The 115,343-nt window shown below is 63.5% G+C and carries 83 protein-coding genes, 1 other RNA gene, 3 pseudogenes and 1 riboswitch (1 of these 88 only partly in view); of the genes and pseudogenes, 41 read left to right on the forward strand and 46 right to left on the reverse strand.

Translation table 11 applies throughout. The features are described 5' to 3' along the window. Positions 1–173: 173 nt before the first annotated feature. Positions 174–680, forward strand: coding sequence for a VOC family protein (locus tag M0D43_RS00030; protein WP_252163062.1), 507 nt, complete (start codon positions 174–176; stop codon positions 678–680). Between the two features lie 30 nt (positions 681–710). Next, positions 711–2,030 (forward strand): aminotransferase-like domain-containing protein, encoded by a 1,320-nt coding sequence (locus M0D43_RS00035; RefSeq protein WP_260807635.1) that lies wholly within the window; start codon positions 711–713, stop codon positions 2,028–2,030. A 146-nt stretch (positions 2,031–2,176) separates the two neighbouring features. Here M0D43_RS00035 and M0D43_RS00040 read toward each other — a convergent pair whose 3' ends face one another. Next, a complete protein-coding gene (locus M0D43_RS00040) occupies positions 2,177–3,313 on the reverse strand; it encodes an alpha-hydroxy acid oxidase (protein ID WP_252163065.1) in 1,137 nt (378 codons plus the stop codon). A 332-nt stretch (positions 3,314–3,645) separates the two neighbouring features. Between M0D43_RS00040 and M0D43_RS00045 the strand changes: the two genes are divergently transcribed. Together M0D43_RS00045 and M0D43_RS00050 are read left to right on the forward strand one after the other, a co-directional pair. Then, positions 3,646–4,896 (forward strand): diaminobutyrate--2-oxoglutarate transaminase, encoded by a 1,251-nt coding sequence (locus M0D43_RS00045; RefSeq protein ID WP_252163066.1) that lies wholly within the window; start codon positions 3,646–3,648, stop codon positions 4,894–4,896. A gap of 114 nt (positions 4,897–5,010) precedes the next feature. Then, positions 5,011–6,021, forward strand: coding sequence for an RDD family protein (locus M0D43_RS00050; protein ID WP_252163067.1), 1,011 nt, complete (start codon positions 5,011–5,013; stop codon positions 6,019–6,021). A gap of 298 nt (positions 6,022–6,319) precedes the next feature. On the opposite strand, the gene M0D43_RS00055 is transcribed toward M0D43_RS00050, so the two are convergent. From M0D43_RS00055 to M0D43_RS00070, 4 genes are read right to left on the reverse strand one after another with little or no spacing between them, the layout of a single operon-like run. Continuing rightward, positions 6,320–6,988: a glycosyltransferase family 2 protein gene (locus M0D43_RS00055; RefSeq protein ID WP_252163068.1), complete on the reverse strand. Its 669-nt coding sequence runs from the start codon at positions 6,986–6,988 to the stop codon at positions 6,320–6,322. Beyond that, entirely contained in the window at positions 6,985–7,587 is a 603-nt protein-coding gene (locus M0D43_RS00060) for a class I SAM-dependent DNA methyltransferase (RefSeq protein ID WP_252163069.1), read from the reverse strand. Before M0D43_RS00060 ends, M0D43_RS00055 begins: the two co-directional genes overlap by 4 nt. Beyond that, on the reverse strand, positions 7,584–8,342 hold the full coding sequence (locus tag M0D43_RS00065; RefSeq protein ID WP_252163070.1) for a PIG-L deacetylase family protein: 759 nt from the start codon (positions 8,340–8,342) through the stop codon (positions 7,584–7,586). Before M0D43_RS00065 ends, M0D43_RS00060 begins: the two co-directional genes overlap by 4 nt. Continuing rightward, positions 8,330–8,848 (reverse strand): dehydrogenase, encoded by a 519-nt coding sequence (locus tag M0D43_RS00070; protein ID WP_252165154.1) that lies wholly within the window; start codon positions 8,846–8,848, stop codon positions 8,330–8,332. The genes M0D43_RS00065 and M0D43_RS00070 overlap by 13 nt, the downstream gene beginning before the upstream one ends. 895 nt (positions 8,849–9,743) lie before the next feature. On the opposite strand from M0D43_RS00070, the pseudogene M0D43_RS22005 reads away from it, so the two are divergent. The 3 genes and pseudogenes from M0D43_RS22005 (at position 9,744) to M0D43_RS00095 (ending at position 11,873) form a co-directional block, all read left to right on the forward strand. Next, a pseudogene (locus M0D43_RS22005) lies at positions 9,744–10,932 on the forward strand (FAD-dependent monooxygenase). A 264-nt stretch (positions 10,933–11,196) separates the two neighbouring features. Further along, a complete protein-coding gene (locus M0D43_RS00090) occupies positions 11,197–11,463 on the forward strand; it encodes a YqaA family protein (RefSeq protein WP_252163071.1) in 267 nt (88 codons plus the stop codon). Positions 11,464–11,597: 134 nt separating this feature from the next. Next, positions 11,598–11,873 (forward strand): hypothetical protein, encoded by a 276-nt coding sequence (locus tag M0D43_RS00095; protein WP_101364048.1) that lies wholly within the window; start codon positions 11,598–11,600, stop codon positions 11,871–11,873. Positions 11,874–12,134: 261 nt separating this feature from the next. Here M0D43_RS00095 and M0D43_RS00100 read toward each other — a convergent pair whose 3' ends face one another. From M0D43_RS00100 to M0D43_RS00110, 3 genes are all read right to left on the reverse strand, one after another. Beyond that, positions 12,135–13,169: a Gfo/Idh/MocA family protein gene (locus M0D43_RS00100; RefSeq protein ID WP_252163072.1), complete on the reverse strand. Its 1,035-nt coding sequence runs from the start codon at positions 13,167–13,169 to the stop codon at positions 12,135–12,137. A 243-nt stretch (positions 13,170–13,412) separates the two neighbouring features. Then, a complete protein-coding gene (locus tag M0D43_RS00105; RefSeq protein ID WP_252163073.1) occupies positions 13,413–14,723 on the reverse strand; it encodes a PQQ-dependent sugar dehydrogenase in 1,311 nt (436 codons plus the stop codon). Then, positions 14,720–15,136 (reverse strand): hypothetical protein, encoded by a 417-nt coding sequence (locus tag M0D43_RS00110; protein ID WP_252163074.1) that lies wholly within the window; start codon positions 15,134–15,136, stop codon positions 14,720–14,722. Before M0D43_RS00110 ends, M0D43_RS00105 begins: the two co-directional genes overlap by 4 nt. 337 nt (positions 15,137–15,473) lie before the next feature. On the opposite strand from M0D43_RS00110, the gene M0D43_RS00115 reads away from it, so the two are divergent. Then, entirely contained in the window at positions 15,474–16,853 is a 1,380-nt protein-coding gene (locus tag M0D43_RS00115; protein ID WP_252163075.1) for a serine hydrolase domain-containing protein, read from the forward strand. Here the strand turns inward: M0D43_RS00115 and M0D43_RS00120 are convergent. Further along, entirely contained in the window at positions 16,850–17,554 is a 705-nt protein-coding gene (locus M0D43_RS00120; protein ID WP_252163076.1) for a LytR/AlgR family response regulator transcription factor, read from the reverse strand. The genes M0D43_RS00115 and M0D43_RS00120 overlap by 4 nt on opposite strands. Further along, positions 17,551–18,597 carry a sensor histidine kinase gene (locus M0D43_RS00125; protein ID WP_252163077.1) on the reverse strand — a complete coding sequence of 349 codons (1,047 nt, stop codon included), beginning with the start codon at positions 18,595–18,597 and terminating at the stop codon, positions 17,551–17,553. Before M0D43_RS00125 ends, M0D43_RS00120 begins: the two co-directional genes overlap by 4 nt. A 1,925-nt stretch (positions 18,598–20,522) precedes the next feature. On the opposite strand from M0D43_RS00125, the gene M0D43_RS00130 reads away from it, so the two are divergent. The 6 genes from M0D43_RS00130 to M0D43_RS00155 all read left to right on the forward strand — a co-directional run bounded on the left by M0D43_RS00130 (position 20,523) and on the right by M0D43_RS00155 (position 31,184). After that, positions 20,523–23,264: a S8 family serine peptidase gene (locus M0D43_RS00130; RefSeq protein WP_252163078.1), complete on the forward strand. Its 2,742-nt coding sequence runs from the start codon at positions 20,523–20,525 to the stop codon at positions 23,262–23,264. 489 nt (positions 23,265–23,753) lie between these two features. Continuing rightward, positions 23,754–24,869, forward strand: coding sequence for an efflux RND transporter periplasmic adaptor subunit (locus M0D43_RS00135; protein ID WP_252163079.1), 1,116 nt, complete (start codon positions 23,754–23,756; stop codon positions 24,867–24,869). Continuing rightward, complete coding sequence (locus tag M0D43_RS00140; RefSeq protein WP_252163080.1) at positions 24,862–27,954, forward strand: efflux RND transporter permease subunit; 3,093 nt, start codon at positions 24,862–24,864, stop codon at positions 27,952–27,954. The genes M0D43_RS00135 and M0D43_RS00140 overlap by 8 nt, the downstream gene beginning before the upstream one ends. Further along, the gene (locus tag M0D43_RS00145) at positions 27,951–29,435 is read left to right on the forward strand and encodes an efflux transporter outer membrane subunit (RefSeq protein WP_260807638.1); all 1,485 of its coding nucleotides are present in this window, start codon (positions 27,951–27,953) and stop codon (positions 29,433–29,435) included. Before M0D43_RS00140 ends, M0D43_RS00145 begins: the two co-directional genes overlap by 4 nt. Positions 29,436–29,553: 118 nt before the next feature. After that, a complete protein-coding gene (locus M0D43_RS00150) occupies positions 29,554–30,576 on the forward strand; it encodes a sensor histidine kinase (protein WP_252165155.1) in 1,023 nt (340 codons plus the stop codon). Then, the gene (locus tag M0D43_RS00155) at positions 30,573–31,184 is read left to right on the forward strand and encodes a response regulator transcription factor (protein WP_252163082.1); all 612 of its coding nucleotides are present in this window, start codon (positions 30,573–30,575) and stop codon (positions 31,182–31,184) included. Before M0D43_RS00150 ends, M0D43_RS00155 begins: the two co-directional genes overlap by 4 nt. A 302-nt stretch (positions 31,185–31,486) precedes the next feature. Here the strand turns inward: M0D43_RS00155 and M0D43_RS00160 are convergent, their stop codons facing one another. Further along, positions 31,487–41,680, reverse strand: coding sequence for an autotransporter-associated beta strand repeat-containing protein (locus M0D43_RS00160; protein ID WP_260807640.1), 10,194 nt, complete (start codon positions 41,678–41,680; stop codon positions 31,487–31,489). Positions 41,681–42,429: 749 nt separating this feature from the next. On the opposite strand from M0D43_RS00160, the pseudogene M0D43_RS00165 reads away from it, so the two are divergent. Continuing rightward, positions 42,430–44,240 (forward strand): annotated as a pseudogene (locus tag M0D43_RS00165) (EAL domain-containing protein). 129 nt (positions 44,241–44,369) lie between these two features. On the opposite strand, the gene M0D43_RS00170 reads toward M0D43_RS00165, so the two are convergent. The 3 genes from M0D43_RS00170 to M0D43_RS00180 all read right to left on the reverse strand — a co-directional run bounded on the left by M0D43_RS00170 (position 44,370) and on the right by M0D43_RS00180 (position 47,372). Then, positions 44,370–45,068: a DUF1349 domain-containing protein gene (locus tag M0D43_RS00170; protein ID WP_252163085.1), complete on the reverse strand. Its 699-nt coding sequence runs from the start codon at positions 45,066–45,068 to the stop codon at positions 44,370–44,372. Between the two features lie 218 nt (positions 45,069–45,286). Continuing rightward, positions 45,287–46,207 (reverse strand): M14 family metallopeptidase, encoded by a 921-nt coding sequence (locus M0D43_RS00175; protein WP_252163086.1) that lies wholly within the window; start codon positions 46,205–46,207, stop codon positions 45,287–45,289. 907 nt (positions 46,208–47,114) lie between these two features. Next, on the reverse strand, positions 47,115–47,372 hold the full coding sequence (locus M0D43_RS00180; RefSeq protein ID WP_101364065.1) for a KGG domain-containing protein: 258 nt from the start codon (positions 47,370–47,372) through the stop codon (positions 47,115–47,117). A gap of 836 nt (positions 47,373–48,208) precedes the next feature. Between M0D43_RS00180 and M0D43_RS00185 the strand changes: the two genes are divergently transcribed. Next, positions 48,209–48,284: non-coding RNA, sX9 sRNA (locus M0D43_RS00185), on the forward strand. A gap of 54 nt (positions 48,285–48,338) precedes the next feature. Here M0D43_RS00185 and cobA read toward each other — a convergent pair. The 7 genes from cobA to M0D43_RS00220 all read right to left on the reverse strand — a co-directional run bounded on the left by cobA (position 48,339) and on the right by M0D43_RS00220 (position 58,315). Next, positions 48,339–49,085 carry a uroporphyrinogen-III C-methyltransferase gene (gene cobA, locus M0D43_RS00190; protein WP_252165156.1) on the reverse strand — a complete coding sequence of 249 codons (747 nt, stop codon included), beginning with the start codon at positions 49,083–49,085 and terminating at the stop codon, positions 48,339–48,341. Between the two features lie 80 nt (positions 49,086–49,165). After that, positions 49,166–51,976 carry a nitrate reductase gene (locus M0D43_RS00195; RefSeq protein ID WP_252163087.1) on the reverse strand — a complete coding sequence of 937 codons (2,811 nt, stop codon included), beginning with the start codon at positions 51,974–51,976 and terminating at the stop codon, positions 49,166–49,168. Beyond that, entirely contained in the window at positions 51,973–52,338 is a 366-nt protein-coding gene (nirD, locus tag M0D43_RS00200) for a nitrite reductase small subunit NirD (protein ID WP_252163088.1), read from the reverse strand. Before nirD ends, M0D43_RS00195 begins: the two co-directional genes overlap by 4 nt. Beyond that, entirely contained in the window at positions 52,335–54,752 is a 2,418-nt protein-coding gene (gene nirB / locus M0D43_RS00205) for a nitrite reductase large subunit NirB (RefSeq protein ID WP_252165157.1), read from the reverse strand. The genes nirD and nirB overlap by 4 nt, the downstream gene beginning before the upstream one ends. Positions 54,753–54,810: 58 nt before the next feature. Then, entirely contained in the window at positions 54,811–55,980 is a 1,170-nt protein-coding gene (locus tag M0D43_RS00210) for a nitrate/nitrite transporter (protein WP_252165158.1), read from the reverse strand. Positions 55,981–56,652: 672 nt separating this feature from the next. Beyond that, positions 56,653–57,738, reverse strand: coding sequence for a CmpA/NrtA family ABC transporter substrate-binding protein (locus M0D43_RS00215; protein ID WP_252163089.1), 1,086 nt, complete (start codon positions 57,736–57,738; stop codon positions 56,653–56,655). A 4-nt stretch (positions 57,739–57,742) separates the two neighbouring features. Continuing rightward, on the reverse strand, positions 57,743–58,315 hold the full coding sequence (locus M0D43_RS00220; protein ID WP_101364070.1) for an ANTAR domain-containing response regulator: 573 nt from the start codon (positions 58,313–58,315) through the stop codon (positions 57,743–57,745). A gap of 82 nt (positions 58,316–58,397) precedes the next feature. Here M0D43_RS00220 and M0D43_RS00225 point away from each other — a divergent pair, with 82 nt between their 5' ends. Next, positions 58,398–59,393 carry a siroheme synthase domain-containing protein gene (locus M0D43_RS00225; RefSeq protein ID WP_260807641.1) on the forward strand — a complete coding sequence of 332 codons (996 nt, stop codon included), beginning with the start codon at positions 58,398–58,400 and terminating at the stop codon, positions 59,391–59,393. A gap of 137 nt (positions 59,394–59,530) precedes the next feature. Here the strand turns inward: M0D43_RS00225 and M0D43_RS00230 are convergent, their stop codons facing one another. Genes M0D43_RS00230 through M0D43_RS00240 form a run of 3 tightly spaced genes read right to left on the reverse strand, consistent with a single transcriptional unit; the run spans position 59,531 to position 61,764 of the window. Continuing rightward, positions 59,531–59,899 (reverse strand): hypothetical protein, encoded by a 369-nt coding sequence (locus M0D43_RS00230; protein WP_101364072.1) that lies wholly within the window; start codon positions 59,897–59,899, stop codon positions 59,531–59,533. Continuing rightward, positions 59,883–60,452 carry a molybdenum cofactor guanylyltransferase gene (mobA, locus tag M0D43_RS00235; protein WP_252163091.1) on the reverse strand — a complete coding sequence of 190 codons (570 nt, stop codon included), beginning with the start codon at positions 60,450–60,452 and terminating at the stop codon, positions 59,883–59,885. Before mobA ends, M0D43_RS00230 begins: the two co-directional genes overlap by 17 nt. A gap of 37 nt (positions 60,453–60,489) precedes the next feature. After that, a complete protein-coding gene (locus M0D43_RS00240) occupies positions 60,490–61,764 on the reverse strand; it encodes a molybdopterin molybdotransferase MoeA (RefSeq protein WP_260807642.1) in 1,275 nt (424 codons plus the stop codon). Positions 61,765–61,950: 186 nt separating this feature from the next. Here M0D43_RS00240 and M0D43_RS00245 point away from each other — a divergent pair. Next, positions 61,951–62,196 (forward strand): annotated as a pseudogene (locus tag M0D43_RS00245) (hypothetical protein). Positions 62,197–62,262: 66 nt separating this feature from the next. Here the strand turns inward: M0D43_RS00245 and xth are convergent. Both xth and M0D43_RS00255 read right to left on the reverse strand, forming a co-directional pair. Then, the gene (gene xth, locus M0D43_RS00250) at positions 62,263–63,252 is read right to left on the reverse strand and encodes an exodeoxyribonuclease III (protein ID WP_260807643.1); all 990 of its coding nucleotides are present in this window, start codon (positions 63,250–63,252) and stop codon (positions 62,263–62,265) included. 316 nt (positions 63,253–63,568) lie between these two features. Then, entirely contained in the window at positions 63,569–63,784 is a 216-nt protein-coding gene (locus tag M0D43_RS00255) for a hypothetical protein (protein WP_252163094.1), read from the reverse strand. 403 nt (positions 63,785–64,187) lie between these two features. Here M0D43_RS00255 and moeB point away from each other — a divergent pair, with 403 nt between their 5' ends. Continuing rightward, entirely contained in the window at positions 64,188–65,348 is a 1,161-nt protein-coding gene (gene moeB / locus M0D43_RS00260) for a molybdopterin-synthase adenylyltransferase MoeB (RefSeq protein ID WP_260807644.1), read from the forward strand. Between the two features lie 343 nt (positions 65,349–65,691). Here moeB and M0D43_RS00265 read toward each other — a convergent pair whose 3' ends face one another. From M0D43_RS00265 to ndk, 8 genes are all read right to left on the reverse strand, one after another. Then, entirely contained in the window at positions 65,692–66,912 is a 1,221-nt protein-coding gene (locus tag M0D43_RS00265) for a molybdopterin molybdotransferase MoeA (protein WP_260807646.1), read from the reverse strand. A 311-nt stretch (positions 66,913–67,223) separates the two neighbouring features. After that, positions 67,224–68,621: a ribosome biogenesis GTPase Der gene (gene der / locus M0D43_RS00270; protein ID WP_010373532.1), complete on the reverse strand. Its 1,398-nt coding sequence runs from the start codon at positions 68,619–68,621 to the stop codon at positions 67,224–67,226. Positions 68,622–68,631: 10 nt separating this feature from the next. Next, on the reverse strand, positions 68,632–69,849 hold the full coding sequence (gene bamB, locus M0D43_RS00275) for an outer membrane protein assembly factor BamB (RefSeq protein ID WP_260807647.1): 1,218 nt from the start codon (positions 69,847–69,849) through the stop codon (positions 68,632–68,634). Beyond that, positions 69,849–70,487 (reverse strand): YfgM family protein, encoded by a 639-nt coding sequence (locus tag M0D43_RS00280; RefSeq protein WP_252163098.1) that lies wholly within the window; start codon positions 70,485–70,487, stop codon positions 69,849–69,851. Before M0D43_RS00280 ends, bamB begins: the two co-directional genes overlap by 1 nt. Before the next feature lie 70 nt (positions 70,488–70,557). Next, the gene (locus M0D43_RS00285; protein ID WP_252163099.1) at positions 70,558–71,418 is read right to left on the reverse strand and encodes a helix-turn-helix domain-containing protein; all 861 of its coding nucleotides are present in this window, start codon (positions 71,416–71,418) and stop codon (positions 70,558–70,560) included. Then, positions 71,415–72,203 carry a type IV pilus biogenesis/stability protein PilW gene (pilW, locus tag M0D43_RS00290; protein WP_252165159.1) on the reverse strand — a complete coding sequence of 263 codons (789 nt, stop codon included), beginning with the start codon at positions 72,201–72,203 and terminating at the stop codon, positions 71,415–71,417. The genes M0D43_RS00285 and pilW overlap by 4 nt, the downstream gene beginning before the upstream one ends. A gap of 10 nt (positions 72,204–72,213) precedes the next feature. After that, on the reverse strand, positions 72,214–73,419 hold the full coding sequence (gene rlmN, locus M0D43_RS00295) for a dual-specificity RNA methyltransferase RlmN (RefSeq protein ID WP_425510628.1): 1,206 nt from the start codon (positions 73,417–73,419) through the stop codon (positions 72,214–72,216). Positions 73,420–73,437: 18 nt separating this feature from the next. Continuing rightward, positions 73,438–73,863 carry a nucleoside-diphosphate kinase gene (gene ndk / locus M0D43_RS00300; RefSeq protein WP_065467769.1) on the reverse strand — a complete coding sequence of 142 codons (426 nt, stop codon included), beginning with the start codon at positions 73,861–73,863 and terminating at the stop codon, positions 73,438–73,440. A 218-nt stretch (positions 73,864–74,081) separates the two neighbouring features. On the opposite strand from ndk, the gene M0D43_RS00305 reads away from it, so the two are divergent. The 3 genes from M0D43_RS00305 (at position 74,082) to M0D43_RS00315 (ending at position 78,472) form a co-directional block, all read left to right on the forward strand. Further along, positions 74,082–74,714: a TetR/AcrR family transcriptional regulator gene (locus tag M0D43_RS00305; RefSeq protein WP_101364082.1), complete on the forward strand. Its 633-nt coding sequence runs from the start codon at positions 74,082–74,084 to the stop codon at positions 74,712–74,714. Between the two features lie 24 nt (positions 74,715–74,738). Continuing rightward, the gene (locus tag M0D43_RS00310; RefSeq protein WP_260807648.1) at positions 74,739–77,111 is read left to right on the forward strand and encodes a 3-hydroxyacyl-CoA dehydrogenase/enoyl-CoA hydratase family protein; all 2,373 of its coding nucleotides are present in this window, start codon (positions 74,739–74,741) and stop codon (positions 77,109–77,111) included. 155 nt (positions 77,112–77,266) lie between these two features. Continuing rightward, positions 77,267–78,472, forward strand: coding sequence for an acetyl-CoA C-acyltransferase (locus tag M0D43_RS00315; RefSeq protein ID WP_252163100.1), 1,206 nt, complete (start codon positions 77,267–77,269; stop codon positions 78,470–78,472). Between the two features lie 331 nt (positions 78,473–78,803). Here the strand turns inward: M0D43_RS00315 and crcB are convergent, their stop codons facing one another. Next, entirely contained in the window at positions 78,804–79,205 is a 402-nt protein-coding gene (gene crcB / locus M0D43_RS00320; protein ID WP_101364085.1) for a fluoride efflux transporter CrcB, read from the reverse strand. A 109-nt stretch (positions 79,206–79,314) separates the two neighbouring features. Next, positions 79,315–79,383, reverse strand: a riboswitch (Fluoride riboswitch). Between the two features lie 2 nt (positions 79,384–79,385). Next, the gene (locus M0D43_RS00325) at positions 79,386–80,759 is read right to left on the reverse strand and encodes a replication-associated recombination protein A (protein WP_260807649.1); all 1,374 of its coding nucleotides are present in this window, start codon (positions 80,757–80,759) and stop codon (positions 79,386–79,388) included. 238 nt (positions 80,760–80,997) lie between these two features. On the opposite strand from M0D43_RS00325, the gene xopZ reads away from it, so the two are divergent. Further along, a complete protein-coding gene (gene xopZ / locus M0D43_RS00330; RefSeq protein WP_260807650.1) occupies positions 80,998–85,164 on the forward strand; it encodes a XopZ family type III secretion system effector in 4,167 nt (1,388 codons plus the stop codon). Positions 85,165–85,283: 119 nt separating this feature from the next. On the opposite strand, the gene lolA is transcribed toward xopZ, so the two are convergent. The 3 genes from lolA to M0D43_RS00345 all read right to left on the reverse strand — a co-directional run bounded on the left by lolA (position 85,284) and on the right by M0D43_RS00345 (position 90,467). After that, on the reverse strand, positions 85,284–85,955 hold the full coding sequence (lolA, locus tag M0D43_RS00335) for an outer membrane lipoprotein periplasmic chaperone LolA (RefSeq protein WP_252163103.1): 672 nt from the start codon (positions 85,953–85,955) through the stop codon (positions 85,284–85,286). 64 nt (positions 85,956–86,019) lie between these two features. Continuing rightward, a complete protein-coding gene (locus tag M0D43_RS00340; protein ID WP_260807651.1) occupies positions 86,020–87,948 on the reverse strand; it encodes a DUF3857 domain-containing transglutaminase family protein in 1,929 nt (642 codons plus the stop codon). A gap of 161 nt (positions 87,949–88,109) precedes the next feature. Beyond that, complete coding sequence (locus M0D43_RS00345) at positions 88,110–90,467, reverse strand: DNA translocase FtsK (RefSeq protein WP_260807653.1); 2,358 nt, start codon at positions 90,465–90,467, stop codon at positions 88,110–88,112. A 283-nt stretch (positions 90,468–90,750) separates the two neighbouring features. Here M0D43_RS00345 and trxB point away from each other — a divergent pair, with 283 nt between their 5' ends. The 4 genes from trxB to infA all read left to right on the forward strand — a co-directional run bounded on the left by trxB (position 90,751) and on the right by infA (position 94,189). Beyond that, positions 90,751–91,719, forward strand: a complete 969-nt coding sequence (trxB, locus tag M0D43_RS00350; RefSeq protein ID WP_101364088.1) for a thioredoxin-disulfide reductase — start codon at positions 90,751–90,753, stop codon at positions 91,717–91,719. 57 nt (positions 91,720–91,776) lie between these two features. Next, on the forward strand, positions 91,777–92,895 hold the full coding sequence (locus tag M0D43_RS00355) for a GNAT family N-acetyltransferase (RefSeq protein ID WP_260807654.1): 1,119 nt from the start codon (positions 91,777–91,779) through the stop codon (positions 92,893–92,895). Positions 92,896–93,140: 245 nt separating this feature from the next. Continuing rightward, the gene (aat, locus tag M0D43_RS00360; protein WP_184612012.1) at positions 93,141–93,890 is read left to right on the forward strand and encodes a leucyl/phenylalanyl-tRNA--protein transferase; all 750 of its coding nucleotides are present in this window, start codon (positions 93,141–93,143) and stop codon (positions 93,888–93,890) included. Between the two features lie 80 nt (positions 93,891–93,970). After that, positions 93,971–94,189: a translation initiation factor IF-1 gene (infA, locus tag M0D43_RS00365; RefSeq protein WP_002813418.1), complete on the forward strand. Its 219-nt coding sequence runs from the start codon at positions 93,971–93,973 to the stop codon at positions 94,187–94,189. 281 nt (positions 94,190–94,470) lie between these two features. Here the strand turns inward: infA and clpA are convergent, their stop codons facing one another. After that, positions 94,471–96,753 carry an ATP-dependent Clp protease ATP-binding subunit ClpA gene (gene clpA, locus M0D43_RS00370; RefSeq protein ID WP_101364090.1) on the reverse strand — a complete coding sequence of 761 codons (2,283 nt, stop codon included), beginning with the start codon at positions 96,751–96,753 and terminating at the stop codon, positions 94,471–94,473. A gap of 142 nt (positions 96,754–96,895) precedes the next feature. Beyond that, complete coding sequence (gene clpS, locus M0D43_RS00375) at positions 96,896–97,216, reverse strand: ATP-dependent Clp protease adapter ClpS (RefSeq protein ID WP_005914463.1); 321 nt, start codon at positions 97,214–97,216, stop codon at positions 96,896–96,898. 86 nt (positions 97,217–97,302) lie between these two features. On the opposite strand from clpS, the gene M0D43_RS00380 reads away from it, so the two are divergent. The 7 genes from M0D43_RS00380 to M0D43_RS00410 all read left to right on the forward strand — a co-directional run bounded on the left by M0D43_RS00380 (position 97,303) and on the right by M0D43_RS00410 (position 102,360). Next, positions 97,303–97,473 carry a hypothetical protein gene (locus M0D43_RS00380; protein WP_252165176.1) on the forward strand — a complete coding sequence of 57 codons (171 nt, stop codon included), beginning with the start codon at positions 97,303–97,305 and terminating at the stop codon, positions 97,471–97,473. Beyond that, positions 97,470–97,928: an NUDIX hydrolase gene (locus M0D43_RS00385; protein WP_252163107.1), complete on the forward strand. Its 459-nt coding sequence runs from the start codon at positions 97,470–97,472 to the stop codon at positions 97,926–97,928. The genes M0D43_RS00380 and M0D43_RS00385 overlap by 4 nt, the downstream gene beginning before the upstream one ends. Further along, positions 97,925–99,061, forward strand: coding sequence for a tRNA 2-thiouridine(34) synthase MnmA (gene mnmA / locus M0D43_RS00390; protein WP_252163108.1), 1,137 nt, complete (start codon positions 97,925–97,927; stop codon positions 99,059–99,061). Before M0D43_RS00385 ends, mnmA begins: the two co-directional genes overlap by 4 nt. Continuing rightward, positions 99,061–99,675 (forward strand): high frequency lysogenization protein HflD, encoded by a 615-nt coding sequence (hflD, locus tag M0D43_RS00395; RefSeq protein WP_252163109.1) that lies wholly within the window; start codon positions 99,061–99,063, stop codon positions 99,673–99,675. The genes mnmA and hflD overlap by 1 nt, the downstream gene beginning before the upstream one ends. A gap of 60 nt (positions 99,676–99,735) precedes the next feature. Further along, entirely contained in the window at positions 99,736–101,013 is a 1,278-nt protein-coding gene (locus M0D43_RS00400; protein ID WP_181093154.1) for a methyl-accepting chemotaxis protein, read from the forward strand. A gap of 86 nt (positions 101,014–101,099) precedes the next feature. Beyond that, a complete protein-coding gene (locus M0D43_RS00405) occupies positions 101,100–101,384 on the forward strand; it encodes a hypothetical protein (RefSeq protein WP_260807659.1) in 285 nt (94 codons plus the stop codon). A gap of 289 nt (positions 101,385–101,673) precedes the next feature. After that, the gene (locus M0D43_RS00410) at positions 101,674–102,360 is read left to right on the forward strand and encodes a hypothetical protein (protein WP_252163110.1); all 687 of its coding nucleotides are present in this window, start codon (positions 101,674–101,676) and stop codon (positions 102,358–102,360) included. A 174-nt stretch (positions 102,361–102,534) separates the two neighbouring features. Here M0D43_RS00410 and M0D43_RS00415 read toward each other — a convergent pair whose 3' ends face one another. Next, positions 102,535–105,321 carry a sensor domain-containing protein gene (locus M0D43_RS00415; RefSeq protein ID WP_252163111.1) on the reverse strand — a complete coding sequence of 929 codons (2,787 nt, stop codon included), beginning with the start codon at positions 105,319–105,321 and terminating at the stop codon, positions 102,535–102,537. A gap of 120 nt (positions 105,322–105,441) precedes the next feature. On the opposite strand from M0D43_RS00415, the gene M0D43_RS00420 reads away from it, so the two are divergent. Further along, positions 105,442–107,574, forward strand: coding sequence for a sensor histidine kinase (locus M0D43_RS00420; RefSeq protein WP_252163112.1), 2,133 nt, complete (start codon positions 105,442–105,444; stop codon positions 107,572–107,574). Between the two features lie 3 nt (positions 107,575–107,577). After that, positions 107,578–109,299 (forward strand): EAL domain-containing protein, encoded by a 1,722-nt coding sequence (locus M0D43_RS00425; RefSeq protein ID WP_252163113.1) that lies wholly within the window; start codon positions 107,578–107,580, stop codon positions 109,297–109,299. A gap of 144 nt (positions 109,300–109,443) precedes the next feature. On the opposite strand, the gene M0D43_RS00430 is transcribed toward M0D43_RS00425, so the two are convergent. The 4 genes from M0D43_RS00430 to flgA form a co-directional block, all read right to left on the reverse strand. Further along, on the reverse strand, positions 109,444–110,670 hold the full coding sequence (locus tag M0D43_RS00430) for an ATP-binding protein (RefSeq protein ID WP_260807662.1): 1,227 nt from the start codon (positions 110,668–110,670) through the stop codon (positions 109,444–109,446). A 166-nt stretch (positions 110,671–110,836) separates the two neighbouring features. Next, entirely contained in the window at positions 110,837–111,169 is a 333-nt protein-coding gene (locus tag M0D43_RS00435) for a flagellar protein FlgN (RefSeq protein ID WP_252163115.1), read from the reverse strand. Positions 111,170–111,184: 15 nt separating this feature from the next. Further along, positions 111,185–111,496 carry a flagellar biosynthesis anti-sigma factor FlgM gene (gene flgM / locus M0D43_RS00440; RefSeq protein ID WP_014503328.1) on the reverse strand — a complete coding sequence of 104 codons (312 nt, stop codon included), beginning with the start codon at positions 111,494–111,496 and terminating at the stop codon, positions 111,185–111,187. A 66-nt stretch (positions 111,497–111,562) separates the two neighbouring features. Then, a complete protein-coding gene (gene flgA, locus M0D43_RS00445; RefSeq protein WP_252163116.1) occupies positions 111,563–112,207 on the reverse strand; it encodes a flagellar basal body P-ring formation chaperone FlgA in 645 nt (214 codons plus the stop codon). Positions 112,208–112,484: 277 nt separating this feature from the next. Between flgA and M0D43_RS00450 the strand changes: the two genes are divergently transcribed. The 5 genes from M0D43_RS00450 to flgE all read left to right on the forward strand — a co-directional run. Beyond that, on the forward strand, positions 112,485–113,429 hold the full coding sequence (locus tag M0D43_RS00450; protein WP_003482947.1) for a chemotaxis protein CheV: 945 nt from the start codon (positions 112,485–112,487) through the stop codon (positions 113,427–113,429). A 335-nt stretch (positions 113,430–113,764) separates the two neighbouring features. Further along, entirely contained in the window at positions 113,765–114,163 is a 399-nt protein-coding gene (flgB, locus tag M0D43_RS00455) for a flagellar basal body rod protein FlgB (RefSeq protein ID WP_011259201.1), read from the forward strand. 3 nt (positions 114,164–114,166) lie between these two features. Then, the gene (gene flgC, locus M0D43_RS00460) at positions 114,167–114,574 is read left to right on the forward strand and encodes a flagellar basal body rod protein FlgC (protein ID WP_005914451.1); all 408 of its coding nucleotides are present in this window, start codon (positions 114,167–114,169) and stop codon (positions 114,572–114,574) included. Between the two features lie 37 nt (positions 114,575–114,611). Then, positions 114,612–115,277, forward strand: a complete 666-nt coding sequence (locus M0D43_RS00465) for a flagellar hook assembly protein FlgD (RefSeq protein ID WP_252163117.1) — start codon at positions 114,612–114,614, stop codon at positions 115,275–115,277. Between the two features lie 31 nt (positions 115,278–115,308). Continuing rightward, positions 115,309–115,343: the beginning of a flagellar hook protein FlgE gene (gene flgE, locus M0D43_RS00470; protein WP_101364101.1), read on the forward strand. 1,189 nt of this gene lie beyond the right edge of the window; only the first 35 of its 1,224 coding nucleotides appear in the window; the start codon lies at positions 115,309–115,311; its stop codon lies beyond the right edge, outside the window.

A 115,343-nucleotide genomic window follows, 5' to 3' on the forward strand; every position in this document is an offset into this window, starting at 1 on the left:
CTTATTGGCAGATTATGTTTGAGCCTCAAGTTCTGAGCGCAGCTTGCACTGAATTTCTCTCCACATCGGCGCGAATGCAGACGGATCTGTTTTGGAAACAGCACACATGCGTTTGCCGAGATGTATTTTCGTCAGCAATGCCGCGTATTACCCGATGGCATACGGAGCGTTCAATGACCGATAGCGTCCAACAACCCGATAGCGCTCCGCGCTACCACAAGATCGACCACATCGCGCTGGCGGTAGATGACCTGGAAGCTGCAATCACGCTGTTCCGCGATCAACTCGGCTTTGTGTTGACGGGACGACGCCACATCACCGGCAAGACGACCGGCATGCACTCGGCCGAGATGCAGCATGGCGATCTCATCTTCGTGCTTTGCCAAGGCACCGAACCGCAATCGCAGGTGTCGCGACTGATCGCCCATCACGGCGTGGGCGTCGCGCATATCGCCCTGCGCGTCGACGATGCCCACGCCACCGCCAAGCATCTGCGTGAACGTGGTTTGGCCTTCGACACCAACGTGATCGAAGGTCAGGGGCTGCGACAAATCTTTTCCAATCGCAGCGAGCTGACTGGCCTGAGCTTCGAATTCATCGAACGCAATGGCGAAGTCGGTTTCCAAGACGCATCGGTCAACGAGTTGTTCGAGCAACTGGAGCGCAGTGGCGCGTATTGAGCGACCACCTCGCATCCCAGGAGCCAGCCGATGGCAAGCACACAGACCGACCAAGCAGTGGGTAGCGACCGCCTGGACGTGATGACCTTCCTCAACGAGGTGTCTTCGCGCCACCCCAACGCCATCTCGTTCGTTTCAGGACGTCCGACCGACAGCTGCTTCGATCTGCAGGCATGGATGCGCGCCGTCCCGCGCTTGGCTACGCATCTGGCACAGCGTCATCACATTCGCCAGGCAGGTGCGCTCGATCTGATCGCACAGTACGGAACAACCCAGGGCATCATTGAGGACCTGGTCGTGGCCCAACTTGCCGCGGACGAAGGCGTAGCGGCCAGCATCGATCGCATGCTGATCACCGCAGGCTGCCAGGAAGCGTTGCACTTGTGCGTCACCGAACTGTGCCGCCAGCCGAACGACGTCGTGCTGGTCCGCAATCCGACCTATATCGGCATCACCGGTGTGGCCGACAGTCACGGGATCACCATCGCCGCATTCAATCGCGATGGTCGCGCCGACGCAGAGGCGCTGGCCGAGACGCTGGGCGCGCTACACGCCGCTGGCCAGCGTGCGCGCCTGCTCTATCTGGTGCCGGATTTCGACAACCCCACTGGAACCGTGCTACCCCGCGATCAGCGCGAGGCGATCATGGCGGTGTGCGCCGCGCACGGCGTTTTGATCCTGGAAGACAATCCATATGGGCTGTTTGCCTTCGAAGCAGAACGCGTCCCCACCATGCGCGCACTGGACAGCCATGGTTGCGTCATCTATCTGGGCACCTACTCCAAGACGCTGTGCCCAGGCCTGCGCGTTGGCTTTTTGGTGGTGCCACCGACGCTGTTCGGCAGTGCGGCAGCGGCACGCACCCTGCACCAGGCGCTGACACGGCGCAAGAGTTTCGGCACGCTCAACACCAGCCAGGTCACGCAAGCCGTCGTCGGCGGAGTGCTGCTCGAACACGGCTGCAGCTTGGCGCCATTAATCCAGGCGCCGCGCGCCCTGTACCAGCGCAATCGCGACCGCATGCTGGAATGCCTGGCCCACGAACTCGGTGCGCTAGCGCCGCAGATCCATTGGAATGTTCCGGCAGGCGGCTTCTTCCTGATCGTTACGCTGCCGTTCGTGTTCGCCGCCGAAGAAGCGGCGTCTTGCGCGCGCGAGTGCGGCGTGTTGGTGATGCCGTTGTCATTCTTTGCGATCGACGGCAGTTGCCGCCAGCAAGTGCGGCTTGCCTACAGCAATGTGGCAACTGAGAGAATCGCCGAAGGCATCGCGCGGTTCTCACGCTTCGTGCGCCACCGATTGCATGCGGCCGACAGCCTGCGCCAGCTGGACGCCTGCCCTTCGCTATAAATCACCGAATCCTGCGACATCCGCTAATGCGCAGGAGCCAACGCAGGCCCGGAGTCAGCAGACTCGCTATGGAGCTTGCGTTGACGACATGACGCTGCGGTGCTTGCGCAGCTCGCGCCAGCTGGCAATGGGCCAGCGTCATGCGATCAATCCACCACGACTGAACGATCGATCTCTGCGATACGGGTCCGTCCGCACAGTGCCATCGTCAATTCCAGTTCGCGCTGGATCAGCGTTAAAACCCTTGCAACGCCCTGCTCGCCCAACGCACCGAGCCCATACAGCCATGCACGGCCGATATAGGTCCCGCATGCCCCAAGCGCCAGCGCCTTGAGCACGTCCTGGCCGCAGCGGATGCCGCTGTCCAGGTGTACCCCGGCGCGGCCCGCCGCGAGCTCGGCGATCGCCGGCAGGGCGCGAAGGCTGGACACCGCCCCATCCAGTTGCCGCCCGCCGTGATTGCTGACTACCAGTGCGTCGGCGCCGGCCTGCAACGCCTGCCGCGCGTCTTCCACATCGAGAACACCCTTCACTACCAACGTCCCATCCCAGCGGCTTCTGATCCATGCCAGATCATCCCACCCCAGGCTGGCATCGAACTGGCGGGCGGTCCACTCGGCAAGCGTCTGCAGATCGCCTCCAGCAGGCACGTAATCGACGAGATTGCCGAAGCAACGGCGGCGCGTCCGCAACAGTCCCAGTGCCCAGCGCGGATGGGTCAGAAAATCCAGCAGCACCTCAGGCCGTAACCGGGGAGGCACGCTCAGCCCATTGCGCAGATCGGCATGGCGCTGGCCCAAGAACGGCACATCCATCGTCACCATCAAGGCGTCGCAACCGGCGACGGTCGCGCGTTCAATCAACGCTGCAACGACACCTCGGTCACGCAGTGGATAGAGCTGGAACCAGCACGGCTTGCGCACACCGGCGCACACCTGCTCCAACGAGCAGATGCTCATCGTCGACAAGACGAACGGCACGCCGAACGCCTCGGCTGCGCGCGCACCGAGAATTTCGCCATCGGCATGAATCAGGCCAGCCAACCCGGTCGGCGCCAGCGCGACCGGCATCGTCACCGCATGCCCAAGCATGCGCGTCGCTGTACTGCGCTGCGAAACATCGCACCCGACGCGCTGACGCAGCGAACATGCATCGAAATCACGACGATTCGCCTGCACGGTCGATTGCGACCAACTGCCGGCGGTCGCATAGTCATAGAACATGCGCGGCACCCGGCGACGCGCCAACGCTTGAACATCATCCAGGCAGGTCAGGGTTCGCATCGGACGATGCTAACGCGCGTGGATGACGGAAATACAGCATCCATGCCCAAGCGTTGCCCGTGTACCGACCGACGCCATCGCAGACAACCGCGCGGCACAGCGAGTCAAGACACGGATCAAGCATCGTCTTAAAAAAGGTCGGTTATTCACCGCTCGGCACCTCACCCTGGCGTGGCGTAACGCACGGCGCAGCGCTACGCGTCCAGGGCCGCTCGGAATGCAACGTGGCCACTCGTTGTTCGCGGCGGACGTTCTGCTAGGCACCACCGAAACATGCTGGACCCACCGCGCAGTCCCGGGGCCGCACGCTGCTGTCACGACTTGGAATCGACATGATCGACCCGCGCCAACTGTTCCAGCACCATGAATCCAATGTGCGCAGCTATTGCCGCACGTTCGACGCGCTCTTCGTCCGTGGCGCGGGCAGTGAGCTGTTCGATGCACAGGGACGTCGCTACATCGACTTCCTCGCAGGCTGTGGCGCGCTCAATTACGGTCACAACGATCCAGACATGACCGAGGCATTGGTGGCGCATTTGCGCGAGGGCGGCCTGGCGATGTCGCTGGACCTACACTCGCAGGCCAAGCACGATTTTATCGACAACTTCGTTGCACACATCTTGCGTCCGCGCGGCTTGCCCCACCGGCTGCAATTCACCGGCCCGACCGGTGCCAATGCCATCGAGGCTGCGCTCAAGCTGGCACGCAAGCGCACAGGACGCCACAACATCATTGCCTTCAGCAATGCGTATCACGGCTTATCGATGGGAGCGCTGGCCGCGACGGGCAGCCGCCACCATCGCATGGACCTGCTGCATGGCGGCGTCACCCGGCTACCCTACGACGGCTACCTTGGCGGCGAAGTCGACAGTGCCGCCCTGCTCGACGCGCTGCTGGACGATCCTTCCAGCGGGATCGACCCGCCAGCTGCCATCGTGCTGGAGCTGGTTCAGGGCGAAGGCGGACTCAATGTCGCGTCCACACCCTGGTTGCATCGGGTATTCGCCGCCGCTCGCCGTCATGGTGCGCTGACGATCGTGGATGATATCCAGGCTGGTTGCGGACGCTGTGGAAACTTCTTCAGTTTTGACGACCAGGCGCTGGTCCCCGACCTGATCACCTTATCCAAATCTCTATCTGGCTTCGGCTTGCCGTTGTCCCTGCTGCTGGTCGCACCGGAGCACGATAGCTGGCTTCCTGGCGAGCACACCGGCACCTTTCGCGGCAACAACCACGCGATGCTCACCGCGACCGTGGCGTTGCGTAAATTCTGGGCAGACGATGCGCTTCGCACGCAGATCGACAGACGCGGTCAACTCGTTGCCCAGGCACTGACACGCATGGCTGCGCACGTACCGGAAGCGCGCATCAAAGGGCGCGGCATGTTCATCGGGCTTGACATGCGCACGCGCGAACGCGCCGCCGTCGCAAGCGCTCGCGCATTCCGCAACGGGCTGGTCATCGAAACGGCAGGCGCACGCGGGGAGGTCCTGAAGGTCATGGCCCCATTGACCACACCGGATGCATTGCTGCACGAGGGCCTGGAGATCCTGTCGGATGCTGTTGTCTCGGCATGTGGCTGAGATGCAAAAGAAGCAGAACAAGTTCGTCACCACACCTGTGTCGCGTCTTCATCGTCCCAACCATCTATTGCCCTGACCATCGCCAGCCGCCCGGGTAGTCTCGCCTCCACTGTCATGGCATCATCCGCGCAAGGGAAAATTGCAAACGGGGATTACATGGAAGTGAGCATGAGTAAAGCGGCGGGCGTTACGCCTTCCGCAGCAGGTTTCTGGCCGCGCTCGGCAGCGTTTATTGTTGATTGTCTGGTGCTGGCGGCGATCGGCGTACTGGCCGGCCTGGTGCTGGCAGAGGTATTCGTGCGCCTGGGCGGCTACGCAAGGCTACTCGGATTCGTCATTGCACTGACCTACTTCGGCGTCACGAATAGTGTGCTGTGCGGCGGCCAAACACTGGGCAAGCGCCTTCTCGGTGTGCGTGTGGTCGGCAAGACCGGCGCTCTACTGACGCTGCCGCAATCGCTGTTACGTTACTCGGTGCTGGGTATTCCGTTCTTCCTCAACGGCACCCAAATCGACAGCTCCGCAGCAACGTCGCCGATGGGTTACGTATTGTCGTTGCTGATTTTCGGCGGGGCGCTCTCGATCATCTACCTGTATGTCTTCAATCGCCAAGGTCGCCGTTCGCTGCACGATCTGGCGGCGGGAAGTTCAGTGGTCATGGCGCAGGTTCCTGTCGCCGCGGTCAGGCCCATGCCGGTGAGACACGTGCATCTGATCGTGGTCTGTGTGCTGCTGATCATCGCCGCGATACTCCCGGTGTTCACCGCACAGCTCGCAGAGAGCGATGACTACAAAGACCTGTTGGTAGCGCATAAAGCCGTCAGTGCCGTGCCAGACGTGCGTTCAGTCATGCTTGTGCACAACACGTTGCTCGGCACGCCGAATGGCCAGTCAGTCGTGGTGCAAGTGAACCTGTCGGAACGGCGCCTCGAAGACGCCACGCTGGCTGCGCATATTGCCAAGGTCGTCCTCGCCAACGACAAAAAGGCAGCCGCGATGTCGGCGATTCACGTCACGCTGCTCTATGGCTATGACCTGGGCATCGCATCATCCTGGAATTCCAGGAGTTACCAATTCACGCCAAAAGCGCTAGGAGCAAGTAGCCGTGTCGAGGCGCCAAGGTAATCAGGAATTGGCCTTGCGTGCCTTTTCATGACCGAAAGATGGCAATGCCGAACTGGTGAGTCTTTCCCATCGTTGCACGATGGTGATGCCACACCGCTTCAGCGCAGGCGACACATTCACTAATCAGGGACCCCAGAGTTCCGCCGCAGCCCCATAGCGTCGACACAACCAGGTATCACCAGGCTAGCGCCACCCATGGCCTCTTGACGCTGGAAGACTATTGAGAAAGCTGGGAAAAGGCTTTTCCGCCAGCGATGCCATCGCGTTGAAGCCTACGGCCTCGTGGCACACTGCAAGCTTATGCCGGGGCCAGCGGCAAAACTTCCAGCTGCCTGAGGAAGCTCGAAAAACCGCCGAGTGCACGCGCATGCCGGCGGGCACTGGTCAAGACAACCGCGCGTGGCGACCAGGCGATCGGGGCTTTGATTGCCTGCAATGCGCGGACAAGCGCAACGTCTTCGCTGCAGGTCAATGCAGAAAATCCGCCGCACTGTTGATACAAATCCGCGCGGACGCCGAGGTTGGCACCGTGGATGCGGCCGTGCCCTTCTCTGGTTGCCTGTGTCTGTTCGAACTTACTCCGCACTTCGTCGGAGTAGTCCAGCCAGTCCTCCACTTCCACCACGCCACAAAACACGCCGGCGCCTGCCCTGCGTTGTTCGATTAACCAATCCGCCGGAACGCGGGAATCGGCATCGGTGACTGCCAGCCAGTCTGCGCCCAGCGCAATGGCTGTGGACGCGGCCGCGGCGCGGGCGATGCCAACACCGCCCGGCAGCGGCACATCAACCACACGCGCCCCCACTGCCAGTGCGAGCTCGGCGGTGGCGTCCGTACAGCGATCCACGGCGACGATGACTTCTACCGGTTCGTTCAAGTCGGGGTGTGAGGCAGCGCGGAAGACCGATCGGAGACACGCAGCCATGCACTCGGCTTCGTTATGCGCCGGAATGATGACGGCGATCATCGCAGTCCTTCTTGCTGTGCGACCGATAGCGGTTGTGCCGTCCATGCTTCGAGAAGAAAGTCGCCGTCTTCATAGCGATACGCCAGAGGAAGCGTCAGCAGGCGTGCACTATGTGCATGCACCGCCACGCCGTCCTGTTGCGCCTGTTCGAACGGATGCTTCCAGTGACACGCCACCAGAAGTCCATCTGGAGTGAGTGCGTCCTGGATGCGTACGATCAGGTGTTCCAACTCGGCTGCAGCGAGGTAGTAGCCGACCTCACTCAACACGATCAGGTCGAAATTACCCGCCGGCCATTGCTGCGGATGACACGCTTGGAGAATCTCGACATGGCTGCATTCGCCCACGCGCTGTTTGGCCTGCTCGATCGCGGCTGCGGACATGTCGGTTGCCAACAAGTACTCACAGCGGGCAGCCAGGCCGCATGTCGCCTCGCCATTGGAACAGCCCAGTTCCCATCCACGTGCGAACCTTCTCCTGGGCAAGCTTGCCAGCAGGATGTCGCGCTTGCGCGTCTCGTACCAACGCGTTGTATAACCGAAGGGGTCGGGCTGTTGGTAGATGCTATCGAAGTAGTCGGCGTTGGCCTGGACATTCATGGCAGATAGACCTCAAAGTCGCGCCGAAATCTAGCCAGCGCCCAATCGGGAAGGATGGGATTGCGCAGCGCGGGAGTGACGTGACCGGTCTGCGTTTTGAATGCATAGATCGCGCGCATCTTTGCGGCATGGGAAGCGGGTGGAAGTGCAAGACGTGTTGCCGACGCCAGCACCTGACTGGCGTGTGGGTCATCCCAGTGCCACGCCCAGACCGGAAATTGGATCAGCCGCGCTGCGCAGGATGCGACTGCGCGCGTCGCTGCATCTGCGCATGCTTCGTGATCGGGATGTCCATCGCGTGCGTAGGTCACCAACACCGCATCGCTTGGTTTGAGCAGATCGACAAGCCGAGCACCAAGTGCAATCACACCTGCGCGCACTTGACCATCTCCCATATCCAGTCTGACGACGTGTTCCGGATCGACACCCAGACATGACAGCGCATGCCGCAGTTCTTCGCGGCGCGCTGCGGCAAGCCGCGTTGGCGGCCAGGCGTCTTCGTCCGGATAGGCCGCTTCGCCGTCCGTGACGGAGACGATCAACACCTCTCGCCCCGAATCGATCGCCATCGCAAGCAGCCCGCCGCATCCCAGCACCTCGTCGTCAGGATGCGGGGACACCACCACGACCCGGCGCGCGTGACCAAGCAGCTGCTCAACGGTGGTCGTCGGCAGAGCATTCAACTGACATGAGGCGTTCCAACGCGCTTCGGTGTTGCCCTGTCCTTCGATATGCTCGCCTCTCAAAGCAGCCATGGAGCGACCTCGCGTGCGTGGAGCTGCTCACCCAGCCATTGCTCATCTTTTTCGCCATGCGATTGGCGGATGAAGGCAGCAAGGTCGGCACAGCGCTGCGCATGTTCGGCGTCGCAGCACAGGGAAACAGGGCCCAGTGCGAGTGCGGCACGCTCGATCACGTCGCGACAGATGCGATCCATCAGGCTGCGCAGCTGGATGACTGCGAACTGATGGCTTTCCGTCGGGGCGCTATCGATCCTATTCGCCAAGTCTTGCAGCAGTAGCCGTGCGGCTGACAGCTGCGCGTCGATGGCGCCCAAATGCGCTGCGCAAAATGGGCTGTGCATCACCCGGGGCGAGCAACGTACATGCTCGGCAATCGCTGTTGCGGCGCCGTACCAGCACGCAGCGATCCCCGCCCCTCCGTGCCAGAAGCCCGGCCGCCGCAGATAGAAGTCCGGCTCGGCAAGCACCACGGCAGGCGCGTTCTTGAACAGCCCGTTGCCGGTAGGAATGCCGACCATGCCAGGGCCATGCCACTGGCTTGCGTCGAGCTCGAACTGGCCTTGCGTCAGCGCGACCGCAGCAAGTGGATGCTGATCACCGTTTCTGATGGTCACCAGCGCATGCGTCACCACTTCAAGCTCTGCACTACACCACGGTTTGACGCCAGACACGCTGCATGTCGTCGTGTCATAGGCTACCGTATCGCTTGGACCACCGGCAGCCCATACCGCCCAAACTGTCCCTATCGGCGGTGCTGGATTGCCGGCCTCGGAAAAAATGGACAAGGCATCGTAGTGCGCTTCCAGCACCTTGGCCACTGGCAAGCTCTCGGCGCCAAATCTGCTTAGTGCCTGCCAACGTCTACGCGTCTGCCCGGAACCTGGATGGGGAAGCACGGGAATCGTCCGCACATGATGTCGAACGCGTTGCGCAAGCATTCCATCTGGCGATCGTGGAAGCGTGCCCGGCAGGTGATCACGGGCAGTGGATGACTGAGACATTCGCCAACCTAGGCGTTGCATCGTCAATCCGGGGTGAGTCCGTGCGCATGCGCTGAACACATCGAGGTGACATTGCGTTCACTGCTGCGGCACCAACGCAGCCGCAAAGCGAACGCGGCCCATGCGTGAACTTCTTGTGGAATGTTTGCATGGCGCCACGTCGAGCGCCGCTTACGTTCGCCCGCAAACACGGCAAGGCACGCTCGCGGCAGCACTTCACACGGCGTGATCTTGGCCCGTCATCGATGCTCCCTGCCCGCTTATCCAGTGTTGACGTCGTCGCGGCGGGGAGCGGCGACTACCAGCGGCCTGGTGCGTGGCATGCCAGAGCCGCATTGAGCGGCCCCAACTGGGGACGCCGACCGCCCGACAAAATAGATCATGTATGATGTATTTTTTCGGAGAAAGGTGCATGACTCGCCGTGTACTCATTACAGGTGCCAGCGTAGCCGGCACGACCACTGCGTTTTGGCTTGCCCGGTCGGGATGGAATGTGAGTGTGGTGGTGCGCGCGCCGCCGTTCCGCAATGGCGGTCAGAACGTTGATGTGCGGTGTAATGCACGCGAGCTATTGCGTCGCATGGGCCTGGAAGCGGCGGCACTCGCGCGTAGCACTCGCGAGCGCGGGACAGACTGGGTCACCGACGCCGACCGTGTGGTGGCACGCTTCGAAGCGGCGGATTCCAGCAACGATAGCGGTCCAACGGCGGAGCTCGAAATCCGCCGTGGCGACATCGCGCAAATTATGTATGACGCGGCGTTAGAAAAGGGGGCGAATTTCCGCTTCGACGACACCATCGTCCGCGTAGAGCAGCGCGATGGCGGCGTGCAGGTGACCTTTACCAGTGGCCGTCAGGAACGTTACACATGCGTCGTGGTGGCCGAAGGCGTTGGTTCGCACGCCCGTGAACTGATCTTTCCGGGCGAAAACAGGCCGCGCCGGATGGACATGACCATCGCCTATTTCAGCATTCCGCAACGCGCCCACGATAGTGCCTACGCGCGGCAATACAACGCGCCGGGAGGACGAGGTAGTGGTGAAGCCGGCACGCGATGGGATGTTGGGCGTCCACCTTGGAATCCAGAAGCGGCCAGACAACGAAAATACCTGGAACGCAGCGCAACAGCGCGCCTTCATCCATGCGCAGTTTTCCAGGCTGGGGTGGGAATTTCCACGCATTATCGAAGCGATGGAAGACGTCGACGATATCTACTTCGACGTGCTGCGTCAGGTACGCATGCCGCGTTGGTCCAATGCGCGGGTGGTGCTGACTGGCGACGCAGCATGGTGTCCCACGGCGCTCTCTGGTATCGGCACCACGCTGGCGATCGTGGGTGGGTATGTGCTCGCCGGAGAGCTTGCCAAGGCGGATACGCCTTCGGCGGCATTTTCGCGCTACGAGCACATCACGCGACCGTTCGTCGAAGAGGGGCAGAACGTCCCCTAGCTGCTTCCACGCCTGCTGTGGCCGCACACGCGTCTTGGACTGGCGCTGCTGCGCGGTGCCATGCATATCGCTAGCAGACCGCTCTTCAACAAATTCATGACTGATCGTTTCGCGCGGGACTCCAGATCGATTGTGCTGTCGCGCTATGAGTAACTCGCTAAGGTGACAGCGATGAAGTCACATCCACCGCAGCAGGCGAGCGAGCTAGGTGTTTGTGCGTGGTCGGTGATAGTGCTGGGATTAGAGGCATATTCTGGTCGCGCGTAGAGACTCAATGGTGCCGTTACCGAAACTGGTCGCGGCACTACCTCAGTGCGTCGTCCACATGCCCTGACAGCGTGCTGATTAGACGCGAGCCGTGAAGCATCGGCTGCGTGTGTCTCGTGCGGCTGTCACCCACTACTGTCCGGACCGCCATTGACCTATCTCTGGCTCTTTGTCGTGTCGCTAATTGCTGCCACGCTGCTGCCTGCGCAGTCCGAGGCCATGTTGGTTGCATTGCTGCTGGACGGCGGATCTGTTGTTGGCCTGACGATGGTTGCGAGTTTTGGCAACGTGTTGGGGTCGTTGATCAATTGGTGGATCGGGCGCGAGGCGCTGCGTGCCGTACTACCTCTGCTGGTGGTTGCCAAGACCGCACGCTATGCCGTCATTGCATGGGCGACGCTTGCGATTGCCTCGTGACTGCCAGCCCGAGCAGATGCCGCCTGGCCTGACGTACCGGATTCCACTGCGCACGAGGGCTTAACGCGACCCACCTATGCTATCGGCGCTGCAGGGTAGCTGCAGCGCATGAGCGATACGACAAAGGAGAATGTATGAAGCAGCTACAGACGATGATACTGGCGGGTTGCCTGGTGGCGCTGAGCCCGATGGCCTACGCCGAGGTTGCCAACCTGACCAACAGCGCCGATGGTGCCAATCGCGACGCGGGCATTGCGGCAGTGAAGAAGAAATTGCAGGAAGCCTGCACATCGCGCAACGGCACGCCGGATCTTGGTTCGTTTGAAGTGGTGTTCGAAAAGACCAGCAAGAATCCGGACGTTCCCAAGCCGTACTACGTGGACGGAAAGCTCAAGTGCGATCTGCCGTAACAGGCGCGGTTCGATGTGAACCCAACGCGCTGGGCTGACCGACTGAGACGCGACTAGCAAGACGCCCCTGCATTGCTGGGGCGTCTTTTTTTACGATCTCGATATGCATCAAACGAGCACGACCCGCTTCAAATGCCGGTACTGAACTGCGCCGCGCCAGGTCTCCGTGAACCGCTCGACAGCAGCGGCGTTCGTCAGGAGCAGATTGCTTCTGCATCGATGACCGTCCTGCCCGGGACTTTGACGCGAGCGCTTACTGACTCACACCAGACCTAGCTGCGACCGCGCCACGTCCAGTGTTGTCATGATCTGCATAACCTCCTCGAGCGGATGCAGCGGTGATTCTTTCAGTCCCTGCCCGATATAGCCGGCAGCTGCGGTGGCTTGCCAGGAGAGCCCGCGATAGCCGTCGATGCCGGTGGTATCGGTCCAGAGTATCGGTGCGGTGGCGTCATCATTGCCTGCCAGACGCAACGTGGTCGGGTTATGAAAGTCGCCAGCCAGATCGATGCGGCCCACGCTACCGGTGACATAGGCGGTCGAGCTGCTACGGGCCACGATGGAACTGATGAGGGTGGACTGCGCGTGCCCGCCATGCGACAGCACCACGGTTGAATACGCATCGACACCGGTTTGGGTCAGTGCGCCAACGGCCGTGATTGCGCTGGGCGCGCCGAGAATCATTGAGGAAAACTGCATGGCGTAGACGCCCAGATCGAGCAGCGCGCCGCCGCCCAGTGCTGCGTTGCGTTGCCGATGCAGCGGGTCGCGTGGGCCCGACTGGCTTAGATCTGCAAACACGTGCCGGATATCGCCCAGCGCTCCATCGGACAGCAGCTTGCGCACTACAGAGGTGTGGGGCAGATAGCGGCTCCACATGGCTTCCATCAAGAAGAGTCCGCGCGCACGTGCCTCTTGCACCAGCACGCGGGCATCTTGCGCGCAGGTAGTGATGGGCTTCTCAATCAAGACATGCTTGCCCGCGCGCAGTGCCAGCAGGCCATGTTCCAGATGTTCGCTATGTGGCGTCGCAACGTAGACGATGTCGACGTCTGGGTTGCAAACAAGTGCCTCGTAGTTATCGTAGGCATGCTCCATCGCCCAGGTATCGGCGAAGGCTTGGGCACGCGCGCGGTTGCGTGAGGCCACCGCGAATGGACGCTGCTGAGTGTTGCTACGCAATGCACCTACAAAGGCAGATGCGATCTTTCCCGGACCCAGTACGCCCCATCGCAACACGGGTTCGCCTTGGCCTGGCAGGAACAGATCCGGCGTTGGGAATGTCGTTGGCAGCATGATGACGTGCTCTGCATCGGTGATGCCACGATGCTAGCAAAGCGCGGGTTACGTACACGACGAGGCATCGGGCGTGGTTCGCGTGAAAAGCATCAGTGCCAGATTAAGCGCAGTACGCTTCAGCGCATGACAACGTGTCCGATCGGTATCGCGACCAATTGGAAGCAGCGCCGAAGCAGCCGGCTGCAGTTTTCCATCCTGGACCTTTCGGCACCAGGATAGAAACTGCATGGATGGGTCTGCTTACTGCGGCGTCGCGGCCGCAGTTTCCGGCGTAACGCGCCAGATGATGTTGGCCAAATCGTCGGCAACGATCAATGCACCGCGCGGGTCAACTGTGACACCAACCGGGCGTCCACGGGTTTTGCCATCTTCGCCATGGAAGCCGGATACGAAGTCGATCGGGGCGCCTGCCGGGCGACCGTCGCGGAACGGCACGAACACCACCTTGTAGCCGACAGGTGGGTCGCGGTTCCAGCTGCCATGCTCACCGACGAACACGCCGTCGGCGAACTTGGCGCCCATTGCGCTGGACGAAAACGCAACGCCAAGTGCCGCGACATGCGAACCCAGCGCGTAATCCGGCACGATCGCCGATGCCACCTTTTGCGGGTCCTGCGGCATCACGCGGGTATCTACGTTCTTGCCCCAATAGCTATACGGCCAGCCATAAAAGCCGCCTTCGCGCATCGAGGTCAAATAGTCGGGCACCAGGTTGGGGCCAATTTCATCACGCTCGTTGACAACCGCCCACAACGCCCCGCTGCCCGGCTGGATGGCCAACGCAGTGGGATTGCGGATGCCGGTGGCGTACGGCTTGTGCGCCCCGGTTGCGGCATCCACCTGCCAGATCTGTGCGCGGTCGAGCTCGACGGCCATACCGCGCTCGGTGATGTTGCTGTTGGAGCCGATGGCCACATACAGGTACCGACCGTCCGCACTGGCGGTGAGCGCCTTGGTCCAGTGGTGATTGATGGCCGATGGCAGATCGGTCACCTTGCTCGGTGCACCGCTGGCCTTGGTCTGGCCCTGGCGATAGTCGAAGCGCAGCAGCGCGTCCTGATTGGCGACATAGAGCGCATTGCCGATCAGCGCGAGCCCATAGGGCGCGTTGAGCTTGTCGGCAAAAACCGTCTTCAGTTCATAGGTGCCATCGCCATCGCCGTCGCGCAACAAGGTGAGGCGATTGCCGCTCTTGGCCTTGGACGTGCCCTTGGCCTTGATCGGGCCGGCAATGATGTCCTTGGGCTTGAGGCTTGGCGCAGAGCCGCCGCGGCCTTCGGCCACCAGGATGTCGCCATTCGGCAGCACCAGCGTCTGGCGCGGAATGCCGAGGTCGGTCGCGATGGCGGTGATGCGATACCCCGCCGGCACGCTCGGCTTGCGGTCACCCCATGCGGTGGGCTCGGCGATCGTCATGTCGGGCAGTACCCCGCGATCCGGCGCCGGCAGTTCCGGCGTGGCGCCGTGCTGATCGAGCTCAGGCGCTTTGCCGCAGGCGGCCAGCGCTGCAGCAAGGATGGAGACTGCAAGCACATGTGTGTAGCGGCTCATCGTGCACCTCCGATGCGCAGCCCCGACAGCCCCGCCCAGGTGGCGACCAATGCGAACAGCGTGGCGATTGCCGACAGCGTCAATGCCGCCGGCATGATGGCCCAGGCATCGCGCGCATGATGCAGCGCATCGAAAAAGCCGACGATCCAGGTTGCCACCAATGCGATCACATAGACGACGTTGCGGCTGCCGCGCACAAGCCCGACGATGGCGGCCACAAGCGCGATGGTGGTCACCACCATGGCCCCGACCAACAGCCAGGACGCGAAGTTGCTCCATTGGATCTGGTAGCTGCTCCAGTAGGCGTAGTCGCTCAAGAGCGCGCCAAGAAACAAGGGCCACACGCCGCCGAGCACGGCTGCATGGAACGGATGGATGGCCCAGCGACGGGGCGAAACGACGGCTGCGTTCATGGTGGACTCGTTGAGGCAATGGCGAAACATGCACCGATGCTGCCAGCTGGCGTGTGATGAGCAGGACGATTTTGCGTGCACCGCCTCTGCCCAGGGTATGAATGCACTGTTGCACGCGCCGGGTCGTTGCGCGGTTGCGCCTGGCGATGCTCGAAGGCCACTCGGCACCGTCTGGTGTCGGCATCCATCAGTGCTCACTCGCGCAGTTCGACCAGACACCTCGCCGCTCATCCCGCCACATGACCACTGGACCGGCACACCGACCACAGGTCATAGAGTGCTCGGTGCAGCGAGAACGCGCTTTTAGGCTGGCCGCATCCACTCAGGGAGCAGGCAGATGAAGACGATCGGAGCAGTGATGCTGGCAGCGGCATTGAGCGCAGCCGGGGTAGCGCGTGCTGCACCACCTGTGGTGGCTGCGCCCGCCACCACAGAATTGGCACGCGAGGCGGATGCATTTTTCAAGGGCAATCAACCCGGTGGCGTGGTGCTGGTCACGCGTGGCGACACGGTCTTGCTGCGCCGGGCGTACGGCATGGCCGATATCGAAAACGGGCTGGCGATGCAGCCGGATGCGACGCTACGGCTGGCGTCGATGAGCAAGCAGTTCACCGCGGTGGCCGTGTTGCAGCTGATCCAGGCAGGCAAGCTGAGCCTGGACGCGACGGTGGTGTCGCTCGATCCGGCGCTGAGCGGCCCGCTGGCACAGGTGACCGTGCGGCAGCTGCTCACCCACACCTCGGGCATCAAGAACGTCAGCAGCATCGCGGCCTCGCGCGCAGCACGGCGCGACGACACCGATGCGCCGCGCCTGATGAACTACTTCAAGGACCTGCCGCTGGAGTTCGCTGCGGGCACCCGGTTCGGTTACAGCAACTCCAACTACATCGTGCTGACCCATCTGATCGAACGTCTCTCCGGTCAGTCCTATGCTGCCTACCTGCAGCAGTCGCTGTTCCAACCCCTGGGCATGCAGCACACGCGCTACGACAGCCACCTGGCCATCATCGGCAAGCGGGCCCATGGCTACCGCCGCAGCAAGGGCGAACTGCAGAACGCGGACTTCATCAGCATGACGCAGCCGCAAGGCGCCGGTGGCCTGATCAGTACCGTGGACGACCTGGCCATCTGGCACCGTGCATTACGCGACGGCGTGCCGGTGCCCGCATCGCTACTGGCGCAGGCGATGCGCAAGACCGTGCTGGCCGATGGCAGCGCCTCGCCTTACGGATTCGGCTGGATCATCGGCCAAACCAATGGCATTGCCGACGTCGAGCACGGTGGTTTCATCAATGGCTTCAACAGCTACGTGGTGCGCCTGCAGCAGCCGGACGTCTTCGTCACCGTGCTGACCAATGCGGAGTTTCTGGATCCGACCACGCTCAGCGTGCGCCTGGCGGCCATCGCCGCAGGCACGCCCTATGCACCGGCGCTTGTGGCGCGTAACGACGCCCGGGCGTGGCTCGGCCGCTACCGCTTTGCCAAGGACGACGTACGGATACTGGCCAGCGTGGACGGCGCGTTGCAGCTGCAACGCGAAGGCGAGGATGCGCTTGTGGTCACGCCGCATGCCGACGGACGCTACTACCTGGGCGACACCCTGGACGCATTGAGCTTTGCCGTCGACAGCAGCGGACGGGCTGTCATGACGCTGCACGACCGTTTACTGGGCGACAGCAGCGGCATCGGCGAAGTGGCAGCAGGCGCTGCGCGCTAAAGGCTGAGCAGCTCCCGGAACCGCACGCTCTGCCGACGTGAGATGTCCACTTCCAGCCCGCCACGCAGGGTGAGCATCAGCCCCCCATTGCTCCACGGCGCCACCTGCTCCACGAAATCCAGATTGACGATGTACTTGCGGCTGGCGCGGAAAAATTTCTCCGGCGCCAGCTGTGTTTCGATCGCACCCAGTGGGCGATACAGCAGCGGCGAGTGGTTCTGGAAGTACACGCGGCTGTAGTTGCCCACTGCCTCGATCGCACGGATGTCACGTGGCTTGACCAGAAAGCAGTGTTCGCCATCCTTGATGAAGATGGCGCTGTCCATCGCGCGCCGCACCGGCGCGGTGGGTAAAGCCTCGCCCACCTTGGCGATGGCCTGCGCAAGCCGCTGCGGCGCGATCGGTTTGAGTAGGTAATCCACGGTGTTGTAGCCGAAGGCCTTGAGTGCGTGGGCGTCGAATGCGGTGGTGAAGATGATGCGCGGCACCTGGCTCAGCCGCTCCAGCACATCGAACGCATTGCCGCCGGGCAGATCGATGTCCAGAAAGACCAACGCCGGTGCGCTCGATTCGATCAGCTCCACCGCGGCATCCACGTCACCGGCATGCCCCAGCACGCGTATCTGCGGGTGGCCCTTGAGCTGATGCTCCAGTTCGAAACGGGCCAGCTCCGAATCCTCCACGATCACTGCATCGATCACGCACCACCTCCGATCCAGACCTGCGCAACCACGCACCCGCCCTCTTCCTGCAGGCCCAGGCCGGCACCTGCACCGAACGACAGTTGCAGACGTTGCCGCAGATTCGCAAGGCCGGTGCCGCTGCTGCCGGTGTGCTGCAAGCGGCCGCTGTTGCGCACATCGATCTGCAGACGCGTGCCCTGCAAGGCGATCTCCACATGCAGCTGGCCCCCGCTGCTGCTTGGCCCCAGACCATGCTTGATGGCGTTTTCCACCAGCAGCTGCACGCAAAAACGCGGGACCTGCCGCGGCAACGCACGCGGGTCCAGCTGTTCGGTGTAGCGCAGGCGTTTGCCCAGCTGCATGCCGACCAGGCCCAGATAATCGCGCACCACCGCCATTTCGTCGTCCACCGTGACCAGGGCTTCTTCGCCGGCGCTGAACTGGTAGCGCAGCGTGCTGGCAAAACGCGTGAGCTGTTCGCGCGCCAGCTCCGGATCCATCAGGATGAGCGCGCGGATGTTATTGAGCGTGTTGAAGGTGAAGTGCGGGCTGATATGGCCGAGCAGCCGCTGCAACTGCGCCTCCTTGAGCGCCAGGCGCAGGTCGTTCTGATGGCGTGTGGCCTCGGCCAGGCGCGTCTGCCTGCTGATCGACAGATACAGCAGACTCCAGGCGATATAGGCGGGAAACAGCAAGGGTGTACTGGAGATCATGGGCTGCGCGTCATGCAATGCCGTCGTCGCCGGCGACAGATCGCGCAACAGCCACAGCACGCCGTGCACGGCGAGATCGACGCCGACCGCCATCGCCATCGCCAGGCTGCCGACGAACAGCAGCCCAAGCCAGCGTAGCTCGCCATACCCATCGGCCTGCAGCCTGCGATACAGCCAGCGCAGCACGAGGCTACCCAGCAACCCGCCCATGCTCAGACCGATCACTGCAGCAAGCTGAAGCGCGTCGGGCACCTGTTCTTCGCTCGGCCGCGCCAGGTAGGCGATCGCCAGGAACAGCGCCCATCCCAAGGTCTGCATCAGCCAGAACATGCGTCTTACCCCGCGCATGCGTGCCGCCTTCCTGCATCGATCAAACGCGTCCGCTCCGTTGGCGCTCAGGCAGGACATTCCTGCTGAAGGCTGGCGCAAAGCATAAGGCGGCGCGGGATGCGGTGCATCACTCATGCAGAAACGGTGTCCCATCCCGAGGCGTCTTGCATCTGCGCCAAGCGCTGCGCGCTTGCGCCGTTACCGCCACGCGGCAATGAGCGCATTTCACAACTGCATGCGGTACACGCGACTGGAATGGCGAGGCGGATACAGCATGCTGGCGCCATCCCCTGTCCAGACGCATCGCGCTGCGTGCATGGCCCATCGCGCAGCCGCCCAGGCTTGCGGCTTGCGCATCACACAAGCAGACAACGCTTGGATGTCAGCGCAGCGCCCCCTTAGATCTGGATCTGTGAGACCGACCACTGTGGTGCATCGGCCTCACGTGCGCGCGTGGTGGCTGCGTCCTCGGCGCGGTCGCTGTTTGTGTGGTTGCCCCTCCCCCGCGTCAACACGTCCTCTGGAGTCCATCGGTATGCCCATCTCTGCAAGTCTATCGGCCCGACAGCAAGCCATCGCACCGATTGCCGCGTTTGCGGCGACCGGCGATATCGACCGTTTGACCACTGCATTGGAGGCAGGCCTGAACACCGGACTGACCATCAACGAATGCAAGGATGCTGGTACAGGTCTACGCGTACGCCGGCGTTCCGCGCAGTCTCAATGCGCTGTCGGCGGTGATGCAGCTGGTTCAAGCGCGGCAACAGCGTGGCCTTGCCGACGCGCAGGGCGAGCTACCGGGCCCGGTGCCGACCGGCCCGGAACTGCTTGCGTTGGGCACCGCCAATCAGACGCAGCTTGTTGGAGCGGCGGTGTCTGGGCGACGTGAACGCCCAGGCCCGCGCGTGCAGGTAGTGCGGGCACGGAGCCGGTCTCCACGCCGTGCCGTGCATGAAGACTGCCGGCCCTGGCTGAGCAGATCGCTCAAACCTTTACAGACTCGACTCACCGCCTTGCGCGATACGCCTGAAGCCGAGGTCACCGGCGTCCGCGCCAGGCGGGCTGAACCTCTGCAGGCTTCGAACGCTGGCTATGCGAAAAGCTTGTCCGCACCGCCCTCCCCTCGAACTGGCCCAAGAAACCCACCAAGGTTGCAAGATCGGATAATTGAATAACACCCAGATCATCCTGGGCGCCCCCGAAGGCGGTAACTTTTAAAAAATCCTCCAAAAATAAACTAAATTATTCAAATCATTCATTTTGATGCAACCGATTGTGCAATTGACGCCTTTTGACGTCGAATTTCGCACAATCGGACGAGGTCGCTCGGCGTAGCGCGGGGGCGTTCTTATCGCAATGACATCGGAAGACAATTTTCGTTTTGACAGTTTAAACCACCGTTGCACGCAAGTTATTCAAAATTCCGCCGCGTACAGCAGAGTCCGTTAGAGTGCCTAACTACCGGTTGAATTCGCTACACGGCGTGAGGAATTTACCCACATCTTTGACATGATTCCCTGATTACTCGCGCTCTTCATCGCATTTAGGATTTTCGCCCTCCGCGAAATGTGACGGATTATTGTTGCGTTCGGTTTGACATTTTTTTGCGTTTTGATCTGCTAGCCACTTTTTAATCCGATATCGCTATGGAACGAATCGGAGTTGCCCATCGCACGATCTTTTTCTCTGAATAGCAACTGTCCATTCAGACTTTAGAGTTAATGGCTAGCGCCGTTAAACAAACCGCAAGCACACGGCGAGTGCATCAGCGTATTTGCCGAGTGCTCCGGCAGCACAAGTCCGAGAGGACGGACCGCTGCAGTTTGAAGTGAATAACACGTGAAATTAAACGCCTTCGTTGGTGACCACCAGCGCTGGGACCTTCTGCGCCAAATTTCAGAATCGGCAGTAGCGGCGCGCCTACAACGGAATCGACAACGCTTATGAATCGCTCGCTACTAGCAACCACCATCGCCTCCTGTCTTGTCCTGACCGCCTGTGGCGGCGGTGGCGGTGGCGGCAACGTCCGCAGTGAGCCCCCGCAGAGTACGGTGATTGCGCCGGCACCTACGCCGACCACCCCGGGCACCACGTCCGATCCGCTGCCCAAGACCGCGCCGGCTCCGACGCCAGCTCCGCCCCGCTATCAAGGTGTGGGCAGCAATCTGCTGGTGCCGACCAATGCGGATCTGGCGCAGCAGGCCGGTGCCAAGGGCAAGGGCGTGAAGCTGGCAGTGCTGGACGACAACCTGGTGCCGAGCTACACGCCAATCAGCGGCAAGGTCGACAGCTTTAACGATTACACCGCCAGCCCGGGCACGCCCGAGTCGTCGGCCAATGCCTTGCGCGGCCACGGCACGATTGTGTCTGCGCTGGTGCTGGGCTCCGCGCAGGACGGCTTTGCCGGTGGCGTTGCACCGGATGCAGACCTGTTCTATGCGCGCATCTGCGCAGAAAACTCCTGCGGCACGCAGCAGACCCGCCGCGCTGCGGTGGATCTGGCAGCCGCTGGCGTGCGCATCGCCAACCTCTCCATCGGTGCGTCCTATCCGGATGCCGCCGCCAGCGCCAACGCTGCACTGGCCTGGAAATATGCACTGACCCCGTTGGTGCAGGCCGACGCGTTGATCGTGGCCTCCACCGGCAACGAAGGCGCGGCGGAAGCCTCCTACCCGGCCGCAACGCCGGTGCAGGAGGCCAGCGTGCGCAACAACTGGCTGGCCGTAGGCGCAATCAATATCGACAGTGCCGGCAATGCCGCCGGCTTGACCAGCTATTCCAATCACTGCGGTGCCGCTGCGCAGTGGTGCCTGGTCGCGCCGGGCAGCTACACCGTCCCGGCCCTGGCCGGCACCGAATTGGGCGGTCAGATTGCCGGCACCTCGTTCTCCACCGCTGCGGTCAGCGGTGTCGCCGCACAGGTGCTGGGCGTGTATCCATGGATGAGCGCCTCCAACCTGCAACAAACCTTGCTGACCACCGCCACCGACCTGGGCGACCCGGGCGTTGACGCGCTGTACGGCTGGGGCCTGGTCAATGCGGCCAAGGCGATCAAGGGTCCGGGCCAGTTCGCAAGCAGTTGGACGGCCAACGTGAGCTCTGGCTACGACAGCACTTTCAGCAACGACATCTCCGGCGTGGGCAGCCTGACCAAGGGCGGCGCCGGCAAGCTCACCCTGAGCGGCACCAACACCTACACCGGCGGCACCACCATTCTCGATGGCGTGTTGTCGCTCACCGGCAGCCTGCGTTCGGATCTTTTAGTGGCTAACTCGGCCACCTTCGAAGCGCGCGGCGGTGTCATCAACGGCAACTACAGCCTGGTCAACTCGACCGGCACCACGGCCATCGAACTGGGCAAGGGCCTCACCGTCACCGGTCAGGCCAGCTTGAAGGGCAATCTGCTGTTGCTGCCGGAAGCGGCCGGCTACACCGTGGGCAGCACCGAAAAGATCGTCAAGGCCGGCATCCTGCAAGGCACGTTCGACCGCGTGCAATACGCCAATAATTTCTTCTGGACCGCGACGCTGTCCTACGACCCGACCACCGTCACCGCGACTCTGACCCGCAACGCCTCCGCTGCTAGCGCACAGGCGGCCGGTGCGCCGCAATCGGTGGTCAATGGTGCGAATCAGGTCGACTCCTTGGTCAAGGTGCTGGATACGCGGGTTGCTTCGGGCGACACCGACAATCTGGGTGGCCTGATCAGCGCCACCGGTTCGCTGATTGCAGCGTCCGATGCGCAGGTTGCCGCATCGCTGCCGACCCTGGCCGGCCAGGTGCACGGCATCGAACGCACGCTGGGCTTCCAGTCCGCGCTCAACGATGCACGTGTGGCTGCCGACCGCCTGCCCTATCTGGCTGATACCACCACGCTCACCACCTGGATGCAGGGCAGCTATCTGGACGGCGATCTGAGCCGCAGCGGTTTCGATTCGGCCGATTACACCCAGCAGGCGACCACCTTCGGCGTGGACCTGCCGATGGGCAACGCCGGTACCATCGTCGGTGCGGCCCTGACCTCCGGTCAGGACCGTGCGCACATCGCAGCCTCGTCGAGCCGTCTGCGCTCGGATCGGTATGCGATGACCGCCTACCTGTACCAGCCGATTGGCCAGGCGTATCTGTCGGCGCTCGGATCGTACGGCATGAGCAACGTCGAGACCGAACGCAATGTGCAGGCCGGCAGCATCGGCGAGCGCTTGCAGGACCGTCGCCACGACACCAACTGGTCGGCGCGTGCGGAAGTCGGCCTGATGCCGCATGCCGGGTTGTCGCCGTTCGTGGCCGCCGGCGTGGTGAGCCAGACCCAGGATGCCTTCAGCGAAGCGTCGGTGACCGGCCTGGGGTTGAGCGCGCATAGCGACACCATGCGCGCAGGTTATGGCGAGGTGGGCGTACGCGGTCATCTGGCACACGGCAAGTGGGGCTTTGATGGTCTGGTGGCATATCGCTCGCTGCTGGGCAATCCGAATTCCGACTTCTCCGCCTGGTTCACCGGCTTGCCGGAAGCGCGTTTCAATGTTGCCGGCGAGCCTGTGTCCAAGCAGTCGCTGCGCGCCTCGGTTGGCGTGCGTTACCAGCTCAACGATGCGTTCTCCATCTACGGCAACGTGGGCGCCGAGCGCGGTCGTTCGGACGCCAACAGCATCAATGCGAACGTCGGTCTGCGCTGGCAGTTCTGATCGCAGCCGCTGCGGCCGCGCTGCAGCCTACGCGGATGATGCTGTCATGCACGCTGTTGTGTGACAGATAAAAGAAAGGCCCCGGCATGTCCGGGGCCTTTTCGTTGATGGCCTCATGCGACCGCACAGCTCTGGAACGCCTTGGCTGACACGGCGTCTTGCGTACCGGCTGCGCGCACACGATACGAAGGTATATCGATGCGATGTCCATGGACTACCGAAAACGCATGAAAACCCCTGGTTTCACGCGCTAGCGGCTGGCACCATGCACGCCATCGACGTGGCTGCAGCACGCGTCGTCACTGCGCCGGCCCCGATGGCAGGCGTCCAACTACATCCCTGTGGCGATAGCCATGGGCACCAGGCGATGCCGTCATACGCCGCTGCCGGCAGCGAGCGTGTCTGCATCGCCAATGCAAGCGCTGCCCGCTTTCGCGGGTTGCTGCCCACGTGTGCAACGCCTTCCCCCCTCCCCGCTCGAGTTACAGCATGTCGTCCCTCTTCCTGCGTTCTACGCTGGCAGCTGCCTGCGTCGGCAGCCTGCTTGCTGGCTGCGGTGCCACCCCGCCACCGGCGGCTCCCTCGCCGCTGCTCATCCACACCAACACGCAGGTGAGCGTGCCGGCGCACTCACCGTTGCGTTCCAGCCTGCGCGTGCAGGCAGTGCGCAGTCAGCGCATCGCCCCCATGGTGGAGATGCCAGCGGTGATCGACGTGTTGCCCGAGCGGCTGGTGCGTGTCGTGCCGCCATTGGCCGGGCGCGTGGTCGCATTGCCCAAGACCCTGGGCGACACCGTGCGTGCAGGCGATGTGCTGTGCGTGCTCGATTCGGCCGAACTTGCCAGTGCCTATAGCGATGCCGGCAAGGCGCGCGCAGCGCTGCAACAAGCACGTCTGGAACTTGCCCGCCAGCAGGCGCTGGCGGTAGACAGCATTTCAGCAGCACGCGATCTGCAAGCGGCACAGCAGGTCTTCGACAGCGCGCAGAACGATGCGCGTGCGGCCAGCGATCGTCTGGCCCAGCTGGGTGTGGCCGCACAAGCAACCTCGCATCGGCGCTATGTATTGCGTGCGCCCATTGCCGGCCGCGTGGTCGACCTGAGCGCCGCGTTGGGCGGCTTTTGGAATGACACGTCAGCGCCACTGATGACAGTGGCCGATATCTCGCAGGTCTGGCTGACCGCCAGCGTGCCGGAACGCGAGATTGGCCAGGTCTTCGAAGGGCAGCCGGTCACTGCCAGCTTGGATGCCTACCCAGGCCAACGCTTTACTGGCCAGGTGCAACACCTGGACGATCTGCTCGATCCCGCCACCCGCACGTTGAAAGTCAGGGTGGTATTGAATAACCGCGATGGCCTGCTCAAGCCAGGCATGTTTGCGCGCGCCCAGTTTCAAGCACGCCCACAGCAGGCGTTGATGGTTCCCGACAGCGCGCTGTTGCAGATGGGACTGTATACGCGGGTGTTTATCGAAACCGCACCGTTCGTCTATCGCTCGCGCATCGTGGCGACAGGCCGCGCTGTGGATGGGTACACCGAAGTCCTGTCCGGCTTGAAGGCAGGCGAACGTGTGGTGATCCAGGACGGAGCCTTGCTCAATGATTGAGTCGATCATCACCACCTGCTTTCAGCGTCGCGGCATCGTCTGGCTGGTCTTTTTACTCATTGCGTTATACGGCTCATGGAGCTGGACGCAGTTGCCGGTGGAAGCCTATCCAGATATCGCCGATGTCACCTCGCAGGTGGTCACGCAGATACCGGGCCTGGGTGCGGAGGAAGTAGAACAGCAGATCACTGTGCCGCTGGAACGTGCGTTGATGGGCACGCCAGGCCTGCATGTGTTGCGCTCGCGCAGCCTATTCGCTCTCTCGTTGATCACATTGGTCTTCGATGACGGCACGGAAGGGTATTTCGCGCGTCAGCGCGTGCTGGAACGCATACAGGCGGTTACCCTGCCCTATGGCGCGATTCCCGGGCTGGACCCGTACACCTCACCCACCGGCGAGATTTATCGCTATACGCTGGAATCGAAGACACGCAGCCTGCGCGAGCTATCGGACCTGCAATTCTGGACGGTGATTCCGCGCCTGCAGAAGGTCCAAGGCGTGGCCGATGTCACCAACTTCGGCGGCCTCACCACGCAGTTCTCATTGGCGCTGGAGCCGGATCGCTTGACCCGCTACGGGGTGTCGCTGCAGCAGGTCAAGAGCGCCATCACCAGCAACAACGCCGATGGCGGCGGCAGCGTGATGGATCGCGGCGAACAGAGTTACGTGATCCGCGGCATCGGCTTGCTGCACTCGTTGCAGGACATCGGCAATGTAGTGGTGAGCAGCAGCAATGGCGTGCCTGTCCTGGTCAAGGATCTGGGCGAGGTGCGCTACGACAATGTGGAGCGGCGCGGCATTCTGGGCAAGGACAGCAATCCGGACACGATCGAAGGCATCGCGTTGCTGCTCAAGGACAGCAATCCGTCGGTGGCGTTGCAAGGCATCCACAGCGCCGTGGAGGAGCTCAACAACAGCGTGTTGCCCAAGGACGTCAAGGTGGTGCCCTACCTGGATCGCACTGCGTTGATCGACGCCACGCTGCACACGGTGAGCGCCACGCTCACCGAAGGCATGCTGCTGGTGTGCGTGGTGCTATTGATCTTCCTGGGCAGCCCGCGCGCGGCGGCGATCGTGTCGCTGACCATCCCGCTGTCGTTGTTGATCGCCTTCATCTTCATGCACCACCTCAAGATTCCTGCCAATCTGCTGTCCTTGGGCGCGATCGATTTCGGCATCCTGGTCGATGGCGCGGTGGTGCTGGTAGAAAATGTCCTGCGCCTGCGCGAGGAAAACAGCGAGCGTGCGTTGACTGCGCGCGATGCGATCGACGCCACCTTGCATGTGGCCCGGCCGATCTTCTTCGGCATGGCAGTCATCGGCTGTGCGTATCTGCCGCTGCTCGCGTTCGAACGCATCGAATACAAGCTGTTTTCGCCGATGGCCTACGCAGTGGGCGCAGCCTTGATCGGTGCGCTGCTGGTGGCATTGATGTTGATTCCCGCCCTGGCGTGGTTGGCGTTCCGCAAGCCGCGCAAGATGATGCACAACCGCGTACTGGAGGCACTGGGACAGCGCTACCGCGCGTTGCTGGAGCGTAGCGTTGGCCGACGCGGTTGGTTGCTGGCCTGTGCGGCGCTGGCCTTGTGCGTGCTGGCTGTGTTGGGTGGCAGCATCGGCCGGGACTTCTTGCCCTACATCGATGAAGGCTCGCTATGGCTGCAGGTGCAGATGCCGCCGGGCATCACCCTGGACAAGGCAGCCACCATGGCCAACGCCTTGCGCAAGGCCACGCTGGAATTTCCCGAGGTGTCGTACGTGGTGACCCAGACCGGGCGCAACGACGATGGCACCGACTACTGGACGCCGTCGCATATCGAAGCGAGCGTCGGCTTGCGTGCGTACAAACAATGGCCATCGGGCATGGACAAGCAGAGACTGATCGCTGCGCTTGGCGCGCGTTATGCGCAGATGCCCGGCTATACGGTCAGCATGATGCAGCCGATGATCGACGGCGTGCAGGACAAGCTCTCCGGCGCGCACAGCGATCTGACCGTCAAGGTGTTCGGCGACGATCTGCAGCAGGTGCGTGGCGTTGCCGAACAGGTGGCCGCCGTCTTGCACAAGGTGCCGGGCGCTGCGGATATCGCCGTGGATGTAGAGCCGCCCCTGCCCAACCTGCAGGTGCGCTTCGACCGCGAGGCGGCGGCGCGCTACGGCATCAATGCGGCCGATGTGTCGGATCTGATTTCCACCGGCATCGGCGGCAGCCCGATCGGCCAGATGTATATCGGCGAGAAGAGTTACGACCTCACCGTGCGCTTTCCGCAACGGTATCGCAACGATCCTCGGGCCATCGGCGCGTTGCGTTTGCGCACCGCTGCCGGTGCTGAGATACCGCTATCGGCGGTGGCAAGCATCACGACCACCAGCGGCCAGAGCGTGATCGTGCGCGAGATGGGACGGCGCAACATCATCGTGCGGCTCAACGTGCGCGGCCGCGATCTTTCCAGTTTTCTCGGCGATGCGCAGGCCACACTCGCGCGGCAAGTGCGGGTCGATCCGCAGCATATGCAGTTAGTGTGGGGTGGCCAGTTCGAAAACCTGCAGCGTGCTCAGGCACGCTTGCTGGTGGTGCTGCCGACCACCTTGTGCATCATGTTCGTGCTGCTGTTCGGCGCGTTCGGCAACCTGCGCCAGCCGACATTGGTGCTGGCCGCCGTGCCGCTGGCGATGATCGGCGGGCTGGCCGCACTGCACCTGCGCGGGATGACGCTCAATGTCTCCAGCGCGGTGGGCTTCATCGCCTTGTTCGGCGTGGCGGTATTGAACGCGGTGCTGATGCTGGCGCAGATCAACCGATTGCGGCAGGACGCCGGCATGTCTTTGCGCGAGGCGGTGGTGGCTGGCGCCGTTAGCCGCATGCGTCCGGTACTGATGACCGCCACGGTGGCAGCGCTGGGCCTGACACCGGCGATGCTCGCCACCGGCCTGGGCAGCGATGTGCAACGCCCATTGGCCACGGTGGTGGTTGGTGGGTTGGTCACCGCCACGGTACTTACGCTGGTGTTGTTGCCATCGCTGTACTACCTGATGGAAGCCTTCGTCACAACGCGTCAGGGCCGCAAGGAGACAACCGCATGACACACCTTCGCAACGCGCTGCTCGCGAGTGCAGTGGCGGTGTCGCTCGCCGCCTGCGCAGTGGGACCGGACTTTCAGCGCCCCGCTCCCCCTGCGACCGACCGCTACACCGCCAACGCGTTACCGGCAACGACTGCAGCCGCCGACGCGGCGCATGGCGGTGCGCAACAATTCGAGCCGGGGCAGGATGTGTCGGCCGCCTGGTGGCGCGCATTCGGCTCTTCGCAACTGAATACTGTGGTGGAGCGTGCATTGCGTGCCAACCCGGATCTGCAGGCCGCCGACGCGGCGCTGCGGCAGGCGCAACAAACGCTTGCCGCGCAACGCGGTGCCTGGCTGCCGCAAGCGGATCTGCATGTGGATGCCAGCCGGCAACGCGACTCGGTGGTGCCCGCGCCAGATGCCGGCATCGACACGCCGTACGCGCTACGCACCGCACAGCTCACCGTGAGTTATACGCTGGACGTGTTTGGCGGCACGCGGCGGCAAGTGGAAGCGGCCGGCGCGCAGGCACAGGCGCAGCGCGATCAGCGCGATGCGGCGTATCTGAGCCTCACCGCCAATGTGGTCAACGCGGCCATTGGCGAAGCGGCGGTGCGCGCGCAACTGGATGCTGCGCGCACGCAGGTCGCCCTGGCCGAACAGCTGTGCACGCTCACCGAACGCCAGCAGACCCTTGGCGCCATCGGGACCGCGCAGGTGCTGGCCCAACGCACTGCGCTGGCGCAGGCGCAGGCCGCAGTCCCGGCGCTGCAAAAACAGCTGGAACAACAACGCACCCTGCTCGCGATTCTAGGCGGGCAATTGCCTAACGAGGCGGTAGGTGAGGCATTTACGTTGGAGACGCTGCAGCTTCCGGCGCAACTGCCGTTATCGCTGCCCTCGCGGTTGGTCGACCGCCGTCCGGATATCCGCGCCGCCGAAGCGCAAGCACATGCTGCCAGCGCGCTGATCGGCGTGGCGGCCGCAGCGCGCTTGCCATCCATTGCCTTAAGTGCCGCCAGCGGCGGTTCTGCGGCCAGTTTCGGGCACATGTTCGCGGCCGGTAATACGCAATGGTCCGTGGCAGGCAGCCTGCTGCAGCCGCTGTTCCATGGCGGTGCGCTTGCGCATCAGCAACGGGCGGCCGAAGCCGGCTACGCGCAGGCCATGGCGCAATACCGCAGCGTGGTGTTGAACGCGTTTGGCGAGGTTTCTAATGCGCTCACTGCGCTGCAGAGCGACGCACAGAGTCTGCGGGCCTCTGCCGATGCGCAGGTGCTGGCGGAGCGCACGCTGGCGCTAGTGCAGCGTCAGCGGGCGGTGGGCGCGGTGGGGATGACCGATCTGTTGCAGGCACAGCAGGCCTACCAAAGCGCGCAGGCGGCCACAGTGCAGGCACAAGCCGCGCGCTACACCGACACCGTGGCGCTGTATCAAGCCCTGGGTGGCGGTCCGTGGTGGTCGCCACCGGCGCAGACGCCCGAACCTGCGGCTCCATGAATCAAGCACGGCCTCCAGCGCCGGTTGTGTAACGGCGGCGCTGCCAGCTGAGACAATCGCCGCCATGCGCATGACCTCTCTATTCCGCTCGCCGCCCACCCGTACCGACCTGCTTGGCATGGTCGGCCTGGTGACCGGCATGGCGGCGATCTTCGTCGCCGACACCTTCACCGATTACGCGGTGGCTGCGGCCTTGTTCTACACGCTGGTGGTGCTGCTGTCGGTGCGCCTGCTCACGCGCGCGGGCGTCGTGGCCTTGGCGGCTACCTGCCTGGCACTGATCGTGCTCAGCTTCCATCTCACGCCGGCCGGCAGTTACCGCGTGGGGGTGATCAACTCCTGCATCAGCGCGGTGGTGGTTGCGGTCACCACGTACCTGGCGGTGCAGATGGAAGCGGCCAAAGCCAGTGCACATGCCGCGCAGGCACGGCTGTTGCGGCTGACCCGCAGCGGTAGCATGGGCGGGTTGGCCGCATCGATCGCGCACGAAGTCAATCAACCGTTGGCCGCCATTGTGACCAGCGGCAACGCCTGCCAACGCTGGTTGGCGCAGCAACCGCCGAACCTGGCCAAGGCCGATGCTGCACTGGAGCGCATGCTCGCCGACGCTGGCCGCGCCAGCGCAATCATCGCGCGCATGCGTGCGCTGGCGCGTGGCGAAGCGAGTCAACGCCAGCCGCTGGATTTGAACCGCACGGTGCTCGACATGATTGCGCTCACCCGGGGCGAAACCGAGCGCCATGGCATCGCGTTGTCGCTGGAACTGGACCCTGCCCTGCCTGCGGTGCTGGCCGATGGCGTGCAGATTCAGCAGGTCATTGGCAATCTATTGCTCAACGCGGTGGAGGCACTGGCCACACTGCCGGATGAGGCGCGCAGCATCCACGTGCGCTCGCATATCGATGGTGCGTGGGCATGCCTGTGCATCGATGATACCGGCCCGGGTTTGTCAGAGGATGCACTGGCGCATGTCTTCGAAGCATTCTGGAGCACCAAGGACGATGGCATGGGCATTGGCTTGAGCATTAGCCGCACCATCATGGAAGCCAACGGCGGGCAGATCTGGGCGGAGCCGGCCGGCATGCGCGGTGCGCGCTTCGGCCTGCGTTTGCCCTTGGTCGCAGCGGAGCGCAGGCAATGAGCGAGATGGCTCCCGTGGTGTATCTCATCGACGACGACGCCTCGATGCGCGCCGCACTGGAAGATCTGTTCGCCTCGGTCGGGCTGCAGGTCTGCGCGTTTGGTTCCACCGATGAATTCCTTGCGCATCGGCTGCAGGACGCGCCCGCCTGTCTGGTACTGGACATCCGCATGCCGGGCCAGAGCGGAATGGAGTTTCATCGGCGCATGGTCGAATCCGGCTTCGCCCTGCCAACGATCTTCATCACTGGCCATGGCGATATCGCGATGAGCGTGGAAGCGATGAAGAATGGCGCGATCGAATTCCTGACCAAACCGTTCCGTGATCAAGCCCTGCTGGATGCAATTCAGGACGGTATCCGCCGCGACTGCGCGCGCCGCCAGAGCGATGCGGTCGCGGCGGAGCTGCGTGCGCGTTGGGAGTCGCTGAGCAGCGGTGAGCAGGATGTGACGCGACTGGTGGTGCAAGGCCTGTTGAACAAACAGGTGGCCGCGCGCTTGCACCTCAGCGAGATCACCGTAAAAGTGCGGCGTGGGCAGGCCATGCGCAAGATGCAGGCCGGCTCGCTGGCCGAGCTGGTGCGTCTGGCCGAACGCATCGGGCTGTGATGCGCGTTGCGCAACCGATATTGGTGTGCGTGCTGTGTTGCGTGCCCGCACATGCGCCATCGGCTGATGGCAGTGGCAGTTATGGTTTGAGTGGTCTGTAACTGCAAAGCTCCAATGACGCGACATGCAGGCAGCGCGCCAATGAATGTCGGCATGTCATGGGCTGATCTGATCGCAGCAATGCACACGAATGCTTACGTGCACGCCTTACGACTCGCGCGACGCACATAGAAGAACACGCAAAGGAAACGCCCCGGCATGCCGGGGCATTTCTCAGTTTCAAGCATGCGGCAAGCCAAGACTCAGAAACTCACCCCCCAGGTCACCTGACCACCGTACGCCGTCTGCCCGTCACCGTTGAGTCCTTGCAACGATAGGGCCAACCGGCTGCTCGGCGAGGTGACGAGGCTCACGCCGAACTCGCCAATGGCAGCGTTTTTGGCCAGGGTGACGCTTTGCACCGAGAACTCCGAGGCGGTGCCGACGAAGCCGGCCGAGCGCTGCACGGAACGGTCGCCGAAGGCATGCCGCCAGCCTGCCGACGCATACAACGCCGCCTTTTGGCCCAAGCCCCAGTGCCCACGCACACCCAGCGTGGCGGTGCTGAAGGTATCGCTGGCACTGTCCACCGACAGCGCGGCAATACCGCCGCGCTCGATGAAACCGTCGGTCTTCAGACGGGTGTAATCGGCCGCAATGAACGGGCTGTAGATCGCATCCTTGATGCGTAGATTCCAGGCCGCTTCCAGCGAGACTGTCACTGCGCTGGCATCGTAGCTGCTGCTCAGGCGTTCTTCGAGCACGTCGGGCAACATCACCCGGCGCGTGCTGTCGACGCTGTAGCTGGCGTAATCCACCGCGCCTTGCAGCGAGAACGCAGACCAGTCGGTACGTCCATACACGCCAGCATGGGTGCCATCCACATCGGCACGGTCGCCCCACTCGCGCGACCAGCTCTCGATGTCCTGGTTGCCCACTGCGATGCCCACCACGCTGCCTTCGCCGAAGCGACGTTCCGCACCGGCCATCACGCCGTTGTCCTCGCGGCGCACCGACAGCGCATTGGCATCGCCATCGACACGGTTAGGCAGGCTGCGCCCGGTGATCCACACCAGGGTGTCGCCAACCATCGAGTTCTGGCTGTCGCCGCGCAGATGGTTGCCGATGCCGCTGTTGAGGAAGCGGCTATCAAGCAGCGCGGTAGCAGTGCTGGCATGGCTTTCGCCCGACAGCGAGGCAAACGCGGTGCGAACCGCTTCCGGGTCGTCGGGCAAACGCACCACGGCTTGATAGATCGGGCTGGTGTTCGGCAAGCCATCCACGGCCGCTGCAGTGGACTGCTGGTTCGGGGTGGTTACCGCGTCCACCATGCCCACCGTATTGCGCCCGAACGTTATCGACAACGCAGTGGCGGTGGTGCTCACATTCGGCTCGATAAACGCGTAATCGGAGACGACGTCGGTGAACTGTCCGGTGAGACCACCGCTGGCGCTGATCACCGGAATCTCCGTAAACAGCGGAATATCGGTCGCACGCACCAACTCCAGGGTGGTGCCGGTCGCCACGGTAGCTGCGCCGCCTACCGTCACCGGCGTCACCACACCGCCGTCGCCGGGCGTGACCTGCAACGTCGAGCCTGATGCAAACGTGGCATTACCGCCGACGCTGAGGGTGCCACCGGTACCACCGATGGCGACCGTACCCGACGACACCAGGCTGCCGATATTGCCGCTGCCGGTGAGCGTGCCGCCCGGGCCCACCGTGACCGGCCCGCCCAGCGCAGCGCCGGGGTTGGCCAGGTTGCCGACACTCAAGGTGCCGGCATTGACCTCCGTCGGGCCGGTGAAGGTGCTGCTGTTGGCGGTGAGCAATAGCGTGCCGGTCCCCAGCTTGATGAAACGACCGACCCCGAACAACCGGCCTGCATAGCGACCGGCATTGTTTTGCAGGAACGTCAGCGTGCTGTTGTTGGTGATGTCGCCCTGCAGGCTAGCGGTGTTGCCGATCAACGTACCCGCATTGATGGCGGTGCCGCCCAGATAGCTGTTGCCACCTTGCAGAGTCAGCGCACCAGCGCCCTCCTTGATCAAGGCACCGCTACCGGTCACGTTGCCGGCATAGGTCCCGTCGGTCGCCTGGTCGAACACCAGCACTGCGTTATCGACAATGTTGCCCTGCAGGCTGTCGGTGGTGCCGATCAGGCTGCCACTGGCAATGGTGGTGCCGCCGCTGTAGGTGTTCGGCGCCACCAAGGTCAACGCGCCGGCACCCTGCTTGATCACGCTACCGGTGCCGCTGACCACGCCGGCAAACGCGCCATCGCTGGCCTGATCGAAGATCAACGTCGCATTGTCGACCACGTCGCCCTGCAGGCTGGTGGTGTTGCCGACCAGGCTGCCGGCGCTGATGACGGTGCCACCGGTATACGTATTGGCGCCAAGCAATTGCAGCACGCCGCTGCCAGTCTTTTCCAGCGAGCCACTCCCGCTGACTGCACCGGCATACACGCCGCCGGTGGTCTGGTTGAACACCAACGCCGCGTTGTTGGTGATATCGCCCTGCAAGCTGGCGCTGTCGCCGATCAGGGTGCCGGCCACAATGCTGGTGCCGCCGGTGTAGCCATTGGCACCGTTGAGCAGCAGTGCGCCGGCGCCATCCTTGACCACGGTGCCGGTGCCGGTGATCGAGCCATTGAACACGCCATCAGCCACTTGGTTGAGCGCCAACGTCGCGTTATCCACGATGGCGCCTTGCAGACTTGCGCTATCGCCCACCAACGTGCCCGCAGTCAGCGTGGTGCCACCGCTATAGCTGTTGCTGCCATCCAGGGTCAGCGTGCCGGTGTTGATCTTGATCAACGCACCGTTACCGTTGATGTTGCCGGCAAGCGTGAGGTCGGCCGGGTTATCGACAGTGAGCGCCGCACCCAGCGTGACCGCGTTACCCAGTGCGGCGGCAACCGGATTGCTCAGCACCGAATCGCCGGTCACCGACAAGACGCCGCTACCCAGGGCGGTGTTGCTGCCCACTGCAAGATTGCCATCGCTGAGTACCGTGCCGCCGACATAGCTGTTGTTGCCGCTCAGCGTGAGCGTGGACGTGCCGTTCTTGATCAAGCCGCCGGCACCGCTGATCGCGCCGGTCAATGCCAGATCGTTGCTGCCGGGCAGCGTCAACGCACCATTGAGCACCACCGCATTGCCGACAGCCAGTGCTTGATTGGTGTCGAGGGTGGTGCCCGCTGCGGCGGTCAGCGTGCCCGTGCCCAATGCTTGCGCATTACCCAGCACCAGGCTGCCGCCGCCGAGCGCAGTGCCGCCGGTATAAGTGTTGGGACCACTCAACACCAGCGTGCCGGTATCGAGCTTCTGCACTGTGCCGGTGCCGCCGATGGCGAGATCGATGGTGGCGGTTGCACCGGGGTCGACGCGGATGATGGTGTTCGCTGCGTTGGCGCTCAATGCGCCACCACCTGCATCACTGAGCACATAGCCATCGGTGATGAATTGCATGCCGACGATGCCTTGGGTGCCCTGCACGCCCACGTTGCCCGCGCTGCCGGCAAAGACCGCAAAGCTGTTCTGCCAGTCGCTATTGGTCAGCCCATCAATCGAGGTCCAGTTGGTGGTACCAGCAGTCCACACGCCGGTGCCGCCATCGGCGATGCCGTTGGCGACAGTCTGCGCGCCATCCCAGAACTGCACGTTGGTGCCCGATGCCAACAGCACCACATTGACCTGCTGCGCCAATGAGGTCTGCAGTGTGAGCTGGGCGGGGTCGACCGTGCCCGGCAACGTGCCGAAGCTCATGCCGTTGTTGGTCAACGCGCCGGTGTAATCGATCAAGCGGTACACGCCGGTACCGAACCCGCCGATGTCGGTGATGTTGAGCGTACCGTCCAAGGTCAGGTCGCCGTTGACCGCCAGCACCCCTGTCTGGTTGGGTATTCCCAAGAACGCATCGAGCGTGGCATTGGGTGCAAAGCTCAGGCTGCCGGTGGTCAGCAGCGAGCCGCTAGTCACCACCAGACGGCCACCGTCGTTCACCGTCACCGCGGCATCGACCACACCGCTGCCGCTCAGGGTGCCGCCGGCACCTACCGAGAGGCCACCGGTGCTGCCCAGCGTGCCATCCACATCCAGCGTGCCCGCCGTGATCTGCGTGGTGCCGCCGATCGCGCTGGTGCCGGTGACTTGCAGCGTGCCAGTGCCGACCTTTTCAAGATTGCCGGCATCGCTCAATGAACCTGCGAAGGTGCTGCTTGCGTTGTTGACGCCCAACTGCAGTGTGTTGCCACCCACGATCGCCACATTGCCCAAGCCGGTAACGCTATTCAATGCGGTATTGCTGCCGAGCGAGAGCCCTGCCCCTGCCGCGACATCCACGCTGGCGGTCGTCCCCAATGTGCCTGTGGCGGAGGTGGCAAGCACGCCGCTCTGCACCGACACCGGGCCACTGAACAGATTGCTGCCAGACAAGGTCAACGTGCCCAGGCCGGTCTTGGTCAGCGCACCCGCACCACTGAGCACGCCGGTCAACGCCAGGTCGTCCGCACTGGCGATGGTCAGGTTGGCGCCCAGGTTGACGTTGTTGCCCAGAGCCAGCGCAATCGCATTGCTCAAGGTCGATGTGCCCAGCACCGACAGGCTGCCTGCGCCGAGTGCGGTGGTGCTGCCCACCGCCAGCGTGCCGGCGTTCAACACGCTGCCGCCGACGTAACTGTTGCTGCCATCCAGCGTGAGCGTGGAGGTGCCGTTCTTGATCAGGCTGCCGGCACCGCTGATCGCACCGGTCAATGCCAGGTCGTTACTGCCGGGCAAGGTCAACGCACCATCGAGCACCACCGCATTGCCGACTGCCAATGCTTGATTGGTGTCGAGTGTGGTGCCCGTTGCGACGGTCAGCGTGCCGGTGCCCAACGCTTGCGCACTGCCCAACACCAGGCTGCCGCCGCCAAGTGCGGTACCGCCGGTGTAGGTGTTGGGTCCACTCAGTACCAATGTGCCGGTGTCGAGCTTTTGCACCCCGCCGAGGCCGGTGATGGCGATATCGATGCTGGCGGTCGCACCCGGGTCCACGCGAATGGCGGTCAACGGCCCCGTCACCGCCAGTGCGCCCGCGCCGGCATCGGTTAACTGATATCCATCGGTGACGAACTGCAGGCCCCCGATGTTCTGCGTGCCCTGCACGCCGACTGTGCCTGCAGCGCCGGAAAACACTGCGAAATCGCCTTGCCAGGTGCTGTTGGCGCTGCCGTCCTGACCGGTCCAGTTAGTGCCCGCGCCCCAGGTACCGGAGCCGCCATCGACGGTGCCATTGGCCGTGGTCTGCACGCCGTCCCAGAACTGCACGATGCTGCCCGGTGCGGTCACCACCAGATTGAGTTGCTGGCCGATGGCGGTCTGCAAAGCGAGCTGGCTGATGTCCACGCTGCCGGGAAACAGGCCAATCAGCATGCCGTTATTGGTGAGCGCGCCGGTGTAGTCGATCAAGCGGTACACGCCGGTGCCGAAGCCACCGAGATCGGTGATATTGAGCGTGCCGTCCAGGGTGAGATTGCCATTGACCTCAAGCAGTCGCGTTGCGCTTGGCGCACCCAACGCCACATCGACAAACGCGCCCGGTGCCAGCGTCAACGCGCCCACACTCAGCGACGAACCGCTGGTCAGTGCGAGCCGGCCACCATCGCTGACGGTCACGGCAGCGCCCACGTTACCGGCGGTGCCGGTGCCGGTCAGCGTGCCGCCCGAGGCCACGTTCAATGCGCTGGTGCCGAGGCTGCCGACCACATCGAGCGTGCCCCCGCTGACCTGCGTGGTGCCGCCGATGGCGCTGGTGCCGAGCAAACGCACGGTGCCGGTACCTACCTTGTCCAGATTACCGCCACCGCCCAGGCTGCCGACAAAATCGCCGCCACCCAGTTGCAGTGTGGCACCGGTATCGGTATCCACGCCGCCCGCACCGCTGAGCGCGTTGATCAAGCCACCGTTGGTCAGATTCAACAGCGCACCTGCCGCGACATCGACATTGCTGGCGTTGCCCAACGAGGCAGCGGTGCTTGCCACCACGGTGCCAGCCTGGATCGCCAACGGGCCGGTGTAACTATTGTTGCCGCTCAAGGTCAGCGTGCCGAGTCCGGTCTTGATCAGATCGCCGCTTCCGCTGATGGCGCCGCTGGCCAGCATGTCTGCGGCGTTCTCCACGGTGAGCGCAGCGTTCAGTGCAATATCGTTGCCCAGCACCACGGCGACCGCATTGCTCAATACCGAATTGCCGAGCACCGACAGGCTGCCGGTGCCCAGAGCATTGTCGGCCCCCACCGCAATCGTGCCCGCGCTCAAGCTCGTGCCACCGCTGTAGCTGTTGCTCGCATTGAGCGACAGCGTGGTGGTGCCGTTCTTGATCAGGCTGCCGGTGCCGCTGATGGTGCCATCCAAGGCCAGATCGTTGCTGCCGAGCAGCGTCAGTGGAGCGTTCAACAAGACGTCGTTGCCCACCGCCAACGCGGCTGTGGTATCCAGTTCGGCCGCGCCGCCGACCACCAGGCCGCCCACGCCGAGCGCGTCATTATTGCCAAGTACCAGCCGCCCTGCATCCAGCGCAACGCTGCCGCTGAAGCTATTTGCATTGCCCAGTGTCAACGTGGCATTGCCTTGTTTGTTGAGACCACCGATGCCGCTGATGACGCCATTGAGCGCGACATCCTGGTTTCCTGGCAATGTCAGCGTGCCATTCAACGCAACTGCGTTGCCCAGTGCCACGGCGGTGCTCGCATCCAATATGGTACCGCCTGCGGCGGTCAGGGTGCCGACACCCAATGCGGTATCGCTGCCAACCAGCAACGACCCGCTCTGCAATTGCAGCCCGCCGCCCCAGGTGTTGTTGCCGTTGAGTGTGAGCGTTTGCGTGCCGGTCTTGATCAGGCTGCCGGCGCCATCGATCACGCCATCGAGCGTGAGGTTTTGTCCATCGATCGTCAGCGCACCATCCACGGTGACCGCGTTCTGCAAGGTCACTGCGGTGGCGGCATTGAGCAGCGTGCCGTTGGCGGCGGTGAGTGCGCCGCTGCCCAGCGCGGTATCGCTCCCCACCACCAGGGCGCCGTCGTTCAATAGCGTGCCGCCGGTGTAGACGTTGGCGCCGTTGAGTGTGAGCGCACCAGTGCCCTGCTTGACCAGGCTGCCGGTGCCGCTCACGGTGCCGGTCAGGCCCAGGTCGTTGTTGCCGGTCAACGACAGCGCGCCATTGACCACCACATCGTTGCCCACCGTGGTCGCGGTCGTGGCCTGCAGTTGTGTGCCGCCGGCTGCAGTCAACACGCCGCTGCCCAATGCAGCGCCGCTGCCGATCAACAAACTGCCCGCGTTGAGATCCACGCCGCCGTTGAAGGTGTTTGCGCCAGTCAGGGTCAGCGCCGCAGCGCCGTTCTTGATCAAGCCACCGACGCCGCTAATGCCTCCATTGAGGGTCAGGTCCTGGCTGCCACCCAATTGCAGATCCGCATCCAATACCACGTTGTTGGCAAGTACACGTGCGGCGGTGCTATCGAGCAGGCCGCCACTCACGCTCAGGCTGCCTGCCCCGAGTGCGCTATCGCTGCCCAGAATCAGGCTGCCTGCAGTCAGGCGTGTGCCGCCCAGATAGGTGTTGTTGCCGGTAAGGGTCAGGCTGGCCGGGCCGAGTTTATCCAGGCTGCCGGCGCCGCTGATGGCACCGGTGAGCGTGAGCGCATTGCTGCCGTCCACATTGAGCTGCCCTGCCAGCGCAATCGCGTTGGCGAGCGTGCTCACCACGGCGGTGTCCAGCGTGGTGCCCGCCGCTGCGGCCAGTGTCCCGCTACCGAGCGCGGTATCGCTGCCCACCGTGAGCTTGCCGGTAGTGAGCGCGGTGCCGCCGCTATAGGTGTTGTTGCCGCTTAGCGTGAGATCGCCGCCGGATTTGACCAGGCTGCCGGCACCGCTGATGTTGCCGCCCAACGTCAACGCTTGCGCGCCGTTGAGCGTCAGTGCGCCGGCGCTCAGCGTCACTGCATTAGTTAGCGTGGCGGCGGCCGTATTCTGCAAAGCCGCGGCGCCAATGACATTCAACGCACCGGTGCCCAGTGCGGTCCCGCTGGCCACCTGCAAGGTGCCGGCATTGAGGCTGGTGCCACCGGTATAGGTGTTCAAGCCGCCCAGTGTCAGCGTACCGGTGCCGAGTTTGTTCAATGTACCGGCGCCGCTGATGGTACCGGTGAGATTCAACGCGTTGCCGCTACTGCCGACGCCCATCGTTCCGGTCAGCGCAATCGCGTTGCCCAGCGTGGTCGCAGCCGTCGCATCGAGTTCGCCACCGCTGGCGGTGAGCGTGCCGGTGCCCAATGCTGCATTCGAACCGACCACCAACCGCCCGGCGCTGAGCGTGGTGCCGCCGGTGTAGGCATTGGCATTGGTCAGCGTGAGATCGCCAGTGCCGCTCTTGATCAAGCTGCCGGCACCGTTGATGGCGCCGCTGAGCGTGAGCGCTTGTGTGCCGGTCAAGCTCAGCGGCGCAGCAAGGCTGATGCCATTGGCCACCGTCATCGGCGTAGTGGTGCTCAGGCTGGATGCGCCGGTGACATTCAATGCGCCCGTGCCCAGCGCGGAGGCGGTACCCAATTGCAGCGTACCCGATACCAGGTTGGTGCCACCGGTGTAGGTATTGAGTCCGCCGAGCGTAAGCGTGCCCGCACCGGTTTTGTTGACACCACCAACGCCAGCGAGCGTGCCACTCAAGGTCAGCGCGTTGCCGCTGCCGCCCAGACCCAGCGTATTGGTCAGTGCGAAATTATTGGTCAGCGACAGTGGCGCAGTGTTATCCAGCAAACCACCTGCTGCAGTGACCGTGCCAGTGCCGAGCGCACCAGAGGTTTCCAGCAGTACGCTTCCCGCGCCCAAAGTGGTGCCACCGCTGTAGGTATTGCTGCCGCCCAGGGTCAGCGTGCCGGTGCCAACCTTGTTGAGGACTCCGGTGCCACTGATCGTGCCTCCAATCCGTAGCGCGTTTGTGCCGCCGATACCGACCGTGTTGCTCAGCGAAAATGCATTGGCCAGGTTCACCGAAGCACCAGCCAATACGCTACCCCCGGATGCGGTGACGGTGCCGGTGCCCAACGCACTGTTGGTGCCGACCGTCAAGGCGCCATTGATCAAGTTGACGCCACCGGCAAACGTGCTGGCACCGGTAAGCGCCAGTCCGCCAGTGCCGGTTTTGGTCAACGCACCGGCGCCGGTCATCGGGCTGCCGACGGTCAAGGTATTGCTACCCTGCACGGTCAGGCCGCCCGCGCCCAGCGCAATGCCATTGGTCGGCGCCAGCGTCAGGCCCGCAGCCGTGGCCTCAAGCGTGCCGCCGTTGGCGGTGATGGTGTTGCCCAACTGCGCGGGATTGGCGAACTGCAACACGCCGCCATTGAGCGCGCTGTTGCCGAAGTTGCTCGCGCCGCCCACCGACCAGGTGCCGCTATTGACGCGCAAATTGCCGAAATTGATGTACTGCGCAGTACTCAACGTCCCTGTGCCGGTGCTGCCGCTGCCAGTACCCACTGCAGAATTTTGCAGGATCAGCGTGTTGTTGCCGCCCAGGCCGCCGTCCACGACGCCGGTCTGCGCAAAGCTCAGCAAACCGCCGGGGCCGAGTAGTTCGAGTGCGAGTCCACCCGCGCTATTGACGCTGCCGCCGGTTACCGCGGTGAAGTTGTTGATGCTGCCGGCACCCATCGAAACACTGCCGTTGATGGTGCCTGCGTTGACGAACGTATTGCCGGTGGCAGAACTCTGAAAGCCCACCCGCCCGTTGATAGTGCCGGTATTGACGGCGTTGACGGCTCCGCCGCCTGTTACCGCGATCACCGGGGTGTCCACACCCAGAATCGACAGCCCCGCCAGCGGGCGGCTATCGATTACGCCAGCATTGTTGAGCTGCACCGTGCCGTTGCTGGCCGACGTCAGCCCGAGCGCCATGCCGTCGAGATTGAGCAGATTGGCGCCAAGCAAGCCGCCAGTACCGTAGATCGTGCCGCTGGCAAGATTGTTGACGGACACTGCAGTAGAGCTGGCGTTGCCCATGGTCACACCGGTGCTGAGCACCGAGAGCAACCCGAGCACGGAGGGGTCGATCGTGCCGGCGTTGGTGAGCGTGGAATTGGTGCCACTCAAGGCTATGGCGGTACCGCCCAACAGGCCGGCGGTCATTTGGCTGCCGGACGCAATATTTACGGTCAGGTTGTTTGCGCTGCTGGCAAAGCTGTTGCTGGTGACCGGAATACCCGAACACGTGACCGTCGCGCCCGCTGTCGGAATGGCTGGCGTGCACGCGCCCCATGCCAGACCCGGTGCGGCGGCCCCCACCGCCAGGACGACCAGGGCCGGCAAAACACGCCGGGTAGAGCCGGGCTTGCGACGCCGACGCACCAATTCATGCGTCACCACCCAATTGCCGATGGCAGCATTCCAGACCAGCGCAAATGCACGATTCATTTAAATTCCCCTGATTGCCGAGCAGAAACCGACGCGCGCCCATGCACGCGCCTCCAAAGGCGGAATTGGAATAACGGCAGAGCTTGTTTAACGCAGCAACGCTATTCCAGCGAGCATCGATCCAGAGCCAGCGACGACCCTGAAACGAAGATATTGATTAATACCACTTTAAAATTACCCCATTGAGGAATTAATAGGTTAATTGAAACGCCTGAAACTGTGCCCAGCATCACTAACCTAAAATTCACACATGACACAAGCGGAATATGTCGACTGGTTTGCTTGTGCTCGCCAAGTTAATTCAATGACTCATCCGTAATCACGCACAACAGTCGCGCCGCCTGATTCGCCAAATAACCGGTATTCATCGGTAATTTGCAAGGAACTGGATTGGATGAGGTCGAATTATTCGAAGCAGACTGATGCATATCGAGTCTGGCAACCACTTTTATTCATAATCATCTTTTTCGATAAATTTGCTGCACCGCAAAATCCGCGTGAATTCACATTAGCGGATGGGCCTGGTCATTTATGAGTTCGCTTCAACGATTAATACCACTCTCCCATTCGACATCAGACTCCCGAGTGAGGTATTTGTATGTCGCGGGCGCAACAGCAGCGTTTATGGTCGGGACTGCTATCCTGCTGAACATCTGAAATAACTCGAAGGCGATAAGTGTCACGCGTAGTTTGCGCAGAGCTCGTCACCTATCGATGACCTCGGTTTGTTTCTAGTAGCAGTGCAGTGTGTGATCTTCAACACGGAACTGACGACATGACGCTTGCTCTGGACGACAAATCACACGATCGCCACTTCGACTGGTCGGGCGTACCAATCAACTTGGGCGGCATGGAGCCGCTTGAACAAATCGCGCGATTGCTCTGCCACGCATTGGTCGCCCCGGCAGCGGCGCTGACGATCAGTGAAGGCGGCCGCCTCCGCGTACTTGCAGCGCGTGGCATCAACAACAGTCAGGTCGAGCAGGCGATTGCGCTGTGCCACCAGGTTCCGGCAGCGCCGAATGGCGTGGCCGAGTTGATCGAGCATGCGGCGCTTGCGCAGATTCAACTCGGCGATGCGGCCTTCCCCGGTCTGCCCGCCCGCTTCATCGCCTGCGTGCCAGTGGGCGCGCCGCAGACCGGCGTTTCCGGCACGTTGTGTGTGATTGACACGCGCGAGCGTCGGCTGGCAAACCAGGAGCATCAGCAGCTGCTGATGTTTGCCAATGTGGCTGCCGCACAGCTGGAATTACAGTTCGGCGCTGGCCGACGCGAGCCGCATAGCGGCTTGCTCAATGCACGTCAGCTGCAATCGGATCTGGATGCCCTCGCCTTCGGCAGCCACTGCTTGCCCATCATTGCTGCCTTCATTGAGGTCTACGACACCCAGGCCGCCAACGAAGCGCGCCAGGTGCTGGGCATGCAGCCGCTGGAAGAGCTGATCCGCCACGCCAGCTACGTGTTGACGCGTGCCTTGCGCGGCAAGGCCACCGTGTACCACGTGGCATCGATGCGCTTTGCGTTCTTCCTACTCAACTCTGCGCCGGATGAGATGGAAGACCTGCTACTGGATCTGCGCGACATGCTGCACAAGCCAATGGATGCTGCCGGCGTGCCAATGTCGCTGACCTTTCATGCCGGTGTGGTGCGCTTTGCTCCGCAGCAGCCGGACACCAACGATGTGATGCGCAAGGGCCTGGTGGCATTGGGCGATGCCATCAACAACCATGCGATTGTGTGCTGGTATAGCGCCTCGCACGACGATGCCATCCAGCGTTCCTACCGGCTGGCACTGGATGCCGAACAGGCCTTAGACGCCGGCGATTTTCGGTTGGTGTTCCAGCCGCGCATCGATCTTGCAAATCTCTCGGTGACCGGCTTCGAAGCCTTGTTGCGCTGGCATCACGCCAGTCTCGGCCCGATTGGCCCAGACGAGTTCATCCCGTTGTTCGAGAAAACGGCGCTGATGTGCACGGTCACCAATTGGGTGATCGAAACTGCGCTGGTGCAGCTGGCGCAATGGCGAGCGCAGGGGCTGGATTTTTCCATCTCCATCAACTTGTCGTCGCGCGACTTCGGCAACATCAATCTTGCTGCCGATGTGATCAACCGTTGCAAGGATCTGGCGATTCCTACCACCAGCATCGAGCTGGAAATCACCGAAGGCCGCTGGCTGCGCAGCAATGTCGAAGCGGTACCGCGGCTGCGCGCATTGCGCGATGCGGGCGTGAGCGTGGCCATCGACGATTTCGGCACCGGCTACAGCAATTTCGGCTATCTCAGCGAGTTACCGGTCAATGTGCTCAAGCTGGACCGATCCTTGGTCACCGGCATCGCCAACAAAGCCGGCATGCAGATGCGTGCCGAAGCAGTGGTACGCCTGGCCAACGCCTTGGGCTATCGCACCGTGGCCGAGGGCATCGAACATGCCGACGAAATCGCCTTGCTGCGCAGCTGGGGATGCGATGAAGCGCAGGGGTATCTGCTCGCCAAACCGATGGAAGCGCACTTAGTGGGCGACTACGTCAGACAGACCGCGACCTTGCAACGTCTGCCCTGAGGTTTGCGACAGCGTGGTATTGCTTGATAGGCAAGCACGCCGCTCCAGATCTATTAGCACGCATGTGCAGTGCATCGCGATGCGATGCACACATTATCCGTACATGCGATGCAGCACTGGCCAAATCGCTCAGCTGAGATCGTGCAGGTCCTTGCCCAAGGGCGCACTCAGTGCCCAGTCGGAAAAACGCACCTTCAGCCCGGCGCGTTCCGGCGTGCAGCACATCGGTCCGACCAGATACTCGCGTGCCACCGGGAACGGACACAGACGCACCAGCGGCCAGTGACGGCCGTCCGCAGACACCTGCAAGCGCAACACACCATCGGCAACCGTGGCACGAACCCAGAAATCCTTGGGGTCGGCTTCGTACGGACCCGTGGCCCAATCCGACACCGGGTTGGTCAACACGCTACTGAGCATGGCCCGCCCGTCGCTGAGTTCGATCCCGGCCTTGACCCAGTGCTGCTCGTCCACGCGCACCACGATGCCGGCCTGGTCGTACAACGCTTCGTACTGCGCTCGCACCCGTAGCTGCGCAGTAAAACCTGCGCCGGCCTTGATGCCGAGAAAATGCCCGCTGTCGCGGGTGAACCCATAGTGCGTCTTGCGCCAGAAGTCGGTGGCCTTATCGGTCACCACATCCAGCGTGTCACCACTGAGATCGACTGTCTTCGGCCGGTTGAGCCAGGTGCCCGCCTGCCAACTGCTGTCCTGTGCCATCGTTTTCCCCGGTTTGGTCTGTTGTGCAAACGCACTGCCACTGAACGTCATCCCGACCACCCCACCCAGCACGCGCCTGCGTGTGCGATTGAATGCTTCATGTTGCATCGAATGCGCTCCTGCGACTGATGACTGCGGAGTTTACATGGGGTCAGCGCAGGGCCAGATGCATGCTGCGCAAGGCCGCGGTTCAACGCAGAGCACCGCGGACATGCGTCATCCGCAACGGCGACATACCGCGGAAACGCGCGCCGAATCAGCACGCAGCCAATGGCGGCGCACACCGCGTCCAGATGCCTGCTGCCCCAGCCTCACGCGCCCTACCCTCAGTCCTGCGCCAATGCGTAATCGATTGCCGCACAGATCGCCGCCACCTGTGCAGCGTTGCATTGTTCGGGCGTGGCGCGCGGGCTATCCGGATACACCTCCGTGGTTGTGCGATACCGCGCATCGGTGACACCGGCGCATAACCCCAGCCGCCGCACCGGGTAGTTGATCACGCCGTGCCCGACCACCGGTGCACCGATGAGCTGCCCATTCGCATCGGCAGGCGCGATATGCGTCACCCGTGCCACCGCCGCGATCACCGCCTGCTGAAAGGCTGGCTGCGGGTCTTCGCTGTCGCCGACGAGATAAAAGCCATCCGGAATGCTGCCCGGCACAAACGTTGCACCATCGCGCGCCGCCAAGGCGGGGCGAAACTCGCTCTCATCGCTGTCGGTGGTTTCGTGCAGATCGATATGCACCAGCATCCGCCCCGTGGTTTCGGCAACCAGCCGCATCAGTGCAGCCGACTCTTCGGCAGGACTGTTGTCGCGGAAGGCACGATTCGGATCTACCGCGAGGGCATTCCACCGCTGGATGCGCTCATAGCCCCACGGGTTGATACACGGCGCCACCAACAGATTGCATCTGCCAGCGTATTCGGCAGCGCGCTGCTGCAGGAATTGCAGCGCACCGCGCACGCCACTGGTTTCGTAACCGTGCACGCCGCCTGTGACCAACACGCATGGCAAGCAGTCATCCCACTCGACACTGCGCAGCGCGAGCAGCGGATGGCCCCCTTGCGCATGGGCAATGGCTCCGTACTGCACGCGCTGGTAGCGCACGGCCAGTGCGGCGATCTGCTGCACGACATCATCCGCATAGCTGCGCTGCTGCAGCTGACGTGCTCGCCATGCGGCGCGCTCCGGCTCACCCCACGGTAGCCCAGGCGTGCCGATCGGATAGGGTGCGTTGGTCGTCATTGCAGAACCCTGGTGCGAGGAAAGCGCCAAGGGTAAGCGCTCAGCGCGCAGAAACAAAAAGACCCCGCACTGCGGGGCCTGTGCGACTTGGCGTGCCTGGCGGTGCCTACTGCCGCAGCGTTTCTTTCAGATGCTGCTCGATGCGCGCCTTGAACTGGGGGAGTGGTCGATGCGCGCGGCCTAGCCCTTGAGCATCTGCCCTGCCTGCTGCTCCATTGCATGCGCGTCGCGCAATCAGTCCATCAGGTTTTCTTGGGGTTCGGCCAAGGCCCCCCTGTTTGTTGCGATGTGTCCAGCCTGCAGCGACGCGCATGTAAAGACGTGGCTGTTTCAGGTGAACGCCGCGCGCGATGTCCACGTGGCATTGACACGCTGCGAAATCGCAGGGCGGACAACGAAGGCGCGAGACCGCCGTCTGTGTACACACAGAAGATGCGCTGCGATCAAAGATCTGCCCGCCAAGCACCGGGCTGGACGTCCTCATTGCCTTACTGGACTTCGAAAGCATCCAAGCTCATTCGGAGCCATCGGATGCTGCACGCTGCGGCGCAAGGTGAGCCAAGAAATCAAGGGGCTGCAAATCCTGCCGGCGCTATGGACGGGAGCGTGGCAAGAGTGAAATTTTTCCCTGCAATCGATGCCGGCCATCTACAAGGCTGCAGAAATTTCGCGCTTGCGCTTGATGCGTTGCACAGCAAGCTGTTATGGATGTTCGAGTGCACTCCAGGCAGCGCTGGACGCCAGTTGACTGAAAAAAGTGCAATCGATTGCGCGCGGCCGCGCAAGATAACCCTTTCGCGTAAAGCGAAAACAACACAGGCGCTAACCCTCTGGGCATCGCGCCTGTGTCCAACGTCACGCAAGATTTTCTCCAGACCGGCACGCCATAGGCACGCCGATGACTGGATTACGCGGATTCTTCCTGCGGCTTTGCCTGCTTGGAACGCCCGCCCTTGCTGCCGATCCGCGACATGTGATCGCGATCTCGGCTCACGGCCTGGCCACCCTTACGGCCAGCTTCACGTGCTTCGTCGCTAGTAAATTCGTGCGCATTGCCACTTGCGTGAGCGGCTTTACCGCCGCTGCTTGCAAGCACGCGACGCTTTTCCGGATCCAATGCGGCAAAGCCGCGCCGGCTACGGGTAGTGTTTTGTCCGTCTTCCACTGTGCCTCCTCTCGATGCTTCGGTTACGCCTGGGTAATTGGGTTACCGCAACATTCGTGCCAACCCTGAAAGGCAGATACCGCGGTGCATTCGGATGGATGCAGGAAAAAACGGCTGCGCTCGCTGCGCAAATCTTGCACACCTTCATCTCGCCGGACTCTCGGGACTACCTCTAACTGGGTAGCGCTAACACTCGGCGCTGTTGCGGATGGATTGGCTATAGGAGGGATGCGCAACTGCAGAAGGGCAAGCTCAGACGCGTACGACCAACTGCCTCGCTCACGGATGCAACCTCACCAGGCTCGCCTGGTGAGGTTGCCACCATGCCTGGTGAAGGGATGGGCCATAACCTTGCAGGCCACTAGATCGTCCTGCCTCCGGCATCGCTTGGGTGCTGGGTGCCAAGCGCATCGCAATGTCCGGGAGAGTGATGCGCAGAATCGCCATGACAACTCGGACTGCGGCGCAGCGAATGCTTGCTGTCGTTATTGGTTAGCGCAAGTGCTCACTGAATCTGCAACCGGCAACGTCCACACGCAGACTGCGCACGCATCGTGACACGCACTGAAGCCTTCAACGACCAGGAGGCGCTAGACACCCTGCAAGAATGCCTTTGCTCTGCGCGCACTGGTGTGAGTACCCATGGCAGACTCGGACTTCAGACACGCCCCATCCCCCCCTGCCATGCTGGTTGACGCGTGTTGGTGAGGACCGGCTAAAAAGGCGTGGCGAATCGTTCCCGGATAGACGCATACGAAGTCCAATGCAACACTAAGAGCAGCTAACAAAACTACTGCGCAGCCCCCAGGTGGGCGCGGCCGGTGCTCGGAATCCTCATGTACCAGTCGTACACTCCGGTTCCTGCGCGCCGTCCGCGCCCACCTGACGGCTGCTCGCTACGTTTTGTTAGCCGCTCTAAGCCCCAATCGCTCCTCCCTGCCGCCGCGCAAGGAAGTGCTGTCCGCACTAACCCACCCCCTGTGCCAACATCGCACCATCACGGTCGTCGCACGCTGCAGCCGCTTCGGCCAAGGCGTTGCCTACCAGCAATAAGGTCGGCAGCCCCGGCGACAGCGCGCTGGCCGTCATTCCCAATTCGCCCAAGGTGGTGAGGCGACGCCGCTGCTCTGGCCGCGTTGCGGCCTGCACGATGGCCGCGGGCGTACTGGCTGGCAAATGCGCCAGCAACGCAGAGGCCAGCGCATCGGCACGCCGCAGGCCCATATAGATGCCCAGCGTGGTGCCGCTGGCCGCCAGCGCCCCCCAGTTCGGCTCGCCGTGATCATGCGTGTGCGCGGTGACGAAGGTGATGCCATGGCAATGGCTGCGATGGGTCAGCGACACTTCCAGCGCGGCCGCCGCCGCAAACGCCGCGCTCACGCCATTGATCACCTGCACCCCGATACCCGCGCGACGCAGGAAGCTGATTTCTTCGCCAGCACGGCCAAACAGCAGCGCATCGCCGCCTTTGACCCGCACTACGCGCAGGCCCTGCAATGCGTAGCGACGCATCAACCGGCAGATGAATTCCTGCGGTGTCGAACGGCATCCACCGCGCTTGCCGACCCGGATCACGCGCGCCTGCGGTGAGAGTTCGACGATCTCAGGATTAGCAAGGTCGTCGAGCAACAGTACCTGCGCCGACGCCAACGCCTTCACCGCCTTGATGGTGAGCAATTCCAGATCGCCGGGGCCGGCGGACAACACCACCACATCACGCGTGCAGGAAGGTGTGACTGACATGGGAGATCTCGCTCTGTGTGGAGGGGAATGCGCTCAGGGAAAACTTGCGATCAGGCAAGTCTTGGTTGCCGGCATAGCCGGGTGAGTTGCGGTACGCACGAGCCGCAGACGGTGCCGCAGCCCAGGCGTTGCTTGAGTTGCGCGACATCGGCACCGTCGTCGATGGCCGCGTGAATCGCGGCGGCCGAAACATTCATGCAGGTGCACACGATCGGATCGCTGAGCGCGCTGTGGGTGTGCGCAAAGACCGACAGCCGTGCACCAAGCCAAGGTTTGCCGGCGAGTGCAGTGGTAAGCAGCGATCGATTGGCCTGACTGGGCTGCGCGGCGGTGAGCAGCACACCGTCGATATGGCTGTGCCCGTCTTGCATGCGCCAGCCGACGCGGCGCATCAGGCCGCGACGTAGATCGCGGTAGTCCAGCACATCCGCACCGGCCGGCAATTGCAATGCCGCAACCAGACGGTCGATCCACGCGGCATCGGGCGCGATTTCGCAGGCAGCGTGTAGCACCGCCCACTGGCCGCTTGCATCTTTGTCGGCGCCGCTCGGCGGTTCGGCATGCAGGCGTAGCGAGGCGTAACCGCAGTCGCGCAGCAACGGTTGCAGTGCCTGCTGCAAAGACAGTGCATCGCCGCGTCGCGCTGCCAGCAGATGCCAGCCGAACACGGCTTTTTCAACCCGCACGGCGGCGTGTTTAAGCTCGGGCTGCTGCGAGCGTGCATCCACTGCCGGCGTGCTGACTTCGTTGACGCCACCGCTGGACAGGCTGTGCCCACTCCAATGCATCGACGCAAACACCGTGCCCGAGCGCAGTTCGTCCGACAGTTCCAGCGGTAGCACCAGAGCGCCGCGTTTGCTCGCGATTTGTACCAATTCGCCCGCCACAAGCCCACGCCGCTGCGCATCGCCTGGGTGCATGCGCAGCGTCGGCTCAGGGCTGTGCGCGAATGCAGCCGCCACCCGCCCGGTACGCGACATGCCATGCCACTGATCGCGCAAACGGCCGGTGAGCAACCGCATCGGGAATCTCGCCGAAGTGGCTTCAGCCACCTTGCGATACGGCGTGACGTGGAAGCGCGCACGTCCGTTGGCGTGTGCGAATACGCCATCGGAGTAACGCCGCGCCTGCCCCTGCGTGCTGCCTGCCGGAAACGGCCATTGCTGCGCTCCGTGATCCAGCAACGGGTAATCCAGGCCACCGATATCCAGATCACGCCCAACCGTGAGGGCGCGATGCTCGTCGAAAATCTGCGCAGTGTTGTCGAATGCGAACAGGCCCTTCCCGCTCGCGGGCGCCAGGCGCGCCTCCAGACGACGTGCCACCTCGTTGGCAATCCACCAATCGGCACGTGCCTGTCCGGGCGCTTCCACTGCCTTGCGCACGCGGGTGATGCGGCGCTCGGAGTTGGTCACCGTGCCGTCCTTCTCGCCCCAGCTGGCCGCCGGCAGCAAAACGTCGGCATAGGGCACGGTGTCGGTGCCGGAGAAGGCGTCCTGCACGATCACCAGTTCGGCCTGATCCAGCGCGGCGCGAATACCCGCCACGTCCGGCATCGAGTGCACGGGGTTGGTGCAGACGATCCACACCGCCTTCAGGCTGCCGGCGCGCAGCCGCTCGAACAACTCCACCGCCGGCGCGCCGGGATTGGGCGAGATGCGCCCCGCCGGCACGCCCCACAGCCGTTCCATCTCGGCACGATGGTCCGCATTGCCGATCTCGCGGTGCGCGGCCAGCATCGTCGCCATGCCGCCCACCTCCCTCCCGCCCATCGCATTGGGTTGGCCGGTCAGCGAAAACGGCCCTGCGCCCGGCTTGCCGATCTGTCCGGTCGCCAGATGCAGGTTGATCAACGCAAGATTCTTGTCGGTGCCGTGCACCGACTGATTCAGGCCCATGCAATACAGCGACAGCGCCGCCGGGCTGCGCCCGAACCACTCGGCCGCCTGCACCAGGTCCTCGTGCGAAATCCCGCAGATCTCGGCGCTCATGCGCGGGGTGTACTCGCGCAACATCCGCTTGAGGGCATCGAACTCCTGCGTGCTTGCCGCAACGAAACGCGCATCCACCAGACCCTCCCAGATCAGGTGATGCAGCATGCCGTTGAACAAGGCGACGTCGGTGCCGGGTTCGATCGCCAAGTGCAGGTCGGCCATGGCCGCGGTATCGGTGCGTCGCGGGTCGATCACGATCCAGCGAATGTCGGGGTTGCGTGCACGCGCGTCTTCTAGCCGGCGAAACAGCACCGGATGCGCGTACGCCATGTTGCTGCCGGCAAACAGCACGGTGTGCGCCAGCTCCAGATCTTCATAGCAGGTGGGCGGGCCATCGGCGCCGAGCGCCAGCTTGTAACCGGTGACCGCACTGGACATGCACAGGCGCGAATTGGTGTCGATGTTGTTGGTACCGAGCAGCCCCTTGGCCAGCTTGTTGAAGACGTAATAGTCCTCGGTGAGCAGCTGCCCGGACAGATAGAAGGCCACCGCATCCGGGCCATGTTCCTGGATGATGGCGGCCAGCTTGCTGCTGACATGCTGCAGCGCCTGATCCCAGCTCACCCGCGCACGCGGCGCCTGCCGATGCCGGCGCAACTCCGGCGCAAGAACGCGCCCCTGCGTGCTTGCCACGGTCTGCGGCAACGCCAGCCCCTTGCTGCACAGGCGCCCAAAATTGGCTGGGTGCAGCGGGTCGCCTTCGATGCCGACGATGCAGTCGCCATCGCTATCGTGCGTACTGTGAATCAGCACGCCGCACCCCACGCCGCAATAGCAACAGGTCGAGCGCGTGATGCGATACATCGGCCCTGCCGTCTGTGGCTGCGCCGCGCTGGCAGGGGACGTTGGCTGCAGGCCTTCGCTCATGTTGCCGGCTCGGTCACGGCATCGTCCTGCTCTACCGGCTGCAGGACGATCCACACCGCCTCGGCCTCCACCCTGATCGGATAGCGCGGCGCGCAGCCCACGTCCGGCTTGCAGGCCTGCCCGCTCTGCAAGCCGATCGCCCAGCCATGCAGGGGACAGGTCACGGTGTCGCCAGCCACGATGCCTTGGGACAACGGCCCACCCTTGTGCGGGCAACGGTCGCGCAGCGCAAACACGTGATCGCTGGCAGTACGGAAGATGGCGATCGCCGGCAGTCCATCGACCTCCAGCACGCGCGCGCCCAGCACCGGCAAGTCCTGCAGCGCACACACGCGCACCCATGCGTGATGGTGCATGCTCATTCCTCCATCGTCGCAGCTGGCGCAGCCATGCGCAGCGGTTGGTATTCCTGACGCCGCTCGCCGGCGATGCGTGCCTTCCATGGGTCGACCAGGCCTTCCAGCGAATACAGCAGGCGCTCGTACAGCGCACGTCGGTTGGCTGCGTCGTCCACCACCTGCGCGCGGATGTAATCCAGACCCACGCGCGCGATGTAGTGCACGGTGCGGTCCAGGTAATACGCCTGCTCGCGATACAGCTGCAGGAATGCCCCGGTGTACTCACGCACTTCCTCGGCAGTGCTCACCTTGACCAGAAAGCGCGCCACCTCGGTCTTGATGCCGCCGTTGCCGCCCACATGCAGCTCCCAACCCGAGTCCACTGCGATGATGCCCACGTCCTTGATGCCGGATTCGGCGCAGTTGCGCGGGCACCCGGACACCGCAAGCTTCACCTTGTGCGGGCTCCACATATTGGCCAGCATGGTTTCCAGGTCGATGCCCATCTGCGTGCTGTTCTGGGTGCCGAAGCGGCAGAACTCGCTGCCCACGCAGGTCTTCACCGTGCGGATCGACTTGCCGTAGGCATGGCCGGATGGCATGCCCAGATCGCGCCATACATCCACCAGATCCTCTTTCTTGACGCCCAGCAGATCGATGCGCTGGCCGCCGGTCACCTTGACCATCGGTACCGCGTATTTGTCGGCAACATCGGCAATGCGGCGCAGTTCGCCGGCGTTGGTCACCCCGCCCTTCATCTGCGGAATCACCGAGAACGTGCCGTCCTTCTGGATGTTGGCGTGCGCACGCTCGTTGATGAAACGCGATTGCGGGTCGTCGATGGCCTCATGCGGCCAGGTCGACAGCATGTAGTAGTTGATCGCCGGCCTGCAGGTGGCGCAGCCGTTGGGTGTGCGCCATTCCATGAACGCATAGGCCTGCGCATGCGTGAGCAGCTTGTGCTCGCGAATGGCGCGACGCACCTCGCCGTGACTCAGGTCGGTACATGCGCAAACCGCTTTGGTTTTCGGGGTTTCCTGAAAGTTGGAGCCCAGGCAATTCATCAGGATCTGCTCGACCAGGCCAGTGCATGAACCGCAGGAACTGGCGGCCTTGGTGTTCTTTTTCACCTCGTCCACGGTGAACAGGCCTTGCTCGCTGATGGCTTTGACAATCGTGCCCTTGCACACGCCGTTGCAGCCGCAGACTTCGTCGCTGTCGGACATCGCGCTGGCGCGGTCCTGGCCGCCGGTGCCAGCATCGCCCAGTGCGCTTTCGCCGAAGATCAGCTGATCGCGTTGCGCCTGGATGGGCGTGCCGTCCTTGAGCAGCTTGAAGTACCAGCCACCGTCGCTGGTGTCGCCATACAGGCATGCACCCACCAGCACATCGTCGCGGATCACCAGCTTTTTGTAGACGCCGCCGGCCGGGTCTGACAACACGATTTCTTCGCAGCCATCGCCGCCCATGAAATCGCCTGCCGAAAACAGGTCGATGCCGGTGACCTTGAGCTTGGTCGATGCCACCGAGCCGCGATAAATGCCGATGCCGAACTGCGCCAGATGGTTCGCACACACCTTGGCCTGCTCGAACAACGGCGCCACCAGGCCATAGGCAATGCCACGATGGTTAGCGCACTCGCCCACTGCGTACACGCGCGGGTCGAAACTCTGCAGGCTGTCGTTGACCACGATGCCACGCGCGCAATGGATGCCGGCTTCTTCGGCCAGGCGCGTATTCGGGCGGATGCCGGCGGCCATCACCACCAGATCGGCGGGGATCCCGCTACCATCGGCAAACTTGACCCCGATCACCTCGCCCTGCGCGTTGCCCAGCAGTGCGCTGGTGGCGGTGTTCAAACGGAACTCCAGCCCGCGTGCGCGCAATGCCTGTTGCAACAGATTGCCGGCCAACGGGTCGAGCTGGCGCTCCAGCAACCAACCGGCCAGATGCACCACGGTCACGTCCATGCCGCGTACTTTCAGACCGTTGGCCGCTTCCAGGCCAAGCAGACCGCCACCGATCACCACCGCGTGCTGCCTGGTACGCGCGGTGTCGATCATGGTGCGGGTATCCTGGATATCGCGGTACCCGATCACGCCTTTCAATTCATTGCCGGGAATCGGCAACACGAACGGCACCGAGCCGGTGGCGATCAGCAGCCGGTCGTATTCGGCTTCGGTGCCATCGGCGGCAATCACGCGGCGACGCACGCGATCGATGCGCGTGACTTCCTTGTTCAAGTGCAGATGGATGCCGTTGTCGCGGTACCACTGCAACGGGTTGAGCACGATGTCGTCGAACTCCTGCTCGCCGGCCAGCACCGGCGAAAGCAGGATGCGGTTGTAATTGGGATGCGGCTCGGCGCCGAACACCGTGATGTGGTACATGCCCGGCATCAGCTTGAGCAATTCTTCCACGGTGCGGATGCCGGCCATGCCGTTGCCGATGACGACGAGTCTGGGTTGCTTCATTGCCTGGATTCCTGTCGACATGTCAGACGCGCGCCGCGCCGGCGGTGGACCATTCGCTGCGCCACTGGGTCTTGACCCCGGCCAGCAACGCCCAGCCCCCGAAAGCGAACGCCGCGAACAGCCACATGCCCACTGCATAGCTGCCGGTGTGCTGCTTGAGCACACCCAGGCTCGCGGCCAGCGCAAATCCGCCGATGCCCCCGGCCATGCCGATCAACCCGGTCATGACGCCGATATCCTGGCCAAAGCGTTGCGGAACCAGCTGAAACACCGCCCCATTTCCAGCGCCCAGACACAGCAGCGTCAGCACGAACAACGCCAGCGTCAGCGTGGCGCCACCCGCACCGAACCCGGCGATGCCCACCAGCGTGGCAACCAGCAGATATACGGTGAGCAAGGCACGGGTGCCGCCGACGCGGTCGGCGATGACGCCGCCGAGCGGCCGCATCACCGAGCCAGCCAGCACACAGGCGGCCGTGGCCCAGCCCGCAGTACGTGCATCGAAGCCGAACTGGTCGTGAAAGTAGCCCGGCAACGCGCTGGCAAAACCGGAAAACCCGCCAAAGGTGATCGCATAGAAAAACATGAAGCGCCACGCATCGCGGTTACCCACGAGCACGCGGCCGTAGTCGGACCATTGCTTGCGTGCGACCGGGGTCGGCGCTTCCTTGGCGATCGACGCAAACACGATCAGCGTCAGCACCAACGGAATGCACGCCAGCCCGAACACGTTTTGATAGCCGAATGCGGCGGCCAGCATCGGCGCAAACAACGCAGCCAGCACCGTGCCGGAATTGCCTGCACCGGCAATGCCCATCGCGGTGCCCTGATGCTCGGGCGGATACCAGCGCGATGCCAGCGGCAACGCCACCGCAAACGAGGCACCGGCAATGCCAAGCAACACGCCCAGCATCAACACCTGCCCCATGCTGTTGATGCCCAGTTGCCAGGCACCGAACAACGCCGCGATGACCGTAAGCTGGGCAAGCATGCCGGCACGCTTGGCACCAATGCGATCGGCAACCATGCCCAGCACCAGGCGCAGCACGGCGCCGCACAGGATCGGCACGGCCACCATCAAGGCGCGCTGCTGCGTGTCCAATCCCAGCGCTTGCGCAATCGGCACCTGCAGCGGACCGAGCAAGTACCACACCATGAAGCTCAGGTCGAAATACAGGAAGGATGCGAACAAGGTGGGCGTATGCCCGGATCGCCAGAACGAGCGCTGCATAGAGACCTCTTCGAGTGCGATGGTCAAAAAAAAAACGGCGCCCCTCCGGTAAACCGGAAGGACGCCGTTGTCCTGGGTACGTGCGGATCGCCGTTGAACCGCTGCACCGTGTACGTGTTGTTGCAGGCACGCCGTTGCGCCTGCAGATGATTCCTACGCAATCAGCGTGCCAACTGTTTCTCTGCAGCTATTCCAGAACTGCAAGCCTTTGATAAATAGAGTTTTTTCGACCGACTTCCAGAGTGCTGCGGCGTTGTTTATGGAAGCCGATGTAGCTCGTCATTCCCGGCTTTCGTGCAGCGATGCACCAACAATGTGCTTCAGTCGAGGACGCGATCAGGTACCACTCTCGAGATAAGCGATCCATCTGTTGAAAGCTCTGTGCACCGACCAGCTCAGTTGGTCCTCGCAGCAAACGCGAAGCGCGCGATGCCCTCGCTGCTCGCGGGACACGCCGTTGGCCCATCCCAGGGGCTCGATGGCGGCATCCGCCGCCAGGGAGCTACAAGGACGTCCTTGCAGCGCGTCCTGCGACGGTGAACGGGCAAGGGCCCTCCAACCATGTTGCAGATGCGCTGCGCTACGCCTGATTTATCGCAATCTCCAACCACCATGGCAGACTCCACCCAGTGTTCAATCGCCTTTCAGCGCATCGAACAACCGATTGCTGCGGTGATCGCTGTCCGGCACCGCAACACCCACCCGTGCGGCAGCGCGCCGATAGTTATCGAGCCGATGGATGTCACGCAGCCGCGCGATGTCATCGTCCTCGATGTCATGCCAACCCCAACGCTGGAACTGGCTTAAGAACCACTCCCCGTCCGAAAGCCACGGCATGTTCACTGTGCCGCCGCGATGGAACGCCAACGCTGTCGCATCGTCTGCAACGGCATTGGCCTCAATCTCAACAGCAGCGTCCAGACACGCAGCCAGATGCGCGGGCGGCACACCGATATGCTCCGGCTCGGCCAACCATTGTGCGCACAGCGCACGGTTGGCCGGCGTGGCATCCAGCCAACGGCAGGCCTCCAGCACGCAGGCGGTTAGTCGCTCGGTCAACTCAGGCTGCAGCGCAGCGAATTCGCGACGGCATGCCAGCACTTTTTCCGGATGGCCGGGCCATAACTCACCGCTGCGGATCACACGCTGACCGCTGCCCTGCGCTTCGGCCACTGCCGCCCACGGCTCGCCGGAGCAATAGCCGTCGACCAAACCGCTGGCCAGTGCCTCGGGCATCTGCGGCGGCGGAATACTGAGCACATCCACATCGCGCATCGGATCTACCCCGCCCGCGGCCAGCCAGTAGTACAGCCATAGCGCATGTGTCCCGGTGGGAAAGGTCTGCGCGAACACCGCGCGGCGCCCCAAACCGGTCAATGCCTGGAGCAACGTGCGACCAGCCGCCAACGCTTGCGCAATTGCAGGCGCCAGCGTGATCGCCTGGCCGTTGTGGTTGAGCGTCATCAACAACGCCATCGGGCACTGCGGCCCGGCGATGCCCAGATCGATCGCGTAGACCAGGCTGGCCAGGGCATGCGCCGCCTCCACTTCGCCTGCCAGCAGACGGTCACGCACGCCGGCCCACGAGGCCTGCCGCTGCAAGTCCAACTGCAGACCATGCGCACTGTCCAGGCCCAGGCGCTGTGCAGCAACCAACGGCGCGCAGTCGATCAACGGCATGTAGGCCACGCGCAATACGGGAAGTTCGGCTTGGCTCATAGATTCATCCCAACAAGTCGGCCATGGCCACGATGCGGCGCGCCACTTCGGCCAGCTTGACGCCCTGCTTCATCGCCTGCTGGCGTAACGCCGCATAGGCATCGGCCTCGCTCAGACCGCGTTTTTCCATCAGTAGGCCCTTGGCGCGGTCGATCTGTTTACGGTCCTGCAGCGCCTGCTGCACATCGTCCAGGCGCTTGCGCATGCTGCTTTCTTGCGCAAAACGGGCCAGCGCCACCTGCACGATCGGCGCCAGCCGTGCTGGCGCCAGGCCATCCACCACATACGCCGTCACGCCCGCACCGACCGCTGCATGGATCAACGCATCGTCGCCATCGCCGGAAAACATCACCACCGGCCGCGGTGCATGTGCATGCAGCATCGACAGCTGCTCCAAGGTATCGCGCGAAGGCGAATCCACATCGATCACGACCACATCGGGCTGCTGGCTCTGCACGGCATGCAGCAACGCACTGATCGACGCCACATCGTCGAGCACCGTGTAGCCAGCACGCGTCAGCGCCTGGCGCAGTTCGGCGATCGGCTTTTCGGTATCGTTGACCAGCAAAACACGCATTGGCGGCAGCGAGGCGTGGACGTGGCCTGATGGTGCCATGCAACATGCCGTTGGTGCGAGCCATCTTTTCGGAGTGTGTCTGATGCCGTTGTTCCCGTTGTTCGCCAATCTGCAGGGGCGCGCCGTCCTGGTCATCGGCGGCGGCGAAGTCGCCACGCGCAAAGTCCTGGCGCTGCTCAAGGCCGAGGCGCACATCCGCCTGTATGCACACGCGCTCTCGCCGGAGCTCGCCGTGCTGATGCAGACCGGCCGCTTCGAGCAACTGGGTGGCGAGTTCGACCCGGCATGGATCGACGATGTCTGGCTGGTGGTGGCTGCGACCGACGACACCGATTTGAACCAGCGCGTTGCTGCCGCCGCAGGTGCGCGACAACGGCTGGTCAATGTGGTGGACGATGCCGAACTGTCGACGTATCAGGTGCCGGCCATCGTGGACCGCGACCCGCTGGTCATCGCCATCTCCTCGGCAGGCGCCGCACCGATGTTGGCACGGCGTCTGCGTGAACGGCTGGAACGCGAACTGGATGCGTCGGTCGGCCGCTTCGCCGGACTGTTTGCAAAGCACCGCGAGCGCATTCGCAGCCAGTTTCCGGACATGAATCGTCGTCGCCGTTGGTTCGACCGTGTCATCGACGGCGACGTGCCGTTGTTGCTGCAGGCTGGCAACGATGACGCGGCCGAGGCCGCGTTCAATGCAGCGCTCGACGATGCCGGCACCATCCCGGCGCGCGGCAGCGTACAGCTGGTCGGTACCGGCCCCGGCGATCCGGGCCTACTCACCTTGAAAGCCCTGCGCGCGATGAATCTGGCCGATGTGCTGCTGATCGACGAACACATTCCCGATGCCGTGCTTGAGCTTGCGCGCCGCGACGCCTCACGCCGCACGTTGCCGCCGGCACCTGACGCGCAACAGCAGCTGATCGTGGAACTGGCCAGCGCCGGCCTACATGTCGTCGCCCTGCGCAGCGGCGCCGGTTACGACAGCGCGGGTGCGGATGCGATCGACGCTGCCTTGCAGGCACGCGGTTTGGCCTGCGATCGCGTGCCTGGAATTACTGCCACCCATGCGCACGATTGACTCTGCGTTATGATCGGCGACGCGTTGGCGAGACTATTCGGCATACACCTAAGCAGCTGCCTCGCCTGACGTTTGGGACGCTCGCACATCAAACGCTGCATCACTTCAACTACTGCAGCAACGCCACACTGCGCGCATCAAGATCCGTCTTTCGGAAACCGCTTGCGCGCACTGTCGCGCACATCGATATCGAAAGTGACGCGCAGTGCCATGGTTTCCGCGTGCCCGGCACCCGCATCGAACGTGAAGCTCAAGCCCTCGCGGCTGGGCAGTTGCCGCACATGCTCTTCGAGCGCGCCACGTGGTACCAATAATTGCCAATGATCGGTGGCGCAATTGCACGCTGCGTGACCGCCGGTGAGGCTCACACTGTGCCGCACCAATCGTGCACCCTGCCCGCTCGGCAACCGGCTCGCATTGTCGACTGTGTGACCGGCCAGCAATTCGGCCAGCTCGGCTTCGTCGATACGGAATCGCACCTGCTGGCCTTCAATCTGGATTTTCATGGATCAGCTCACTCCACTGCTCGGGCGTGTTGCAATTGACGAATGCGGTACGTTCGCTGGCGGTGACAGCCACGCGATGGCATTGCAATGAACGCTGCAAGGCGCGCAGCGAGCGTGACGATGCGGCGCCAGCCATCCGCGTGGCCAAGGCCTCACGCACAACGACATCGATGCGCAGGCACATCGGCAACATCTGATCCTCGAACGCCACGCAGCGGTGCTGCGACGGCGCCAGCAGCTTGCTCAGCAACGCAGCCGACAGCAGCGGCATATCCACCGGCACCACCACCAACTTGGTGGCATCGGCCACGCGCGCGATCACGCTCGCAAGCCCACCGAGCGGGCCCAGATCAGGCTGGGCGTCGGCAATGCCGGCGTAGTCGGGTCGGTCGCCGCTGACCAATACGTGCTGCGCACCAGCCTCGCGCAACAGCGCCTGCATCTGATCCAACAACGGGCGCCCGTGCCAAGGCAACAACGCCTTGTCCTGCCCCATCCGCGACGAACGGCCTCCCGCCAGCACCACACCCGTCCATGGCTGCATCGTCGTCATGCGACAGCCCAACGCTTGATGTCGGGCAGATGCGTCTTCATGGCGCAATCTCAGGCGCAGCCGGTTGCAGATGGCCCAAGCCGAAAACCTCTGCATGCGTGCTCGGTGCAGCGCCTTCTACCTGCGGCTCCAGCACTGCCCAAACGCTAGCCTGCAGCAACGGCGCCACACGAAAGGATTCTTGCTGCGGCAGAATCTGCACCGACAGCTCCCCTGCCATGCTGCACAGCAGCCGTGCGCGCAGATGCTGCCGCCAGATCGGCCGCGCCTGCATTGGCGTTTCCAACGCCACGCGCAAGCCATGCTCGACCGGCATACCCAACAAACCACGCAGTGCTGGCTCCACGAAAAAGCGCAGCCCGGCTGCACTGGCCATCGGGTTGCCTGGCAAGCCGATAAACAGGGCACCATCACCGAAGCGTGCCAGCAGTACCGGCTTGCCCGGCCGCACTGCCACCTTGTGAAACAGTAACGCGGCAGCGTGGCGTGCCAGCGCATCCGGGATGAAATCGTAACGACCACGCGAGACTGCGCCGGTGCTCAGAATAAGATCTGCACCGGCATTGCAGGCCCGCGCCAGCGCCGCATCGAACGCAGCATCGTCATCGCCTACCCGCCCGCGCCACACAACATCGGCACCAGCGGCACGTAGCTGACTCAGCAGATAACTGCTGGTACCGTCGCGGATCTGGCCAGGCTGCAACGCTTGCGCGGGGTCGCCGATCAACTCGCGTCCCGTGGCGATCAAGGCGACGCGCGGCCGCCGCACCACCTGCACGCGCGCGCAGCCCAAGCCTGCCAACAGCATCAGATGCGCACCGCGCAGTACGGTGCCGGCATCGATCACGCGATCGTGCAGGCACACGTCTTCGCCGCGACGACGGATGTGCTGCCCTGCACGCACCGGCTGACGCAGGCGGATGCGGCTGGGGCGCTCGCCGTCGCATTCAAGAATCTGCACCTGTTCGATCGGCACCACCGTATCGGCACCGACCGGCAGCCCGGCACCGGTCATGATTTCCCAGGCCACACCTCTCGCGGCCGCACCGGCATCCTGCCCGGCTGCCACGGTGCCGCAGACCACGTGCTCGCTGTCTGCCAATGCGCCAGCACCGGCGGTTGCCAGCGCAAACCCATCCATCGCACTGTTATCGAAGGGCGGCAACTCGGCCGGACTCAACAAGGTGTCGGCGAGCACGCGGCCTTCCGCATCGGCGCTCGCGACCCACTCGCTGGTGAGCGCTGCGACGTGCGCGCGGACCAGCGCGAGTGCTTCGGCATAGCTGATCATGTGCAGGACAGTGCCGATCAATGGGTGACCGGGCTAGGATACCGGCCCCTGGCGCAGCAGGTACAGGCGCGGCCGTTGCGGCAGCACAGCGTTTGCATCGCCCAAGCCCGCCTCACGCACTGCGCATACCGCTTGAAGCTGCTCAAACAGGATGCAGACCGTGCGCGCTGCAAGGTTGCAGGCCGCACGTGAGAGCAATTGCAACGCCTGCAATGCGTCGACTCTGTGGGCTGGCTCGCCAGCATCATCCTGATCGCCGCCTCGATCCGGCAGATCTACAAAAAAGGCGCTCCTACCCCGCGCGTAGTATCTCGCGCTGGTCGTTCCTCGGCCAGATCAGCGCCTCGGCGGTGTTCGTCCTGTCCAGCGATCTCGTTGGCAATGCGGTATGTATCATCAGCAACGTGCTGATCTTCATGCCCCCTCACCGGCTACGGAGTGCAGCGACTCTAGAGCCGCAAGCTGAAACGCGCGGCTTGGTTGTTTGCGTGGATCACGCCTGCAGGCTGATTGAGATTGTCAGTTGGTCTTTTTCGCTGGTTTCCGCGGCTTCGCCGATGCAGTTGCCGCTGTCTTGCCAATGATTTTCTTGACCGCTTCCTTTGCAGCGGCAGCAGGCATCTTCTTGGCGGCCGCCTTGCGCACAGGCGTCTTCGCTGCTGCCGGCTTCCGCGCCTTCTCCACGGGCGCGGCATCTACCGCTGCGTCACCTGGCGCATCGGGCACACGCACCCTGATCCAGGTCGGTGCATGATCGCTGGCCTTCTCCAGCCCACGTACCCACTTGTCGACGCCGGCATCTTGCAAGCCAGGCGCCAGCTTGCGATTGAGCAGCAGATGATCGATGCGCAAGCCACGATCGCGGGCAAAATGCTGGCGGAAGTAATCCCAGAACGTGTAGATCGGCGCATCGCCATGCACTGCCAGCAAGCTGTCGGTCCAGCCTTGCGCTAGCAGCGTTTGATACGCCTGGCGGCTTTGCGGCTGCAGCAAGGCATCCTTGCGCCATCGCTTGGGGTCGTAGATATCCGAATCGGTGGGCACCACATTGAAGTCGCCGATCAGTGCAACCGGATGCGGCAAGTCCACCAACGTTGTTGCATGCCGGGTCAGGCGCTCGAACCACGCAAGCTTGTAGTCGAACTTCGGCCCGGGCTGTGGGTTGCCATTGGGCAGATACAGGCAGGCCACAACCACGCCGTGAATCGCCGCTTCCAGATAGCGGCTTTGCGTATCGCTCGGGTCCCAAGGCAACCCGCGACGAATCTCCACCGGATCGGCGCCACGTGCGAGCAAGGCCACGCCATTCCAAGACGTTTCGCCCTGCCAGATCACCCCGTAGCCGGCATCCCGGATCGCCTGCTCCGGAAACGCGGCTTGCGTCGATTTCAATTCCTGCAGGCCCACGATGTCCGGCTTTTCGCGCTGTAGCCATTTCAGCAAGTGCGGCAGACGGCTGGCAATGCCATTGACGTTGAACGTTGCGATCTTGCATGTGGTGGCTGACATAGTTCGCGCGCGGCCGCTTCCGTGATGCGTCAGCATGAGCGTAGCGTGATTAAGCCGATGCTCAAGCGAGGTGAAGCTGCACCCCACGCTCCTGCCCGCGATTCGGCGTCGTAACGCACCGATTCGCCCAGCTGCGCACCCGCCGGCGCAGCGCCACTTTGACATCTTGATGCAGTGAAACACGCAGTCCAGTGCGATGCATGACCATCATCAAAGACCCGCTCGGCGCCATGCAGCATGTGACGTTGCACAAGCGCACGGTGTTGGGCGGCGGCGTCGCAACGAGACTGGCTGGACGCGCGCCAACAAGATTCCACTACGCCCCAGGATCCGCAGGCCCCAATTGATTGGCAGCCAAAATCTCGTCGATCCGTTTGACGATCTGTGCAGCTTGCTCCTGCGACTCCGCCGCACCAATGATTTTTTCAGCACGGGCATGGAACACATCCCAAAAGTCATTCGGGTGTTGACTACGCATGTCCGGCAGTGCGTCGGCCAGTTGTTTCAATTGCGCATCGATTTCAGGTGTCATAACGATCTCCTTTACTGCGCTCACGCTAACGTTGCACCGGTGAGACTGGTGCCAAGGCTGTGCGCAGATTTCGTTACCCGCTCACATGCGAAAGCAAACACCCGGGGCGTAGGTACGCTAGGGCGAAGCCGCAGCATGATGTGTGTGAGACAGGCTTGCCGCGATGAAATGAACACGCGGCTCTCGAAGTGGATCGCTGGCGAGGACGCGCGCTTGGGCATGCTTCAGAGCAAGCAGTCCGGGCCTGAAGAGCCGCTTTCACATGTGGAACAAGGCCGGATTTACCCGTGTGGCTCGTAGTACAACGTCATCGCCACTGCGACATCGCAGATCGTAGAATACCTCGCACCTGCTACGCCACTGCTTAGATATCGGCGGCGGCTGCGCATCGCAGCGGCATCGTTTGCGCGACAATAGTCATATGAGCAGCCATGACATCTCCCCCGCCGACGCCCGTGCCCGCGCCTTGCAAGGTGCCTTGCTGATCGACATCCGGCAACTGCATGAGCGCGCCAGCGGCCAGGCAGAAGGCGCCTTAGCCATCGCACAGAACGCCGTGGAAACGGAGCCGGCAGCACATTTTCCAGAGCAGACCCGCGAAATCGTACTCATCTGCCAGAGTGGCAAACGCTCGGCGCACGCGGCCGCCATCTTGCGCGCGCACGGTTATGCGCAGGTGGCGTCGGTCGCCGGTGGCACCAGCGCCTGGGCCAGCGACGGCCTGCCGTTGGTGCGCCCCACGCTGCCGCCGGACGAACAGGATTTTCTCGAGCGCTACTCGCGCCATCTGCGTCTACCGCAGGTCGGCGTGGAAGGTCAGCAGCGCTTGGCGCGTGCGCGCGTGCTGCTGGTCGGCGCAGGCGGGTTGGGCTCGCCAGCAGCGTTCTACCTTGCCGCAGCCGGTGTGGGACATCTGCGCATCGCCGACGACGATGTGGTGGACCGCAGCAATCTGCAACGCCAAATTCTGCACACCGAAGACAGCGTCGGCACTGCCAAAGTCGACTCCGCCGCGCAGCGCATCACCGCACTCAATCCGCGCGTGCACATCGACGCAGTGCAGACGCGCGTCAGCGCCGAAAATGTGGAAACCTTGCTGCAGGACGTGGATGTGGTAGTGGATGGCGCAGACAATTTTCCTGTGCGCTATTTGCTCAATGATGCCTGCGTCAAACTCGGCAAACCACTGGTCTATGGCGCGGTGCAGCAGTTCGAAGGACAGGTCAGCGTGTTCGATGCCGGCCGCAGCCGTGGCCGTGCTCCCTGCTACCGCTGCCTGTTTCCCGAACCGCCGCCACCGGAATTCGCACCCAGCTGTGCCGAGGCTGGCGTGCTTGGCGTGCTGCCCGGTGTCATCGGGTTACTGCAGGCCACCGAGGTGATCAAGTTGCTGCTCGACATCGGCGACAGCCTGACTGGCCGCCTGCTCAGCTTCGATGCCCTATCGATGCGGTTTCGCGACATCCGCTTGCGGCCGGATCCGCACTGCCCGGTGTGTGCGCCTGGCGTGGTCTTTAAGGGCTATGCGGATTACGCGGCATTCTGCGGCAGTGCGGTTGGTTGAGAACAGCTGACAGCGGCTGTGTGGTGTCAGCCGGCTGACTGATTGGCTTGCCACCGATGCAATGCGACGTGTGTTGCTGCTTTGCGCATTTCGGCGGCGTGGGCGTCGTTTGCTATCTTGCGCCGTACCCTCACCCCTCTGCCGACCGGAGAGGGGCTACAAAGCGACGCGCACTCGCTTGTCTAGGTTTTCGTTACACCACGACACAGACACCTCAAGCAACAGAAGAAACTCATCCGGCATGTGGGAGATCTCGTGCGGCACCTCGCGACGTCACGACTCATTCGCCTCCGCCCTCAACAGTGCGCGGCAGGTAGCCGAGCACAGCCTATCGATCAAACGCTCACACCGCGTAAGGAATCACCCGCACAATCTCGCCGGCGTCGAAACGCCGCGCCTGCTCTGGCAGCACGATCAAGGCATTGCTGTCGGCCGCACCACGCAATAGATGCGACGCGTCGCCGCGGTGCGGTAGCGCGGTCAGCCGCCCGTCTTCGCCGCACTCCAACCGTCCACGCAGGAATTCCAGGCGTTCGTGGCGCTTTTCCCAGGGGCTTGCCAACGCGGCATGCCAGACCGGGCGCGCTTCGCTGCGCCCCTGCAATGCATCCAGCAATGGCACGCCGTAGGCAATCAGCGTTGCCAGCACCGAGACCGGGTTGCCCGGCAGACCCAGCACCAGGCAGCGGCCGATCTGCCCCAGCACTGCCGGCATGCCCGGGCGCATGCGCACGCGCCAGAAGTGGATGCGGCCCAGTTCGCCGATCAACCGCGGCAGATAATCCTTTTCGCCGGCAGAGACGCCGCCGCAGGTAATCACCACATCGAACGCAGCGGCCGCATCTTCCAGCATGGTGCGAATGCGCTGCGGGTCGTCCGGCAAGGTCGGCCAGGCGGTTGGCGCATAGCCCAGCGCACGCAGTTGCGCCATCAGCATGTCGCGGTTGCTGTTGTAGATCTGTCCCGGCCCAAGCGGCATGCCCGGCTCGATCAATTCATCGCCGGTAGCCAGCACCGCAATGGTCGGGCGTGGCGCAACCGCAAGGCGTGATACACCTAGCGCAGCAGCCAGACCGATACGCGCCGGCGTCAGCACCTGCCCGGTCTGTATCACCAGATCGCCGGCACGCACGTCGCTACCGGCCAGGCGTACGGCAGCGCCCGCTGAAGGCGCGGTTCGAAACCGTACGCTGCCGTCGCGCTCGTCGGCGTCCTCCTTTGGAATCACAGTGTCGGCACCATCGGGCAGCGGCGCACCTGTGGTAATGCGCAGGCATTGCCCGGCGCTCAGCGTGCCAGCCCAACGCTCGCCGGCAAACTGTTCTCCAACCAGCTGCAACGCCGCATCGCCGTCAGCAACATCGGCGTGCCTTAGCGCAAAGCCATCCATTGCGCTGTTGGCAAATGGCGGCAGTGCCAGCGGTGCAATCAGATCGCCGGCACAGACCCGCCCATCGGCACGCGAGGTGGCGATGTTTTCATCCGGCGAACGGTTGCTGGCAGCGACAGCGCGCAGAATCTGCAACGCCTGCGCGTAAGGAATGCGGGAAGGATAGTCAGTCATGGCGCGCAGGATACCAGTGCGCCGCCAGCGCGAAGGATGCCGGCATCACTCGGCCGCCAAAGCAGGAGATGGGCTTTGAGAACGCACTGCGCCGCGAGCGAATTTCGATTGCGCATGAGCGTGCGGCCACCCGTGCCCAAGAACGAAGGCATGCACGCGCAGCAACTGCCTGGAGTGTCGATCAAACACTCAGGAGGATGCCCAGAACGTTCAGAACCCCGACTATAAGCAACCAATTACAACGCGCAGCCCAACCGATCTCAGCCCCTGCCACACCACCTGACCATCACGCTCAGGCGGCCTGCGCGCAATTACTTCCCTTTGACGTGCCGCATCAGGCGCCGCTTGCGGGCCACCTGCCGATCGGAGAGCGGATTCTTCTTGCCCTCGTAAGGGTTTGCGCCTTCGCGGAAGATGAAACGTACCGGCGTGCCGACCAGCTTGAAACGCTTGCGGAAGAAGTTTTCCAAATAGCGCTTATAAGACTCCGGCAACACCTTCAGACGCGTGCCATGCACGATGAAGGTCGGCGGATTCGCCCCGCCCGGATGCACATAGCGCAGTTTGGAGACATGGCCGCGAATGCTCGGTGGCGGGTTGGTCTCATAGGCGATTTCCAGCGCTTGGTTCACTTCGCTGGTGCTGAATTCGTGCGTCGCCGATGCATGCGCACGGTGAATCGCCTGGAACAGCTCGCGCATGCCCGAACCATGCAATGCAGAAATCCGCACCGCCTCGGCCCAGCTGACGAAGCCCAGCTTGCGCGAGAGCAGATCTTCGGCCTGCGCCCGCTGATAGTCGCTCTGCCCATCCCACTTGTTGATCGCAACGACCAACGCGCGGCCGGCGTCCAAGATCGCGCCGAGAATCGTCGCATCCTGATCGGTCACGCCTTCGGTAGCGTCCAGCATCAAGACCGCGACCTGGCATTGCTCGATCGCCTGCAGCGTCTTGAACGCACTGAATTTCTCGACCGCCTCTTCCACCTTGCCGCGACGGCGCAAGCCGGCGGTATCGATCAGGCGGTACTGACGGCCATCGCGCTCCAGGTCCACTGCGATCGAATCACGCGTGGTGCCCGGGACTTCCGATGCGATCATGCGTTCTTCGCCCAGCAGGCGATTGACCAGCGTCGACTTGCCCACATTCGGACGGCCGACAAAGGCGATACGCACGCGTGCCGGGTCGTTGTCCAGCAATTCGCCGGAACCTTCTTCCGGCAGCCGTGCAGCCACCTCTTCGAGCAATTCATCAATGCCCTGCCGGTGCGCAGCAGATAGCGCCACCACGTCGGAGAAGCCGTAGCGCGCAAATTCCGAGCGCACGGTTTCTTCGTCGGTGCCATCGATCTTGTTGATCACCAACACGGTCGGCCGCGCCAGTTTGCGCAACCAGGCCAGGATTTCGTCATCGAGCGACGATGCGCCTTCGCGGCCATCGACCACGAACAGCACCAGATCGGCTTCGCCGGCGGCGGCACGTGCCTGGCGCGCAGTGGCGCCGGCAAGGCCTTCCTCGTCGCCGGCAATACCGCCGGTATCGACGACGATAAAGGGTTGCTGCTCGTCGAGACGGCAGACCCCGTAGTTACGGTCGCGGGTAACGCCGGGCTGGTCGTGGACCAACGCGTCGCGGGTGCGCGTCAGCGCATTGAAGATGGTGGACTTGCCGACATTGGGCCGTCCAACCAGGGCGACCAGGGGCAGCATCGCAAGGTCCTTATTGTGCCAACCGGAAGGCGGTGAGATCGCCGTCGGTGTTTTGTACCAGCAAGATGCCATCAACGACCTGCGGCTGCGCCAGCAGCGTGTCGCGTCCAGCGCGCGCGCGCGCGGCCAACGCACCGTCGCTGAGTTTCAGCCAGTGCAGGTAGCCCTTGTAATCGCCGACCACGGCGTAATCACCCTGGATGGCCACGCCGGTCAGCGAACGACGTGCCAAGGCAGCCTGCGACCACATCGCCGCACCGCTGCTCTTGTCCAGACCCCACACAGAACCCGCGTTGTCCGATACAACCACGACGGCCGACGACACACCGACGCCGCCGGCGCCACCGTGATCGCGCGTCCACAGCGGGCGTCCGCTCGGGCCTTCCAGTGCGAGAGTTTCGTTCTTGAAGCTGGTTGCATACAGCGTGGTGCCATCCAACACAGGCGCGCCGTCGACGTCGGACATGCGCTCCAGCTCGGTACGACCTTCCGGCACGCCGATGGCCTGCTCCCACAGCGGGCGACCGTCCTGTAGCGCCAGCGCACTCAAGGTTCCACTGTCGTTGCCCACGAACACCACGCCCGGGCCAGTAACGATCGGCGCGTTACCGCGCACCGACAAGGTCGGACCTTCTTCGGCATGGAACCAGCGACGCTCGCCGCTAGCCGCATCGAACGCGGTCACGCGACCGTCGTTGCTGCGCACCAGGACCAAATTCTGCGCGATGGCCGGCGCGGCGATGACTTCATTGGGTACCTTGGCACGCCACTTTTCAGTGCCGTCAGCCTGGTTCAACGCGATCACATCGCCGGACAGGCTACCGATGACCACCAAGCCTTCGCCGACCCCGGGACCGCCGGACAGGCGCTGCTTGAACTTGCGGTCGTTGCGTTCTTCTTTCTTGGGCTTGTATTCCCACACGCGCTTGCCGGTCTGCAGGTCCAGTGCCTGCACGCCACCGGTAATCGCCGCTGCATACACCTTGCCATCGGCCACGGCCGGGCGCTGACGTACGCCGATATGCCCTTCACCCTTGCCAACGCCGGTGGACCAGATCTTCTCGACCTTGACCGACGGCTCGAACTTCACCAGCTCGGCAGGTTCCTGCGCCTTCTTGGCAGCAGCGTCCTTCCCGGCAAACCAACCCTTGACGGTGCTGCAGCCAGCCAGCGACAGACCCATCACGGCAATCAACGCAACGCGCTTATACATATCAACCTGCTTCATCAAATCTGCTCCGCCGGATCGGGCACTTTGCCGCCCACATCCATCAGCTTGGTTTCCAGCAACCGGCGCTGCGGCGAAGCCACATCCACCGTGGTCAGGGCCTTGGTATACAACGCACGCGCTTCATCCGGCTTGCCCTGCGCCACCAACGCGTCGGCGCGGATCTCCAGGCTGGCGTGGTCCTGCGCATCGGCCAGCAGCTTGATCGCTTCGTCCGGCTTGCCGCTTTCGGTCAGCACGCGCGCCAGGCGCTGCTGCACGATCTGCTTGAGCTCGCCTTCGGCCGGCACCTCACGCAATGTCTTGATTGCTTCAGCGTTCTTGCCGGCATCGACTTGCGCCTTGGCCAGGCGTAGCGCTGCCAGTTCGGCGTAAATGCCACCCTTGCCGTCGTCCAGCGCCACGATGTCCTTGGCTGCCTTGTCCAGGTCTTTGGCCTGGATCGACTTGACCACCGCCTCGTAGCGGGTATTGGCCTCGACCAACTCGGTGTTGGTGTGCTTCTGCCACCACTGCCAACCCAGGATCAGAGCCAGTCCAACCAGGACGCCGCCCACCAGACCCGCGCCATTGTTTCTCAACCAGGAACGAACGCGTTCGCCTTGTTCGTGTTCGTCCAGCAGATCGTCGATCGCCATGCGTACTCTCGCTCCGTCATCCCGGAGGCGCGGAACATCAAAAGGAATAAATGAAAAACCGCAGTCCGCTTCACTCGGAAGCAGGTACCACGGAGCCGTCGGAGGATACCGCAAAACGGGCAACGTTAGCGCGCTGGAACGGTTTCACATCGACAATACTGCCGCCTTGCTGAACCTGTACCGCCGACGCATTGCCGAGCACGATGCGACCCACCTGACCCGGCGAATACGTGCGACGTTCGCCGGCACGTACCAGTGCCTTTTCGACCGCAGTGCCGTCCGGCGCCAGGATCTGCACCCAACTGTCGCCGCTGAAATTCAACGACAAATTGCCGCCCGGGGCAGCTGCCGCAGCAGGCACCTGGGCGTCGGCGGCGGCACGTGGCACCGGGGTCATCGATGCGATATACGGCGCGGGCTGCTCACGCGGCACAGGAGCCGGCTGCGTTGCACGAGTGCCGGGCGCAGCGGACTTCGCAGCCTCCGGCATGCTGTCCAACGACACCGTGCTTGGCGCCTTGCCATCCAGATGCGAGCGCGTCGCATACCAGACCGGCACCGCGAACACACCAGTAATGACCACGTACATGGCCTTACGCGCGGTACTTTCGAGAATGCGCCGCGCACGTGGCGTATGCGTGTGACTGACCAGCTTGACCGGTTCGATCGGCGCGATGGTCGCCTGCTGCATGAGCGGCTCCAGGTCGACCTGCAGCAAGCGCGCATAGCTGCGCAGTTGCCCGCGCACGAACACGGGCGCGCCCAGACGCTGCCAGTCCTCCTGCTCCAACGAACGCACCACATGCGACGGCATGCGTAGCTTGCCGGCCACCTCGTCCACGCTCAGACCTGCCGCCTCGCGCGCTTCGCGCAAATGCTGTCCGCAGCCCTTTTCCTGCTCGAAAAGGTTCGGGTTGGAATCACTGATCACAATGCATTGGCCCCGGGAGTAGCGGTCGCTGCGTCAGGGAATTCCTTGACCAACCGCTGTTGGTAACGGCCGGCAGCTACCTTGTCGCCTAGCCCTTGCTCAATCTGAATGGCGAGTTGTAACACGGAAGCAGTTGCCGGTGCAGCCGAAAGACGTCGTTCGATAAAAGCGCGGGCTTCGAAATAATTGCGACGCCCCGCTTCCAGGCGCGCCATTGATTCGAGCGCATACGGATTATCCGGATCTAGATCGAGCGCTTTGCGCAGATCACCCGCAGCTCGTTCGGGCTGCCCCGCCTTGATCGCGCACCCGCCAGCATTTCCCAGTGCAGACGCGGGAGACGCGTACGTGCGATCAGCCAATGCACGATCGAACCAGGTCAACGCCTCAGCTGGCGCCCCATTGGCACACAACCAGGCGCCGTAGTTGTTCAGCACGTCGCCGCGCTGCGGCGCGAGTTCCGCAGCGCGCCGGTACGACGCACCAGCAGCTGCTGTCTCGCCCTTGGCACCCTGAATCAGCGCCAGCAAGCCGATGGCATCCACCGATTGCGCGTCTTTTTTCAGGGCAGCACGCACCTGTTCTTCGGCGCTGGCGTAATCGCCGGTCTGCAGACGATTACGGGCGAGGCCGAGTTTCTCCTGCACCGCCAGACGGCTCTTGGTCTCAGAGCTATCGCGGAATGAATACACCGGCGAGACCTCTTCCACGGTCTTGACCGACCCTGCCTTGGCATTACGCCCACCGCAGCCGACCGCACACAGGGCGATCGCCACAGCCGCCATTAACGCGAGTTCACGCTGCCGCATCTCGATCGCCCTGCCCTTCCAATGTGCGGCGGAACTCCGCCTGGCGACGGGTACGGTCCATGACCTGCCCCTTGAGCTGCCCGCATGCGGCGTCGATGTCGTCGCCACGGGTGCGGCGAACCATCGTCAGCACCTGCGCATCGAGCAGGATTTTCTGGAACGCGCGAATTTCCGTCTCGCCCGAACGCTCATAGCGCGTGCCCGGGAACGGATTGAACGGAATCAGATTGACCTTGCCGGCGTCCTTGGACTGCACCGCATTATCGAACTGACGCATCAGTCTCGCCAGCTGGCGCGCATGCTCCGGCTGGTCGTTGATGCCCTTCATCAAGGTGTATTCGAACGTCACCGAGTCGCGTTTCTTGCTGCCGCGCAGATAACGCGCGCACGACTCCATCAACTCGGCGATCGGGTACTTCTTGTTCAACGGCACCAGGCTTTCGCGCAACGCGTCGTTGGCCGCATGTAACGACACGGCCAGCGAGACGTCGCTTTCGGTGGAGAGCCGGTCGATCATCGGCACCAGGCCGGAGGTCGACAACGTCACCCGCTTGCTGGCCAGGCCGTAGCCCAGATCGTCGCGCATCACACTCATCGCGCGCACGACATTGTCGAAATTCATCAACGGCTCGCCCATGCCCATCATCACCACATTGGTGAGGCGGCGCTGCTGGTGCGGCACGTTACCCAGATGGCGCGCAGCGACCCAGACCTGCCCGATGATTTCGGCAGTGGTGAGGTTGCGGTTGAAGCCCTGGGTGGCGGTTGAGCAAAAGGTGCAGTTCAAGCCGCAGCCGACCTGGGAGGACACGCACAGCGTGCCGCGGCCCTTGTCGGGGATATACACGGTTTCGATGGCGTTCTTGCCGTCGGCGCCCATGGCCAGTAGCCATTTGTGGGTGCCGTCGGTCGAAGGCTTGTCGAATACGACATTCGGGACGAGGACCTCGGCGTGCTGGTGCAACTTCGCCCGCAGTGCCTTGCCGAGGTCGGTCATCTGGTCGAAATCGGTGACGTAGCGATGGTGAATCCACTTCATCACCTGATGGGCACGGTAACGCGCCTCGCCGAGCGTGTCGGCGAAGAAGCGCTCCAGACCCTCGCGATCGAGGTCGAGCAGGTTCTGCTTGCACGGTTCCGAAGTGCGGACGGGAATGTCCTGCAACACGGAGGGGATCACGACCTCATTCACGATTCGACTCTCTCGGCCTCAGCGCGAGACCACTTCGGTGACAGCAAAGAAATACGCGACTTCGTTGGCAGCGTTCTCGACCGAATCCGAGCCGTGAGCGGCATTGGCATCGATCGAATCGGCGAAGTCGGCGCGGATGGTGCCCGGCGCAGCGTCCTTGGGATTGGTCGCGCCCAGCAGGTCACGGTGTGCAGCAACGGCGTTCTCGCCTTCCAGCGCCTGAATCATCACCGGGCCGGAGATCATGAACTCGACCAGCGCGTTGAAGAACGGACGCTCACGGTGCACGGCGTAGAAGCCTTCGGCTTCGCGGCGCGACAGCTGCTTGTACTTGGCGGCCACGACTTTCAGGCCGGCCTTCTCGAAGCGGCTATAGATTTCGCCGATGACGTTCTTGGCGACGGCATCGGGCTTGATGATGGACAGGGTGCGCTCCAGCGCCATTGGGAATTCTCCGTTGGGCGGGCCACTGAAGGCCCGAGGTTATCATGAAAAAAACCCGCGTCAAAACGCGGGCTTAGGCTTCTTTGCGATGGTCAATTCTATCCCGTCGCAGATCCGTTTGCACACCGCCCCCTGAATCGTGCTGCATTGCGACATGACCTGCCGGCAATTGAGCCCGTAGACTCAAACAATCGTTTGATTGAGCCTTGTCCCTGCGCATGCCCAAGCCCGCCCACTTCTCCACGAAAGACCGCATTCTCGGTGCGGCCGAGGAGCTGTTCGCCCAGCACGGGTTCGCCGGCACCTCGCTGCGCCAGCTCACCACCCAGGCCGACGTCAACATCGCGGCGGTCAATTACCACTTCGGCTCCAAGGAAAACCTGGTCAACGAGGTGTTTCGCCGGCGCATGGACGAGATGACCACGGCGCGATTGCAGCAGCTGGAAGCGGCGAAGAAGTCGCAGCCCGGCGAGCTCACGGCTGTGCTCGCAGCTTTCGTCGAGCCGGCGCTGGCAATGGCGCAGGACCGCCAGAACGGCGGCGCCTTCGTACGTGTGATCGCACGCGCCTATGCCGAAAAGAACGACAACTTGCGCAAGTTCCTATCCGACCACTACGGCCATGTCTTGCGCGAATTCGGCAAGGCCATCGCCGGCTGCGTACCGGGCCTGAGCAAGGAAGAGCTGTATTGGCGCCTGGACTTCCTCGCCGGTGCGCTGACCTATGCCATGGCCGATTTCGGTCTCATCAAGCGTCCGCCGGGCGTCAGCGAGGCCGACCACCGTGCGCGCGCCGCGCGCGAACTCATTCGTTTCGCCGAACCCGGTTTCCGTGCTCATTCCACACCGTAAACGTTCCACAAGAGGCTTATCGCTATGTCCAATCCGTTGCTAGTCCGTCGTGCCGCCGTGCTCGGTGCCGGCGTCATGGGCGCGCAGATCGCCGCGCACCTCACCAATGCCGGTGTCGACACCGTGCTGTTCGACCTGCCTGCCAAGGAAGGTCCCGCCGACGGCATCGTGCTCAAGGCGATTGTCAATCTCGGCAAGCTCAGCCCCGCACCGCTCGCCAGCAAGGCACTCGCCGATGCGATCACACCGGCCAACTACGAGAGCGGCCTGGAACAGCTGCGCGACTGCGACCTGATCATCGAGGCGATCGCCGAGCGGATGGACTGGAAGCAGGACCTGTACAAGAAGATCGCGCCGTTCGTGTCCGAGCATGCGGTGCTGGCGTCCAACACGTCCGGCCTTGGCATCAACAAGCTCTCCGACGTACTGCCGGAGCAATTGCGCCATCGCTTCTGCGGCGTGCATTTCTTCAACCCCCCGCGCTACATGCACCTGGCCGAGCTGATCCCGGCCAAGGGCACCGACAAGGCCGTGCTCGAAGGTCTCGAAGCCTTCCTGGTGACCACGCTCGGCAAGGGCGTGGTGTACGCCAAGGACACGCCCAACTTCATCGGCAACCGCATCGGCGTGTTCTCGATCCTGTCTACCATCCATCACACTCAGGAATTCGGACTGGGGTTCGATGAAGTGGACGGCCTGACCGGCCCACTGGTCGGGCGCCCGAAGTCGGCGACCTACCGTACCTCCGACGTGGTGGGCCTGGACACCATGGCGCACGTGATCAAGACCATGGGCGACACCCTGCCGGACGACCCGTGGCACCAGTATTTCAAGTCGCCCAAGTGGCTGGATGCGCTGATCGCCAAGGGTGCGCTGGGCCAGAAGGTCGGCGCCGGCATCTTCCGCAAGGTGGGCAAGGACATCGTGGTGCTGGATCTGGAAAAGCAGGATTACCGCGCCGCCGATCGCACTGCCGCACCCGAGGTGGTCGAGATCCTCAAGATCAAGACCCCGGCCGAAAAGTTCGCCAAGCTACGCGAAAGCCAGCACCCGCAGGCGCAGTTCCTGTGGGCCACGTTCCGCGACCTGTTCCACTACAGCGCCTATCACCTGGCCGATATCGCCGAGACCGCGCGCGATGTGGACCTGGCGATCCGCTGGGGCTACGGCTGGTCGCTCGGCCCGTTCGAAACCTGGCAGGCCGCCGGCTGGAAGCAGGTGGCGCAGTGGATTGCCGAAGATATCTCCAACGGCAAGAGCATGAGCAGCGCGCCGTTGCCGAACTGGGTGTTCGACGGCCGCGATGGCGTGCATGCGGCCGAAGGCTCGTACAGCCCGGCGCGCGACGCCAAGCTGGCGCGCTCGGCGCTGCCGGTGTACAAGCGCCAGCGCTTCCCCGATCCGCTGCTGGGCGAGCAGTTCTCGCCGGGCGAAACGGTGTTCGAAAACGACGGCGTGCGCATGTGGCATGACGGCGACGACATCGCCGTGGTCAGCTTCAAGACCAAGATGAACACCGTGTCCGACCACGTGCTCAACGGGTTGCAGGAAGTCGTCGGACGCGCCGAGAAGGACTTCGCCGGCCTGGTGATCTGGCAGCAGAAGGAGCCTTTCTCCGCCGGTGCCGATCTGGCCGGCGCGCTGGGTCTGCTGCAGGCCGGCAAGGTGGACGCGTTCGAAGCGCTGGTCGCCAACTTCCAGGCCACCAGCCAGCGCATCAAGTATGCGCAGGTGCCGGTGATTTCGGCCGTGCGCGGCCTGGCGCTGGGCGGCGGTTGCGAGTTCCAGATGCATAGCGCCAAGACCGTGGCCTCGCTGGAAAGCTATATCGGCCTGGTCGAAGCCGGCGTCGGTCTGCTGCCGGCCGGTGGCGGCCTGAAGGAGATCGCGGCGCGGGCCTCGGTGGCTGCAGGTCCGGGCGGCGATGTGTTCGCCGAACTGAAGAAGACCTTCGAAACCGTCGCGATGGCCAAGGTCTCCAACTCGGCAGTCAACGCCCAGGAGCTGGGTCTGCTGCGCACCACCGACAAGATCGTCTTCAACAGCTACGAGGCACTGCACATCGCCAAGGCCGAAGCGCGTGCGCTGGCCGAAGGCGGCTACCGCGCCCCGCTGCCGGCACGCCGCATCCAGGTCGCCGGCGACGTCGGCATCGCCACCTTCAAGATGCTGCTGGTCAACATGCTGGAAGGCCGCTTCATCAGCGAATACGACTACGAAATCGCCACCCGCATCGCCACGGTCGTCTGCGGCGGCGAAGTCGATCGCGGCGCGCTGGTGGACGAAGAATGGCTGCTCAAGCTCGAGCGCAAGCACTTCGTCGAACTGGCCCAGCAGGAAAAGACCCAGGCGCGGATCGGGCACATGCTCAAGACGGGTAAGCCACTCAGGAACTGAGAATCGGAAGTGGAGAATCGGGAATGGGTAAAAGCCCAACCGACTCCCCGCTTCTCCCATTTATTCTGCCGGGCGATGAAGATGGCGAACTCAGGCGAATCCGCAGTTGCGATTCCCGATTCCCCATTCTCGATTCCCGGCTACCGGAGATAGCCATGAGCAAGCAGATTCAAGAAGCCTACATCGTCGCCGCCACCCGTACGCCGGTCGGCAAGGCGCCGAAGGGCGTGTTCCGCAATACCCGTCCCGACGACATGCTGGCGCACGTGTTGCGCGCAGTGGTCGCGCAGGCGCCGGGCATCGATCTGTCGCGGATCGACGATGCCATCATCGGCTGCGCGATGCCCGAGGGCGAGCAAGGCATGAACGTGGCGCGCATTGGCGTGCTGCTCGCCGGCCTGCCCAACAGCGTGGCCGGCCAGACCGTCAATCGTTTCTGTTCGTCCGGCATCCAGGCCGTGGCGATGGCCGCCGACCAGATCCGTCTGGGCAATGCCGACCTGATGCTGGCCGGCGGTACCGAGTCGATGTCGATGGTGCCGATGATGGGCAACAAGGTTGCGATGTCGCCCAACGTGTTCGCCGACGACCATGTGGCCATTGCCTACGGCATGGGTATTACCGCCGAGAAGGTCGCAGAAGAGTGGAAGGTGTCGCGCGAGGATCAGGATGCCTTCGCACTGGCCTCGCACCAGAAGGCGATCGCCGCCATTGCCGCCGGCGAGTTCCGCGACGAGATCACCCCGTACGAAATCCACTCGCATCAACCCGACCTGGCCGGCAATGTGATCGCGCTGCGCAAGCGCCTGGTCGATACCGACGAAGGCCCGCGTCCGGACAGCTCGCTTGAAGGCCTGGCCAAGCTGCGCCCGGTGTTCCGCAACGGCCAGTTCGGTGGCAGCGTCACCGCCGGCAACTCCTCGCAGATGAGCGACGGCGCCGGTGCGGTGCTGCTGGCCTCCGAGCAGGCGATCAAGGATTACGGGCTGACCCCGCTGGCGCGCTTTGTCAGCTTCTCGGTGGCCGGCGTGCGTCCGGAGGTGATGGGGATCGGCCCGATCGCGGCGATTCCCAAGGCGCTCAAGCAGGCCGGCCTGACCAAGGACCAGATCGACTGGATCGAGCTCAACGAAGCCTTCGCCGCGCAGGCCTTGGCGGTCATCCGCGACAGCGAGCTGGATCCGTCCAAGGTCAACCCGCTGGGTGGCGCCATCGCACTCGGCCACCCACTCGGCGCGACCGGCGCGATCCGTGCCGCCACCCTGGTGCATGGCCTGCGCCGTCGTCAACAAAAGTACGGCATGGTCACCATGTGCATCGGCACCGGCATGGGCGCGGCGGGCATCATCGAAGCGCTGTAGGCACGGGTTTGACGAGATCGGCCAAAGTGTCGATCTCGCGAACGCGATCAGCAGCGACCGAAGGCGTGCGCAAGCACGCCTTCTTTATGCCCAACTGCAACCCATCGTCGGCGGGAGGTGCGCTGCGAGCGGAATCGCTTGCACCAGTCCACATCTGCGGTGGGTGCGCCGCTTGCACCTTGCTGCGCTCTTTTTAGCGACCGCAGCGCTCGGCTGCATCATGGGAACCGCCGCGCCAGCAATGCTGCACAGTCCGTGATAACCGCCGCACGCAATGCGCAGCCCGGAAGCCTTCGCCGGCAACCTTCAGCACCTAAACAAAGGCCAATGCCTAGCGCGCCACCAGCCACTGGCCTGTCCGCGCACCCGCAAACACCAGCACCAGCCCGGCCACCAGCGTCACTGCCAGATACACGCCGATCATCGTGGACCGATCGGTGCGCGAAAACACCAGGCATTCCATCATCAGCGACGAGAACGTGGTCAGTCCGCCGATCACGCCGACGATCAACAAGGCCCGCAGCGGCCAGCTCGATGGCCCGCGCGCATCCAGCCAGACCAGCAACACACCCGCGACGAATGAACCGACCAGGTTGACCGTCAGCGTTCCCCACGGAAAACCGGTACCGAAGCGCTGGACCAACGATGCACCAATCGCGAAACGCAGGCCGGAACCCAGCGCGCCGCCCGTCATCGCCAGCAGCAGCTGTTGCCACCACACCGGTGCGTTCATGCGTGTACCCCGGTATCGGGGAGAGTCTTCGAAGAAATAGCGTGCGACATCGGCGTCATCCATCCTGAGTCAAGAAGCGATGCCGGGGCACGGACCTGCCGCCCCGGCGGGGGTGGCAGGCATCATCAGCGCGCAGAGTGCGTGCGGTTCAAGGAGGAGTGCCATCTCCTGTGCGGGCGATTATGCCGTGGGCTTGCCGGCCTTGTCAGCCCGTGCCTGCGCGCGTGCCTCGCGCAGCCGATCCAGCTTTTCTTTCAGCTTGATCTCCATCCCGCGCGGCACCGGGTTGTAGTACACGCGCTCGCCCATCGCATCCGGGAAGCCGGTCTGATCCAGCGCGATGCCGCCCTCGGCATCATGATCGTACTGATAGTCCTGGCCGTAACCCAGCGTCTTCATCAGCTTGGTCGGCGCATTGCGTAGATGCAGCGGCACCTCTTGCGTGCCGCTGGCACGCACTTCGGCCTTGGCCTGATTGAACGCCGCATAGCCAGCGTTGGATTTGGCGGTGCTGGCCAGGTACAGCACCAGCTGCGCGAAGGCCAGCTCGCCTTCCGGACTGCCGAGACGCTCGTAGATGTCCCAGGCCTCCAGCGCCATGCTCTGCGCGCGCGGATCGGCCAAGCCAATATCCTCGATCGCCATGCGGGTCAGCCGCCGCGCCAGATACGCCGGGTCGCAGCCACCATCGAGCATGCGCGTCAACCAGTAAAGCGCTGCATCCGGGTTGGAACTGCGTACGGATTTATGCAACGCCGAAATCTGGTCGTAGAACTGCTCGCCGTTCTTGTCGAAGCGGCGCGTGCGGTCGGCCAGCACCTGAAGCAGCGTTCGCGGTGTGATCTCGCCGCCCTCGCCCGTCGCCAGTTCCGCAGCAATTTCCAATAGCGTCAGTGCCCGGCGTACATCGCCGTCGGCGGCGCTGGCGATTTCCAGCAGCGATGCTTCACTGACCTGGATCGTCTCCTGGCCCAAGCCGCGCTCGGCATCGTGCAAGGCCCGTTGCAAGACTTCGACGATGTCCTGCGGCGACACGCCTTCCAGCACATGCACGCGGCAGCGCGACAGCAACGCAGAGTTCAATTCGAAGGATGGATTCTCGGTGGTCGCACCGACGAACAGGATGGTGCCGCGCTCGATATGCGGCAAAAAGGCATCTTGCTGCGCCTTGTTGAAGCGATGCACCTCGTCGACGAACAGCACGGTGCGGCGGCCGCTGGCGAACCGCTGCGCGGCCTCGGCCAGCACCTGGCGCACATCGGGCAATCCGGACAACACCGCAGAAATCGCCTTGAATTCGGCGTCCGCGTAGTGCGCCAGCAGCAAGGCGAGCGTGGTCTTGCCGCAGCCCGGCGGGCCCCACAGGATCATCGAATGCACGCGCCCGGATTCAACCGCGCGCCGCAAGGCGCTATCGGGCGCAAGCAAGCGTTTCTGCCCGACCATCTCGTCCAGGGTACGTGGGCGCATGCGCTCTGCTAACGGCCCCATGGCGCTGCGATCAACATGCAGCAGATCCGGCGTGATCGAGTCGGGACGTTTGGCTTTGCTCACCTCTTTATTCTACCGCCTCTGTCGGCGGGACGTTCCACAATGCGGTGTTCGGCCATCGCTGGCAGAAATGCTGGGGTTCTCTTTCCAAGCGACCACTTCGCGCAGGTGCAATGCCTAAAACGCGCAGCGCAATAATGTTACTAAGTAACGAGTGACCACATGCAATCGCTTGCCGGCACCCCGCACCGGCCGCCAGCTGCGCCAGCGCAAGCGGCACGTTCAGCGTACGGATCCCACCATGCCCCGCATTCCGCTTCGTCCCTCTGTCATCGCCGCTTGCCTTCCGGGGCTGGCCGAGACCATCTCGCATCCATCCAAACCTTCAGCGAAGCGGCAGACGCATAACAAATTGGCGACCCCCGACCCACGCGCGTTCGAGGCGGAACTGATCCAGGCACAGGAAGATCCGCTGGGTTGGTCAGAGACGCTGTGTGAGCAAGCCAGACAGGCAAGCGTCGTCGAGCCCGGATTGAAAGCCGCTCCCAAACGCAAACACGCTCTCCCGCGGTCCTGCAGGAAGGCCGCAGAGCGATTGGGCCTCAGCAGTGGTGCGCCAGAACCGCACGCGCGCCTGCTGCGCTATTCCTCGTTGCAGTACGAGCGTGACAGACCAGCCGATCCATCGGATCGCAGCGCCAATGTCGCCCTTGATCCGCACGCATCCCCGCTGCTGGCGAATGCCACCCAGGATCTCAATGGAGCGCTGATAGCACGCCTTGAGCAATCCAACCACGACCTGGCCGCAGGGATCTCCCGGCGTCGCCAAGCCGAATTGAAGTACGCGCATACACAAACGCTACACGCTGCACGCGAGCAGTTGGCATTGAGAGCCCGGCGCGCCGCCAATCTCAGCGACAGCATCAATGTACTGACGCGTGAACGCGCCGAACTGCTGCAGCAGCTGCAAGCATGCAATGTGCGAGCTGATGCAGTGTCGGCCGCGATACACGATCTCGAGTCGAACATCGTCTCCGCGCGCGCCGCATTGAACGCGTTACCAGGCGTTCGGCAATCGCGCGCTGTCGTAGCGCGCGCGGCGCCATCCTCGGCCAACGCGCATCAGGGCGAGGATCCCTCACACCTGCAGCGCGTCTGCACTCGGCTCGAACACGCAGTGCAGGATGCGCGCGCGCGCGGCGATGCGCTGGCCAAAACGGTGTTTTTCCGCCGCGGCTCGGCACAGGCAGCACAAGCAGAGCAAGCACTTGCGGATACTAATGCGGAGATCGATCAATTACGGAGCGCCTATGCACAAGCGCGCGATGCGTTGCGGTCAGATCCAGCAAGCAGCTCTGCCAACAGGCCGGCGTCCCGCACGCTTGCGTCGGAACTCGCTGCAGAGCAAGACCGAGAAATCGAGGCACTGCGCACACGACTTGGGTACGACGAGAAGATGCTGACCCTGCAACGCACGCATGCCGAGCGCTGCCGGCGGAATACGCGGCGCCTACAGGCGCGCCTAGCCCAGGTCGACGCAAAACTGGAGCAGGCGCGGCATTCGTCGCGAATCAACACCGAGGCGTTGTGGCAGCAGGAACAGACGGTCAGCGTGCTGGAAGCAGCGGACGGCGACATGCAGCGCGTAGTGGAACATGCAGCCGCGCAGCTGCCGGTAGATGAGGCCCGGCCCGCAGCTTCCGATATCGTCGCCGACACCATGCAGACACTGCTCGATGTCCTTCCCGGCTTTCGCGAGGAAACGCTCGACCCCGTGAGTCGACAGGTTCTGCGCGTCTGGGCTGATGGCCTGCATGGTCGCAGCGCTGCGTTCGGGACCGAGGCCCTGCAGCCGGTCGACGCGTTGCGCATCGCCCTGCAGGCCTTATCGATCGCCAGCGGGGGCGATGCCACGGCGGCGGCCAACGCACTGCAACGTCTGAGCGTCTTGCAGATGCGTGAGCTGATTCCGCCGCCGCAGGTCTCCATCGCTGCCGAGGCGGTACCGCCGATGGAGACCGTCACCGCCTGCGTCGGCCTGCTGGCGAGCGTGCCGCGCGGCATGCAGGTGCTTTCGCACATGCTGCGCGAAGAACCCACGCCTGCCTCCAGGGAATGGTTGGAGGCGGCGCAGGTCCATCTGCGTGCCAGCCACCGGCTTGCACTGACGCCGGACGCAGAACAGGCTGAACGCACCTGGCTGGGCGATGCGCAAATGGGAGCGCGCCATGCCGTGCACGGCGCTTCGCCGCTGCAGGGCCTGCAGTCTGCAACCGCTGCCCAGCGCGGCGCATTTCATGCGTTCCGCAATGGCTACGAAACCACCCGGGCAGGTTCACCCTATGCGCGCGTCAACGCATGCCTGCAGATGTTTGCGCAATGGGCGGTAGCAGGCAGCAGAAGGCGGGGCAATAGCGACCTCAACCCCTTCAACGCGCTCGCACTGGGAATGAAGGTCGGCGCCTCCGAAGCGCTTCCCACCGCTGTGCGGCGTGCCAACGATGCTTTTCGCGAGGCGGCCGGCCACTTGACCAGCTGGCTCGTCGCGCGCCGCCAGATCCAGCTGGCGGGCGGGCGAATGCCGTCGCAGGACGAGCTGGCGATGCAGGCGCTGTCGGAATACGCGCACTGGCTACCACACGAGCAGAACGCGACCGACCTGACCTTCACTGCCAAGGTATTGGGCACGATCGAGCGGCGCGCCCAGGAGCTTCAGCGCTCGGTGGCTGCCTCCGCGAGCGAGAGCGACGATCTGCAGCCGGCGGCGTGCCATCCGGCGATCGCGTCCGCCTGGGTTGCATTACGCACAGGCCGCATGCGTCTGCCGGAAACGCTGCGCCTGATCCAACGCGGCCTGCTTGACCACGCCGGACAGCCGACCGACATGCCGATCGGTGCAGCGCCCTTGGATGAAGAACTGGCGTCGGTCGCACGCAACCACTTTCATCAGGCCGTTGGTCATGCCAGCCGCTTTCTGCATGAGGGCGACACGTCCCGCGTCAAGTCGCCCCGCGCGCTATTCGAATGCCTGCGCAACCTGATGGAACGGCTGGAATGGCGCGACAAGCTGCGTATTACCGAACAACGTGTGATCGGACTCAATACGACGCCGCTATCGGCCGCGCTTGCGATCATCCCCAGCGGCCTGGGACTGAAACTCTCCGCGGGCGGTCAGACCAGTTCCGATCGCTCGGTGGAGATTTACATGGGGCGGACCGGGCTGTCGCTGCAGATCGGGCGGCAGAAGGCGCGGCAGTTCAACGCCAGTACGGGCATTAGCGCGGGCGTGCTGCTGCCGGGCACCGAACACGCACCGGTGGGTATCACGGGCGCAGCCGAGTGGCGCATGAAAAAGGAATCGGGCATCGAGCATGGCGTGCAGATCCGCGTACCACGGCGGGGCAAGGGCCAGGAGCTGGAGCAGCGCGCGCAATTCCTGGCCATGTTTGAACATCTGCTGCAGCTCGCCGAGCAATCCGGCGGCGATGCAGGCCAGCCGACCGAGCGCGACTTTCTGGGGGAGCTACTGGCGTATCACCCCAGCATCACCGTTGGCTTGATCGGCCATGCCGAGCGCAACGCTTCGGCCACCGAGTCCAGCCTCAGCGTCGCTGCGGGCGTACGCGTGGGAAACATGGATGGCAGACCGCGTCGGGCCACCCTGGGGGCTTCGCTCGGCTTAAAAGCGCGGCGGGAAACCTCCCGTTCGCAGACGCCGATCGAAGGCTACATGACGATGGTGCTGAAGGATTCGAGCGCGCAATCCAGGGTAGAGATCGCAGGCCGCGCATCGGCCAGTGTCGTCGCTCAGCAGTGGACGCACCCAAGCATTGGCAATGCGCCGCCCACGCCAGTGGCGCGGCTGTCCATGGCCACGCTCGATCTCGGCTATAGCAGAGAACTGCATTCGGCCGGCAGCAATACGTTCTCCACCTTGTGGATGTTCAACAACGAAATCGACCCTGTGCGCACGGATCGTGGCTTCGAATTCTTCGACTTCGCCTCATTCGAACGCGAAGTGAAACGCAACTGGCAGTTATGGACGCACTATGGAATCTCCAAACTGCAAGGCAAGGTCGACGACCAGCGGGTCTACATGGTGGCCGAGCGCCAATTGCAGGACTTCGTCGACCGGGTCCGCCTCCATATGCAAGACAACAAGTTCGCCTCGATGATCGTCGACTGGGTGTTACAGGCAGAGGCTGCACCGCGTCTGGACGCATTGCGCGCGCAGGCCCAGCTATTACGGGTCGCCGGATGCGAAGCGCAAGCAGTGGAAGCAGATCGCGCCTTCGATGACCTGATCAGCCACCCAGGCATCTGGGAACCGACCATCCTGATCCTGCGCGAAAAGGGCAAACGCCAGCGCGAGCGTGGCATCGACTTCTTCGTCAAACGCCAGACCAACCAAGCGGCGGAGGCGATGCGGACGGTCGGTCAATGGATCCCGTACGAGCCAGTCCCCTAGCACTGCAGGCGTGGCCCCCGAGGGGTGGGGTCTCCGCCAGGTCACGGTGACGGCTGCGCCCCTCGCAGGCACAACCGATCGTTGCACCTTGCCTTCATCCCGTGCGTCCGCAGACGCATCTACTGCGCGTCGCCCACCACATCCACGCCCTTGCCCGGGGTGTAACGGAAAGTGTCGGCCGCGAATGCGGGGTTGCGCTTCCACCCGCTGAAGCTGATCGCGGTGCGCTGGCCGACTGCATCCACGACTTCCATCTTGGCCAGGCCGTCCTTGCCGAACCCCAGCGAGGCCATCTGGAAGCTGGCGTCGGTGTCGACCTTGGGCGTCAACGACAACCACTGCAGCCCATCGCGCGGCGCGGCTTCTTCGCTGACGTCGTACTGCTTGTCCAGACGCGTCGGATCGATCAATGCCACCAGCGGGCTGTTCTGTTCTTCGCTGCCTTGTGCGCGCACGGTGACCTGCTCCAGATCGGGGTCGAACACCCAGACCTTCTTGCCATCGGCCACGATCAACTGCTTGTAGGGCTTGGCATATTCCCAACGGAACTGGTGCGGTGTTGCCAACGCAACCCGCCCGCTTGAATTTTCCTTGACCCGACCATTCGCGTCGGTCACGCGCTGGCTGAACTGTCCATCCAGCCCCTTCAAGCCACGCGTGAAGGTGTCCAGCTCCTGGCGCGCACCGGCAAAGGCGGTACTGGCGAACAGAGCAGTGGCAAGGACGGCATAACGGAGCTGGCGATGCATCGCGGTCTTCCAAAAGGACATGCGTCGATTCTGATGCTTCATAGATGAATGGGCGAGCGCTATTGCACGACATGTTCAGATGGCTGCGCTTGCGCGGCGATCCGGCTCAGTGCGCGGTCTGCACCTTGGACAAATCGCCGTACACGATCTGCCCGCGAAAGCCACGCCGCACCTGCTGGTACAACTCGCGAAACGCGCGGTAATCCTGTGGCTGGCACAACGCCTGCGGACCACGCACGGCTGCGCGCTGCAGGCGATGCACGGCGGTCACCGTCTGCCCATCACGTGTCCAATCGACCACGTATTCGCCAGCGGCATTGCGAAAGGTGCTGCTACGCGGGATCGCAATGATCGGCACCGTGCTGGGGAACGCCACCACATAGGTCTCTTCGCGCACGCTGTCGTTGCAGTAGAACGGAGTCAGATTGTCTTCGGCCGAGGTGGTGGTGTAGATCGCGCGGATTGATTCGGCACCGGGCATGTCCGGCAAGGTCATGCCGCCGACCGCCGAAAAATCCACCGCATCCTTCGCCAGGAAGCTGTAGCGATAATTGAATGGCGCATCCAGATCCAGCGGGTCGCCCTGGATCAGCAGATCGCCGGTGCCGTCGAAACCGGACTGGGCAAGGATCGACTCTTCGATCCGGTTGCGATTCTGCGCATTGAGCTGCACGAACATCGCGCGCAAGCCCACTTCGCCGGTCTGCCCGCTGTCGAGCGTGGTCATGCCCTGCAGGCCGCCCTGGGGCGTGAAGCGGTATTCGGTGCGCGCGACGTAGCGATTGACCTTGCGGTCGTTCGGCGGCGTCTGCGTGACCTTGCCGTCGCGCGTATGCACCACCGGCGCGCCGAGATCGCCGGCCGGCAGCTGGCCGAAGCGCGCGTACGGGTTGGTCGAATCGACATACAGATCGAACGCGGGGATGTAGGTGATGGCGTGATTGAAGCGGCCCAGCACCGGAATTTCAGGCAGTGTCGGGCCGCCCTCGGCGCCGATCAGCACCGGCGTGCTGGCGATGCCCTTGGCTGCAAGCAGAGCTTCCAGGATCACGGTGTGGTCTTTGCAATCGCCATAGTGGTTAGCCAGGATGCTATCGGCGCTGTTGGGTTCCAGCCCACCATTGCCCAGATACACCGCCACATAGCGAATATTCCGCGCGACCCAGGCGTACAGCGCAGCTGCCTGCGCACGCGGAGCGTCGATACCGCGGGTCACTTCATCGGCCAGCGCCTGGATCGCCGGCGTCACCGCGGCAGCGCGCCCGCCCTTGACGTGATACGCCAGGCCCATCTGCGACCAGCTATCGAAGGTGCTGGCCATCAAGGTGGGGCTGAACTCCCAGGTCGCCGCGCTCCAGTTCTGGTTTTTCAGCGGCGCGGTACGCTGGTAGCGCCACTCCCAGCGCGCCTGGTCGCCACGCACTACCGGCTTGTTACTGCCCTGCAGCCCGCGCGTGGAAAGATGCATCGGCAGCGACTTCGGTGCCACTAGCGTGACGACCGCATCGTCGTACTGCGCGAACACGCTGAAGGTCTCCCATAAACTAAAATAGCCGGGGAAATACGGCGTGTTCTGCGCCCGCCGCACCCGGTAGACGATGCGCGCGCCCGGCGCCAGATTCGGGAATACCACGACCTTGACCTTGCGGTCGGCATACATCGCCGCCGAGGCGCTGGAATAGCTTTCCTGGGTGTAGATCTTGTCGGCCGCCACCTCCTGGCACAGCCCTTCGGCTGTGACGGTATACGCCTGTAGCACGTCCAGCGTTTCCATCTTCTCGCTGTAGCTCAGCCGGACCTGACTGAACTGCTCCACCGCCGACTTTGTCTTGAGCAGGATCTCGTACTCGTCGGTCTCCACGCTGCTGGCGTCGGCGCGCACTTCGTAATCAGCGCGATAGCGCACGAAGCTGTAGTTGGTATCGGCCTGCGTGCGTGCCGCAGCAGTGGGCGCGGGCCGTTGCTGGGCTTGCGCCTGGGCGAGCAACGGTACGCAGAGAAACAGCATGAGCAACAACAAGGGACGATGCAACATGGGTCTCGGTCACGGCAGGCCGGAGCGGCCCTCACTCACAGGGTAGCCGTTGTGCCCGGCAATGACAGGCACGGACTTCCAACAATGCCGCATTGCTGCACGCGGCGAGGTTCCTGAATCGAAAACGCACCAGTGGCAGCGTGCACCGATACCGCAGGCACTTACTTGGGCGGCGGCGGCGCCAGCACGGTGCGATCGCCGTTGTGCTCGGGCGGGCTGACCACTCCTGCCGCTTCCATCGCTTCGATCAGACGCGCGGCACGGTTGTAGCCGATCTTCAAACGCCGCTGCACACCTGAAATCGAGGCACGCCGGGTCTCGGTGACGATGCGCAAGGCTTCGTCGTACAAGGGGTCGGATTCGTCGCCGCCACCGCCACTGCTTTCCGGCAAGCCGGTCGCCCCCACCACGGTGCCATCGCCCATGGTCTGCACTTCGTCCAGCACGCCTTCGACGTAGGACACCGGCCCGCTGGCCTTGAGGTGTTCGACCACGCGGTGCACTTCTTCGTCGCTGACGAAGGCGCCATGCACGCGGTCCGGCAATGCGGTGCCCGGCGGCAGATACAGCATGTCGCCGTTACCCAGCAGCGCTTCGGCACCGGATTGGTCGAGGATGGTACGCGAGTCGATCTTGGAACTGACCTGGAACGCCACGCGGGTCGGGATATTGGCCTTGATCAGGCCGGTAATCACGTCCACCGACGGCCGCTGCGTGGCCAGGATCAGATGGATACCGGCCGCACGCGCCTTCTGCGCCAGACGGGCGATCAGCTCTTCGACCTTCTTGCCGACGATCATCATCATGTCGGCGAATTCGTCGATGAAGATCACGATGAACGGCAGCGTCTCCAGCGGCCGCGGCGCCTCGCCCAGCTCGGGGTTGGGCTTGAACAGCGGGTCCATCATCGGCTGGCCGGCGTCGATGGCGTCCTTGACCTTCTTGTTGAAGCCGGCCAGGTTGCGCACGCCCACCGCGCTCATCAGCTTGTAGCGGCGCTCCATCTCGGCCACGCACCAACGCAGGCCATTGGCAGCCTCCTTCATGTCGGTGACCACCGGCGCCAGCAGATGCGGGATGCCCTGATAGACGCTCAGTTCGAGCATCTTCGGGTCGATCATCAGCATGCGCAGCTCCTTGTGCGAGGCCTTGAACAGCAGGCTCAGTACCATCGCGTTGACCGCCACCGACTTGCCCGAGCCGGTGGTACCGGCCACCAGCAAGTGCGGCATGCGCGCCAGGTCGGCCACCGTCGGCCGACCGGCGATGTCCTTGCCCAGGGCCAGCGTCAGCGGGCTGGCCGACTTGTCGTATTCCTTGGAGCGCAGCAGCTCGGACAGGAAGATCATCTCGCGGCTGACGTTGGGGATCTCCAGGCCGATCACCGACTTGCCCGGGATCACGTCGACCACGCGCACTGACTTGACCGACAGCCCGCGCGCGATGTCCTTGTCCAGCGAGCTGATCTGGCTGACCTTGATGCCCGGTGCCGGCTCGATCTCGAAGCGGGTGATCACCGGACCCGGATAGGCCCCGACCACTTGCGCCTCGATGCGGAAATCCTTGAGCTTGAACTCGATCTGCCGCGACAGCGTCTCCAGCGTCTCTTCCGAATAGCCCTTGGCCTGCGGCTTGGGGTCGTCCAGCAGGGCCAGCGGCGGCAGGTCGGAGCCGTCGGTGCTGACGCCCTGGAACATCGGGATCTGGGTATCGCGCTTGGCGCGCTCGCTCTTTTCCACCACCGGTGCCGGCGGCGGCTCGATCTTGACCGGCTCGCGCTTGGCCTGCTTGACCGCATCGACCTTGCGCACTTCTTCGCGCTCCTCGCGCATCACCCGGGTCTGCTGCCACTCGGTGGCCTGATGGGTCTTGCGCTGCATCAGCGGCCCCAGCGCCAGCACCCACTTGCCGATGCGCTCCATCACCGCAAACCACGACAAGCCGGTTGCCAGGGTGATCGACACCAGCAGCAGTACCAGGACGAACAGGTTGGCGCCCAAGGCACCGAAGCCGGAGCTGAGCGAGCCGGCGACCAACTTCCCCAGGATGCCGCCGGCCTCGGCCACTTCGCCCCGGAACAGGCGCAGGTGCAAAAAGCCGGTCGAGGAAATCAGGAACCCCACCATGCCGACCAGGCGCAGCGCCGGCCCCAGATCGCTCTGGCTCTGCTCCTCGCGCTCGCCGATCAGGGCGATCCACGCGACCGCCCCCAACAGTACCGGAAGCAGGAAGGCCACATAGCCGAACAGCTGCAGCAGCACGTCCGCCGCCAGCGCGCCGAAGCGGCCGCCCATGTTGTGGATGGGCGCAACCAGATTACCGGTGCGCGACCAGCCCGGATCGGTCGCCGAATAGGTGAACAGGCTGGCCAGCAGATACAGCAGCAACGGCGCCACCGCGATCAAGGCCAGATCGCGCCAGAGCTTCTGCCGCCGCGGATTGTCCGCTACCGCCGTCTTGCGCGACGACGGTTTGCCCTCTGCGGGCTTGCTGCTGCGTTCGGGAACCTGCTTTGCCACCTGTAGCCAGACCTTAGAAAAATGCTGTTAGTGGTTGATAATAAACGACTGAAGCCACGGTTTCAGCAGTTGCATGCGCACCGACCATCCAGTCGCGGGCGGCTCAACGAAAAACGCCGCACAAGGCGGCGTCGAGCACGTGGACGAGGCGGACCATGCCATCTGCGGTTCAAGCAGTTCCATCGCGCCGCCTTGATTCAACGGGTGGGGACCGCCACTCTATGCCGCCACAGGGGCGCGAATCACTTCGCCTGCCCTACCAATTCCTCGATCGCGAGTATACATGAGCGCCTCTTCTGCCAGTCCCGCCAAGCATTCCCGCCTGCTGATCCTGGGCTCCGGCCCGGCCGGCTGGACCGCCGCGGTCTACGCCGCCCGCGCCAATCTCAAGCCGGTGGTCATTACCGGATTGCAGCAAGGCGGCCAGCTGATGACCACCACCGAGGTGGACAACTGGCCGGGCGACCCCCATGGCCTCATGGGCCCGGACCTGATGAACCGCATGCAGGCGCATGCCGAACGCTTCGAGACCGAGGTCATCTTCGACCACATCCACACGGCAGACCTGTCACAGCGCCCCTTCCGGCTAATTGGCGACGGCGCCGAGTACACCTGCGATGCGCTGATCATCGCCACCGGCGCTACGGCAAAGTATCTGGGCATCCCCACCGAAGAAGCCTTCAAGGGTCGCGGCGTCTCTGCCTGCGCCACCTGCGACGGCTTCTTCTACAAGGACCAGGACGTGGTGGTGGTCGGTGGCGGCAACACCGCGGTCGAAGAGGCGCTATACCTGTCCAACATCGCCCGCAAGGTCTACCTGGTGCACCGCCGCGACACCCTGCGTGCGGAAAAGATCATGCAGGACAAGCTGTTCGCCAAGGTCGCCGCAGGCAAGATCGAGACCGTCTGGCACCACGCGATCGACGAGGTGCTGGGCAACGATGCCGGCGTTACCGGTGTGCGGGTCAAGTCCACGCTCGACGGCAGCACGCGCGACATCGATGCGCACGGCTTCTTCGTTGCGATCGGCCACCACCCCAATACCCAGCTGTTCGATGGCCAGCTGGCGATGAACAACGGCTACCTGGAGATCCGCTCCGGCCTGAATGGCGCGGCGACCGAAACCTCGGTCGCCGGCGTGTTCGCCGCCGGCGACGTGGCCGACCAGCACTATCGCCAGGCCATCACCTCGGCTGGCTTTGGCTGCATGGCCGCGCTGGATGCCGAGCGATTCCTCGACAAGAGCGCCTGAGATGGCGCCTGATTGCCGGCCGCGCCACGCGGCCAGCATCGCCAGCGGGCCGAGCGCATGAGCGTGACTGCTCGCTGGTGCCGCCAGCTGGACGAACTTCCGGCTGGCGCCTGGGATGCGCTGCACGATGGCACGCACCCCTTCATCAGCTACGCATTTCTGCAAGGCCTCGAACGCGAGGGATGCCTGCGCCCGGATTGGGGCTGGAACCCGCTGCACCTGACCTTGTGGGAAGGCGACACCCTGGTCGCCGCCGCGCCGGGCTATCTGAAGAACAATTCGCACGGCGAGTTCGTGTTCGACCACGCCTGGGCGCATGCCTATGCGCGCTACGGGCAGGAGTACTTCCCGAAGTGGTTGTGCGGGGTGCCCTACTCGCCCGTCACCGGCCCGCGCCTGCTTGGCGCGCCCCAGTGGCGTGGCCAGCTACTGGCAGCGATGCGTGGGTTGGTGGAGCGCAGCGGGCTGTCGTCGGCGCACGTGAATTTCTACCCTGCCGATGAAGACGCCGCCTTCGATGCCGACTGGCTGGAGCGCAACGACCTGCAATACCACTGGCACAACGTCAGCGGCTGGAGCGACTTCGAGACGTTCCTGGCGGCGATGGATCACAAGCGACGCAAAAACATCCGCCAGGAGCGCGCCAAGGTGCAACGCGCCGGTGTGCACCTGCGCGTGGTGCATGGCGATGAAGCCAGCGACGCCGATCTGGACGCCATGTATGGTTTCTATCTCAAGACCTTCAACGAGTACGGCAACTCGCCGGCCCTGACGCCGGAGTTCCTGCGCCACCTTGCGCAGCATTTGCCGCGCCAGCTGGTGATGTTTCTGGCCGAGCTCGACGGGCAGCCGATCGCCGGGGCGCTGTGCCTGCGCGGGCAGGACACGCTCTACGGCCGCTATTGGGGCGGCGAAGCGCTACCCGGCCTGCATTTCGAAACCTGTTACTACCAGGGCATCGAATACTGCCTGCGCGAGGGCCTGGCCCGCTTCGAGCCCGGCGCGCAAGGCGAGCACAAGATCGCGCGCGGCTTTCTGCCGACCCTGGTCCGCAGCCGCCACTGGATCGCCGACCCCGGCTTCCGCGAGCCACTGGCGCAAAGGTGCGCCGACGAGCGCCAGGCGGTGGCCCGGCATGCACGCGAGCTGTCCGAGCACAGCCCGTTTCGCGACTGAGCCGCGCGGCGGCGACGTAGGGCGTAGCCGCCGCTGATCGCCGGCCGGGCGTCTTGCAGATGTGGCGGCGGTGCGATTCAACCATCCAAGGACTAATCCTCGGCCGAGTGCGCACTACGCGCCCAGCACCGCGGTGCTCGCGGACGCATGCCGCAAAGTGCGTCGACCACACACGCGGTTCGTCGCGTGCCGGCGATGGTCGTCGCCCTGGGTGCGCCATGTACGACACGCTCTACACTGCGCGCATGTCCCGCGCCCTTCCCTACCTGCTGGCGGCCGATCCGGCCGCCCCGTTTCCGCCGGCCGAGTCCGCGTTGCGCGAGCCGGACGGCCTGCTCGCCATCGGTGGCGACCTGTCGCCGCAGCGCCTGCTCAACGCCTATGCCAGTGGCGTGTTCCCGTGGTTCTCGGAAGGCCAGCCGATCCTGTGGTGGAGCCCGGACCCACGCACGGTGTTTCGCACCGATGGCGTGCGCCTGTCCTCGCGTTTCCGTCGCCAGCTGCGCAGCAGCCCCTGGATCGTGCGCGCCGATACCGCCTTCGCGCAGGTGATCGATGCCTGCGCGTCGATTCCGCGTGCCGGCCAGGATGGCACCTGGATCACCACGCCGATGCAGCAGGCCTACATCGAACTGCATCGGCTGGGCCACGCGCATTCGCTGGAGGTATTCGATGGCACGCGCCTGGTCGGCGGCATCTACGGCGTGGCGGTCGGCCGGATGTTCTTCGGCGAGAGCATGTTCAGTGCCGACAGCGGCGGCTCCAAGGTGGCGCTGGCGGCACTGGCCGCGCACCTGCACTCCCGCGGGTGGCCGTTGCTCGATGCGCAGGTGGAGAATCCGCACCTGATGCGCCTGGGTGCGCAACGCCTGACACGTGCAGAGTTCCTGCAGCAGGTGCGGCTGCAGGTCGGCCAGGCGGCGGCACCCGGCAGTTGGTCCGAGCGCTACGGCGAGCGGCCTGCCAGCGCGCTTGCTGAAGTCCGCTTAACATAAAATTTGCACCGCGGGGAGATGGGGCGTAAAATGCCGTCCCTTACGGCCCTTCCGGGCCAGCCGTGATTGCACAGGATTACATGTCGAAAGACGACTCCATTGAATTCGAAGGCAGCGTCAGCGAGACGCTCCCCAACACCACGTTCCGGGTCAAGCTGGAAAACGGGCATGAAATCATCGCCCACATCTCCGGCCGCATGCGCAAGAACTACATCCGCATCCTGACCGGCGACCGGGTCAAAGTTGAGATGACTCCTTACGACCTGACCAAGGGTCGTATTACCTACCGCATGAAGTAAGCGGTTTTGGTATTGAGACGCAAGGCGGCCATTGGCCGCTTTTTGTCGTGCACGCGATTTCAGCGTGCAATGCAGAATATCGGTTGACGCGCCTGCTCCTTAGCAGTTCCTTCGCAAGAAGCATCGGCAGTTCCCGCACCTAAACGATGCGCGGGCCATCGGCGCTAACGCCATGCGAGCCAGACGTGGTCGCCTCGCAGAGGTTTCGACCCACCTTGCAGGCGTAAAAGAGCCGCTCTTTCGAGCGGCTCTTCTTTACCTGCCAACGCGGCGTGTGGCGATCAATCCACCGTCGCAGGCAACAAGCGCTCTGGTTCCGGATGCGCTTCGACCACCAGCTCGCCATCCTTGACGTCGATGTTGACCCGGCCACCGTCCACCAACTTGCCAAACAGCAGTTCGTCGGCCAGCGGACGCTTGATCTTCTCCTGAATCACGCGCGACATCGGACGCGCGCCCATCAGCGGGTCGAAGCCGTGCTGGGCCAGCCAGTCGCGCGCGGTCGGCGTGGCCGACAACGACACGTGCTTTTCCTGCAACAGCATTTCCAGCTCGATGATGAACTTGTCCACCACCCGCAAGATGTGGTCGAACGCCAGCGGCTGAAACTGCACGATCGCATCCAGCCGGTTGCGGAACTCCGGCGTGAAGCCACGACGGATCGATTCCATCGCATCGGTGGAATGATCCTGCTTGGTGAAGCCGATCGACCGACGTGACGCCTGCGTGGCGCCGGCATTGGTCGTCATCACCAGAATCACGTTCTTGAAGTTGGCCTCGCGCCCGTTGGTGTCGGTGAGGATGCCGCGGTCCATGACCTGCAACAGGATGTTGAAGATGTCCGGATGCGCCTTCTCGACTTCGTCCAGCAGCAGCACGCAGTGCGGCGTCTTGACGATTTTCTCGGTGAGCAAGCCGCCCTGATCGAAACCGACATAGCCGGGAGGTGCACCGATGAGACGGCTGATCGAATGCGCTTCCATGTACTCGGACATGTCGAAGCGCACCAACTCGATGCCCAGCTGCAGCGCAAGCTGCTTGGTGACCTCGGTCTTGCCGACACCGGTGGGGCCTGCGAACAGGAAGTTGCCGATCGGCTTCTCCGGATTGGCCAGGCCGGAACGGGCCAGCTTGATCGAACCGGCCAGCGTTTCGATTGCCGGGTTCTGCCCGAAAATCACCATTTTCAGGTTGCGCTCCAGATGCTGCAGCACGTCCTTGTCGGTCGCGCTGACCTGCTTGGCCGGAATGCGCGCCATCTTGGCCACGATGGTCTCGATCTCTTCGATATCGATCAATTCCTTGCGCTTGCCTTCCGGCAGCAGCCGCTGACGTGCACCTGCCTCGTCGATCACGTCGATCGCCTTGTCCGGCAGCAAGCGGTCGCCAATATGCTTTACCGACAGATCAACGGCTGCCTGCAGTGCATCATCGGCGTAGGTCACACCGTGATGCGCCTCGTACTTGGGCTTGAGGCCCTGCAGGATCTCGAAGGTTTCGCCCACGGTCGGCTCAACGATGTCGATCTTCTGGAAGCGACGTGCCAGCGCACGGTCTTTCTCGAAAATGCCGCGATATTCCTGGAACGTGGTGGAGCCAATGCAGCGCAGTTCGCCCGACGACAGGGCCGGCTTGATCAGGTTGGAGGCGTCCATGGTGCCGCCCGACGCGGAGCCGGCACCAATGATGGTGTGGATCTCGTCGATAAACAGCACCGCGTTGGGCACCTTCTTCAGCGCGGCCAGCACGCTCTTGAGGCGCTTTTCGAAATCGCCGCGGTACTTGGTGCCAGCCACCAGTGCCCCCAGGTCCAGCGAGAAAATCACTGCATCGGCCAGCACTTCCGGCACGTCGTTGTCGACGATGCGCTTGGCCAGACCCTCGGCGATCGCGGTTTTGCCTACGCCAGCCTCACCCACGTACAGCGGGTTGTTCTTGCGCCGGCGGCACAGCACCTGGATGGTGCGTTCGATCTCGTCGGCACGGCCGACCAGCGGGTCGATCTTGCCGTTGCGCGCCTGCTCGTTGAGATTGGTGGCGAACTCGGCCAGCGCGTCACCCTTGGCTTCACCCTCCCCGCCTTCGCTCTTGGACTCGCCATCGGGCGCGGACGGCTGCTCGCCGTCCTCCCCCAGCTTGGCGATGCCGTGCGAGAGATAATTGACGATATCCAGGCGGGTGATGTCCTGCTGATTCAGGAAATACACCGCGTGGGAGTCCTTTTCGCCGAAGATCGCAACCAGCACATTGGCACCGGTCACTTCCTTCTTGCCCGAGGACTGAACGTGGTAAACGGCGCGTTGCAGCACGCGCTGGAAGCCCAGCGTGGGTTGCGTGTCGCGACCGTCGTCTTCGGCCAAACGCGAGACCGACGCTTCGATCGCCTGTTCCAGATCGTTGTGCAGTCGCACCTGATCAGCACCGCAGGCCTTGAGCACGGCCTGGGCGGAGGGGTTGTCCAGCAGCGAGAGCAGCAGGTGCTCGACGGTCATGAACTCATGACGCGCCTCGCGTGCTCGCTTGTAGCACTGGCCGATGGTTTGCTCTAGGTCTTTGCTGAACATTGGTAACTCCGAACGGCTGTTGCCAACAATATGCGGCTTTTGTTGGGATTTTCCACAACCCTATCGGATAGGCATGTTCAGACAGCGTTAGCACGTGATCGCAGCCACACTGTTGCGCTGCTGCAATGATCCTGCCGGCGCCTCAGGCCTGTTCCATCGTGCACAGCAGCGGATGCTGGTTCATGCGCGAGAATTCGTTGACCTGAGCGACTTTCGACTCGGCGACCTCGCGGCTGTAGACCCCGCACACGCCACGCCCGCGAGTGTGGACATGCAGCATGATCTGGGTGGCCTGCTCCAAATTCAGGTTGAAAAACTGCTCCAGGACCGTCACCACGAAATCCATCGGGGTGTAGTCATCGTTCAGCAAAAGCACCTGGTAGCGCGGCGGCGGCGCCACTTCAGGCTTGCTGGCTTCGACCATCAGGCCGTGGTCGTGTTCGTGTGAGGTATTCCGAGGCATCGGGCCATTATACGGTTCAAGCTCGCGTGCATTGGACGATTTACGCTGCGCCCCGCACAATTTGTCTCCAACTTTCCGGCTGTCCCTTGATGATCGATTCCATGACCGCGCTGTTGCTGGCGCCGTCGTCCACTGTAGATGCCCCCTTGCCCACAGCGCGCTATGGCGCAGGCGCGCAGGTGTGGCACTGGGATGCCGGCCCCGCTGCGGATCCTGCGGCAGGTGAGCGTTGCGACGCGCAGGAGCAGATGCGATGAGTACCCAGGAGCAACGCTGGCATCCTGATGTGACAGTTGCCACGGTTGTGGTGCGCGACGGGTGCTTCCTACAGGTGGAAGAATCCATTGGTGGCCGTCTGCTGTTGAACCAGCCCGCCGGGCACCTGGAGCCGAACGAAAGCCTGCTGGACGCCGCGGTGCGCGAAACGCTAGAGGAGACCGCCTGGGATGTGCGCCTGACCCAGTTCATTGGTACCTATCAATGGGTCGCGCCTACCGGGCAGTGCTTTCTGCGCTTTGCCTTCGTTGCCGATGCCCTGACTCATCACCCCGACCGCAGCCTGGACACCGGCGTGGTGCGCGCGCTGTGGATGACACCGGATGAACTGCGCGCCTCGACCGAGCGCCTGCGCAGCCCGCTGGTGTGGGAGGTGGTTGCCGACTACCTGGCCGGGCAGCGCTATGCGCTATCGCTGGTGCGGCACGTCGCATGAGCACGCCGCGCATTGTGGTGGGTGTGTCCGGCGGCGTGGATTCGTCGGTGGCGGCATGGAAATTGGCCCAGCAAGGCGAGCCGATCGCCGGGCTGTTCATGCAGAACTGGGCCGACGACGGCAGCGGCGATTGCCGCGCCGAAGACGACCGCCGCGACGCGGTCGCAGTATGTGGGGTGCTGGGCATCCCGTTCCATTTTCGCGATTTTTCCGGCGAATACTGGAACGGCGTGTTCGAGCATTTTCTGGCCGAATACGCGGCCGGGCGCACGCCCAACCCGGACGTGTTGTGCAACCGCGAAGTGAAGTTCAAGCACTTTCTGGATGCGGCACACGCGTTGGGCGCCGAGCGCATCGCCACCGGTCACTACGCGCAGGTGGCGCATCGCGGTGGGCGCTGGCGCCTGCTGCGCGGCGCCGACCGCGGCAAGGACCAGAGCTATTTCCTGCATCAGTTGGGGCAGACCCAGCTGGCGGCGACACTGTTCCCGATCGGCGATCTGGAAAAAAGCACGCTGCGCCGGATTGCCCAGGATGCCGGCTTGCCGACCCATGCCAAGAAGGATTCCACCGGCATCTGCTTCATCGGCGAACGCGACTTCCGCGAATTTCTGGGTCGCTACCTGCCCGCTCGCACCGGCGAGATCCGCGACCCGCAGGGGCAGCGCATTGCCGAGCACCCGGGGGTGTTCTACTTCACCCTGGGTCAGCGCGAGGGGCTGAACATTGGCGGCGTGCGCGGGCGGGCAGCGGCGCCGTGGTACGTGGTCGGCAAGGATGTGGCGAGCAATGTGCTGTACGTGGACCAGGAACGCGACAGCCCACTGCTGCAATCGCGCTGGCTGCAGTCCGAACAAGCGCACTGGGTGACCGGTGCGCCGCCGGCGCGCCGCTTCGGCTGCACGGCACAGACGCGCTACCGCCAGCCCGACGAGCCCTGCACGGTCGACGTGCAGGACGATGGCAGCGTGCAGGTGCACTTCGAACGGCCGCAACGGGCGGTGACGCCGGGACAGTCGCTGGTGCTCTACGACGGCGAGGAATGCCTGGGCGGTGCCGTCATCGCCGCCACCGACGCACAGCTGGAACGCCAGTTGGCGGGATCTTCTTTTTCCTCTGAGGTAGTGGCTTGATGAGTCTTTCCATGGATCACCGTGTGCTAGCGCTTGCCGGCGTCGCCCAGGCCCTGCAACAGGTGCGGCGGATCGCCGAGACTGGGCATTCGGAGGCCGCGACGGTGCGTACCGCCATGGATAGCGTGTTCCGGGTGGACGCCGCCTCGCCGGAGGCCGTGTACGGCTCGGCAGCGGCGCTGGCGCCAGGCCTGCGCCTGCTGCACAACTATTTCCGCAACCAGGGCCAGGACGAGGTGCTGCCGCGTCTGGCACTGGCGGTGCTGCAGCTGGAGCGCCGGTTCGTACGCGACACCACGACCGTTGCCACCGTCGCCAGCGGAATCGACGCGGCCGCGCGCCAGGCCCAGCAATTGGGCGACAGCAACCACCCCGATGTGTTGAGCTCGCTCGGCGGTCTGTACGCGCAGACCATCAGTCACTTGCGTCCTAAAGTCATGGTGCAAGGCAACCCGCACTACCTTGGCCAGGCCGGCGTGGTTGCTGAAATCCGCGCGCTGTTGCTGGCAGCGGTGCGTTCGGCGGTACTGTGGCGACAGATGGGCGGCAGCCTGTGGGATTTCCTGTTCGCCAAACGCGCAATGCTCGAAGCGGTGGACCGCGCGCTGCGCTAAACAGCGCAAAAAACCGCTTGTAATGCAACGCTAGCGGCCGCTGGCGGACGCCAACAGCGGTTGAATGGGCAAGACGATCTGGCGATCGTCGCTAAAGACAACGGGGGCAGTGCCGATACAGCAACCGTGACTCTGCCGAGAACGCCCATGTATTCACGTCCACTCATCCGTCTAGCCGCTCCTTTGGCTCTGACCTTGCTGTTTCCCTTCGCTGTCGGATTCGACTGGCCCGCTTCGGTGCGCTGGGCAATCCTGGCGACCATGACCCTCAGTTGGCTGGGTTTCGCTGCCTGGGTGACGTATTCCCAGTTCCGGCCTAATCCGGACCAGGCACGCATCCTGCGCGAGCAGGATCAACTGCTCAACGAACTGCGTACGTTCGTCAGCAACGAAGTCGACGGTTCGCGCTCGGAAGTCGAGCGTGCCCGTGAACTGATCCGCCAGGCCGTCTCCGGTCTTGGTGGCAGCTTCGAAGCGATGAACCGCAAATCGCGCCAGCAGAGCCAGGCACTGGCCCGCATCGTCGACCGCGCAGGCGACGATGGCAGTGCCGGCGTCGACGTCGCCCGCTTCGCCCAGCACGCCAGCTCCCGCATGGAGCAGTTGGTGGAAGCGCTGGAACAGGTGAGCGGCCAAAGCACCAACACCGTCCATCACATCGATGAGATGGCGCAGCATCTGGATGGCATCTTCGCGCTGCTGGAAGACGTCAAGTCGATTGCCGACCAGACCAACCTGCTGGCCTTGAACGCCGCCATCGAAGCAGCACGTGCCGGCGAAGCCGGTCGCGGCTTCGCAGTGGTTGCCGACGAGGTGCGCAATCTGTCCGAGCGTTCCACCACCTTCAACGAGCAGATCCGTAAGCTGGCACACAGCTCCAAGGAATCGATCGCCAAGGTGCGTGAAACGGTCTCGCAGCTGGCATCGCGTCACATGGACCGCTCCCGCGAGGCGCGCCATGAATCGGCCGCGATGCTGGAGAACGTTGCTCAGATCAACGCCTCGTTGGGCGATGGCATGCGCGAAATTTCCGAGTGCGCACGTTCGATCGATGGCAGCGTGGCCGAGGCGGTACGTGCCCTGCAGTTCGAGGACATCGCGACGCAGACGCTGAGCGGCATCCACACCCACCTGGATCGCCTCACCGCGATCAACCGCGAAGCGGTGGCGCTGCAGGAACTGCTGCATCGCAATGGCGGCGTGTACGACAGCGATCTGGTCGCCGCGCTGGCCAAGGTGTCCAACCGCCTGCGCGATATGCGTGTGGAGTGGGAACGCCCGCCGCACAAGCCGGTGGCACAGCAAGGCATGGGTGCCGGCACGGTCGAGTTGTTCTAAGACCGATGCCGCCACGCAGCTGCTGATTCCGACATTCCCCGGCCTTCCGGGGATTTGTCGTTCCGTAACGACCCGGTGTTCCGCTCATGACGCTTCTTGCTCCGACCATTGACGCCCCCACTGCCGCACTGCAGGCCGCTGCACTGGCAACCGCACATGCCGAGCGCATTGCGCAAAGCGATGCGGCCAAGCCAGCGCTACGGCGCGTTCGCATGCCGGCCGCGTTGGAACGGCTGGAAAGCAGCGCCCGTGCAGAGCTGCAGGCACTGATCAACCCGCGCCGCACCTGCAGCGAGGAAGACCTGCTGTTCGCCACCGTGGCCTGGGATTTGGGTCTCGACGGCGCTGCAGTCGGTGTGTCCGACCAGTAAGGGGCTAGCGCGGCAAGCAGCGGGGCGTGCCTCGGCAGGCGCCCCGCTGTGTCGTTCCACTGCCCGGTCTGAGAGTCTCCATCCCTCCGCCTCCCCTCAAGCCCTCCGCATGGCGCTTGCCGCAGGCCAGCCGGACGTTCCACCCTGCCCCGCCCGCACGTGATCAGGGCCTACCGCTGAGCAAGCGTCGCGCCAGCGCTATAACGATCTACCTCGACGTGTCTGATTGTTGGTGAGGATTGGATCTGAAACAATCGGTTTCGTCGACAGACTGGGCATCCCCATCCCTATGAAGAACATCTGCTGGGCTGTGATGGCGGCTGCCACCTTGGCGTGCACGGCCAGTGCGGCGAACAAGAGCGTCTATATCGAATTTCTGTGGGATGCGCGTCCGCCGCATGCGATTGCCCGCCAGCAAACCCTGCAGTTCCTGACCGATGGTCAGCACGATCACCAGGTTTGTGTGGCGACGGACTTCGCCGCTACCGATGTCGGCGGGCTGGTACTGACGGCATTCGACGCAGCCGGCAAAGAGGTCTCCCGCCACCAGTACCCCGACTACCGTGGCGTCAAACGGTGTTACAGCGCCGACCTCGGCCACGGGGGCAAGCCCGGGCTGTGGACGTTTCGCGCACGAACAGGCGATGGACGTACCGGCGAAGACACGATCCACGTCAATGCGAAACTCGCCGATTCCTCGCTCTCCAGGGATCCTGGAATACCGTACGTGGCGGGCCGCCCGAACTACGACGCCAGCATTCCACCAGGCCAGTGGGTTGGGCGCCTGGTGTGGGAGATGACGGTCAATGCCCAAGGCAAGGTGACCGATGTGTCGGTGGTGACAGCAGAGGGCGTCGGCGCGCAAATTCGCGACCGCGCAATCGCCGCCGGCTATCTATCCCTGTTCTTCCCAGACAGCCGGCGGGCGAGCAAACCGTTGGTCTGGAGACGCGAGCTGTCCTTCAAACCAGAATAAGCGCTGGTACATCAGCGTTTACACATGCCACGTGCCTGCAGCAGCCGTGCGTGCAGCTGAGCCAGTGCGGCCCCTGCGGCACATCAGTTGGAAGACAGCCCCAACGCATGCGTCAACGCCTGCTAGATGGCAAGACCGGATGCCGGTGTACCTGCGCGCAAGCCTGGTAGAACCTCAGTTGGCGATGACCAACCGCGCGCCCAGCCGCATACCGGCATCGGCCTCGCGCAGCCACTGCGCCATGTCGCGCGGCGACAGCGGGCGCGAGTAGAAATAGCCCTGGATCTCGTCGCAACCCTGCTGGCGCAGCAGTGCATCTTCCTGCACGGTCTCCACGCCTTCGGCGACCACCTGCATGCCCAGGGCATGCCCCAGATGCACGATGGCCTGGGTGACTTCGGCCGTGTTGGCGTCGTCGAGCATGCCTTGCACGAAGCTACGGTCGATCTTCAAACGCTGCACCGGGAAGCGGTTGAGGTAATGCAAGTTCGAGAAGCCGGTACCGAAATCGTCCACCGCCAGCAATACGCCGTTCTGTTCGAACAATTCGAAGCAGCGCCGCAGCGAATCGGAGTCGCGAATCAAGGCAGATTCGGTCAGTTCCAGCTCCAGGCGCGAAGGCGGCCAGCCGTTATCGCGGCAGATTTCCAACACGCGCTCGGCAAAACCGCGCTCGCGCAATTGCACGGCCGACACATTCACTGCGATGCGGCTGAAATGCAGGCCGGCGCGATCCCAGACCACGGCTTGGCGGCAGGCCTCGCCGATCACCCATTCGCCCAATCGCACGATTTCGCCGCATTCTTCGGCGATCGGAATAAATTCCACCGGGCTGCATGGACCATGTCCGGGACGATTCCAGCGCATCAGCGCTTCGATCGCCGGCGATGCATCGCCTACGGTGTTGACCAGCGGCTGATAGACCAGGGTGAATTCTTCGCGCTCGAGCGCGCCTTGCAGCGCGTGCTCCAGCTCCAGGCGGCGCTGCGCACGCAGCAAGACGTCCTGGCTGTAGTAATGAAAGGTATTGCGGCCGGATTCCTTGGCTGCATACATTGCCGCATCGGCGGCGCGCAGCAAGCTGTCGAAATCCGACAGCCCTTCGCCCTGCAGCGCGATGCCGATGCTGGCACCGAGTTTGAGGGTGACGTGTTCCTTGCGCAGCGGCTCGCCGAGCGCAGCGATCAGCTTGCGCGCCACATGGCCGGCATCTTCAGGCTCGGACATATCGCGTAGCAGCACGATGAACTCATCGTCGCTGAAGCGGCCGAACAGATCGCTATTGCGCAGATGTTGATGCAGACGCGCCGAGGCGAGCTTGAGCAGGTTGTCGCCGGTGGCGTGGCCAAATGAATCGTTGATGCTTTTGAAACCATCCAGATCGATCAGCAGCATTGCCAGTACCTGGCCGCGCTCGTGCGCTTCGCGAATGGCATTCTCTGCCTGCTCGCGCAGCAGGAAGCGGTTCGGCAAGCCGGTCAGGCGGTCGTAATGGGCAAGCAGTTCAATCCGTTCGTTGGCTTCGCGCTCGCGGGTGACATCGCGGAACAAGGCCACAAACCGCGGCGGCAGGCCCTCACGACGGTCCAGCTCGATCAGCACCTGCACCCAGATGCGCTGGCCGGAGTTGCGATAGAAACACAGCTCCAGTTGCTCGGGCAGGCCGCCATCGGAAATACGCAGGAGCGCTGCTTCGAAGGCATCGCGCGAATCCTGGGTGTACAGCGAAAGCGCTTGCTCCAGGGTGATATTTTCCTTGCGCAGGCCATGGATGCGGTAGCACTCTTCGGTCCACTGCATGCGTCGGGTGTCGACCTCGATCTCGCAGCCGCCGATCTTGCCCAACGCAGACACGCGATTGAGCAACTCGGTGCGCCAGCGGATCAGTGCGTCGGTCTGGCGTTGCTCGGTAACGTTCTGCAGTTGGCCAAGGACGCGCACCATGCTGCCGTCGCCGTCGAACACCGGCTGCGCCCACACCCGCAGATGATGCGGATTGGCACCGAGCAGGCCATTGATTTCCAGCTCGAAATGCACCGGCATGCCTTCGTGCTTGATCTTGCGCCAGGCGCTGCGCAGTTGCGCAACCGAAGGCCGACCGAGCAAACGCAGGATGTCGCGAACACCTTGCAAACGCAGTTGGGTCATGCCGAGTTGTTGCAGGAAATCCTGCGACACCCACAGCGCGTCTTGATGCGAATCCCAGCTCCAGCTGCCCATGCTGGCAATGCGTTGGGCTTCTTCGAGCTGGGCCTGCTGCTCGCGCAGCTGTTGCTCGAGCAATTTGTGATGGTGCACGTCGGTGTGCGTGCCAACCATGCGCAGCGGGCGTCCGTCGGCGGTACGCGATACCACACGGCCGCGATCCAGGATCCAGCGCCACTGGCCGTCGTGCTGACGCAGCCGGAATTCGGCCACGTAAGTGTCGGTGCGCCCTTCCAGGTGCGCCTGCACCGCCGCGCTGACATGCGCATGGTCTTCCGGATGGATCAGCCCGGACAAGGCGGTGAGATTATTTGGCAGCGGCTGCTCGGAATAACCGAGCATGCGCGTCCAGCGCTCGGAGCGATACACCACATCGGCCGGAATATCCCAGTCCCACAAGCCGTGATCGGCGCTGTCCAACCCCATTTCCCAGCGACTGGTGCCGTCGGCACCCTTCGGCTCTGGAATGCTCAAGGTGAACGCCATGACCTGGCCATGTTCGTCGCAGACCGCACGCAACCAGCCTTCCAGCCGACCACCGCCAGTCCCCGGCAATACGCAGGGCGCCATGCCACCGCTGTCGACCAGCTGGGCACGGCTGCTTTCCAATACTTCGGCATACGCACCAAGGGTTGCCGGCAATCCGAGGGATTGCGCAACGCGGTTGGCCGCCAGAGGCTGGCCATGCGCATCCAACAACACCACCGCCGAGGTCAGCGGGTGCTGCAGCATGCTTGCAATGACGCCTGAGTCCACTCTGGAACACTCCGAAGAATCGGCTCCGGCTTTCGGAGTCGCAATGGATAACGGCCGTGCCGCCGATTAGTTGAGCCACCTGTTTCGCGCTGGACCGAACCGGCCCGAGTTACGGCTAAGATGGCCGTATCGTCAGCACCCAAGGTCGTCCGCGGATCCATGCAACAGCCCGTCGCCGCGCCCGCGTTTTCGTCCGCCCCCGTCTCCTGTCTCCGCCTCGCCGAACGCCTGCAGCAAGGCCTGTGGACCCTGACCGGCCTGTATCTGCTGGTCGGCGTGGTCTGGCTGCTCCTGGGCAACCGGCTGCTCAACCTGGCCGGTGCCGTCGTGCCGGAGCGCTGGTCGGACGCGAGCTTTCTGGTGCTGTCCAGCATCGTCATCCACCTGGTGCTGCGCCGCTTCGCCAGGTTGATCGTGGACGAGTACGCACAGCTGGCGCAGTCCGAAGCCTTGCTGCAGGCCAAGTTCCTGGCCCTGCCCAGCCCTGCCTTCATCTACGACCTGGCCACGATGCGCATCCTCGATGCCAATCCGGCGGCGCTGGAATTCTTCGGCTGGGAGCGCGACGAGTTCCTGCAGCAGACGCTGCAGGCGATCTGGCCCAACGCCGATGGCGAGCGGCTGGAAGAGGTTATTGCGCAAATCCGGGGCAAGGGAGATGCCACCTGTGTGCTGAACGAAGACCTGCTCACACGCAGCGGCCTGCGGCATGTCGAGGTACGCAGCAACCAGCTCCATCTGTCCAGCGGCCCTGCCCGCCTGGTGGTCACCGTGGACCGCAGCGAAGAGCGCCAGGCGCAGCATCTGCGCGACGAGGCGCTTGAACGCCTGGAAGAAGCGCAGAGCATCGCGCGGTTGGGCTCCTGGCAGCTGGATCGTGCCACCGGCCTCGGCCGTTATTCGTCGGCGGTCTATCGCATCCTGGGGCGCAGCGTGCCGATGCATCGCCGCGAACATCGGCTGGAGGAGTTGCTGACCGCGTCCGACACCGCCACCCAGACGCGCATCGAACGCATGATCGAAGACATGTGTACCGGTGGCGAGGTGCAGATCGACGTGCTGCTGCCGCTGACCGGTGGTGATTCGCAACCGCGCACCGTGCACCTGCGCGCGGAAAGCGTGACCAGCCCCAGCGGCACGCGCCATGTGCACGGGACCTTGCAGGACGTAAGCGAACGCGAGCAATCGCGCCGGCTGCTGCGCGAACGCGAGGAACAGTTTCGCGAACTCGTGCGCGTGCTGCCCGACGGCGTGCTGATCCTCGCCGACGAGCATGTGATGTACGCCAACGCGGCCGGCTCCGCCCAGTTCGGCTTTCAGGGCGAAACCATCCTGGGCGAGCCGCTGCAGACCCTGGTCGGCGACAACGACCTGCCGGTGGTGCGCGAATACCTGCGTGCAGGTAGCGATCGCAACGAGCCGGTCTCCAGCGCACGTGCAATGCGGCGTCGCGATGGCAGTACCTTCTACGCCGGCCTGTCAGCCGGCGACATCCGCTATGGCGGGCGCAGCTGCAAGTTACTGGTCGTGCGCGACCTGAGCGAACCCGAGCGCATGCGCGATGCCCTGGCCGAGAGCAATGCCGAACTGCAGGCGATGGCCAAGCGGCTGTTCTCGCTGCAGGAAGACGAACGCCGCGCCATCTCGCGCGATCTGCATGACGAAATCGGGCAGGCGATCACCGCGATGAAGCTCTCCGCGCATGCAGCCCTGGATGAGCCGGACGCAGACGCGCGCCGCGAGGACCTGCTGGAAGTGGTGTCGCTGGCCGACAGCACGGTGACCAAGCTGCGCAATCTGTCGATGCTGTTGCGTCCGCCACAACTCGATGCCTTGGGCCTGGAGGCCGCCTTGCGCTGGCAGGCGTCGATGTTGTTCCGTGCCTCGCAGGTCCGGCTGGAGCTGGACATCCAGGCGCTCGGAGAACGACCGGGCAACGAGATCGAGCAAGCTTGCTTCCGGATCGCGCAGGAGAGCCTCACTAACGCGCTGCGGCACGCCTGCGCGGGCGAAGTACGCCTGCGTCTGTATTCGATCGACAGCGACAGTTTCCGGCTGGAAGTCAGCGATGATGGCGATGGCTTCGAACCGGAAGGCCCCCGTGGCCTGGGCCTGATCGTGATGCGTGAGCGTGCGCAGACCGTGGGCGGCACGCTCGCGATAGAATCAGCACCCGGAGCAGGTACGCGCGTGACGTTGCGCCTGCCCTATCACCCGGTCGGCGAGTCCGTCCACGACGATGGTGGACGTTGAGTCATGTGGAACCCTGTCATTCCGCCCGGACTGGAAGTCGTCAAGCCCACACGGCTTGGCGCGGGCAACCCCGACTTGCTGCACTTGGTGGATGCGGCCGCATCCGGCGGCCCGCCGCTGATGATTTTCCACGTCGACATCGATCACTTCGCCTCGATCAACGAGAACATGAGTGGCGAGGTCGGCGACCAGGCGCTGACGCTGGCAGCGCGCCGCCTTCAAGAGTTTCTCGGAACCCGCGGCAAACTGTGGCGTCATGGCAGCGATGAGATGATCGTGGTGGCTGTGCGTCGCGAAGAGACGCCGCTGCCGGAAGACTTCGCCGAAGAAATCCGCCAGCAACTGGAACTGCCACTGTCGGTGCTGCCGTACACCTTGTTCATGACTGGCAAGGTCGGCATCAGCCTGTGTCCGGAGCATTCCACCTCGCTCTCCACGCTCCTGGATTACGCCGAAGAAGCCAGCTATCAGGCGGCGCGCGAAGGCGGCAACACGGTAAGGCTGTACACGCGCAACTCGGCCACCAACGCGCATAGCGAAAGCATCATTGCGCGGCAGATCGTCGATGCGATTCCGCACGGCGAATTGCGCCTGCGTTACCAACCGCTGGTGAGCGCGCGCGACGGCCGCATCGTCGGCATGGAAGCGCTGCTGCGCTGGCAGTCGCCGACCCTGGGCATGCTGGTACCTGAGCGCTTCATGCGCACCGCCGAGCGTCTGGGCGTGATCGTACAGATCGGCGAATGGGTCCTGCAGAACGCGGTGCGTCAGGCGCGTCTATGGCGCGACCAGGGCTTCGATGACTTCAGCATTGCCGTGAACGTCTCTACGCTGCAGCTGCTGCGCCCGGGCTTCTTCAACGAAGTAATGGCGATGCTGCAGACCGCCGGCGTGCCGGCGCAGTTCGTCACGCTGGAGATCAACGAAAGCGCCTTGACCAACAACGTCAATTTCGTCCACGAGACGATGGCCAACCTACGCAACGAAGGCATTAGCCTGAGTCTGGACAACTTCGGCACCGGCGACTCCAGTCTGAGCGCACTGGTGCGCTACCCGGTGGACCGGCTGAAGATCGACCGCAGCTTCATCAAGAGCGCACCGGCCGGCAGCCGCGAGGCGGCGATTGCGCGCGCGATCATCGCCATGGGTCACCAGCTCGGCATGACGGTCATTGCCAATGGCGTGGAATCGCAGGCGCAGCTGGGCTTCCTGCGTCGCAACGATTGCGACATTTTCCAGGGCTATTTATTTGGCGAGCCGATGTCGGCGGAATCGGCCGGCATGGCGTTACGTCGACGCTATCTGCGCCCGGAATCGTTTGCCGAAAGCCGCCCCGACCGCACCTTGCTGCTGCTGGACGACGAAGAGAACGTACTGCGCTCGCTGGTGCGTCTGTTTCGCCGCGACGGCTACCGGATTCTGGCGGCCGGCAACGTGCGCGACGCCTTCGATCTGCTCGCCACCAACGATGTGCAGGTGATCCTCTCGGACCAGCGCATGAGCGACATGAGCGGCACCGAGTTCCTGGGCCGGGTCAAGATGCTCTACCCCGACACCGTGCGCCTGGTGCTGTCCGGCTACACCGACCTTGCCACGGTCACCGAAGCGATCAACCGCGGCGCAATCTACCGCTTCCTGACCAAGCCCTGGAACGACGACGAGCTGCGCGAGCATATTCGTCAGGCATTTCGCACGCATGATGAGCTGCGTAACGGCAGGGAATAGGGAATAGGGAATAGGGAATAGGGAAAGCAGTGCACTGGCCCTGCATGTTCCCGAGATTTTCAATTGACGCGTCAAGCGCAAATCACAAGCAAACGACGCTTTACCGATTCCCGATTCCCCACTCCCGATTCCCAGCGCGAAGCGCTACCGCGGCTGCCGGATCGGCAGCACAATGCGGAAACTGGCGCCCTGCCCCGGGGTGCTTTCGACGTCGATGCGGCCGTGGTGCTTGTTGATGATGCCGTAGGAAATCGACAGGCCCAGACCGGTGCCGCTGCCCACCGGTTTGGTGGTGAAAAACGGGTCGAAGATGCGTTGCAGGAGATCCGGGGCGATGCCGGCGCCGCTGTCCTGAAACTGGATCCAAACGTTCTCTGCTTCATCGCGACCGGTGGTCACGACGATCGTGCCGCGCTCGACGATGGCCTGGCCGGCGTTGAGCAGCATATTCATGTACACCTGGTTGAGCTCGGAGGGCAGGCACTCCACCAGCGGTAGCTCGGCGTAATTGCGCTCCAGCGTGACCTTGTACTTGAGCTCGTTCCAGATGATGTTGATGGTGGATTCCAGACCGGCGTGCAGGTCGACCATCTTCCACGACTCGGACCGGTCCGAGTACGAGAAGTCCTTGAGGTCGCGCACGATGCGGGTCACCCGCTCGATGCCTTCGCGCGATTCGGCCATCAATTGCGGCAGATCGCGGCTGATGAAATCGATGTCGGCGCGGTTGCGGATCTCGTCGATTTCCGGAATCAGCGCCTTCGGGTCCGGCGCCTGCAGCGCGCGCTCATAGGCTTCGATCAGGGTGAACAGGCTGCGCAGATATTCCTGCAAGCTGCCCAGATTGGAGTGCACGTAACCGATCGGATTATTGATTTCGTGCGCTACGCCCGCAGCCAACTGGCCGATGGATGCCATCTTTTCCGATTGCAGCAGTTTGTCCTGCGCACCGTTCAAGCGCAGATAGGCCTGGCGTAATTCGGCGTGGCGCTGTTGCAGCTCGCGCTCGTAATCCTGCTGGCCTTCGATATTGTGGAACAGCGCCAGAAAATGCCCGACGCCGCACTCGTCGTTGAAATACAGATGCGCAATGACCACGCGGTCGGCCACCGGCAGGCTGCCGGTCCAACTCCCCTTGCTGCGCGCTTGATTGAGTGCGTCCGATGGCAATACCTGCGAAATCCGCTCGCCCAGATTGCGGTCGTCGCCGGGGTCTTCCTTGCACAGGCTTTGGCGTGCAATGGCATTGGCAAGAATCAGCTTTCCGTCTGCGCGGAACAGCAGCACGCCCTCCAGCATCTGGTCGCCGAAGGCGCGCAGGATGTCCGAGGACGGCAATAAGGCTTGATTGAGAAAAAACTTGGCGGTCACGGGAGCGGGCAGCGTAGAGGACAGCTCAATATACGCCGAACCATTGACGCGCCGTATCGCTGTTTTGCATTACCCGGCGGTGTGTCGCAGACCGAACAAGGCATGCCGGCTGACGCAGGCGTGCTGCGTTATCTGCAACCCGGTGTGCTGCAAAACAATCTGCGACTCAGGCCACCGCCAACGAACGCCCGCCGCGCAGCACGCTCGATTGCCCCTTGGCATCGTAAGACGGCGCACTTTCGGTGCGGCCCAGGTGACGCAGCGCCCAGTTCACTTCGCGGCGTCGGCGTGCCAGCAGCGCGCCGTTGGCGCGGTTGGCTTCTGCCAGCTCACGCAGGCGCTCTTCTTCGCCGGCAGGCATCGCCGCTTCGAGCGCTTGCAGCGCCGACAGCTTGTCCTGCGTGTGTCGCATCAACGCATCGATGTCGTTCTCGAGTAATGCCTGGCGTTCGCCGGCCAGCGCATCGCTGAGACGTTGCAGGAACTCGTTCACGTTCATCCTTTCAGTCGGGGATCAACCCGCCAGTTGCTGATTCAGATCCATCATGCGGCTGGCGATGGCATCCGGGTTGATGGAATAGCTGCCGTTCTGCAATGCATCCTTCACCGCCTGGACGCGACCGGTGTCGATCGCCGAGGACTGCGAAAGCTCGCGCTGCAGGTTCTGCAGGTTGGTGGCTTCGCCGGTCAACTTGACGCTGTCGGTCGGCGGGGTGGCGGCTACTGGAGACGCGCGATCTTCGCCGGCCGAAGCGATCTTGCTGCTGGTGGCCGCGGTGCGAAGGGTGGCAGCGGTCGGTAGATTGCCTTCAATTTTCTGGGTCATGTCAGGAACTCCTCTACAGGTCGTAGGGGATAACGGCACCCAGAAAAAAAACTTTATAGAAATTTTTCACCTGGAGACCACAACGGTTCCGCTCGCTTCAACAATGCCCTGCACCACCCGGCGCGAGGACGAATTCTCTACCGAGACGCGCTCGTTCTCGCCGGCATCGGACAGCGCGCGACCGCTCATGCGCACTTCCAGCCCGCCATTGCGCGAGACCAGCGGGACGGTGTCGCCACGCCGGACCAGCCGCTGCGTCACCAGATCGTTGGCCGAGAGCAGCGAGCCGGCCGGCAGGACGCGACGGGCAGTCTTGCCTACTGCGGCCACCGGATCGGCCAGCACCGCACCGACGATGCGGGCAGCGTCACGCTTCTCGATACTGATATCGGCCAGCGAGATGGTTTCTCCAGCGCTGATGCCACGGCGCAGCACCAGGACATCCTGGTTGCGGCGCACCTTCAGCGGCACGAACAGGCGCCAGCCGGCCGGCTGCGGGCAGGCCACTTCGACGGTGTTGGTGCCGGTGGGCTGGGCCTGCAGCGCGATCGGACAGGCCGGCATGCGCAGACCCGGATCGAGCGTGGCCTCGGCCTCGGCGTCCGGGCCGACAGTGGCCAGCGCCGCGGCGCGGATGGAATCGACAGACTGATAGCTCTGGGCCCAGGCCGGAGCGGCAGCCGACAAGATGACAAGCAGGAGCAGGCGCATGGGACCAGATCCGGAGGAAGACGGAACAGACAGTGCAAGAGGCGTGCCTGTTTTTTGAATCGGGAATCGGTCGGGGGCTGAGCCTTGGTCGGTCTTCGTTGCTGATGTGCGATTTGCTTAGTGAACGCCGTAAGTACGTCACAGCAAGGTCCTTCGCCTCGGGCTTGCTGCAAAAAGCCCTCCGCTTTTGCAATTCCCCATTCCCCATTCCCGACAGCGCCCCACGCCAACCGTAAAACCACTCAAGTTTTCCAGGGGCGCTGTCGATATCTGCCCCATGACCCACGATCTGCTCAACCGCATCGACCAGCGCACCCGACTGGCTGGCCACAACCGACTGGCCCTGCTGCTGTTCCGGCTGGGCGGACGCCAGCTTTTTGGCGTCAACGTCTTCAAGGTCCAGGAAGTGCTGCGCCGGCCGGAGCTGTTCCAGGTGCCCGGCCTGCCGACCGAGTTCGCCGGCGTTGCCGACGTGCGCGGGCGGTCGGTGCCGGTACTGGATCTGGGCCTGGCCATCGGCCACCCGGAGCGCGATTCGCACTCCGAAAACGGCCCCGGCTATCTAGTAGTGGCCGAGTTCAACCGCTCGGTCCAGGGGTTTCTGGTCAGCGGCGTGGAGCGCATCGTCAATATTGCGGTGGAAGATATCCATCCGCCGCCGGAGCTCGGCGCCGAAGCCACTTATTTGACGGCAGTGACACGGTTCCAGGGCGAGCTGATCCAGGTCATCGACGTGGAAAGCGTGCTGGCCGACATCGCAAAGGTCAGCAAGGACGTGCAGTTGGACCCGTCGCTGCAGTTGGTGGCCTACGACCGCCAATTCCAGGTACTGGTGGTGGACGATTCACGCGTGGCGCGTCAGCAGATCCGCAGCGTGCTCGACCAGCTGGGCGTTTCGGCGACCCTGCTGTCCGACGGCCGTCAGGCGCTGGACCACCTACTGCAGGTGGCGGCATCGGGCGAAAACCCGGCCGACCGCTATGCCATGGTGATCTCCGATATCGAAATGCCGGCAATGGACGGCTATACGCTGACGACGGAAATCCGGCGCACACCGGGCCTGCAGGGCCTGTACGTGCTGCTGCATACCTCCTTATCGGGCGTGTTCAACAACGCCATGGTCGAGCAGGTGGGCGCCAACGCCTTCGTGGCCAAGTACAGCGCCCACGAACTGGCCGATTACGTGCTGGCTCGCCTGAAAGTGGTCGCCGAAGCGGCCTGAGCAGGTCGATCGGCCGCCGGACCGGCGCCGATCGCGGGGACAAGGCGCTGTACCGGGCTGCAAGCGCACCGCGGCTTAGGGATTGGGTCGGTGCGTCGACGCGCGCTCGAGTGATATCTGCGACGCCAGACCGCGCCCCAGGGAATGCCGAACCTTCGCAGCTTGCCACCCTTGATTGAAGCGAACGTCGTGACGGACACGGGTCCAACGCGTCTTCCGGACGGCCAGCTGCCGTTCGTCGGCAGCGCCGATCATTCTCCGCGTTGCGCGGCCCGTACCGCCTCAATTGGCACAAACATTGCTTTCTCCCTTGCAACACTTCGCGGGAGAGCACCGTGTCCAGTCCCTTCTCTTCGTTCCTCGGCGTCCATGGCGACGCGTTGGCGCTGCGCGAGCAGCGCATGAAGCTCATTGCCAGCAATCTGAGCAATGTGGACACGCCCGGCTACAAGGCCAAAGACCTGAACTTCGAGGCGGCGCTGAAGTCGGCGCAGGGCGAGCAGGACGGCGGCTTGATGCAAACCACCGACGCCAAGCACTACGCAGTGGGCGGCGGCGGGCTCAACCCGTTCCAGATCACCCGCGAATCCGATCAGCCCAGCCTTGACGGCAATACCGTCGATCCCGACGCCGAACGCGCCGCCTACGGCCGCGCCGCGCTGGAATACCGCGCATCGCTGAGCTTCCTCGAATCCAAGGTGCGCTCGATGCTCACCGCGATCACGGGCCAATAAATCATGAGCAACCTTCCCATTTTCGATGTGGCCGGCTCGGCGCTGCACGCGCAGTCGGTCCGCCTGAGCACCATCGCCTCCAACCTGGCCAATGCGGACTCGGTCGCAGGCTCGGCCGAGGCCACCTACAAGCCGATCGAACCGATCTTCCAGGCCCAGCAAAGCCGGCAGGACCCCAGCCTGACCTCGGTGAACGTCAAAGAGATCACCACCACCAATGCGCCGCCGATCCGCCGATACGAGCCCGGCCACCCGCTGGCCGATGCCGATGGCTATGTGTTCTCGCCCGACGTGGACCCGGTTTCGCAGATGGTCAACATGATTTCCGCCTCGCGCAATTACCAGGCAGGCGTGGAAATGCTCAATACCGCCAAGGAACTGGCGCTCGCGACCCTGACCATGGGTCGCTGACCCTTCCTAGCTGCCCCATACCAACGGAATCCTCCAGATGAGCACGATCGCCAGCGATATCTACAAAAACTTGGGCCTGAGTACCAGCAGCAAAACCACCAAAAAAGAGGAGTCGCTCGGCCAGGCCGACTTCCTCAAATTGATGACCGAGCAGCTGCAGCACCAAGACCCGCTCAAACCGATGGAAAACAGCGCGTTTCTTGGCCAATTGGCGCAGTTTTCCACCGTGCAGGGAATCGGCGACCTCAATACCAAGGTCAGCAATTTCTCAACGTCGATGAGCAGCGATCAGGTGCTCAAGGGCGCGGCGCTGGTTGGTCACAACGTGCTGGTGCCCTCGGCGCAGGTGGCGATCGATGCCACCGGCTCGGCAAAGGGCGTGGTCGCCGCGACCTCGGCCGGCACCGTCAATTTTGAAATCACCGACGCCAACGGGGCCTTCGTCAAACAGATCAGCGTGCCGTCCAGCGCCGCCGGTGAAGTGTCGTTCGCCTGGGATGGCACCGATGCCAACGGCAACCGCATGGCCGCCGGCAAATACGGCGTGACCGCCACCCAGACCGACACCGCCGGCTCCAAAAGCAAGTTGCCCACCTATGTCGATGCACCGGTGGACAGCGTCACGATCGGCTCGGACGGTCTGTATCTCAATCTGACCGGGCTAGGCACTTCCCCGCTCGCCAACGTGCTCCGCGTCAGCTGAGCCGGCAACCGACACTTAAAGGACCTCATCCATGGCTTTCAATACCTCGTTGTCCGGCATCAACGC

Origin of the sequence: Xanthomonas prunicola, assembly GCF_025266575.1 — a bacterium.
GTDB classification, from domain to species: Bacteria; Pseudomonadota; Gammaproteobacteria; order Xanthomonadales; family Xanthomonadaceae; genus Xanthomonas; species Xanthomonas prunicola.

What these genes read in the sequence shown, in the direction of transcription:
- M0D43_RS00030 (WP_252163062.1), top strand. Translation starts at nt 174, where the DNA reads ATGACCGATAGCGTCCAACAACCCGATAGCGCTCCGCGCTACCACAAG.
- M0D43_RS00035 (WP_260807635.1), top strand. Translation starts at nt 711, where the DNA reads ATGGCAAGCACACAGACCGACCAAGCAGTGGGTAGCGACCGCCTGGAC.
- M0D43_RS00040 (WP_252163065.1), bottom strand. Translation starts at nt 3,313, where the DNA reads ATGCGAACCCTGACCTGCCTGGATGATGTTCAAGCGTTGGCGCGTCGC.
- M0D43_RS00045 (WP_252163066.1), top strand. Translation starts at nt 3,646, where the DNA reads ATGATCGACCCGCGCCAACTGTTCCAGCACCATGAATCCAATGTGCGC.
- M0D43_RS00050 (WP_252163067.1), top strand. Translation starts at nt 5,011, where the DNA reads ATGGCATCATCCGCGCAAGGGAAAATTGCAAACGGGGATTACATGGAA.
- M0D43_RS00055 (WP_252163068.1), bottom strand. Translation starts at nt 6,988, where the DNA reads ATGATCGCCGTCATCATTCCGGCGCATAACGAAGCCGAGTGCATGGCT.
- M0D43_RS00060 (WP_252163069.1), bottom strand. Translation starts at nt 7,587, where the DNA reads ATGAATGTCCAGGCCAACGCCGACTACTTCGATAGCATCTACCAACAG.
- M0D43_RS00065 (WP_252163070.1), bottom strand. Translation starts at nt 8,342, where the DNA reads ATGGCTGCTTTGAGAGGCGAGCATATCGAAGGACAGGGCAACACCGAA.
- M0D43_RS00070 (WP_252165154.1), bottom strand. Translation starts at nt 8,848, where the DNA reads ATGGTCGGCATTCCTACCGGCAACGGGCTGTTCAAGAACGCGCCTGCC.
- M0D43_RS00095 (WP_101364048.1), top strand. Translation starts at nt 11,598, where the DNA reads ATGAAGCAGCTACAGACGATGATACTGGCGGGTTGCCTGGTGGCGCTG.
- M0D43_RS00100 (WP_252163072.1), bottom strand. Translation starts at nt 13,169, where the DNA reads ATGCTGCCAACGACATTCCCAACGCCGGATCTGTTCCTGCCAGGCCAA.
- M0D43_RS00105 (WP_252163073.1), bottom strand. Translation starts at nt 14,723, where the DNA reads ATGAGCCGCTACACACATGTGCTTGCAGTCTCCATCCTTGCTGCAGCG.
- M0D43_RS00110 (WP_252163074.1), bottom strand. Translation starts at nt 15,136, where the DNA reads ATGAACGCAGCCGTCGTTTCGCCCCGTCGCTGGGCCATCCATCCGTTC.
- M0D43_RS00115 (WP_252163075.1), top strand. Translation starts at nt 15,474, where the DNA reads ATGAAGACGATCGGAGCAGTGATGCTGGCAGCGGCATTGAGCGCAGCC.
- M0D43_RS00125 (WP_252163077.1), bottom strand. Translation starts at nt 18,597, where the DNA reads ATGCGCGGGGTAAGACGCATGTTCTGGCTGATGCAGACCTTGGGATGG.
- M0D43_RS00130 (WP_252163078.1), top strand. Translation starts at nt 20,523, where the DNA reads ATGAATCGCTCGCTACTAGCAACCACCATCGCCTCCTGTCTTGTCCTG.
- M0D43_RS00135 (WP_252163079.1), top strand. Translation starts at nt 23,754, where the DNA reads ATGTCGTCCCTCTTCCTGCGTTCTACGCTGGCAGCTGCCTGCGTCGGC.
- M0D43_RS00140 (WP_252163080.1), top strand. Translation starts at nt 24,862, where the DNA reads ATGATTGAGTCGATCATCACCACCTGCTTTCAGCGTCGCGGCATCGTC.
- M0D43_RS00145 (WP_260807638.1), top strand. Translation starts at nt 27,951, where the DNA reads ATGACACACCTTCGCAACGCGCTGCTCGCGAGTGCAGTGGCGGTGTCG.
- M0D43_RS00150 (WP_252165155.1), top strand. Translation starts at nt 29,554, where the DNA reads ATGGTCGGCCTGGTGACCGGCATGGCGGCGATCTTCGTCGCCGACACC.
- M0D43_RS00155 (WP_252163082.1), top strand. Translation starts at nt 30,573, where the DNA reads ATGAGCGAGATGGCTCCCGTGGTGTATCTCATCGACGACGACGCCTCG.
- M0D43_RS00160 (WP_260807640.1), bottom strand. Translation starts at nt 41,680, where the DNA reads ATGAATCGTGCATTTGCGCTGGTCTGGAATGCTGCCATCGGCAATTGG.
- M0D43_RS00170 (WP_252163085.1), bottom strand. Translation starts at nt 45,068, where the DNA reads ATGCAACATGAAGCATTCAATCGCACACGCAGGCGCGTGCTGGGTGGG.
- M0D43_RS00175 (WP_252163086.1), bottom strand. Translation starts at nt 46,207, where the DNA reads ATGACGACCAACGCACCCTATCCGATCGGCACGCCTGGGCTACCGTGG.
- M0D43_RS00195 (WP_252163087.1), bottom strand. Translation starts at nt 51,976, where the DNA reads ATGAGCGAAGGCCTGCAGCCAACGTCCCCTGCCAGCGCGGCGCAGCCA.
- nirD (WP_252163088.1), bottom strand. Translation starts at nt 52,338, where the DNA reads ATGAGCATGCACCATCACGCATGGGTGCGCGTGTGTGCGCTGCAGGAC.
- nirB (WP_252165157.1), bottom strand. Translation starts at nt 54,752, where the DNA reads ATGGCCGGCATCCGCACCGTGGAAGAATTGCTCAAGCTGATGCCGGGC.
- M0D43_RS00215 (WP_252163089.1), bottom strand. Translation starts at nt 57,738, where the DNA reads ATGAGCCAAGCCGAACTTCCCGTATTGCGCGTGGCCTACATGCCGTTG.
- M0D43_RS00220 (WP_101364070.1), bottom strand. Translation starts at nt 58,315, where the DNA reads ATGCGTGTTTTGCTGGTCAACGATACCGAAAAGCCGATCGCCGAACTG.
- M0D43_RS00225 (WP_260807641.1), top strand. Translation starts at nt 58,398, where the DNA reads ATGCCGTTGTTCCCGTTGTTCGCCAATCTGCAGGGGCGCGCCGTCCTG.
- M0D43_RS00230 (WP_101364072.1), bottom strand. Translation starts at nt 59,899, where the DNA reads ATGAAAATCCAGATTGAAGGCCAGCAGGTGCGATTCCGTATCGACGAA.
- mobA (WP_252163091.1), bottom strand. Translation starts at nt 60,452, where the DNA reads ATGACGACGATGCAGCCATGGACGGGTGTGGTGCTGGCGGGAGGCCGT.
- xth (WP_260807643.1), bottom strand. Translation starts at nt 63,252, where the DNA reads ATGTCAGCCACCACATGCAAGATCGCAACGTTCAACGTCAATGGCATT.
- M0D43_RS00255 (WP_252163094.1), bottom strand. Translation starts at nt 63,784, where the DNA reads ATGACACCTGAAATCGATGCGCAATTGAAACAACTGGCCGACGCACTG.
- M0D43_RS00265 (WP_260807646.1), bottom strand. Translation starts at nt 66,912, where the DNA reads ATGACTGACTATCCTTCCCGCATTCCTTACGCGCAGGCGTTGCAGATT.
- der (WP_010373532.1), bottom strand. Translation starts at nt 68,621, where the DNA reads ATGCTGCCCCTGGTCGCCCTGGTTGGACGGCCCAATGTCGGCAAGTCC.
- bamB (WP_260807647.1), bottom strand. Translation starts at nt 69,849, where the DNA reads ATGAAGCAGGTTGATATGTATAAGCGCGTTGCGTTGATTGCCGTGATG.
- M0D43_RS00280 (WP_252163098.1), bottom strand. Translation starts at nt 70,487, where the DNA reads ATGGCGATCGACGATCTGCTGGACGAACACGAACAAGGCGAACGCGTT.
- pilW (WP_252165159.1), bottom strand. Translation starts at nt 72,203, where the DNA reads ATGGCGGCTGTGGCGATCGCCCTGTGTGCGGTCGGCTGCGGTGGGCGT.
- ndk (WP_065467769.1), bottom strand. Translation starts at nt 73,863, where the DNA reads ATGGCGCTGGAGCGCACCCTGTCCATCATCAAGCCCGATGCCGTCGCC.
- M0D43_RS00305 (WP_101364082.1), top strand. Translation starts at nt 74,082, where the DNA reads ATGCCCAAGCCCGCCCACTTCTCCACGAAAGACCGCATTCTCGGTGCG.
- M0D43_RS00310 (WP_260807648.1), top strand. Translation starts at nt 74,739, where the DNA reads ATGTCCAATCCGTTGCTAGTCCGTCGTGCCGCCGTGCTCGGTGCCGGC.
- M0D43_RS00315 (WP_252163100.1), top strand. Translation starts at nt 77,267, where the DNA reads ATGAGCAAGCAGATTCAAGAAGCCTACATCGTCGCCGCCACCCGTACG.
- crcB (WP_101364085.1), bottom strand. Translation starts at nt 79,205, where the DNA reads ATGAACGCACCGGTGTGGTGGCAACAGCTGCTGCTGGCGATGACGGGC.
- xopZ (WP_260807650.1), top strand. Translation starts at nt 80,998, where the DNA reads ATGCCCCGCATTCCGCTTCGTCCCTCTGTCATCGCCGCTTGCCTTCCG.
- lolA (WP_252163103.1), bottom strand. Translation starts at nt 85,955, where the DNA reads ATGAAGCATCAGAATCGACGCATGTCCTTTTGGAAGACCGCGATGCAT.
- M0D43_RS00340 (WP_260807651.1), bottom strand. Translation starts at nt 87,948, where the DNA reads ATGTTGCATCGTCCCTTGTTGTTGCTCATGCTGTTTCTCTGCGTACCG.
- trxB (WP_101364088.1), top strand. Translation starts at nt 90,751, where the DNA reads ATGAGCGCCTCTTCTGCCAGTCCCGCCAAGCATTCCCGCCTGCTGATC.
- M0D43_RS00355 (WP_260807654.1), top strand. Translation starts at nt 91,777, where the DNA reads ATGAGCGTGACTGCTCGCTGGTGCCGCCAGCTGGACGAACTTCCGGCT.
- aat (WP_184612012.1), top strand. Translation starts at nt 93,141, where the DNA reads ATGTCCCGCGCCCTTCCCTACCTGCTGGCGGCCGATCCGGCCGCCCCG.
- infA (WP_002813418.1), top strand. Translation starts at nt 93,971, where the DNA reads ATGTCGAAAGACGACTCCATTGAATTCGAAGGCAGCGTCAGCGAGACG.
- clpA (WP_101364090.1), bottom strand. Translation starts at nt 96,753, where the DNA reads ATGTTCAGCAAAGACCTAGAGCAAACCATCGGCCAGTGCTACAAGCGA.
- clpS (WP_005914463.1), bottom strand. Translation starts at nt 97,216, where the DNA reads ATGCCTCGGAATACCTCACACGAACACGACCACGGCCTGATGGTCGAA.
- M0D43_RS00385 (WP_252163107.1), top strand. Translation starts at nt 97,470, where the DNA reads ATGAGTACCCAGGAGCAACGCTGGCATCCTGATGTGACAGTTGCCACG.
- mnmA (WP_252163108.1), top strand. Translation starts at nt 97,925, where the DNA reads ATGAGCACGCCGCGCATTGTGGTGGGTGTGTCCGGCGGCGTGGATTCG.
- hflD (WP_252163109.1), top strand. Translation starts at nt 99,061, where the DNA reads ATGAGTCTTTCCATGGATCACCGTGTGCTAGCGCTTGCCGGCGTCGCC.
- M0D43_RS00405 (WP_260807659.1), top strand. Translation starts at nt 101,100, where the DNA reads ATGACGCTTCTTGCTCCGACCATTGACGCCCCCACTGCCGCACTGCAG.
- M0D43_RS00410 (WP_252163110.1), top strand. Translation starts at nt 101,674, where the DNA reads ATGAAGAACATCTGCTGGGCTGTGATGGCGGCTGCCACCTTGGCGTGC.
- M0D43_RS00420 (WP_252163112.1), top strand. Translation starts at nt 105,442, where the DNA reads ATGGCCGTATCGTCAGCACCCAAGGTCGTCCGCGGATCCATGCAACAG.
- M0D43_RS00425 (WP_252163113.1), top strand. Translation starts at nt 107,578, where the DNA reads ATGTGGAACCCTGTCATTCCGCCCGGACTGGAAGTCGTCAAGCCCACA.
- M0D43_RS00435 (WP_252163115.1), bottom strand. Translation starts at nt 111,169, where the DNA reads ATGAACGTGAACGAGTTCCTGCAACGTCTCAGCGATGCGCTGGCCGGC.
- flgM (WP_014503328.1), bottom strand. Translation starts at nt 111,496, where the DNA reads ATGACCCAGAAAATTGAAGGCAATCTACCGACCGCTGCCACCCTTCGC.
- flgA (WP_252163116.1), bottom strand. Translation starts at nt 112,207, where the DNA reads ATGCGCCTGCTCCTGCTTGTCATCTTGTCGGCTGCCGCTCCGGCCTGG.
- M0D43_RS00450 (WP_003482947.1), top strand. Translation starts at nt 112,485, where the DNA reads ATGACCCACGATCTGCTCAACCGCATCGACCAGCGCACCCGACTGGCT.
- flgC (WP_005914451.1), top strand. Translation starts at nt 114,167, where the DNA reads ATGAGCAACCTTCCCATTTTCGATGTGGCCGGCTCGGCGCTGCACGCG.
- M0D43_RS00465 (WP_252163117.1), top strand. Translation starts at nt 114,612, where the DNA reads ATGAGCACGATCGCCAGCGATATCTACAAAAACTTGGGCCTGAGTACC.